Below are 104,389 nucleotides of genomic sequence, written 5' to 3'. Positions count from 1 at the left end.
TTCCCTTTCCGGCGGTTCCGACTCTATCAGATCCTTTCGGGCCCTGATTCCCCGTCAGAGGGGGTTGCCTTCCCGGCTGTTGGGCCGTTCCGACGTTTCAAACCTTAGCGGACTCTCTCGGCGATTCCTAATCGGAGTCGATCGAGCCGATGAACCCCCTTCGGAATTGAATTCGGACACGCCGAAGCCATTCCCATGGGGAGTCGTGCTGATGGTTTGGTGCCGCTGCTGCGGCGGGAGGTGATGCCGCAGAACCGTTACGGCTCCGTGGCAACCCGAAGAACTTTACGGATCCCGTGGGGGCCTGTCAAGAAGTCCTGTCAAGATCTTTAATCGAGGTCGCTGAGCCGACCGCCGGCGTCCGGCTGGGCGTGCTCCACCCTGCGCAGGAGGCGGGTGAGTACGTCGCCGAGCGCCGTCCGGTCGTCGGCGGAGAGGTCCTGGAGCAGGTCCTCTTCGAAGACCGTGGCCAGGCGCATGGCCTCGAGCCACTTCTCGCGCCCTTCGGCCGTCAGCTCGACGATGACGCGGACCCGGTTGGACTCGTCCCGGTCCCGGGTCACCAGTCCCTCCGCCACCATGCGGTCGATGCGGTGGGTCATCGCGGCCGGCGTCAGACCGAGGCGCTTGGCGAGGTCACCGGGGCCCAGGCGGTACGGGGCTCCGGACAGGACCAGCGCCTTCAGCACCTCCCAGTCGGTGTTGCTGATGCCGAGCTCGGCGGTCTGACGGCCGTACGCGACGTTCATACGGCGGTTGAGGCGGGAGAGTGCCGAAACGATCTTCTCGACCTGCGGGTCGAGGTCCTGGAACTCGCGCTGGTAGGCGGCGATCTGTTCTTCGAGTGTCGGCTCGCCGGCGCCGGAGGTGTCGCCCATGGCCGCAGTATGGCACGCGGCCTCTTTGCCTTGAAGTCCTTCGCTGTGTACTCTTTATCTTCGAACTTTAGCTTCTAAGTCTTCAGCTTTAACGGCTGGAGCATCGACCCAAGAGAGGGTGAACGTGACCAGGGCAATGGGCGCAGCGATGCGCCGGATCCATGTGGGCAACGCACTCAGCGCGTTCGGGCTCGGCTTCACCGTCCCCTACCTGTACGTCTATGTGGCGCAGGTACGGGGACTCGGTTCTGTCACGGCGGGTCTCGTGCTCGCCGTCTTCGCCGTCGCCGCGCTGATCGTGCTGCCGTTCGCCGGGCGGGCCATCGTCCGGCGGGGCCCGCTGCCGGTACTGCTCGTCGCCCTGGTCACCGCCGCGCTCGGCGCGCTGAGCCTGGGGCTGTCGGCCTCGGCGGCCACCGTGCTGATGTCCGCCGCCGCGCTGGGTGCGGGGCAGGCCGTGATGCAGCCGGCGCTCGCGACGATGATCGTGGACTGCTCCTCGTCCGAGACGCGGTCGCGGGCCTTCGCGATGCAGTTCTTCCTGCAGAACCTGGGTCTCGGCGTCGGTGGGCTCATCGGCGGCCACCTGGTCGACACCACGAGCGCCTCCTCCTTCACGCTGCTGTTCGCGATCGAGGCGGCGATGTTCCTGCTGCTGGTCGCGGTGATGGCGACCGTGCGCGCGCCGCGCGCGCCCCGTGTGGAAGGAGCCCCGGGGCAGTCCGGCGGGGGCAGCTGGAAGCAGCTGCTGGGCAACCGCGCCATGGTGCAGCTGTGCGTGCTGGGCTTCGTGCTCTTCTTCGCCTGCTACGGGCAGTTCGAGTCGGGGCTGAGCGCGTACGGCGTCGAGGCGGCCGGGATCTCGACGTCGGCTCTGGGTACGGCGCTGGCCGCGAACACGCTGATGATCGTGGTCGCGCAGTTCGCGGTGCTGAAGTTCGTGGAGCGGCGGAAGCGGTCGCGCGTGATCGCGGCCGTGGGTCTGATCTGGGCCGTGGCGTGGGCGGTGGCCGGATACGCGGGACTGGGGCACGGCAGCCAGACGATGGCGACGGCCGCGTTCATCTCGACGTACGCGCTGTTCGGGCTGGGTGAGGCCATGCTGTCGCCGACGCTGGCACCGCTGGTGGCGGACCTGGCGCCGACCGGGCTCGCCGGACAGTACAACTCCGCCTTCGCCCTGGTGAAGCAGCTCGCGCTGGCGATCGGGCCGGCGGTGGGCGGGCCGCTCGGGGCCTCGCTGCACGCGCCGTACATCGTGGTCTTCACGCTGTTCTCGCTGGGCATCACGGTGCTGGCGGTGCGGATGGGGCGGCAGCTCACGGACGTACAGAACCAGCCGTCGCTCGCCCGGAGCCGAGTGGTCACGCAGGGCGGGGCGCCGGCCGACACGGTGGCGGCCGCGGAAGCGTGAGCGAGGCCGTGACGGGTTCGGGCCCGTCACGGCTCACGTCACACGCCCCACGCGCCGCACCTCACACCTCACCTCTCAGGGCTTCGGCAGGAGGAACTCGCACCAGACCGCCTTGCCGCCCCCGGGCGTGCGTCTGGACCCCCAGTTGGAGGCGATCGTCGCGACGATGGCGATGCCCCGGCCGGACTCGTCGGCGGGCTCCGCGCGGCGGCGTCTGGGCAGGTGGTCGTCGCCGTCCGTGACCTCGATGATCAGGCGGCGGTCGGTGCGGCGCAGGCGCAGGCGCATGGGGGGTGTGCCGTGCTGGAGGGAGTTGGCGACCAGTTCGCTGGTGGCCAGGACGCCCAGGTCGTGCAGGTCGGCGGGGAAGCGCCAGCTGGTCAGCACGCCGGAGGCGAAGGCACGCGCGCGTGGGGCCGCCTCCACGCCGCCGAGCAGTTCCAGGGCGGCGTTGCGGAAGAGCTCGGCCTGCGCGCCCTTGCGGGCGGGGTGCTGGAGGACCAGGACGGCGACGTCGTCGTCGTGGTCGGGGGTGACGCCCGCCGAGCGGACCAGGCGGTCGCAGACCACCTGGGGGCTGCCGGTGGCACCGGACAGGGCGTGCTCCAGGGCGGTGATGCCCTCGTCCAGGTCCTCGTTCCGCCGCTCCACCAGGCCGTCGGTGTAGAGGACGGCGGTGGAGCCGGGGTTCAGGGCGATCGAGCCGGACGTGTGCATCCAGCCGCCCGTGCCGAGCGGGGGGCCGGTGGGTTCGTCGGCACGCTGGACGATGCCGTTCTCGTCGCGGACCAGGATGGGCAGGTGCCCTGCGGAGGCGTACACCAGTCGCCCCTCGTTGGGGTCGTGGATGGCGTAGACGCAGGTGGCGATCTGGTTGGCGTCGATCTCGGTGGCGAGGCCGTCGAGGAGCTGGAGGACCTCGTGCGGCGGGAGGTCGAGGCGGGCGTACGCCCGGACCGCCGTACGGAGCTGGCCCATGACCGCTGCCGCGCGGACGCCTCTGCCCATGACGTCGCCGATGACCAGGGCGGTGCGGCCGCCGCCGAGGGTGATCACGTCGTACCAGTCGCCGCCGACCGCGGCCTCGGTGCCGCCGGGGTGGTAGGTGGCGGCGACGCGCAGGTCGTCGGGCTCCTCGAGCTCCTGGGGGAGCAGGGAGCGCTGCAGGGTCACTGCTGTCTCACGCTGCCGGCGTTCACTCGCGCGCAGGCGGCCCGCGGCCTCGGCGTGGTCGGTGACGTCGGTGGCGAAGACCAGGACACCGCGGCCGTCACCGTCGCCGCCCTCGGTGACCGGGGTGCAGGTGAAGGTGTAGGAGCGGCCGTCGGGGGCCTTGCGGGACTTGAGGGTGCGGGGTCTGCCGCTGCGCTGGACCTGGTCCAGCAGGGGGAAGAGGCCCGGTTCGTCGAGTTCGGGGAGTGCCTCTCGGGCCCGCTCGCCCAGATCGCGCATGCCGAAGGCGGCGACATAGGCGTCGTTGACGTAGGCGAGGCGGTGGTCGGGGCCGTGGACGAGGGCGACGAGGGCCGGGACGCGGTCGAGGACGTCGCGCACGGGCAGGTCGTCGACGGCGGGTACGGGCGGGGCCTCGTCGGTCAGCTGTTCGGCGCGGGCGGCGGGTACGGAGCCGTCTCCCCGGCGGTCCGGGGAGAGAGTCGGGTCGGTCCGCGCTGCGGCGCGGCGCTGCGTTCCGGGGAGTCGGGCGCTCCAGCGCGTGAAGTTCACGAATCCTTGCCTCGTGTAGTTGTCGGCGGCCGGGGACCGGGACGGGCCGGTGACCGGCCGGGGCCCGGGGGCCGCGCGGGGGCGAGCGGCGGCGCGCCCGCGGTGGTGGACCAGTCTGGCAGGGTGCCGACCGGGCCGACATCCGTCAGACGCCGGACCGGCCCCGGGAGTTCCTGGGTCCGGTCAGGACGACCCCTTCGGGTTGCGCGGGGGTTCTGGAGAAGGCTTTCCACCGGCCGCGAGTTCGAACTCCGCTCGCGGATGTTCGAGTGAACCCAGGGAGACGACCTCCCGTTTGAAGAGTCCGGCGAGGGCCCATTCGGCCAGGACGCGCGCCTTGCGGTTGACGGTGGGGACGCGGCTGAGGTGGTAGGCGCGGTGCATGAACCACGCGGGATAGCCCTTCAGCTTGCGCCCGTAGACGTGTGCGACGCCTTGGTGGAAGCCGAGGGAGGCGACGGAACCGGCGTACTTGTACGCGTACGTCTCCAGGGGCTCCCCGCGCAGGGTGTGCGCGATGTTGTCGCCGAGGATCCTGGCCTGGCGGACGGCGTGCTGGGCGTTGGGGGCGCACGGCCGGCCGGGTTCCGGGGCGGTGACGTCGGGGACGGCTGCGGCGTCTCCCGCGGCCCACGCGTGCGTGGCGCCGTCGACGGAGAGCTGGGGGGTGCAGGTCAGCCGGCCTCGGTCGTCGAGGGGCAGGTCGCTGGCGGCGAGGACCGGGTGGGGTTTGACGCCGGCCGTCCAGACGACCGTACGGGTGGGGAAGCGGGCGCCGTCGCTGAGGACGGCGACGCGGTCCGTGCAGGACTCGAGGCGGGTGTCCAGGCGTACGTCGATGTTGCGGCGGCGCAGTTCGGTGACCGTGTAGCGGCCGAGCTCCTCGCCGACCTCGGGCAGGATGCGCCCCGAGGCCTCGACGAGGATCCACTTCATGTCGTCCGGCGTGACGTTGTGGTAGTACCGCGCGGCGTAGCGGGCCATGTCCTCCAGCTCGCCGAGCGCCTCCACGCCCGCGTAGCCGCCGCCGACGAAGACGAAGGTGAGGGCGGCGTCGCGGAGGGCGGGGTCGCGGGTGGAGGAGGCGATGTCCATCTGCTCCAGGACGTGGTTGCGCAGGCCGATGGCCTCCTCGACGGTCTTGAAGCCGACGCCGTGGTCGGCGAGGCCGGGGACGGGCAGGGTGCGGGAGACCGAGCCGGGTGCCAGGACGAGTTCGTCGTAGGTCAGCCGGCGGGCGCCCGTGCCCTCCTCCTCGGTGGCGAGGGTGGTGATGGTGGCGGTGCGCGTCGCGTGGTCGACGGACTGTGCCTCGCCGATGACGACGTGGCACTGGTCGAGGACGCGGCGCAGCGGCACGACGACGTGGCGCGGGGAGATGGAGCCGGCCGCCGCCTCGGGGAGGAACGGCTGGTACGTCATGTAGGGGTCGGGGGTGACGACCGTGATCTCGGCCTCGCCCCGCTTCAGTTCGCCTCTCAGGTTCCGCTGCAGACGCAGGGCCGTGTACATCCCGACGTAGCCGCCGCCGACAACGAGAATGCGCGCACGTTCCTTCACCATCCCATGACGCACCCGACGCTTGCGTTTGTCCACAGGCTCGGCAATTTGTGTGACCGGAGATCGCGGCGGCGCCGGGTCCGCCGTACCGCCGCAATCCTCCGCTGCCGCGCAGGTCAGCAGGGGTGGGGGCGGAGCCGGAAGGCGCCACATTCGGGACGTAGGTGATCCGTACTCCGATCGAGGGGCGCTCCGTGCGGAACGTCCCCCTTCTGAATTGACCCCCGCTCAACTATGTTCTTCCCACGGTGTGCAGGGGATGTGCCCATCGGGTCCGCGACGGGCGGACCTCGGAACCGGGCCCGTTCCACGCACTCCGGCTTTCGATGGCGGGGAGAGTCTCCGGGGGGAGACGTCATTACCGGGGGATTGTCTATGCATGTTCAGGACTCTCATTGGTCGTCCGCTTCCACAGTCACGCCCGGCGGTGCGGTGAGCACGGCGCCGGGCGGTGGACGCGGGGAAACGGCACGGAGCGCACCGCTGCGCGTGGACGCCCAGCGCAATCTGGAGCACGTGCTGCGCGCGGCGCGCGAGGTGTTCGGCGAGCTGGGATACGGCGCGCCGATGGAGGACGTGGCGCGGCGCGCCCGGGTCGGTGTCGGCACGGTGTACCGGCGCTTTCCCAGCAAGGACGTCCTGGTGCGCCGGATAGCCGAGGAGGAGACGGCGCGGCTCACCGATCAGGCCCGGGCGGCGCTCGGGCAGGAGGACGAGCCGTGGTCGGCCCTGTCGCGCTTCCTGCGGACGTCGGTGGCCTCGGGCGCCGGCCGGCTGCTGCCGCCGCAGGTGCTGCGGGTCGGCGTGTCCGACGAGGGTGACGGCGGCGTGGCCGGTGAGCCGCGGGTGCCGCAGCAGCGGATACAGCCGGCCTCGGGCGAGCTGCGGCTGGTCTCCACGGAGACCGGCGCGCCCGTCGTCTCCGTGGAGGACGACGCCGGGGCGGCGGCGCTGCTGGAGGTCGTGGGCCGGCTCGTGGAGCGGGCGCGTACGGCGGGTGAGCTGCGTCCGGACGTGTCGGTGTCGGACGTGCTGCTGGTGATAGCCACGGCGGCGCCCTCACTGCCGGACGCGGCGCAGCAGGCGGCGGCCTCGGCCCGGCTGCTGGACATCCTGCTGGAGGGACTGCGGTCGCGGCCGGCCTGATCCGGGACAGACGGGCGGGCGGTGCCGGACCTTCCGCACGTCCCGCTCGCCACCCGCCGGGCCGAAGCCACAACGGCAGCTCATCGTCCTACCCCGAACACCTGAGCGTTATTGCGACGTCAGGGCAAGTCCCCTCGGACGAGTGATGGTCCGCACCGGGGGGTCCTGACCAAAAGCCAATATGGCACGCTGCCCTGGTGTTCGAGTCAGGTCGGGCGGGTGGCGGGGGCTTTCCGGGATGAGCGTCAACGGGCGGGGCGAGTCACTCGGTGACGACGACGGACCGGCGGAATTCGGCGTCCCCGCACAGCGCGAGCTGCACGAGGACAGCATCCTGCCGCCACCGCGCGAAGTGCCGCCGTCCGACGCGGAGCTGATCGAGCGGATGCGCGCGGGCGACGACACGGCCTACGAGGACCTGTACCGGCGCCACGCGGACGCGGTGCGCCGGTACGCGCGCACCTGCTGCCGCGACGCCCACACGGCGGACGACCTCACCGCCGAGGTCTTCGCCCGCATGCTCCAGGCGGTGCGCGGCGGCTCGGGCCCGGAGCACGCCGTGCGCGCCTACCTGCTCACCGCGGTCCGGCGGGTCGCCGCCGGCTGGACCCGGTCGGCGAAGCGGGAACAGCTGGTCGACGACTTCGCGGTGTTCGCCACGCAGTCCGCGCACGCCTCCGAGACGCCGGACGACACCCTGGACCTCGGGGCCGACGTCCGGGCCATGCACGAGGCCGAGCAGTCGATGGCCATGCAGGCCTTCCGGTCGTTGCCGGAGCGGTGGCAGGCCGTGCTGTGGCACACCGAGGTCGAGGACGAGTCCCCGAGCAAGGTGGCCCTGCTCTTCGGGCTGGACGCCAACGGCACCCGGGTGCTCGCCAGCCGCGCCCGCGAGGGCCTGAAGCAGGCCTATCTCCAGGCCCACGTCAGCACGGCCCTCACCGCCGACGAGGAGTGCGCCCGCTACGCCGACCGGCTCGGCACGTACGCCCGCGGCAGGCTGCGGCCCCGGGCCGAACGCGGGCTGCGCCGGCACCTGGAGGAGTGCGCCAGGTGCCGGCTGGCCGCCGGTCAGATCGCGGAGGTCGCGAGCGGAATCCCCGCCGTGGTGCCGGTCGCGGTCATCGGATGGTTCGGTGCCGCCGGATACGCCAAGGCGGCGGGGATCATCGCCGGCGCGGGCGCGGCAGGCACCGCGGGCGCGGCGGCGGCGAGTGGCGGCGGGGCGGCGGCCTCCGAGGGACTGGGCGCGCCGGTGAAGGCCGGCATCGCGGCCGGCGTGGTCGCGGTGGCCGCCGCGGCGGCCCTGGCCCTCGCCCTGGCGGGCAACGACGCCCCCGCCGAGGCCCCTCCGAAGGCAGCCCCACCCCCACCGGTGGCCCACCCCACCCCGGCCACTCCTACCCCCACCCCCACGCCACCTCCACCCCGCCCCCAGGTGGCCGCCCCGAAACCGTCCCCGAAGCCCACACCACCCCCCACCAGCACCCCCGCACCAAAACCAACACCGACACCCACCCCCACTCCCACTCCCACTCCCACTCCCACCCCAACTCCACCCCCGCCCCCGACCTCGAAACCGACGCCACCCCCACCGCCCCCCGCTCCGACGGTCTACCAGTGGAACCAGCTGGCGTACGACATGAGCGGCGACGGCACGGGCCCCGAGATGCGGCTGGCGGAGAGCAGTTGGGTCTGGCAGCGATCGTCCCTGTCGATCGCCGACGAACGGCACACGCACGGCGTCACGGTGCACGCCCACTCCTCCGTCACCATCGACCTCAACCGCGCCTGCTCGTCCTACGACGCGCTGGTCGGCGTGGACGACCTGACGATGAAGCTGGGCAAGGTCCACTTCTCGGTCCACGCCGACGGCGTCCAGCTCTGGAGCTCGGGCCTGGTCAAGGGCGGGGACCCGGCCGTACCCGTCCACGTGGACATCGCGGGCCGCAAGACCGTACGACTGGTGGTCGAACCGCACAGCCCGGTCGACACCCTGGCACTGGCCGACTGGGCGGAGTCACGCTTCACCTGCGCGTAGGGGCACGGCCGGCAGTCGCGTACGGCGAGAAGGGGCCGTGTCGGGGGGTGTCCGCCCGCAGCGGTTGGCGCGTCAACGGAGAGCACTTCTGTGACCGACCGATTCCGCGCCGTTCCGAGGACGGACACCCCCCGGCGCGGCCCCGACCCACAACCGAACCGACCGCACAACGCGCACCCCCACCGAAGCGACACAGGCCGCCGCAGGCACGTCACCCCCGCTCAACCGCCGGAGGCACCCGCACAGCAGTCCCCGCCCCCGCCCCACCCAACGCCCCCCGCTGCGGCGCAATCCCCGCCGGCACCGCCCGCTGCCGCCCAGGCGTCCCCGTCCAGCAGGTGCCACGCCGGGCAAGAAGCCGACGCAGCCACAGCTCCAGAGAGACCAGGTCGGCCAGCCCGTCCAGCGGCAGCACCTCACCCGCCGCAGCCCCCCGCACCGCCTTCCGCACGATCCGCGCCTCGACCAGCCCCGCCTGCGCCAGCAACGGCGTGTCGAACAGCCCCAGCAGGGAGTCCGCGGCAAACCGCAGCCCCACCCGCGCCGCGGACGCCGCCACCGCCTGCGTCGGCGCCCCCCAGCCGCTCGGCAGCTCGCTCACCCCCGCCCCTTCCAGCACCGTCCGCAGGATCGCCGCCCGCGCCCCCGGCTTCACCCGCAGCGCCTCCGGCAGCGCACGGCACGCGCGGACGACCTGGTTGTCGAGGAACGGCGTGTGCAACCGCTGGAAGCGGATCTCCGCGGCCTGCTCCAGCACCCGCACGTCCGCCGCCTGCCGGGCCAGCGCCGCCCGCGCACGGAAGTCACCGGGCCGTTGCCCCGGCCCGACCCCCGACCGCTGGGACGACGTCTGCAGGCGAACCGATACTTCAGCCAGCGCCTCTCCGGTCAGCCACCGCGCCGCAGGCCCCGGCCCGGCCCAGGACAGCACCGCGAGCGACGCCTCCATGGCCCCCTCACCAGGCGTGTCGAAGCGCCGCCGCAGCAGCCGCTCGGCAAGCACCTCGAGACCCGACCGGTACGGTGTCCGGGCCAGCCGCCGCGCCGCGGCGTACACGCGCGCGGGAACCAGCACCGACCCGTCGGCCTTGGCGAGCGCGGCGACCGGCCGCACGAGATGGCGCCGCTTGCGGTCCATCAGCAGGTCTGCCAGCCGCGCCGGGTGCGCGTCCAGCACCTGCCGCGCGCCGTACCCGGCGAAGTGGTCCGCGCTGCCCGCGGCCAGCCGCGCCCGGTGCCGCGCCGCCGCGATCAGGGAGGGGCCCGGTTCATCCGTCAGTGGCCCGTCCAGCGCGGCGTAGGGCAGTACGTCCTCCTCCCCGGCGACCACCACGTGATGCAGCCGCGGGTTGGCCGCGAGGGCCCCGGCCCGCTCCAGCTCGGCCTCCTGCCCGCCGACGGCCAGGTCGTTGAAGGTGACGGCCAGCAGCCGCTCCCCCGCGCCCGTGCCGTGCCCGAGCACGGTGCCCGGCATCCCCGGCAGCCCGGCGGCCAGCAGCGCGAGCGTCCCCGAGGCCGGCCCGCCGGACAGGTCGGCCCCGATCCCCGGCACCGGCATCCCACGCGCCGCGCGCCGTTCCGCGGGCCCCATGCCCGGCACCGGCCCGGGATCGATGCCGTCCCCGGGAACGTGCCGCGGCGCGGCCAGTCGCGTCCGCACCGCCTCCACCAGCGCGTCCCGCACCCCGTCCACCGCCCGGTCGGGGTCGGCCGGGGGCGCCGCCACGGCGAGCGAGGCCACCGGCTCGTACCCGGCGATCTCGCGCGCCCCGGCGCGCAGGATCAGCGCATGCCCCGGCGGAATGCGTTTCACGCCGTCGTACGGGGTGGAGTCGTCCAGCGCGGCCGGCACGTCGGGGGCGGCGAGCAGCGCGGCGAGGTGTCCGAAGTCGAGGTTGGCCTCGACGAGGTCGGCCAGGGGCAGCGCGGCGGTCGCGTACGCCGTGCCGCCGTCCCAGGGGGTGTGGAACACGGGTCGCGCACCCGCGAGATCGCCGCAGACGGTGATCCGGCGCCCCACCTGGACGACGGCCGTGTAGCTGCCGGGCCACGCGGTCAGATGCCGAAGTGCCCCGCCGCGCGCGGCGAACAGCCCGACGCGCAACTGCTCGTCGGTGGCGCCGCAGATGCCGAGGACGGCGATCCGGGTCTGCGGGTCGGCGGTGACGACGCGCACCTCGTCGGGGCGCCAGTCGCCGACCGCCCACAGGGGGTCGGGGTCGCCCCACAACAGCTGGGAGCCCACGGGCTGCACGGTCTCACCGTCGTATCCGGTGGCCCCCGCGGAGCCGACCGCTCCGGCGACCGGCGCGACGGCGGCACTGCTCCACCCCACCAACCACCGCATCGACGCCTCCACAGGCTGGGGACAACCAGTGCACCGTACGAACTGGTTCCCCATGCTGCCATGAAGGGCGCGCCGCAGAGCATCGGCGGAGCCGCATGTGCTCCCTTGAATGCGCCCCCGCCCCGCCCCCGCGGAGACTCACGCGAGAACGCCGACCCCCTGTTCGAGGGCGTGAAGACGACGCGAATGCGCCCCCGCAACGCGCCGGTTGACCACTCAACGCGCCCTCAACACCCATGAACTCCCATGGTGAGAGCGGTAGTACGCCGACAACGCCGGGGTTGATTTTCAGCCAAATCGACACCACGTCGGCGTTACGCGGGTGCGTCCGAACACGCTCCGTGCGGGCTCTGCGCACCGCCCGGCGGCGCGCGGTCCGGGAGGCGAGGCAGGCCTCCCGGACCGGTCCGCCGCCCGCGGGGATGTAGGCGGCGGCGTCCCCCAGCCCACCGGATCCAGTACAGCGGGCCGACCCACGCACCATCCATGGAACCGCTCCCCGGATGGCCGGAGTAGAGCGCACGGACGGGCGCACGGCCACACAGCGGGAGCACGCCGCGACGCACCGTACATACCCCGCACTTCAGTACGGACCACAATCCCGCCATCCGGAACAATGCCTCTTAACGCATGGGATGCGGCGAACTACGCTGGGTTTACGAATGCCGCGTGGTTATGCCAGCGCGGCAGCCGTCTGTGTCGAGGGGTGGCGCATGTCCAGGGAGCAACGCGGGCCGAACGAAAAGCTCGGCACCGTTCTCGCCCTCGCGGGAATCAGCAACGCAGGACTCGCGCGGCGCGTCAACGACCTCGGCGCCCAACGCGGGTTGACGCTTCGCTACGACAAGACGTCGGTGGCGCGCTGGGTGTCGAAGGGCATGGTGCCGCAGGGTGCGGCGCCGCACCTCATCGCCGCCGCCATCGGCCAGAAGCTCGGCCGTCCGGTGCCGCTCCACGAGATCGGCCTGGCGGACGCGGACCCCGCCCCCGAAGTGGGCCTCGCCTTCCCGCGGGACGTCGGCCAGGCGGTCAGGTCCGCCACCGAGCTGTACCGTCTCGACCTCGCCGGCCGCCGGGCCGGCTCCGGCGGCATCTGGCAGTCGCTCGCCGGATCGTTCGCAGTGAGCGCATACGCAACGCCCGCATCGCGCTGGCTGATAACCCCGGCCGACAGCTCGGTGGCGCGCGAGGCGAGCCCGGCCGAGGGCTCCGGCGCACCGCTGAAAGTCGGCCACAGCGACGTGCAGAAGCTGCGCGAAGCCGCCGAGGACGCCCGCCGCTGGGACTCCAAGTACGGCGGCGGCAACTGGCGTTCGTCGATGGTCCCCGAGTGCTTACGGGTCGAGGCGGCCCCGCTGCTCCTCGGCTCCTACTCCGACGAGGTCGGCCGCGCCCTGTTCGGCGCCTCGGCCGAGCTGACCCGCCTGGCGGGCTGGATGGCCTTCGACACCGGCCAGCAGGAGGCGGCCCAGCGGTACTACATCCAGGCCCTGCGCCTGGCCCGCGCGGCGGCCGACGTCCCCCTGGGCGGCTACGTGCTCGCGTCCATGTCGCTCCAGGCGACCTACCGGGGCTTCGGCGACGAGGGCGTGGACCTCGCCCAGGCCGCCCTCGAACGCAACCGGGGCCTGGCCACGGCCCGCACCATGAGCTTCTTCCGCCTGGTCGAGGCACGCGCACACGCGCGCGCGAGCGACGCACCGGCGGCCGGCGCCGCCCTGAAGGCGGCCGAGAGCTGGCTGGAGCGCTCCCGCCCCGGCGACAGCGACCCGACGTGGCTGGGTTTCTACTCCTACGACCGGTTCGCCGCCGACGCGGCCGAGTGCTACCGCGACCTCAAGGCACCACGCCAGGTCCGCCGCTTCACCGAGCAGGCCCTGTCGAAGCCGACGGAGGAGTTCGTACGCTCGCACGGACTGCGTCTCGTCGTCTCGGCGGTGGCCGAGCTGGAGTCGGGCAACCTGGACGCGGCCTGCGAGCAGGGGGTCCGGGCGGTCGAGGTGGCCGGCCGCATCTCCTCCGCCCGCACCACCGAGTACGTCAGGGACCTCCTGCACCGCCTGGAGCCGTACGGCGACGAGCCGCGCGTGGTCGAGCTGCGCGAGCGCGCCCGGCCGCTCCTGATGACGTCGGCCTGACGCCGCCCTGACGCCGCCCACGGTCGGCGGCGGCCCGAAGCCCGCCGCATCCCGGGTTTGAAGGCATTGTCAGTGGCACAGTGCACTATCGAAGCCGGGAGGTGGGCCGGAGATGGAACGGGTGCGGGCCGAGATCGCATACGACTGCGACGTGCTGGTGATCGGCGGCGGAATCGTCGGTCTGTCCACGGCGTACGCGATCACCCGCGCCGCGCCCGGCACCCGGGTCACGGTGCTGGAGAAGGAACCGGGCCCGGCCCGGCACCAGACGGGCCGCAACAGCGGCGTCATCCACAGCGGCATCTACTACCGCCCGGGCTCCCTGAAGGCCCGGTACGCGGTGCGGGGCGCCGCCGAGATGGTCAAGTTCTGCGCCGAGTACGGCATCGACCACGCGGTCACCGGCAAGCTGATCGTCGCCACCGACCGGGCCGAGCTGCCCCGCCTGCACGCCCTCGTCCAGCGCGGCAGGGAGAACGGCATTCCGGTACGGGAGCTGGGCGCCGCCCAGATCGCGGAGTACGAGCCGGAGGTCCGCGGCCTGGCCGCCATTCACGTCGGCACGACCGGCATCTGCGACTACGTCGCGGTGGCCCGGCAGCTGGCCCGGGCGTCCGGGGCGGAGGTCCGCTACGGCGCGCAGGTGCTGCGCATCGACCGGCGCCCGGGCCTCGGGGTCGCCGTGCGCACCCGTGCCGGGGACGTCCTGCGCGCCCGCGTCCTGGTCAACTGCGCGGGGCTGCACTGCGACGAGATCGCCCGGGCGACCGGCGACGACCCCGGCATGCGGATCATCCCCTTCCGCGGCGAGTACTACGAGCTGGCGCGGCCGGAACTGGTGCGGGGGCTGGTCTATCCCGTGCCGGACCCGGCGTTCCCGTTCCTCGGGGTGCATCTGACCCGCGGCATCGACGGCGGCGTCCACATCGGCCCGAACGCGGTCCCGGCGCTCGCCCGGGAGGGCTACGGCTGGGGTGTGGTGCGGCCCCGCGAGCTGGGGGCGACGCTCGCCTGGCCGGGCTCGTGGCGGATCGCCCGGCAGCACTGGAGGTACGGGGCGGGCGAGCTGCGGCGGTCGCTGTCCAAGGCAGCGTTCACCACGGCCGTGCACAGGCTGCTGCCCGGCGTGACGGAGGGAGACCTGGTGCCCGCGGCCGCGGGGGTGCGGGCCCAGGCGGTGCTCGCGGACGGGACGCTGGTGGACGACTTCCTGATCCGCGAGGGCGCCCACGCCGTGCACGTCCTGAACGCGCCCTCGCCCGCGGCGACGGCGGCGCTCCCGATCGGCCGGGAGGTCGGGCGCAGGGCCCTGGCCATGCTCGCCCGGCCGTAAAATTGGGGGCACTGTGTCTGATTTCCGCAGCGCCTCCGACGCCCCCCAGCCAGCCGCCCCCCATGCCGGTGCCTCCCACACCGATGCCTCCGACGCCGAGGTCTCCCCTGCCGGCGCCTCCCTCCGGCACACCCGTGCCAAGGGCGAGCCCCGCTTCCCCGACGGGCCCAGGGCCGACCCGGCCGGGTCGCACTTCGAGCGGCGGATCCGGAGCTTCCAGCCCCGGCGGAGCCGGGTGACCGCCGGGCAGGCGGACGCGCTGCAGCGGCTGTGGCCCAAGTGGGGCCTGGACATCGACGGACAGCGGGTCATCGACCTCACCGAGCTGTTCGGGAACACCGCGCCCGTCGTCCTGGAGATCGGCTTCGGCATGGGCGAGGCCACCGCACAGATGGCCGCCGCCGACCCGGACACCAACATCCTCGCCGTGGACGTCCACACCCCGGGCCAGGGCAACCTGCTGGGTCTCGCGGACAGGAACGGCCTGTCCAACGTCCGGGTGGGCAACGGCGACGCGATCATCCTCCTGCGCGAGATGCTCGCCCCCGACTCCCTCGCCGGTCTGCGTGTGTACTTCCCCGACCCCTGGCCCAAGAAGCGGCACCACAAGCGCCGCCTGATCCAGCCGGAGTTCCTGACCCTGGCCGCGGCCCGGCTCGCGCCGGGCGCCGTCGTGCACTGCGCCACCGACTGGGAGCCGTACGCGGAGCAGATGCTCGAGGTGCTCACCGCGCACCCCGACTTCGAGAACACCGTGCGGGGCGGCGGTTTCGCGCCGCGCCCCGCCCACCGGCCGCTGACCCGTTTCGAGGGCCAGGGACTGGACAAGGGACATGTGGTGAACGACCTGCTCTTCCGCCGCGTACCGCATTAGGGTCCATGCCGTGACCACCAGTCCTCCGTGTCCGACGCGTCCGCCGACGTATCCGCATACGCATCCGCACTGGTGGCAGCGCCCCTGGGTGCGCTACGGCGCGCTGATCACCCTGCTCGCGCTCTCCGGACTGGTGATCCTGGCCCTGGTGCGCGAACAGACCGGCACACAGGGGTTCCTGGTGGGGCTCGGGCTGGCGGTGCTGCCCGTGCCGCTGCTCGTCGCCGCCTTCCGCTGGCTGGACCGCGTGGACCCCGGCCCCTGGCGGAACCTGCTGTTCTGCTTCGCCTGGGGTGCCTGCGCTGCGGCGCTGATAGCGATCGTCGCCAACAGCTTCGCGACGAGATGGATAGCGACGGCCACCGCCGACCCGGCCGGCGCGGACACCCTGGGCGCCACGGTCATAGCCCCGGTCGTCGAGGAGTCCGCCAAGGCCGCCGCCGTCCTGCTGGTCTTCCTCTTCCGCAGGCGGGACTTCACCGGCATCGTCGACGGCGTGGTCGTCGCCGGGGTCACCGCCACCGGCTTCGCCTTCACCGAGAACATCCTCTACCTGGGCACCGCCTTCGGCACCGACCAGCTCACCGGGGACAGCGGCATCGCCTCGGTCACCGCGGCGACCTTCTTCGTACGCATCGTGATGTCGCCGTTCGCCCACCCGCTGTTCACCGTGCTCACCGGCATCGGCTTCGGCTTCGCCGCGGTCCTGGCCGACCGCCACCACCTGCGCCGCGCCCTGCTCCCGCTGTCCGGCCTGCTGCTCGCGATGGGCATGCACGCGCTGTGGAACGGCTCGGCCGCGTTCGGCGAGTACGGCTTCTTCGCCGTGTACGCGGCGTTCATGCTCCCCGCCTTCGGTCTGCTGACCTGGCTGGTGATCTGGACCCGGCAGCGCGAGCTGGCCACCGTGCGGGCCGAGCTGCCCGCGTACGTCGCGGCCGGGTGGCTGGCGCCGACGGAACCGTTCGCGCTCGGCTCGATGCGCGCCCGCCGCATCGCCCGGCAGTACGCCCGTCGGCACGCCGGTAAGCCGGCGGCACGGGCGGTGGCGCAGTACGAGGCGTACGCGACCTCACTGGCCTTCCTGCGCCGGCGCGCACTCCGGGGCAGGGCGGGCGCCGACTACGTCGTACGGGAGCGGGAGCTGCTGGACGCCCTGTGGCACCGTCGCGAGGTGGCCCGCCCGGCCCTGGAGCACGCGGCCCGCGCCACGGCACCACCGCCCGCCCGCCCCTGGCCGGGACACTGGGCGTACGGCCCCCACCCCGGATACGGCCCGTACGGATACGCCCCCACGGCACCCGCACCGATCCCGGTCCCGGTCCCGACACCGATCCCGGTCCCCATGCAGTACCGGGCGCCCCACCCGTACCTCCCGTACTCCCCGCCCCAGCCCTACCGGCAGTAGCGCGCTCGGAGACCCCCCTCAGGCGGCCGAAGCCTGCGTCAGCCGCGTGACCTCCGCCTCCGTCAGGGTCAGCTCCGCCACCCCCAGCAGGGCCGGCAGCTGCGCCACCGTCCGCGCGGACGCGATCGGCGCGGCGACCGTCGGCTGCGCCGCCAGCCAGGCCAGGGCGACCGTGGCGACCGGAGCGTCCTGGGCCTCGGCGACCTCGTCCAGGGCGGCGAGGACCCGCTGCCCGCGCTCGGACTCCAGGTGCTGCGCCGCGCCGCCCGCCCGCGGACTGTCGACGGTGGCGCCGGGCCGGTACTTGCCGGTGAGGAACCCGGAGGCGAGGGCGTAGTACGGCACGGCGGCGAGACCGGCCTGCTCGACGAGGTCGCGCAGCTCGCCCTCGTACGTCTCGCGCGAGACCAGGTTGTAGTGGGGCTGGAGGGCCACGTACCGGGCGAGCCCCTCTCGGTCGGAGAACTCCAGGGACGCCGCGAGCCGCTCGGCGGAGATGTTGGAGGCGGCGATGTGCCGGACCTTGCCCGCCCTCACCAGCTCGTCGAGGGCGCCGATGATCTCCTCCACCGGCACCTCGGGCTGGTCGAAGTGGGTGTAGTAGAGGTCGATGTGGTCGGTGCCCAGGCGGCGCAGCGAGGCGTCGGCGGCGGCCCTGATGTTCGCGGCGCTCAGTCCCGGGTAGTCGGGGTGCTGGCTGACCTTGGTGGCGAGGACGACGTCGGCACGGTTGCCGCGCGCCGCGAGCCACTTGCCGATGAGGGTCTCGGACTCACCGCCGCTGTTGCCCTCGACCCACGCGGAGTACGAGTCGGCGGTGTCGAGGAAGTTGCCGCCTGCGGCCGTGTAGGCGTCGAGGACGGCGAAGGAGGTGTCCTGGTCGGCGGTCCAGCCGAAGACGTTGCCGCCGAGGGCGAGGGGGAAGACCTCGAGGTCACTGGAGCCGAGCTTGCGCAGAGAAGTCATGTCCTGCGTCAACGAACGTACCGGAGGGACGCATTCCGAACCCGCGCAAAGATCCCGCAAACCGGCTCCCGCGAACCGGCAGCCCTGACGTCGGGGGGTCGCCGTCAGGACCGCCGGGGATCAGAGGTGGCGGGGCCGGTCAGAACCTGAGGAGGCCGGAAAGGGCGCCGCTCAGGGGGTGAGCCCCTTGCTCTGCAGCCAGGCCATCGGGTCGATACCGCCGCCGTCGCCGGTGTGGACCTCCATGTGGAGGTGCGCGCCCGTGACGTTGCCGGTGGCGCCGACGCGGCCGATGACGTCTCCGGTGTTGACCTTCTGGCCGACGCTGACGCTGATGGAGGACTGGTGGGCGTACCAGATCTCGGTGCCGTCGTCGAGGGTGAGCACCGTCTTGTAGCCGTACGACCCCTCGTAGCCGGCCGACGTGATCGTGCCGCTGTGCACCGCCTTGAGCAGCGTGCCCGTGGGGGCCGCGAAGTCGAGGCCGGTGTGGTGGCCGGAGGACCAGTAGGCGCCGGCCTGGCCGTAGGTGGAGGAGATCGTGTACGAGGAGGTCGGCAGCGTGTACTGCTTGGCCAGCTGCGCGAGTCGCTCGGCCTCGGCCTTCTTCTTGGCCTCCTCCTCCGCCTTCTTCTTGGCGGCGGCGGCCTTGGCCTTGGCTTCCTTCTCCGCCTTGGCGGCGGCTTCCGCGGCCTGCTTCTCGGCGGCGGCCGCGGCCTCGGCGGCGGCCTTGCTCTCGACCTGGGCCTGCTGCTGCTCGGCCTGCGCCATGATCCGGGCCCGCAGCGTCTCACCGGCGTCGGTGGCGGTGCCCTCGGTGGTGTCGGCGGCGGCGACCGTGCCGATGCCGCTGAGCGGGGTGGCGGAACCCTCCGGCTCCGGCTCCTCGTCGTCCGAGATGAGCGAGCCGACGTTCGGCAGGTCCGGCATGGAGATCGACACCGGCGGCTTGCCGGTCTGCGCGCTGGCCATGCCGCCCGCGCCGACGGCCGCGATGACACCGACGCCGAGGACGGTGGAGCTGCGGGCGAGTCCGCCGCGCTGCTTGGCGACGCGGTGCCGGCCGCGTACGGGGCGGATGGATTCCGCGGTGGGGTTCCACTCCTCCCAGGGGCCCTCTTCGGCGCGGGGGGCGTCGTAGCCGAAGGTGTCGGTGCCGTGCCCGGTGGGCACGAACGGGGCCTCGGGGGCAGGCCGGTTGGACGCCACGTGGGCGTACTCCTTTCCTTCCTTCCGCCTACCGGGTTAGCTGACGGGTTCGGAGCAGGAAGGTCTCCTACGCGCGTATATCCGCCGTGTCTCCACGGCGTCGTACGAGCGATTCACCCCAAGGTGGTGGTTCCCCGGTTCCCTTGCGGGATTCGGCGCGTGCGCACGGAGCCGCCTTCTGTGACGGCTGGGACGACCGCGCTGCGTTATCGAACGTTAATAGACGGGGGGCTCGGATTCCAAGCCGTTCCGGTTGATCATTAACGAATCCCGTGGGGACGTAGGCCTCATGGGCGGTGAAAACCGGGCGACTTGACCGCCCTTCAGCGTCAACTCCCGCCTCATCACTTCCTGATGGTGTGTCAGTTGTTATGCGGAGGGCGCTCGCGCCGTCACGAAAAGTGATCAGTGCCGTCGGGCGTGGCGCACGGGCGGCGTACGGCGAGCAGGGCCATGTCGTCCGCCATGCCACCCCCGGAGTGGCGGCGCACATCCTCGGCCAGGGTGTCGAGCAGCCGGCCCGGATGCCGGAAGACGCGGCCGGCCAGCCGCTCCTGCGGCTCGTAGAACGCGCCCCGGGCGTCACGGGCTTCGGACAGGCCGTCGGTGTACAGCAGCAGCGTGGCCCCACCGGGGAAGGCGGCCTCCTCCGCCCGGTCGGGCCACACCCCCAGCTCGCCCATGCCGAGCGGCAGCGCCGACTCACGGGCGGGCAGCGGGAGCAGGGTGCCGTCGGCGTACAGCAGCAGGGGCGGCGGATGGCCCCGGTTGACGATGCGGACCACCCCGTCGCCGTGCGGGAGTTCGGCGAGGACGGCGGTGGTGAACCCCTCGAAGGCGTCCAGTCCCTCGCGCCGGGTGCCCTCGCGCGCCAGGGCCCGCTCCAGCCGCTGCGCCACCGCCTCCAGCGTCGCCTCCTGCTCGGCGGCCTCCCGGAAGGCACCGATCACGACCGCGACGGCGGCCACCGCGCCCATGCCCTTGCCGCGCACGTCCCCGACGATGAGCCGGACGCCGCGGGCGCTGTCCTGCACCGCGTACAGGTCGCCGCCGATGAAGGCGTCGGCCTGCGCGGCCTCGTAGCAGGCGGCGATCTCGAAGCCGCCGATCCGCTCGGCGGGCTCGGGCAGCACGGCGCGCTGGGCGGCCTCGGCGATCTCACGGACGGAGACGAGGCGCTCGCCGGTGCGGCGTACGAAGGCGTTGACGAGGACGGCGAGCGCCGCGACCGTCGCGATGGTGAGCAGCTCGGTGAAGGAGTCGACGTAGTGGATGACACCCTTGCCGAGCTGGAGCCCGACCACGGCGGCGACCACGACGACACCGGTGAGGATCGTGCCGCGCCGCGAGTAGAGGGGGGCGGCGACCAGGGGCGCGGCCGTGTAGAGGGGGGCGGCGGTGAAGTATCTCGGGGTGAGGACGTCGTACAGGACGGCGACGACGATCAGCAGCACGGGGAGCAGACGCACGAAGGTCCGCCCGTACCTGGTCCGCCACCGCTGCTCGGGTCTGGCGGACGGGAGGGGCGCCGCGATTTCGCCGAGGCCCGGGTCGGGCACGGGATCGCCGGGGAGCCGGCCGCCGGCCCTGGCGTACGGCTCCTCTTCGTCCACCTCACCTGGCCGCACCACTCGTCTCCCGCCACCCCGCACGTCCACGCCGCCTGCCGTCCCGTTGCTCCAGGCTTCCCGGAGCGGGGGCGGGGGGCGAGCCGTGGAGGGCCGACCGGGTGAACGCACCGAAGGCCGGAATCCTCATGGATTCCGGCCTTCGGTCTTGAGTAGCGGGGACAGGATTTGAACCTGCGACCTCTGGGTTATGAGCCCAGCGAGCTACCGAGCTGCTCCACCCCGCGTCGTTGTGTCTCCACTGTACGCCATCTCGGGGCCGGAATGCACATCCGTATCTCCCTACCCCGTATCTCCCTACCCCTCCAGGTGGCGGTTGGGCGCCTTCGCCCGCTCCTCGTACTCCGGCAGTACGACGACGGCGGTGCCCCCGGCGGCGAGCACCCCGCTGCCGTCGGCCCCCGGTACGAAGGTGTCCGGCTCCCGCCAGGCCGTGACCACCCGGCGCACCCCGGCGTCGAGGATCAGCCGGGCGCAGGGCGCGGGCCGGGAGGCGCGGCGGGCGCACGGCTCCAGGCTGCTGTACACGGTGGCGGTCGCGAGCCTCGGGTCGGCAGGATCGGCCTTGGCGAGCGCGGCCTCCTCCGCGTGTACGACGGGGTCGCCGCCCTCCCGCGAGTGCCCCCGCGCCAGCTCCGTACCGTCGGCGGCGACCACGACCGCGCCCACGCTGAACGCCGTCCGGGACGGCGGGCACAGCTCGGCCAGCTCGCACGCGAGCGCCAGCCAGTGCCGGTCGGCGGCGGACACGCGGTCGCCGGTGCCGGGGGCCGTCGGCAGGTACCGCATGAGCACGACGTCCTCGATGCGCCGCGTCTCCACCAGCCTGAGCCGCCCGGCCCGGTAGGCGCCGGGCCCGAACAGGCGGGGTGCGTCAGGGTCCCCGACGAACAGCGGGGCGAGGACGAGCTGCAGCTCGTCGGCGAGTTCCTGCTGCAGCAACTGGGTGTGCACGGTCCCTCCGCCCTCGACCATGAGCCGCCGCACGCCCCGAGCGGTGTGCAGGTACTCCAGCGCCGTACGCCAGTCGAGCGTGGCGCCGAGCGGCACGACGCCGGCGGCGATGCCCAGCGCGCGGGCCCGCCGGGCACCCTCGTCCGTGGTCAGCAGGACCTTCTCCCCGCCGGTGTGCCAGAACGGGGCCGCCGGGTCCAGCTCCCCCGTCCCGCTGACCGTGACCTTGAGCGGGTACTCCGCCTTCCCCGCCGCCACCCGGGCGGCCCGCCGCTCGGCCGAGTTGACCAGCAGCCGCGGGTTGTCGGCCCGGATCGTGCCGGCCCCGACCAGGATCGCGTCGACGGACGCCCGCACCTCGTCGACCCGGTCGAAGTCGGCCGGGGAAGAGAGCAGAAGCCGTTCGGGGCCGGTGTCGTCCAGGTAGCCGTCGAGGGAGACGGCGGCGGAGAGCAGGACGTACGGGAGGGGCATGGGCACGCTCCGGTGAGGCGGGCGGTGGGCGGTACGGGCGACGGGTCAACGCTACGTGCGGGTGCGGCGGGCGGGACCGTGCCTCCTCCGCCTTCTCCCGGGGAGGTCAAGTGAGCCCGGTGAGGCCGTTCATGAGGGCGGCGGCCCAGCAGCAGAAGTCGTGGCCGCCCGTGTAGACGTTCAGCGAGGCGTCGAAGCCCCTGGACGCCATGAGCGTGTGCAGCGTGCGCAGGTCGCCGACCATGAAGCCCTCGTTGCTGCCGACGTCCATACGGACCCTGACGCCGGTCATCGGGGCGGCGGCGGCCTGTTCGTACAGCCAGGTGTCGGCTGCGGGGGCCGGCGCCTGGGGGCGCGCGGTCATGCCGGGCCGCCACCAGGTGGAGGCCGAGTGGGCGAGCACGGTGCCGAACGCGTCCGGGCGCCACAGCGCCGCCGCGAGGGCCGTGAGCCCCCCGAGGCTCTGGCCGCACAGGACGGTCTGCCGCGGTCCCGGCCGGCGGGGCAGTCCGGCGGTGACGGCGGGCAGGATCTCGTCGGCGAGGGTGTCGACGAACCGGCGGCTGGCGCCGAGCTGCCGCATCCGCGCCGCCGGGTCGGCCCCCGCCTCGACGCCGACGACCGCCATGGGCGGGATCCGGCCCGCCTCGATCGCGCCGCCGACGGCGCGGACGATGTCGTAGCGGTCGAACCACTGCTCGCCGTCGCAGAGCACGAGCAGCCCGGATTCCCGGGTGGGGTCGAGGGCGGTCGCGGGGACGAAGCGCCGCAGACGGTAGGGGGTGCCGTCGGCCGCGGTCAGGTTGAGCGCGTCGGTACGGCCGCCGGGGGCCGGGCCCCGTGCCGTGATCCACTCCGCCAGCGAGGGCGCGCCGTCCAGTTCGATCATCGAGCCGAAGGGGCCTGCGGCGTGGCGGTTGAAGGGGTCCACACGGTCGTCCGGCAGGCCGCGCGAGGAACCGGAGCGGGGGCCGTCCGCGGTCAGGTGCGGGTCGTCCGGGCCGAACGGATGGATGCGGTAGGAGCAGCGCAGGCCGTGGGGCAACCGCAGGCTGACGTACCAGAGGCCGGTGCCGTCCAGGCGGCGCATCATGCCCCGGGGGGCGAGGTGCTTGTCGGTGACGCGGTTGAGCAGGGCGTAGACGCCGGTGACCGGGCGGTCCTCGCGCCACACCAGCGTCACCGTGCTTTCGCCGGGGGCGTCCGGGGCCGGTTCGACCAGGGGCGCGCCCCGCTCGGCCAGCTCCCGCCAGAAGCGGTCCAGGGCCGGGGCTCCCTCGCGGCGCACCTCGTCCAGGAGCCGCTTCAGCCGCGGGCTTTCGACTTCTGCGGCCGCTGTCGCGTTGCTCAAGGTGTCCGTCCTCCCATTGTCCCGAACTCGCCTCACCTGCCTCTGATACCTCTGAGCCTCAGAGATGGTGCGCCCGACGTTCCCGCAGCAGCAGCCACGCCAGGTACAGGCCGCCGCCGACGCCCGTCACCACGCCGACCGGCATCAGTGCCGAGCCGGTCACGCGCTGGGTCACCAGGTCGGCCGTGGTGACCAGCAGGGCGCCCATCCAGCCGGCGGCCAGGACGTTCGGCCCCGTCGCCCGGGTGAGGCGCCGCACCAGCTGGGGAGCGGCCAGCGCCAGGAACGGGATCGGGCCCGCCGCGGCCACGCCCATGGCGGCCAGGCCGGTGCCCGCGCCCAGCAGCAACAGGCGGCTGCGCTCCGGAGGCACCCCGAGGGCGCTCGCGGTGTCGTCGCCCATCTCCAGCATCGTCAGCCGACGCCCGCACGCCAGGACGACCGGGGCGCAGACGGCCAGGCCGAGCCCGGCGAGGCCGACCTCGCTCCACCCGCGGGCGTTGAGCGAGCCGATCATCCAGGACGCGGCCTGGGCCGCCTTCCCGATGTCGGCCCGCACGTACAGGAAGCTCGTCGCCGACCCGAGCACCGCGGCGGCGCCGATGCCGACCAGGACGAGCCGGTAGCCGTGCACGCCGCGGCGCCACGCCAGCAGATACACCGCCGTGGCCGTGGCGAACCCGCCGACGAGCGCGCCCAGCGCGGTCTGCGGTGTGCCGGCGTCCAGGAAGATGATCGCGACGAGCGCACCCGCGGACGCCCCGTTGCTGAAGCCCATGATGTCCGGGCTGCCCAGCGGATTGCGGGTCAGGGACTGGAAGACCGCGCCTGCCATGCCCGCTCCGAAGCCGACCAGCACGGCCACCAGGGCGCGCGGCAGCCGCAGGTCGAGCACGATGAACTCGGAGCCGGGCGGGCCGTTCCCGGCGAAGGTCCGCAGCACCTCCAGCGGCGACAGTGCGTAGGTGCCGGTGCCGACGGCGAGCACCACGACCGCCGCGGTGACCACGACCAGCGCGAGGCACACCAGGAAGGCGCGGGGGTCGAACCGGAGCGAGTACGGGCCCGCCCCCACCCGGCCCCGCCGCGGTTGTCCCCGCACGTGCCCCCGAGGCGCGCTGTCCCGCCGGGTGCCGTCCTCGACGAGACTCACAGCTTGGCCACCTTCCGTTGGCGTACGAGATGGATGAAGAGCAGACCGCCGAGGAACGAGGTGACGATGTCGACCTGGATCTCCGAGGGCGGCACCAGGACCCGGCCGATCACGTCGGACACGAGCAGCAGCGCCGGGGCGAACAGGGCGCAGCAGGGCAGCAGCCGGCGCGGGTCGGGACCGGTGAACGCGCGGACGGCGTGCGGGATCATCAGGCCGATGAAGCCGATCGGTCCGCACACCGCCGTGGCGCTGCCGCACAGCAGCGTGATGGCCACGACCGACAGGACACGGGTGCGCCGGACCGAGGTGCCCAGCGCGCGGGCGTGGTCCTCGCCCAGGGAGATCGCGCCGAGCGGCCGGGCCAGCGCGAAGGCCAGCAGGGCGCCCGAGACCAGCAACGGCAGTGTGGTGAGCAGCAGTTCGGGGTCGCGCTTCTCCAATGTGCCCACGGTCCAGTGCCGCATGGAGTCCAGGGTGCTCAGGTCCCACTGCTGCAGGCCGTTCACGTAGCCGAACAGGGCCGCGTTGACCGCCGTACCGGCCAGCGCCAGGCGCACCGGGGTGGCCGAGCGAGCGCCGCCCAGCGCGTTCACGGCGACGGCGGCGAGGGCCGCGCCGGCCAGCGCGAACCAGAGGTAGCCGGTGAAGGAGGTGATGCCGAAGACCGCGATGGCCGTGACCACGGCGGCGGACGCGCCCGCGTTCACGCCCAGCAGCCCGGGGTCGGCGAGCGGATTGCGCGTCAGGACCTGCATCACCCCGCCCGCGAGCCCGAGCGCGGCGCCGACCGCGATACCGATGAGGGTCCGCGGCAGCCGCAGCTCCTGGACGATGTTGTCGAAGCGCGTCCCCGAGGGCGAGAAGAGTCCCGACCAGACGTCGCCGACCGGTATGCGCTCGGTGCCCACCGCCAGCGACAAGGCGGCCGCTGCCAGCAGCAGCACCACGCCCAGCAGCAGACCGACCGCACGCGGAGGCCCGCTGCGTCCGGTGGCCGGGAGGGGCGGTCCGCCTGCTGGACGGGGTCGAGTTCGCATGGACATGCACTTAGCTTAGGCTAACCTAACCAGCGGCCGTTTTGCCCCCTCCCCCACGCGCCACCGTCTCGATCGCTCCCGCATTGGAGTTCCCCTGTCATGTCCTCCACCCGTTCCACCCGCCGGACCGCCCTGCTCTCCTGCACCGCCGCCGTCACCGGAGCCCTGCTCCTGACCGCCTGCGGTGGCGAGGACGACGGCGACGGCGGCGGCGAGGCGAAGGCCGCGTCGGACACGACACGTCAGATCACCGACGCCCAGGGCCGCAAGGTCGAGGTGCCCAGCGCCCCCACCAAGGTCGTCGCCCTCAGCGAGCCCACGCTCGACGCCGCCCTCGCGCTCGGCGTGGAGCCGGTCGGCGCCACCGCGGGCCGGGGTCAGAAGTCGGTGTCCACCTACCTCGCGGACAAGGCGGGCAAGGCGGAGGTCGTCGCCTCCATCGCCGAGCCCGACCTGGAGAAGCTGGCCGCACTGCAGCCGGACCTGATCCTGCTCGACGAGACGACCGGCTCGAAGAAGAGCGTCGACAAGCTCCAGGCGATCGCACCCACCGTGGTCACCGCGAAGCTGAACGAGGACTGGAAGAAGGCGTTCACCGACACCGCCGACGCCCTCAACAAGAAGGCCGACGCCGAGAAGTGGCTCAGCGGCTTCGACGCCGAGGTCGCGAAGGCCAAGCAGCAGCTCGGCGCCAACGCCGGCAAGTCGGTCTCCGTGATCCGCTGGCAGGACGGCGCGCCCTCCGTCGTCGGCAGGGGCGACGGCGTCGTCGGCTCCACCCTCGAGGCGCTCGGCCTGACCCGGCCGAAGGACCAGCAGGGCGCCGGCTCCGGACACAGCGAGCCGGTCTCCCTGGAGAAGCTCGACACCATCGACGCCGACTGGATGTTCTTCGGCACGCTCGGCGACAAGGCCGACGGCGAGAAGGCGTACGGCGAGGCGCAGAAGGTCACCAACTTCGGCAAGCTGAAGGCCGAGCAGAACAAGCACGTCGTGACCGTCGAGGGATCGGCGTGGAACAGCGCCGGCGGCCCGCTCTCCGCGGAGATCGTCCTCACCGACGTCGAGGCGGCGCTGGCCGAGTGAACAGGACCCCAGCTCGTACCTGCTGCGAGCCGGGGTCCAACCGGTAGGCCCTGTGGGACTCGAACCCACAACCAATGGATTAAAAGTCCACTGCTCTGCCAATTGAGCTAAGGGCCCAAGGGGTGTGGCGTGATGTTGCCACACCGAGCATAGCCCGCCGTGGCCGCATCTCCGATCGGGTATCGGGTACGCGGCCACGCCGGGCGGTGCGATCGGCGGAGCGGGCCTACGGATCCACCGGCTCGGGGGCGTTCGCACGGGCCGCCGTACGGGCCCGGGTGCGTTCGTGGTCGGGGTTGAGGAACCAGTGCCGGGCCGACGCCAGCCACCAGGTCGCGGCGAAGCCGAGGACGACCAGGACGGCGATCGGCGCGTAGTTGAAGGTCTCCCAGGTGACCGGGGAGACCTGGGGCAGCATGAACAGCACCGTGATGACCCCGACCCAGGCCACGGCCACCACACCCACCACCTGCGACCAGCGGCCCAGGTGCCACGGCCCCCGCTCGAAGGCGGCGCCCTTGCGCACCCGCAGCAGGGTCGGGATGGCGTACGCGATGTAGAGGCCGATCACGGCGATCGACGTCACCGCCGCGTACGCCGTGACATTGATCAGGTACGGCAGGCCCAGGGCGAGTGCGCCCAGCGCGGCCAGCCAGACCGCCGCGACCGGCGTGCGGGTGCGCGGGTTCACCGAGTGCCAGATGTGGGACCAGGGCAGCGCGCCGTCGCGGGAGAAGGCGTAGATCATGCGGCTGTTGGCCGTCACCGACGCCATCCCGCAGAACAGCTGCGCCCCGATGACGACGAGGAGAAGGAGCTTCCCGGCGGTCGCGCCGAGCGCGTCGAGCAGGATCTGGGCGGGCGGCGCGCCGGTCGGGGACGTGAGGGCGCCCTCGTAGGACTGGATGGCGAAGGTGAAGCCGAGCAGGAGGACGAAGCCCGCGATCCAGGAGGTCCAGATGGAGCGGACGATGCCCTTCGGGCCGGCCGTGGACGCGTCGTGCGTCTCCTCCGTCATGTGGGCGGAGGCGTCGTAGCCGGTGAACGTGTACTGGGCCATCAGCAGGCCGATCAGGACGACGTAGACGCCGCTGCCCCAGCCCGTGTTGTTCACGAACTCGCCGAAGACGAACGACGCCGACTGGTGGTGGTCGGGGGCGAAGGTCAGCGCGCCGACGATGACCGCCACGCCGACGACGTGCCACCAGACGCTGACGCTGTTCAGCAGGCCCACGATGCGGACGCCGAAGGTGTTCAGCAGGCCGTGCAGGATCAGGATGCCGGCGAAGAGCAGGATCGTGCGGCCCGGCGTGACCTCGAAGTCGAACTGGAGGTTCAGGTAGGCGCCCAGGAAGGACGCGGCGCCGAAGTCGATGCCGGCGGTCACCGCGACCTGGCCCAGCACGTTGAACCAGCCCGTGAACCACGCCCAGGCCGCCGCCGTACGGGGCGGCGCGAGGCGGTGCGCCCAGAAGTACAGACCCGCCGAGGTCGGGTACGCCGAGCAGATCTCGGCCATCGCCAGGCCGACGAAGAGGGTCATCAGGCCGACGGCGACCCAGCCCCACGTGATGACGGCGGGGCCGCCCGTGTTCATGCCGAAGAGATAGAGGGTCAGGCAGCCCGACAGCACCGAGATGATGGTGAAGGAGACCGCGTAGTTGGAGAACGCCGACATGCGGCGGGCCAGAACCTGGGTGTAGCCGAGCTGGGCCAGCCGTTCCTCGTCCGACAGCCCACTCGCCTTGGCGTCATCTGTCATGCCCCCAGCAATTCCCTTGCGGCGGGCGTGACATGCGTCACTCCGTGGCCGGAAAGCAGTCCGGTAGGAGGACCCCGGCAAGCGGCCCGGTGCAACAAAGCGCCGTGGCCTCCACCCGGTGGGGCGGAGGCCACGGCGCGTTCAGTCGTTCAGACGTCAGCCGTTGCGCTTCCAGCGCGGCTTGTCGTCACGACGGCCGAAGGAGGAACCGCGGTGGTCGTCACGACGGCCGTACGGACGGTCGTGGCCGCCGGAGCGGAAGCCCGGGCGGTCGCCCTGGCGGTCGCGGTTGAACGGACGGTCGCTGCCACGGTGCCCACCGCGCTCGCCGCGGTCGTCACGGCGGAAGCCGCCACGGTCGCCGCCGCGGTCGTCACGACGGTCGAAGGAACGCCCACCACGGTCGTCACGACGGTCACCCCGGTCGTCACGGCGGAAGCCACCCCGGTCACCGCGGTCGTCACGGCGCTCGAAGGAACGGCCGCCGCGGTCGTCACGACGGTCGAAGGAACGGCCTCCGCGGTCGTCACGACGGTCGCCGCGGTCGTCACGGCGGAAGCCACCGCGGTCGCCCCGGTCGTCACGGCGGAAACCGCCCCGGTCGTCACGACGGTCGAAGGAACGGCCGCCGCGGTCGTCACGACGGTCGCCGCGGTCGTCACGGCGGAAGCCACCGCGGTCACCCCGGTCGTCACGACGCTCGAAGGAACGCCCACCGCGGTCACGGTCGTAGGAACGGTCACGGTCCGCGAAACGCTCACGGCCGCCACTGCGCTCGACCTTCTCGACGTCCCGCGCGCCCGGCTGCTCGGGCAGCGAGACCTCGGCCTCGGAGGTGGCCGCTGCCACCTCCGCCAGCACCGCCTCCGGGTCCTCGCCGCGCTCCCGCGCGACCCGGGCGACCAGCCGGTCCGCCTCCTCTCGCAGCTCGTTGGCGCGCCGCTGGGCCCGCTCCAGCTCCTTGCCGAGCTGGGCGACCTCGCGCTCGGCCTGCTGCGCCGCGTTGCCCGCCGACTCCGCCTGGACCTCGGTCATCGACCGGGCACCGGTGATCTCGGCGACCTCCGGGTCGAAGGCCGCGCCGCCCTGGATGATGTGGCGCGTGGCGTCCACGCCCGCGTCCTCCATCAGCCGGAAGATCTGGCGCCGCTGGTGCGGCAGGGAGAGGGAGACGACCGTGCCGGTACGGCCCGCGCGCGCCGTACGGCCGGCACGGTGCAGGTAGTCCTTGTGGTCACCGGCCGGGTCCACGTTCAGGACCAGGTCGATGCCGTCGACGTGGATGCCGCGGGCGGCGACGTCGGTGGCGACCAGGACGTTGACGTACCCGTCCTTGAAGTCGGCCAGCGTGCGCGTACGCGCGCCCTGGGTCATGCCGCCGTGCAGCGCGTCCGCCTTCACGCCCGACTCGCGCAGCTGGTCGGCGACGCGGTCGGCGCCCAGCTGGGTGCGGACGAAGATGATGGTGCGGCCCTTGCGGGAGGCGATGGCCGAGGTGACCGGCGCCTTGTCCTTGGGCTTCACGACCAGGATGTGGTGCGACATGGTCGTCACGGCGCCCTGGGCGGCGTCGACCTCGTGGCTGACCGGGTCCTTCAGGTACCGGTCGACGAGGGTCTTGATCTCGTTCTCCATCGTGGCGGAGAACAGCATCCGCTGACCGCCCGCGGGGACCTGGTCGAGCAGCTCGGTGACCTCGGGCAGGAAGCCGAGGTCGGACATCTGGTCGGCCTCGTCGAGGACCGCGATCTCCACGTTCTCCAGGGAGCAGGCGCCGCGGTTGATGATGTCGCGCAGGCGGCCGGGCGTGGCGACCAGGATGTCGACGCCCTTCTCCAGGGCGTAGATCTGGTTGCCCATCGAGGTGCCGCCGCAGACGACCTTCATGCGCAGGCCCACGACGTCGCCGTACGGCTGGAGCGCGTCGGCCACCTGCATGGCCAGCTCGCGGGTCGGCGTCAGGATGACGGCGCGCGGCTTGTGCTTCTCGGTGCGGCCGCCGGCCAGCGTGGCCAGGGTCGGCAGACCGAAGGAGAGGGTCTTGCCGGAGCCGGTGCGGCCCCGGCCGAGGATGTCCTTGCCGGCCAGGGCGTCCGGGATGGTCGCGGCCTGGATCGGGAAGGGGGTGGTCACGCCGTTCTGCGCGAGCTTGCGCACGACACCCTCGGGCAGGCCCAGGTCGGCGAAGGTCACCTCGGGAGCGGCCTCGACGGCCTCGGTCCCGGGGGTCTCGACGGCCTCGGGGGCCTCGGGAGCGTCGGCGTTCTCGGGCACGACGACGTGATCAGTACTGATGATGGACATGCGAATGCGAAACCTTCCGGAGTCTCGTCGGCACGCGCCCGTCAACTCCGTGAATCGCGATTCGCAATACGACCGCCTCGATGCGGTCCACCACGGCAGGGGGAGAGTACGCGCCACACGGCGCGCTCTGCGGTGGCGCCGGGCAAATGGGGTCAAACGATCGACCACCATACGCACCCCGGGCCCTCGATGGCAAACCGAGTAGCACATGCCCAGGTCAGCCGGGGCGCCACCCCACACCGGCGCCCTCGCCCGCGCCCCGTCCGCACTACACCGGCACCCCGGCCCGGGGAGCCGGCTCCCGGTGCGCCAGCTGCGTCCCCGGCGGCTCGTGCGCCGACGAGGACGGCTCCGCCACCGTCGGCTCCGGCGTCGGTGAGGCGGGCGGCTCCTGGGGCGGCGTCGGCTCGGGCTCCGGCGTCCACGAGGGCTCCGCGGGCGGCGTCCAAGTGGGCACCGGCTCGTCCGGTCCGCCGCCGCCGTGCGCCGGAGCGGACCCGGTCGGACGCCCGGGCTCGGGAGCCGAGGGGGAGGTGTCCTTCCCCCGCCGGTCCCCGCCCTTGCCGCGGCCCCCGCTCCCGCCGTCGCCCTTGCCCTTGCCCTTGCCGCCCTTGGCCCGCCCGTGCCCACCGTCCGCCGCGGCCGCGCCGTACCCGGCGTTCCCGCCCGACGCATCCGGGCCGCCGCCCGGCGCCTCACCGCCCTGCTCGCCGGCGGAGTGCGACGGCCCGGCGCCCCCGCCGGACTCGTCGTCACCCACACTCATGCAGCCGGCGGCAGCGACGACGGCGACGACCGTGGCGGCCAGACGGACGGGTACGTACAAGGGGCGCACGGCGGCCACCTCCGGGGGTAAGGGAGTCGACGTACCCAACTCCCGTCACCCACAAGAGGACACGCGCCGCGCGAGGCGGACCTTGACCCGGGCGCGTCACCCGTATCCGAGGGCGTGCAGCCGCGCGTCGTCGATCCCGAAATGGTGGGCGATCTCGTGCACCACGGTCACCTCGGTCTCCGCCACGACGTCCTCGCGCGACTCGCAGAACCGCAGCGTCGGCCCCCGGTAGATGGTGATCCGGTCCGGCAGCACCCCCGCGTACCACTCACCCCGTTCCGTCAGCGGCGTCCCCTCGTACAGCCCGAGCAGCTCGGGATCCTCCGCCGGCGGTTCGTCCTCGACGAACACCGCGACGTTGTCCATCAGCCGCGTCAACTCCGGCGGGATCCGGTCCAGGGCCTCGGCGACCAGTTCCTCGAACTCCTCGCGCGTCATCTCCAGCACAGGCCCATTGTCGGGTACGACCGTGGGGTACGACCCGCATATCCGCCCCGGGCCCCGGGCATACGGGACCAATGGTCCGCGTCCCCGCCGCAGCCCCGCACGCCCTGGCCGAGGTGATGAACCCGATCCGCAACGCCCTCCGCGTCCTCACCCGCCGCCGCTCCCACCGGGCGTCCACGGCGCCCGAACTCGCCCCCCGGGCCCGCCCGTGGACCCGCGCCGCCGGCCTCGTCGCCGTCGTCCTGCTGGGAGCCTGGCTGGGCCTGCTGGTCGTGGGCAACGTCCGGGTCCCGGTCGGCCCCATGGACACGACCATGACCCTGCGCCCCTCCCTCGACGGCGGCACGAAGATCAACGTCTCCCCGCTGGGCGCACTCCAGCTCGACAGCCACGTCGCCCCCGTCCGCCTCGACGTCAACGTGGACCAACTCGACCCCGACCGCGCGCAGGCCCTGGTCGACCACCCCGAACGCCTCTCCGGCCTCCAGGACGAGGTGGCCCGGGACGTCGAACACGGCACCCTCGACCTCGCCGTCCGCTCCTGCGTGGCCGTCGTCACCGGCGCCACCGCCCTCGGCCTCGCCGTCTACCGCCGCCCCCGGCGCGCCCTGGGCGCCGGCGGCCTCGCCCTCACCCTCCTGCTCGCCTCCGGCGGCACCGCGTACGCCACCTGGAATCCCGACTCGGTGCTCGAACCGAAGTTCTCCGGCCTGCTCTCCTCCGCGCCCTCCCTCGTCGGCAACGCGCGCAGCATCGTCACCGAGTTCGACATCTACCAGCAGGAGCTGGCCCGCCTGGTCACCAACGTGACCAAGCTCTACGACGTCACCTCCACGCTCCCCGCCTACCAGCCCGACCCGAGCACCATCCGCGTCCTGCACGTGTCGGACATCCACCTCAACCCGGCGAGCTGGAAGATCATCGCCTCGCTGGTGGAGCAGTACAAGGTGAACGTGATCGTCGACTCCGGCGACACCATGGACCACGGCACGGCCGCGGAGAACGGCTTCCTGGACCCCGTCGAGGACCTCGGCGCCCCCTACGTCTGGGTCCGCGGCAACCACGACTCCCGCGTCACCCAGAAGTACCTGGAGGGCCTGAGGAACGTGCACGTCCTGGACGACGGCCGGGCCCGCACCGTCGCCGGCCTGCGCTTCGCCGGCATCGGCGACCCGCAGTACACACCCGACCGGTCCAAGCCGGCCGGCGCCGAGGCCTCCCAGGAACTCGCCGGCGCCCGTCTGGCCTCCGCCCTCCGCGACCAGACCGCGGCCGGCACCCCCGTGGACGTCGCCATCGCCCACGAACCGTCGGCGGCGCGCGAGGTGGACGGCGAGGTGCCCCTGGTGCTCGCCGGACACGTCCACCACGAGGACATGGAGGTCATGAAGTACGGCACCCGCCTGCGCATCGAAGGCTCCACCGGCGGCAGCGGCCTGCGCGCCGTCGAGGGCAAGCACCCCGACCCGGTCCAGGCGTCGATCCTCTACTTCGACCGGGACACCCGGCGCCTCCAGGCGTGGGACGAGATCAAGCTCGGCGGCCTGGGCCTGACGACGGCGGAGGTCAGCCGCCACCTGCCGAAGGAGAACCAGCCGGGCGCGACTCCCTTCCCCACCGGCACGGCCCCGTCCCCCACCGGCTCGAGCCCGTCCCCCTCCCGTGCGAGCCCGTCGGTCTCCGGCCCTCCGTAAACCGTTTTGGCGATACCTCCCGCCATCCCATATGCTTCTCACGTCCCCGACGCGCTGAGAAGCGCCCAGGCGGGCCGATAGCCCTCATCGTCTAGCGGCCTAGGACGCCGCCCTTTCAAGGCGGTAGCACGGGTTCGAATCCCGTTGGGGGCACGCAGTTCAATGTGCGACACTGTCGTACGAAGCTTGGTCCTGTGGAGCAGTTTGGAGTGCTCGCCACCCTGTCAAGGTGGAGGCCGCGGGTTCAAATCCCGTCAGGACCGCTGAGGTTTCACGTGAAACCTCGCGGCTGGGTAGCTCAGTTGGTACGAGCGATCGCCTGAAAAGCGATAGGTCGCCGGTTCGACCCCGGCCCCAGCCACAGCAAAGGCCCCGATCTTCGGATCGGGGCCTTGTTGTATCTGTCGTACCTGCGGCGACAAAAGCGTTCGCCAGGTTTTTCTCGAGGATGCGATCCTGGAGTCCGTATGTCTACGCACCCCGCCCCCGCCCTCGGCACCCTCGCTCCCCGGCTGACCGAGCTGTCCCTGCGCGACGCGCACCGGCTCGGCCGCAGGCTCGAAGGTGCGCGGAAGATCCGTAAGCCGGAGGCCCGAGCCGCCGTTCTCGCCGAGATCGAGGCGGAGGTGGCCAAGGCCGAGCAGCGCGTCGGCGAGCGCCGCGCGCGTGTGCCCGCGGTCAGCTACCCGGAGCAGCTGCCCGTCAGCCAGAAGAAGGACGTGATCGCGGAGGCCATCCGTGATCACCAGGTCGTCATCGTCGCCGGCGAGACGGGGTCCGGGAAGACCACGCAGATCCCGAAGATCTGTGTCGAGCTCGGCCGTGGCGTGCGCGGGATGATCGGGCACACACAGCCCCGGCGGATCGCCGCCCGTACCGTCGCCGAGCGGGTGGCGGACGAGCTGGACACCCCGCTCGGGGAGACAGTCGGCTGGAAGGTGCGGTTCACCGACCAGGTGAACCCGGAGTCGACCTTCATCAAGCTGATGACGGACGGCATCCTGCTCGCCGAGATCCAGACCGACCGCGAGCTGCGCGCCTACGACACGATCATCATCGACGAGGCGCACGAGCGGTCCCTCAACATCGACTTCCTGCTGGGCTACCTCGCCCAGCTTCTGCCGAAGCGTCCCGACCTAAAGGTCGTCATCACGTCGGCGACCATCGACCCCGAGCGCTTCTCCCGCCACTTCGGTGACGCCCCGATCATCGAGGTCAGCGGGCGGACGTACCCCGTGGAGGTGCGGTACCGACCCCTTCTCGAAGAGGACGGGGACGACGCCGACCGGGATCAGATCACGGCGATCACCGATGCCGTCGAGGAGCTGATGGGGGAGGGCAAGGGCGACATCCTCGTCTTCCTCTCCGGCGAGCGCGAGATCCGGGACACCGCGGATGCCCTGGAGAAGAAGAAGTACAGATTCACCGAGGTGCTGCCGCTGTACGCGCGGCTGTCGCACGCCGAGCAGCACCGGGTCTTCCAGCAGCACACCGGGCGCAGGATCGTGCTGGCGACCAACGTCGCCGAGACCTCCCTCACCGTCCCGGGCATCAAGTACGTCATCGACCCCGGCTTCGCCCGGATCTCGCGGTACAGCCATCGCACCAAGGTCCAGCGGCTGCCCATCGAGGCGATCTCGCAGGCCAGCGCCAATCAGCGCAAGGGCCGCTGCGGCCGTACGTCCGACGGCATCTGCATCCGGCTGTACAGCGAGGACGACTTCAACGCGCGCCCGGAGTTCACGGACGCGGAGATCCTCCGTACGAACCTCGCCTCCGTCATCCTGCAGATGACCGCGGCCGGCCTCGGCGACATCGAGAAGTTCCCCTTCATCGATCCGCCGGACCACCGCAACATCCGGGACGGTGTGCAACTCCTCCAGGAGCTGGGCGCGCTGGACCCGGCGCAGAAGGACGTACGCAAGCGGCTCACCGACACCGGCCGCAAGCTCGCCCAGCTGCCCGTGGACCCGCGGCTGGCCCGGATGGTGCTGGAGGCCGACAAGAACGGCTGTGTCCGCGAGGTCATGGTCATCGCGGCGGCGCTCTCCATCCAGGACCCGCGCGAACGTCCGGCGGAGAAGCAGGCCCAGGCCGATCAGCAGCACGCCCGCTTCAAGGACGAGTCCAGCGACTTCCTCGCCTTCCTCAACCTGTGGCGCTACGTCCGCGAGCAGCAGAAGGAGCGGGGCTCGTCGTCGTTCCGCCGGATGTGCAAGCAGGAGTACCTCAACTTCCTGCGGATCCGTGAGTGGCAGGACATCTACACGCAGCTGCGCACGGTCGCCAAGCAGATGGGCATCCATCTCAACGACGCCGACCACCCCGCGCCGGACGACCGCGTGCACGTGTCGCTGCTGGCCGGGCTCCTCTCGCACGTCGGAATGAAGGACGTGAAGGAGGGCGCGAAGAACGAGTACCTGGGCGCGCGCAGCGCCAAGTTCGCGATCTTCCCCGGCTCGGCGCTGTTCAAGAAGCCCCCGCGCTTCGTGATGTCCGCGGAACTCGTCGAGACCTCCCGCCTCTGGGCCCGTGTCAACGCGAAGATCGAGCCCGAGTGGGTGGAGCCGCTCGCCGGCCATCTCCTCAAGCGGACGTACAGCGAGCCGCACTGGGAGAAGGACCAGGCGGCGGTGATGGCGTACGAGAAGGTCACGCTGTACGGCGTGCCGATCGTGGCCCAGCGCAAGGTGAACTACGGGCGGATCGACCCGGAGGTCAGCCGCGAGCTGTTCATCCGCAACGCCCTGGTGGAGGGCGACTGGCGCACGCACCACAAGTTCTTCGCGGACAACCGCCGGCTGCTGACCGAGGTCGAGGAGCTGGAGCACCGCGCGCGGCGCCGGGACATCCTGGTCGACGACGAGACGCTGTTCGACTTCTACGACCAGCGGGTGCCCGAACACGTCGTCTCGGGTGCGCATTTCGACTCGTGGTGGAAGCACAAGCGGCACGAGCAGCCCGACTTCCTCGACTTCGAGCGCGAGATGCTCATCAACGAGAAGGCGGGTGCGGTCACCAAGGACGACTATCCGGACTCCTGGCGTCAGGGGCCGCTGAAGTTCCGGGTGACGTACCAGTTCGAGCCGGGTGCGGACGCGGACGGTGTGACCGTCCACATCCCGCTCCAGGTACTCAACCAGGTCACGGACGAGGGCTTCGACTGGCAGATCCCGGGCCTCAGGGAGCAGGTCGTCACGGAGCTGATCCGGTCGCTGCCGAAGCCGATCCGCCGCCACTACGTGCCGGCGCCGAACTACGCGCAGAAGTTCCTGGAGCGGGCGGTACCGCTCCAGGAGCCGCTGACCGTGACCATGGCGCGGGAGCTGAAGCGCATGGTGGGGGTCCCCTTCGACGCGGAGGACTTCGACTGGGCGAAGGTCCCCGACCACCTCAAGATCACGTTCCGGATCGTCGACGAGCGGCGTCGCAAGCTGGCCGAGGACAAGGACCTGGAGGCGCTGAAGCTCCGCCTGAAGCCGAAGGCGCGCAAGGCGCTGTCGCAGGCGGCCGCGGCCACCGCGGAGCGCAGGGGCGGTGAGTCGGTGGAACGCACCGGCCTGACGGACTGGACGATCGGCACGCTGTCCCGTGTCTTCGAGACGCGTCGGGCGGGTCAGCCGGTGAAGGCGTATCCGGCGCTGGTCGACGACGGGCCGACGGCCGGCACCGTCTCCGTGCGGCTCTTCGACACCGAGGCCGAGCAGGCGCAGGCGATGTGGCGGGGCACGCGTCGGCTGATCCTGCGCAACATCCCGGTCAACCCTGCGAAGTTCGCGTCCGAAAAGCTGACCAACCAGCAGAAGCTGGGCCTCTCCGCGAATCCGCACGGCTCGATCCAGGCTCTGTTCGACGACTGCGCGACGGCGGCGGCGGACCGGCTGATCGCGGACTTCGGCGGGCCGGCGTGGGACGAGGAGTCGTACCGCAAGCTCTACGACAAGGTCCGGGCGGAGATCGTCGACACGACCGTCCGTACGGTGGGGCAGGTGCAGCAGGTGCTGGCCGCCTGGCAGGCCTGTGAACGGCGCCTGAAGGCCGTACGGAGTCCTGCGCTGCTGCCGAACCTCCAGGACGTGCGGGCGCAGTTGGACGGCCTGGTGAAGCCCGGTTTCGTGACGGAGGCGGGCATCGGGCGGCTGCCGGACCTGATGCGCTACCTGGTCGCCGCGGACCGGCGCCTGCAGCAGATGCCGACCGGGGTCCAGCGGGACACGACCCGGATGGAGAAGGTCCACGAGATGCAGGACGAGTACGCGTGGCTGCTGGAGCAGATGCCGCAGGGCCGGCCGGTGCCGCGTCAGGTCCTGGACGTGCGCTGGATGATCGAGGAGCTGCGGGTCAGCTATTTCGCCCACGCGCTGGGCACGGCGTACCCGGTCTCGGACAAGCGGATCGTGAAGGCGATCGACGCGCTCGCGCCCTAGCGAAGTGCGTGGCGGGACGTGCACGGAGGGTGAGTTCGACCCGGGGCTCGCCCTCCTGTACAGTCTCTTCTCGCAGCGCACGCAAGAAAGCGCCGCGAAACCTGGTCCTGTGGAGCAGTTTGGAGTGCTCGCCACCCTGTCAAGGTGGAGGCCGCGGGTTCAAATCCCGTCAGGACCGCAACAAGAAGGGCCGCACCGACTGGTGCGGCCCTTCTTCATTGGCCCCCCTGACAAGGTGGAGGCCGCGCCCGCGGCGCAGCCGCAATCGGGTACAGCAAATCCCGTCAGGACCGCAACAAGAAGGCCCGCACCGATTTGGTGCGGGCCTTCTTCATGGGCCCGACCCTGTTGGAGTCGGCCTCTTCCCTGCATCACCCGCGTCACAGCACACCCCCAGCCGCGGCACCCCTCCGGCCACGGGGCCCCCAGAGGCCCTCTGAGGCCCTCTGAGGCCCTCAGTGGCTCTCAGTGGCTCTCTCGCGGCCTTGACGGCGTCACATTCGGTCGGTACTCCAAAGACACGGCACGTTGTTCGTACGGCCCCTGGAGGTGGCGTATGGCGGCTTCGGTCAGGCACGAGACGCGGGCCCTGCTCCGTGCGCATCTGTCGGCCGCGTTGTCGTACCGCCACCTGACACGCCACTGTCCGATCTGCCACCGACTGCTGCGGCTGGCACTGGACTCGCCGGCCCCGCCGGCCCCCTCTGTCCTGCTGCCACCGACGGCCCGTCAAGAGGGCGTCGAGGCCGAGACGGCCTCCACCGGGTGATCCCCGCCGACTCCCTGCCGGCTCCCCTTCGACCCCAACGCCCTTGCCACGCCGACCTGGTGGAACCTGCGCTTCCTCTAGCGCACACACGCCCGAGCCAACAAGCTCCGTGTCCTGTGACGGGTGTCACCGCATAAGTTTTTGAAACGGTGGCACTTACGCCTCCCCTACAACGAGTCAATTTAATATGTGCAATTGCACTCTCCTCCCACCCGTCGCACACAGCGGATCCGACAGCCCTCCCCAGACTCCGACAAGGGCGCTCACAGGACGCACGGGCACACAAAAAAATCGCGCTGGACCCGGCGGAGTCCAGCGCGATCGACGACGCACCCTGTCGGTGACCCGACGTGTTCGAACGGCGTGGGCGGGGGGCCTGTTGGGGCAGGTCCCGCGTCGTGTGGAGCTGTGGTTCCGGGCGGCCTGGCAGGTTGGGGGACCTGCCGTTGTGCCCGGTTATTCAGTTGTTCAGGCCTCGCTGCGCTGCTGCGGGATGCCCGCGAGCAGAGCGCGGACCTCGGCCTCGCGGTAGCGGCGATGCCCGCCGAGCGTGCGGATCGACGTGAGCTTGCCGGCCTTCGCCCAGCGCGTGACCGTCTTCGGGTCGACGCGGAACATGGTGGCGACCTCAGCCGGGGTCAGCAGCGGCTCGGCATCAGGGGTGCGAGCGGTCATGAGCGGCCTCCTCGGGAGAACCGAACCTTCTCGGTTCTTTCCTCTAAATTCTGCACCTTGACCCGCGTTGCCCGAAATGGCGGACGCGAGTCGAGTCGGTTATAGGACGAACGGCTTGTCCTCGGCACTACAACTACACCATCTGTCCAGCCGCGTCGGCCAAACCGATGGAATTGCCCTCCCAGGTGTTCATCAGCGACGGAAGCCGATGGACCGTGCCATAGCGGACAGTCACGCCACTGTGACGATCAGTCACAGGACGATCAGAAGCCACCAGACCCCCCAAAAGCGTGCAATGTGGAGATTCCGCCCACAGTGCATCACAGCAGGACGGAAGGAGCCCTCCCCGGGCTCCTTGTCCTATTTTGGCATGAGGAGAGGGAAGCGGCGCAAGAGTGATGAACGTGCGTTCCGTCACGCTTGACACATACGCCCGGATCAGGGCCTACGTCCCATGTTGACAAAGCATCAGCACAGGCGTCACCACACCCGGGGCGAGTGTCAGGTCGGAAGACGAAACCCCAAAACGGGCGGTACGTCAAACGTCAGTTCGCCGACCGTCGGTCCCGCACCGACCGCCACCGCTCCACCAGCCGCCCGTACGCCGCCCCCGCCGTGGCCCCGTCGCCGTGGCGCAGCGCCTCGATGCCCTCGGCGACGTCCGCCGCGGAGTGGTCGTCCTCCAGGTCGCCGGGCGGCAGCGCGTGCACGAGCCCGCCGTAGTCGAGCTCCACCAGTGAGCGCGGGTGGAACTCCTCCAGCCAGCGCCCCACGTCCACCAGGCCGTCGATCAGCGGCCCCTCGTCCATGGCCTCCTTCAGGGCCCTCAGGCCCCGGGCCACCCGGCGGCGGGCCTGCACCATCGGCGTCCGGTAGCGCAGGACCGGTGCCTGCGCCCCGGGGCCGGCGCCGCCCTTGTCGTACTCCCGCTCCGCGTCGGAGACCAGCGCGAACCAGTTGATCGGCACCTGCCAGGTCGCGGTGCGGATCCAGGGGCGCGCGTCCGGGTTGCGCTCTAGCCAGCGCTCGTAGTCCTGCGCGCTCTGGCGGCGCACGACCGGGGGGAGCAGCGCGTTCAGGACCGGTTCCGGGAAGTCCTCGGCCAGCTCCTCCAGGGCCTGCCAGCCGCGCAGCCGGGTCCGCCACGGGCAGACGCAGACCACGCCGTCGGCCTCGGTCACGAAGGCGTCGGCGCTCTCGTGCACCGGTACGGGAACCGGTGGGGTCGGCAGCAGGTCGGCCAGGGAGCGGCGGAGTTCGTCCTGGTAGGAGGGGAGGTCGGTGCGGCGGGCGTAGCGCGTCCAGTGGCTGCGCTCCGGCTCGGGGAAGGCGGTCAGCGGCTCGTACACGCGCAGGTAGGCCGCGTAGGGGACGATCACCGAGGACACCTTGGGCACGCCTGCTCCCTCCCCCGCGCACCGCCCCGAAAACCTGCCGGAACCGATCACAAACGCGCGGGAACCTCAGCAAATCGTCGCACGCCCGTACTCCGTGCGGAGGTGATCCTGAGCACTGTGCGGCGGGGGGACCCCGGCAGGCTCTAATCTCGTGCCACAGTCCCCGCCACCCGCACGGGGACAGGTCTCACCCGCCGCACCTACACAGGAGTCACCACCGTGACCGACGTAACCGGCGCACCTGCTGATGTACTGCACACCCTGTTCCACTCGGAGCAGGGGGGTCATGAGCAAGTCGTGCTCTGCCAGGACCGCGCCAGCGGTCTCAAGGCCGTCATCGCCCTTCACTCCACCGCCCTGGGCCCCGCGCTCGGCGGTACGCGCTTCTATCCGTACGCGAACGAGGCGGAGGCCGTCGCCGACGCGCTGAACCTCGCGCGCGGGATGTCGTACAAGAACGCCATGGCCGGTCTCGACCACGGCGGCGGCAAGGCCGTGATCATCGGCGACCCGGAGCAGATCAAGTCGGAGGAGCTGCTCCTCGCCTACGGCCGGTTCGTCGCCTCGCTCGGCGGTCGCTACGTCACCGCCTGCGACGTCGGCACCTACGTCGCCGACATGGACGTCGTGGCCCGCGAGTGCCGCTGGACGACCGGGCGCTCCCCCGAGAACGGCGGCGCGGGGGACTCCTCCGTGCTCACCGCCTTCGGCGTCTACCAGGGCATGCGTGCCTCCGCCCAGCACCTGTGGGGCGACCCGTCGCTGCGCGACCGCACCGTCGGCATCGCGGGCGTCGGCAAGGTCGGCCACCACCTGGTCGAGCACCTGCTGGCCGAGGGCGCGCACGTCGTCGTCACCGACGTGCGCAAGGACGTCGTCCGGGGCATCACGGAGCGGCACCCCTCGGTGGTCGCCGTCGCCGACACCGACGCGCTGATCCGGGTCGAGAACCTGGACATCTACGCCCCCTGCGCGCTCGGCGGCGCGCTGAACGACGACACCGTGCCGGTGCTGACCGCCAGGGTGGTCTGCGGTGCCGCCAACAACCAGCTCGCCCACCCGGGCGTGGAGAAGGACCTCGCCGACCGCGGGATCCTCTACGCGCCGGACTACGTGGTGAACGCCGGCGGTGTCATCCAGGTCGCCGACGAGCTGCACGGCTTCGATTTCGACCGGTGCAAGGCGAAGGCCGCGAAGATCTACGACACCACGCTGGCCATCTTCGCACGTGCGAAGGAGGACGGTATTCCGCCGGCCGCCGCGGCCGACCGGATCGCCGAGCAGCGGATGGCGGAGGCGCGCACCCGGCGCTGACCGGGCGGCACCCCGACTCTGTTCGAATGTTGTTCGAGCAAGGGTTCTCGAAGATTTGACCGGTACCCGCCGGGGGGCAGTTGGAGAGAACTCTCACTTCTCCCGGCGGGTCGACCGTCGAAAGGTGGTTAAAATCGCCGTTGACCAGCGAGGACAGGGCGCCTCGAAGGTCCTGGGCGTAGCCACGTCCTGCGGGCGACGTACCGTATGGGCGTGGGCTCAGGTACCGTGGAAGCCCTACGGACCGGTCTCTCCACGGAGAGCCCGTTCCGGACCATGAACGCGTGTCAAGACTCTGGGGCCGTCGAGCCCCGTCGTTGAGGGGGTCGAGCCATGGGGCGCGGCCGGGCCAAGGCCAAGCAGACGAAGGTCGCCCGCCAGCTGAAGTACAACAGCGGTGGGACTGATCTCTCCCGCCTGGCCGAGGAGCTGGGCGCATCGCCGTCGAATTCGCAACCGCCGAACGGCGAGCAATTCGAGGACGATGAGCAGGACGACGACGTGTACGCACGGTACGCCGACCTTTACGAGGACGATGACGAGGATGAGGACGGCCAGTCCTCACAACAACGTCGCGGCGCTTGACCTCGCACTGCAACACCCGCCCGGTCGGTGACTCAGGTCACCGACCGGGTTCTGTGCTACCCGCGGGTACCGCAGCGGCTCAGGCGGCGTAGTCGCCGACGAGCGCCGCGCCCGTCCCGTGGTCGCCGCGGTCGGTGATCTCGCCGGCCACCCAGGCGTCCACGCCGCGGTCGGCCAGGGTCGCCAGTGCCACGTCCGTCGACTCCTCGGGCACGATCGCGATCATGCCCACACCCATGTTCAGGGTCTTCTCCAGCTCCAGGCGCTCGACCTTGCCGGTCGTCTCGACCAGGTCGAAGATCGCGCCCGGGGTCCAGGTGGAGCGGTCGACGGTCGCGTGCAGGCCGTCGGGGATCACACGGGCCAGGTTGGCGGCGAGGCCGCCTCCGGTGACGTGGCTGAAGGCGTGGACCTCGGTGGTGCGGGTGAGGGCCAGGCAGTCCAGGGAGTAGATCTTGGTCGGCTCCAGGAGCTCCTCGCCCAGCGTGCGGCCGAGGCCGTCCAGGTGGGCGTCGAGCGACAGACCGGCCTCGTTCAGCAGGACGTGGCGGACGAGCGAGTACCCGTTCGAGTGAAGCCCGGAGGCGGCCATGGCGACGACCGCGTCACCCTTGCGGATGCGGTCGGGGCCCAGCAGCCGGTCGGCCTCCACGACGCCCGTACCGGCGCCGGCGACGTCGAAGTCGTCCTCGCCCAGCAGGCCCGGGTGCTCGGCCGTCTCGCCGCCGACCAGGGCGCACCCGGCCAGCACACAGCCCTCGGCGATGCCCTTGACGATGGCGGCGACACGCTCGGGGTGGACCTTGCCGACGCAGATGTAGTCGGTCATGAACAGCGGCTCGGCGCCGCAGACCACGATGTCGTCCATGACCATGGCGACCAGGTCGTGGCCGATGGTGTCGTAGACGCCCAGCCGACGGGCGATGTCGACCTTGGTGCCGACGCCGTCGGTGGCGGAGGCGAGCAGCGGACGCTCGTAGTTCTTGAGGGCGGAGGCGTCGAAGAGGCCGGCGAAGCCGCCGAGGCCGCCGAGGACCTCGGGGCGCTGCGTCTTCTTCACCCACTCCTTCATGAGCTCGACGGCGCGGTCGCCCGCCTCGATGTCGACGCCCGCGGCTGCGTAGCTGGCACCAGTTGTGTCAGACATGACGATGAGAACCTTTGTGTCGTACGGCAGGTGGTGCGGGCGGCGCTACGGGCGACGGATGGCGTCGGCGGCGGCCGTCGCGGCGGGCCCGGCGGCCAGCTCGGTCTCCAGGAGCTGCTTGCCGAGCAGCTCGGGGTCGGGGAGCTCCATCGGGTACTCGCCGTCGAAGCAGGCGCGGCACAGGTTCGGCTTGGCGATGGTGGTCGCCTCGATCATGCCGTCGATGGAGATGTACGCCAGGGAGTCGGCGCCCAGCGAGGTGCCGATCTCGTCGATGCTCATGCCGTTGGCGATGAGCTCGGCGCGGGTGGCGAAGTCGATGCCGAAGAAGCAGGGCCACTTCACCGGCGGGGAGGAGATCCGGATGTGGACCTCGGCGGCGCCGGCCTCGCGGAGCATGCGGACCAGGGCCCGCTGGGTGTTGCCGCGGACGATGGAGTCGTCGACGACGACCAGCCGCTTGCCCTTGATGACTTCCTTCAGGGGGTTCAGCTTCAGACGGATGCCGAGCTGGCGGATGGTCTGCGAGGGCTGGATGAAGGTGCGGCCGACGTAGGCGTTCTTCACCAGGCCGTTGCCGAAGGGGATGCCGGAGGCCTCGGCGTACCCGATCGCGGCGGGGGTGCCGGACTCCGGGGTCGCTATGACCAGGTCGGCGTCGGCGGGGGCCTCCTTGGCCAGCTTGCGGCCCATCTCGACGCGTGAGAGGTACACGTTCCGGCCGGCGATGTCGGTGTCCGGGCGGGCCAGGTACACGTACTCGAAGACACAGCCCTTGGGCTTCGCTTCCGCGAATCGGGAAGTGCGCAGACCGTTCTCGTCAATGGCGACGAACTCGCCCGGCTCGATCTCGCGGACGTAGGAGGCGCCGCAGATGTCGAGGGCGGCGGACTCCGAGGCGACCACCCAGCCGCGCTCGAGGCGGCCGAGGACCAGCGGGCGGATGCCCTGCGGGTCGCGGGCGGCGTACAGGGTGTGCTCGTCCATGAAGACGAGGGAGAAGGCGCCGCGCACCTGGGGCAGCACCTTGGCGGCCGCGTCCTCGATGGTCAGCGGCTTGCCGTCGTCGTCGACCTGGCCCGCGAGCAGCGCGGTGACCAGGTCGGTGTCGTTGGTCGCCGCGACCCGCGTGGAGCGGCCTTCCTGCTTGGGCAGGTCGGCGACCAGCTCGGCGAGCTGGGCGGTGTTGACGAGGTTGCCGTTGTGCCCGAGCGCGATGGAGCCCTGCGCGGTGGCACGGAACGTCGGCTGGGCGTTCTCCCACACGGAGGCGCCGGTGGTCGAGTAGCGGGCGTGTCCGACCGCGATATGACCCTGGAGCGAACCGAGAGAGGTCTCGTCGAAGACCTGGGAAACCAGGCCCATGTCCTTGAAGACGAGGATCTGGGAGCCGTTGCTGACCGCGATTCCCGCGGATTCCTGGCCCCGATGCTGGAGGGCGTAGAGCCCGAAGTACGTGAGCTTTGCGACCTCTTCACCCGGAGCCCAGACACCGAAGACGCCGCAAGCGTCCTGGGGGCCCTTCTCGCCGGGAAGTAGATCGTGATTGAGTCGACCGTCACCACGTGGCACGTTCCCGAGTGTAGGCGAGGTCGACCACTGGTCCGAATTGGGGATACCGGCTCAGATGTGGATCACTGGTCGGCGACGGCTCGGACGGTGGTGCCGTCTTCGCTGGTCAGCGTGAGGGTCTCCTGATCGATTCGGTAGTCGACCCGGCCCTCGAAAAGGCGCAGCATCCGCTTCTCGGCGTCCATGAGTGAGCCTTCGCACATCATTCGGGTGGTGGCCGGAGCGCCGAGGGTGATATGTCCGTCGCGGACGGTGGCCTCGGCGTTGACGTGGTTGCAGGGGAGGCGGCCGGAGACGGTTTTCGCGTCGGGGTCGAAGGTGAGGTGGGCGCGGCCCGCGGGACCCGGGGCGGTGACGGTCCACTTCGTGCCGTACAGGGAGGCGTCCTTCGCCCTGCTGAGCTGGACGGTGTCGCCGTCGGGGGTGGTGAGGGTCAGGCGTTCGCCCTCGGCCTCGGCGGTGAGCTCGGTGGTGAGGGTGCGTCCGAGGGACTTCTCGTAGTCGGCCGGTGTGTTCTCGCAGGCCTTCTCGGTGAACATGGCGTCGCTGAGCCGGATGCGCTCGCCGTCGATGTCGGCGCGGGCGCTGAAGCTGTTGCAGCCGGTGCTGCCGGCCGCGTGTCCCTGGTCGGTGATGTGGACCCGTGCCGTGTCCGGCGCCCGGTGGGTGGTGCCGTCCACGGTGACGCTGTCGATGCTCCACCGGACGCCGGTGACGGGTTCGCCCGCTCCGACGGAGCCGCTGCCGCCGTCCGCCTTCTCGCTGCCGCAGGCGGTCGCGAGCGGGACGAGCGCGGCCATGGCCGCCACGGTCAGGGTCATGCTGCGCTGCTGCTTCTGCCTGTACATGCCGATTCGACGAAGGCGCGGAGGAACCGGTTCCCCTCTGGTTCCCCTCTGGTCCCCTTCGCTGTTCACCTGAGCAGCGGCAGCAGGCCCCCGAGGTCGGCCCGCTCCCCGCTCGCGCTCACCTTCGCGTCGGCCACGGCGTCCTTCCAGGCCAGCCTCCCGGTCGCCAGCCGGACCCAGGTCAGCGGGTCGGTCTCGACGACGTTGGGCGGGGTGCCCCGGGTGTGCCGGGGCCCCTCGACGCACTGCACGACGGCGTACGGCGGGATCCGCACCTCCGTCGAACCGCCGGGCGCCTTCACGGCGAGCGCGTCGGCCAGCAGCCGGCTGGCGGCGGCCAGAGCCTGCCGGTCGTAGGGGATGTCGAGGCCGGGCACGGCGTCGGCCAGGTCGTCGGTGTGGACGACCAGCTCGACGGTGCGGGTGACCACGTAGTCGGCCAGCGGAAGGGCGCCCGCGCTGGTGGGCAGCAACCTGCTGCCCGGGTGGGTGTCGAGGCGTTCGGTGAAGCACCGCTCGACCTCGGCGAGGTGGGCGTCGAGGTCGGGGTGCTCGGCTGCCAGCCGGCGGGCGGTGCCGGCGATGGCGTCCGCGTCGGCGGCGATGGCGAACGGCCAGTCGAGCAGCCGCCCGTCCTGCCGCGCGGGCTCGGGCTCGCCGAGCAACCGGTCCACGGCGGTCAGCGCCATCCCGACGTGCGCGACCAGCTCCCGCACGGTCCAGTCCCCGAGCCGCGTGGGCAGGCCGAGTTGCTCGGGGGTGAGGGTGCGGACCGCCGCCCGTACGTTGCCGAACTGGGCGAGCACGGCGGCGCGGGTACGGGCGGGGTCGTAGGCGCGGGGGCGTTTTCTGGCGGGGGGCATGGGGTGAGCCTATGCGGGCGGCACTCACTCGTACGTGTGTCTGGCCAGGAAAGACCACCCCGGGGCGCCGAACCCCGGAAACACTGGTCCGCGCCTGGAAGGAGGTGCAACATGACGGTTATGGCCGAGCACACGTCTCAGATGTCGGTGGACGAGTTCGAAACGATCGCTTCCGCCGCTCCCGAGACCGTCACGTTGGAGTTCATTGACGGACGGATCGGGGTCAAGCAAGTGACCGACGGGGATCACGACACCATCGTGTCCTGGCTGGCCAAGCGCTGTATTCAGGCCCGGCCGGACCTGGACCTTTACCATGCGCGAGGCCTCCGCGTCGACGCGTACCGGCAGAGCAGGGCCCGGCCGGACGCCGTGCTCGTACCCGAGGCCCACTTCGCGGGATACGGCGAATGGGCCGATCCAGCCGGGGCGCTCATGGTCGTTGAGGTCACCTCGTACGACTCGGACACGGACCGGCGGGACCGACACGAGAAGCCGGCTGCCTACGGACAGGCGGGAATCCCCCTGTACCTACTGATTGACCGGGACAACTGCACAGTCACGGTGCACAGCGGCCCGGACCGGAAGGTCGGCGGCTACCGGGACGCCCGCGTCACGAAGTTCGGCGAGACGCTGGTCCTGCCGGACCCCGTCGGCATCGAACTCGACACGGAGATCCTCAAGAACTACGTGCGATAGCGACGAAGAACGCCGAGGCCCCGTCCGGAACCGGACGGGGCCTCGGCCGTGCGGGCCTGCTACGCCAGCAGCCCCGGGATCGTCCCCTCGTGGGTCTCGCGCAGCTCGGTCAGGGGCAGCGTGAACTCGCCCTGGACCTCGACCGCGTCGCCGTCGACCACGCCGATGCGGGTGGCGGGCAGGCCGCGGGCGCCGCACATGTCGTTGAAGCGGACTTCCTCCGAGCGCGGGACGGCGACGACCGCACGGCCCGCCGACTCCGAGAACAGGAAGGTGAAGGCGTCAAGACCGTCCGGTACGACCAGACGCGCGCCCTTGCCGCCGAGCAGCGCCGACTCGACGACCGCCTGGACCAGACCGCCGTCGGACAGGTCGTGCGCGGAGTCGATCATGCCGTCGCGGGAGGCGGAGATCAGGATCTCGCCGAGGAGGCGTTCGCGCTCCAGGTCGACCTTCGGGGGCAGGCCACCGAGGTGGTCGTGGATCACCTGGGACCAGGCCGAGCCGCCGAACTCCTCACGCGTGTCGCCGAGGAGGTACAGCAGGTGGCCGTCCTCCTGGAAGGCGACCGGCGTGCGGCGGGCCACGTCGTCGATGACGCCGAGGACCGCGACCACCGGGGTGGGGTGGATGGCGGCCTCACCCGTCTGGTTGTAGAGCGAGACGTTGCCGCCGGTCACCGGGGTGCCGAGCTGCCGGCAGCCGTCGGCCAGGCCGCGCACGGCCTCCGCGAACTGCCACATCACCGCCGGGTCCTCCGGTGAGCCGAAGTTCAGGCAGTCGGAGACCGCGAGGGGCTTCGCGCCGGTCGTGGCGACGTTGCGGTAGGCCTCCGCCAGGGCCAGCTGCGCGCCCGTGTACGGGTCGAGCTTGGCGTAGCGGCCGTTGCCGTCGGTGGCGATGGCGACGCCGAGGCCGGTCTCCTCGTCCACGCGGATCATGCCGGAGTCCTCGGGCTGGGCGAGGACGGTGTTGCCCTGCACGAAGTGGTCGTACTGCTGGGTGATCCACTTCTTGGACGCCTGGTTGGGCGAGCCGACCAGCTTCAGGACCTGGTCCTTCAGCTCGTCGGAGGTCTGCGGGCGCGGCAGCTTGTTCGCGTCGTCGGCCTGGAGGGCGTCCTGCCAGTCCGGGCGGGCGTACGGGCGCTCGTAGACCGGGCCCTCGTGCGCGACCGTGCGCGGGTCGACGTCGACGATCTTGCCGCCGTGCCAGTAGATCTCCAGGCGGTCGCCGTCGGTCACCTCACCGATGACGGTGGCGATGACGTCCCACTTCTCGCAGATCTCCAGGAAGCGGTCGACCTTGCCCGGCTCCACGACCGCGCACATGCGCTCCTGCGACTCGCTCATGAGGATTTCCTCGGGCGAGAGGGTGGAGTCGCGCAGGGGGACGTCGTCCAGGGTGACGCGCATGCCGCCGGAGCCGTTGGAGGCCAGTTCGCTGGTCGCGCAGGACAGGCCCGCGGCTCCCAGGTCCTGGATGCCGACGACCAGCTTCTCGGCGAAGGCCTCCAGGGTGCACTCGATGAGGAGCTTCTCCTGAAAGGGGTCGCCGACCTGGACGGCGGGGCGCTTGGACGGCTTGGCGTCGTCGAAGGTCTCCGAGGCGAGGATCGACGCGCCGCCGATGCCGTCGCCGCCGGTGCGGGCGCCGTACAGGATGACCTTGTTGCCCGCGCCGGACGCCTTGGCGAGGTGGATGTCCTCGTGCCGCATGACGCCGATGGCACCGGCGTTGACCAGCGGGTTGCCCTGGTAGCAGGCGTCGAAGACGACCTCGCCGCCGATGTTGGGCAGACCCAGGCAGTTGCCGTAGCCGCCGATGCCGGCGACGACGCCCGGGAGGACGCGCTTGGTGTCGGGGTGGTCGGCGGCGCCGAAGCGCAGGGGGTCCACGACCGCGACCGGACGGGCGCCCATCGCGATGATGTCGCGGACGATGCCGCCGACACCCGTGGCCGCGCCCTGGTAGGGCTCCACGTAGGAGGGGTGGTTGTGCGACTCGACCTTGAAGGTGACCGCGTAGCCCTGGCCGACGTCGACGACACCGGCGTTCTCGCCGATGCCGACGAGCATCGCGTCGGACTCGGGGGCCTTCTCGCCGAACTGGCGCAGGTGGACCTTGCTGCTCTTGTACGAGCAGTGCTCGGACCACATCACCGAGTACATGGCCAGCTCCGCGCCGGTGGGGCGGCGGCCGAGGATCTCCACGACCCTCTCGTACTCGTCCTTCTTCAGACCGAGTTCGGCCCAGGGCAGCTCGACGTCGGGGGTCGCGGCCGCGTGCTCGACCGTGTCCAGAGGCGTCCGGCTCATGCGTTGACCAGCTTCTTGAGGATCGAGGTGAAGAACGGGAGGCCGTCGGTGCGGCCGGTGCCGATCAGCGGCTCGACGGCGTGCTCGGGGTGCGGCATGAGGCCGACGACGTTCCCCGCCGCGTTGGTGATGCCGGCGATGTCGTTGAGCGAGCCGTTCGGGTTGAAGTCCATGTACCGGAAGGCGACACGGCCCTCGGCCTCCAGCTCGTCCAGCGTCCGCTGGTCGGCGACGTAACGCCCGTCCATGTTCTTCAGCGGGATGTGGATCTCCTGGCCGGCGGTGTAGTCGCTGGTCCAGGACGTGTCCGCGTTCTCCACCCGCAGCTTCTGGTCGCGGCAGATGAAGTGCAGGTGGTCGTTGCCCAGCATGCCGCCGGGGAGCAGGTGGGCCTCCGTGAGGATCTGGAAGCCGTTGCAGATGCCGAGGACCGGGAGCCCGGCCTTGGCCTGGTCGATGACCGTGTCCATCACCGGCGAGAAGCGCGCGATGGCGCCGGCGCGCAGATAGTCGCCGTAGGAGAAACCACCGCAGAGCACCACGGCGTCGACCTGCTTGAGGTCCTTGTCCTTGTGCCAGAGGGCGACGGGTTCGGCGCCGGCGACGCGGATCGCGCGCTGCGTGTCCCGGTCGTCGAGAGAGCCGGGGAAAGTGACGACGCCAATACGAGCGGTCACTTCGCGGCCCCCGCGACTACGTCTTCGGACTCGACCTTGACGGTGAAGTCCTCGATCACGGTGTTGGCGAGGAAGGATTCCGCAAGATCATGGATGCGGGCGAGGGCGGCGTCGTCGACCGGCCCGTCCACTTCCAGTTCGAATCGCTTTCCCTGACGGACGTCCGAGATCCCTTCGAAACCCAGCCGCGGCAGTGCGCGCTGCACCGCCTGGCCCTGGGGGTCGAGGATCTCCGGCTTGAGCATGACGTCGACTACGACGCGTGCCACTGGCACTCCCGGTGTGTGGTGCTGAGCAGGTTCCTTCAGACTACCCGTACAAAATTTCTACGCGCGTAGCCTTGGAGGAAAGTACGTGAGCCCTGTCACGATTCGGACTCGGGGGGAGGCCGTCACGAAAAGCTTCGGGAAAGATCTCGGATCAGGGCTGGACGCCTATTGCGCGACGGACACGCGGGAAGATTTAGTCGGGCTTCCCATTGCAATGCCGGGCCCTGTACAAATGAAATGTCATTAGCCGATACTTTGCCCAATTACAGGCGAACAGTCGGCATCATCGCGGCGTCTTGGCACGTTCGGGCACGTCATCGCGGAGATGCCGCACGAAGGGACCGATATTCGTGGCGCAGCGTGTCGTGGTCACTCTCTTTGACGACATCGACGGCTCGGAAGCGGCGGAGACGATCGCCTTCGGAGTCGACGGCCGGATGTACGAGATCGACCTGAACGAAGCCAATGCCCGGAAACTGCGCAAGGCGCTCGAGCCGTACGTGTCGGCCGGCCGCAAGCGGTCGCGCTCCGGCAAGGCGTACCGGCAGACGGAGGTCGCCCCCGACCCGGCGGCGGTCCGGGCCTGGGCCCAGGCGAACAGGATGGACGTGCCCGCGCGGGGCCGGATCCCGAAGAAGGTCTACGAGGCGTTCGCCGAGGCGCAGTGAGCCGTGGGCGACGAGCCGCGCGCGATGAGCGGTGGGCCACGAGCCGCACGCGACGAGCCCCTCGCGGCAACCGACTTGCGCAGCACCCCGGGTGATCAGCTAAAGTCTGGAGCACGCCGAGGGGCCAGGCCGAAAAGCCCAGCTCACGGAACATGCGGGTGTAGTTCAGTAGTAGAACATCCCCCTTCCAGGGGGAAGGCGCAGTGTGCAATTCCTGTCACCCGCTCTGCATCGCCGTACCGATCACGCAAGTCGATCAGGTAGGCTGGTGCTCGCACCGATCGGTGAAGGCCGGTCGGGGGCAATGCGGACGTAGCTCAGTTGGTAGAGCGCAACCTTGCCAAGGTTGAGGTCGCGAGTTCGAGCCTCGTCGTCCGCTCGGGAATCAGACCCCGGTCCTCAGGGACCGGGGTCTTTTCGTGCGCGTCCGACGCAGAGCAGATCGGGTGACTTCCGTTCTGACATTTGTCATGCCGGCCGATGACGGCCCGCACTGTCGGTCTTCCCGTCGGGCCGGAATGCTCGAGGCATGCGATCAAACGGACACGAACACGTGATTGAGGTCACCGACCTGCGACGTGTGTACGGGGGCGGGTTCGAGGCCGTGCGGGGGATCGACTTCTCCGTGCGCCGCGGAGAGATCTTCGCGCTGCTGGGCACCAACGGCGCCGGCAAGACATCGACGGTCGAGCTGCTGGAGGGCCTCGCCGCCCCGGCCGGCGGGCGGGTGCGCGTCCTCGGGCACGACCCGTACACCGAGCGGGCCGCCGTACGCCCCCGCACCGGCGTGATGCTCCAGGAGGGCGGCTTCCCGTCCGAGCTGACCGTCGCGGAGACCGCGCGGATGTGGGCGGGTTGTGTGAGCGGGGCGCGCCCGTCGGCGGAGGTGCTGGCGCTGGTCGGACTGGAGTCGAAGGCCGGCACCCGCGTGAAGCAGCTGTCCGGGGGCCAGCGGCGCCGGCTCGACCTGGCGCTCGCGCTGCTCGGTGACCCCGAGGTGCTCTTCCTCGACGAGCCCAGCACCGGACTGGACGCGGAAGGCCGCCGGGACACCTGGGAGTTGGTGAGCGCGCTGCGCGACCGCGGCACGACGGTGCTGCTGACCACGCACTACCTGGAGGAGGCCGAGAACCTCGCCGACCGGCTCGCGATCATGCACGAGGGACGGATCGCCGCCACCGGAACCCCGGCCGAGGTGACCGCCGCACAGCCCTCCCGGATCTCCTTCGAGCTGCCCGAGGGCTACTTCGTGGGCGACCTGCCGCCGCTCGGCGAGCTGGGCGTGAGCGACCACGAGGTCGACGGCCGGATCGTCCGGCTGCGCACCCGCGAACTGCAGCGCGCCGCCACCGAGTTGCTCGTGTGGGCCGGACAGGCCGGGGTGGAGCTGCGCCGCCTGGACGTGCGGTCGGCGTCGCTGGAGGAGGCGTTCCTGGGGATCGCGAAGGAGGCCTCCGCGAGGGCGGCCGAGGGCACGACGACGAAGGAGTACGCGGCATGAGCGCCACGACCACCAAGCACGCCGCGGTCACCACGCCGTTGGGGCGCATGACCGCCCTCGCCCGCGCCGAACTGACCCTGCTCGGGCGGAACAAGGGCACGCTCTTCGCCGCGCTGTTCGTGCCGCTGGTGCTGCCGGTGAGCGTGCGGTCGGCGGCCCAGGAGATGGACCTCGCCGAGGCCGGACTGACCACGGGCACGCTCGTGCTGCCCGCCGCGATCGGTTTCTCCCTGCTGTTCGCCGTCTACTCGGCGCTCGTCGGCGTCTTCGTCGTCCGGCGCGAGGAACTCGTCCTCAAGCGGCTGCGCACCGGCGAGCTGCGGGACGTCGAGATCCTGAGCGGGTCCGCGATGCCGGCCGTCCTCTGCGGGCTCCTGCAGTGCCTGCTGCTCGCGGTGGGCTGCGCCGTCCTCCTGGATCTGTCGGCGCCGTCCGCGCCTCACCTGGCGGTCCTCGGCCTGCTGCTGGGGCTCGTGATGTGCGCCGCGCTCGCGGCCGTCACCGCGAGCTTCACCCGGACCGGCGAGAGCGCGCAGGTCACGCCACTGCCGTTCATGTTCGTCTCGATGCTCGGCTCCGGCATGTTCGTGCCGCTGGAGCTGCTGCCCGACCGGCTGGCCTCCGTCTGCGAGCTGCTGCCGCTGACGCCCGTCGTCACCCTGGTCCGCGGCGGCTGGACCGGCGACCTGTCGGCCCCCGAGGCGCTGGGCGCCGTGGCCACGGCGGTGGCCTGGACCGTGGTCTCGGTGTTTGCTGTACGACGGTGGTTCCGCTGGGAGCCGCGACACTGATGCACGGTGACGGCTGGGAGAGCGGGGCGAGCGAGGACATGCGCAGGCCGGGGGGCTGGTGGCGGCGGAAGAGCACGCCCGCGAAGGTCGAGGCGTACACGCGGTGGTCCTTCCACTTCTTCGGGGTCATCGAGTTCCTCGTGATCGGGCTGTCGTCCTTCGACCAGGTGGGCCCGCGCCTGGCCACCGGGCTGTCCCTGTTGGTCGCCGTGCACGCCGTGGTCTGCATGGTGACCGCCTCCCGGTCGCTGGACTGGACGCGGGGCCGGCGGGCGCAGCCCCTGCGGATGCTGTGGGCCCTCGGCGTCGCCACGGCGGTGCTCGCGATCGGCGCCATCGGTCTCGCGGGACGCGGTCCGGGCGGCGAGGGCATCGACTCCGCGGCGGGCTCGGTCTTCGGAGGCGTCCTGTGCTTCGGCGCCGGCACCATCGCGCTCGGCGTGCGCAACCGGCGGCGCGTGAGCGCGATCGTCGGCGGCTTCGCGGTGGGTGCCGGGGCCGTGGCGTTCCCGCTGGGCCTGCCCGGCCCCGCCGCGCTCCTCACGGCCTGTTTCGTGCTGCTCGGCGCCGGTTTCGTCGCCTTCACCTCGGTGTTCTCCGTCTGGCTCCTCAACGCCGTCTACGAACTCGACGAGGCGCGCGAGACCCGGGCCCGGCTCGCGGTCGCCGAGGAACGGCTGCGGTTCGGCCGGGACCTGCACGACGTGATGGGGCGGAACCTGGCCGTGATCGCGCTCAAGAGCGAGCTGGCCGTCCAGCTGTCGCGGCGCGGTCGGCCCGAGGCGGTGGAGCAGATGATCGAGGTGCAGCGCATCGCCCAGGAGTCGCAGCGGGAGGTCCGGGACGTCGTACGCGGCTACCGGGAGGTCGCGCTGGAGGTCGAGCTCGCCGGTGCCCGGGGCGTGCTCTCCGCGGCCGGCATCGCCTCGGAGGTCAGCGGCGAGACGGCCGGGCTGCCCGCCGAGGTGCAGTCGGCGCTCGGCTGGGTGGTGCGGGAGGCGACGACGAACGTGTTGCGGCACGGGAACGCGGAGAAGTGCTCCGTGACGGTGCGGGTGCTGGAAGGGCGTGCAGTGCTGACGGTCGAGAACGACGGAGTGGCCGAGGCCACCGGAGCCGCTGGGGCTGCTGGGACCTCCGGTGGCTCGGGGGGCTCGGGCGGCGGTTCCGGGCTGGCGGGGCTGCGGGAGCGGCTGTCCGCCGTGGACGGCACGTTGGAGGCCGGGCCGGCCGGCAAGGGTGTGTTCCGGCTCACGGCCGAGGTGCCGCTGCCGTCGGCCGCCGCCACCGTGCTGGAGGTCGCGTCGTGACCACTCCCGTACGGGTGCTGCTCGCCGACGACGAGCACCTCATCCGCGGGGCGCTGGCCGCCCTGCTCTCCCTGGAGGACGACCTGATCGTGGTCGCGGAGGCCGCCACCGGCCCGGAGGCCCTGGCCATGGCCCGGGCGCACGTGCCGGACGTCGCCGTACTGGATCTCCAGATGCCCGGCGCGGACGGTGTGAAGGTCGCCACATCCCTGCGGGCCGAGCTGCCCGGCTGCAAGGTGCTGATCGTGACCAGTCACGGGCGGCCCGGGCATCTGAAGCGGGCGCTCGCGGCGGGTGTGCGGGGGTTCGTCCCCAAGACGGTCAGCGCCCAGCGGCTCGCCGAGCTGATCCGCACGGTGCACGCCGGAAACCGTTACGTCGACCCCGAGTTGGCCGCCGACGCGATCTCCGCCGGGGACTCGCCGCTGACCGCGCGCGAGGCCGAGGTGCTGGAGCACGCCGCCGACGGGGCGCCCGTCGCGGAGATCGCGGAGCGCGCCGCGCTCGCGGAGGGGACCGTACGGAACTATCTGTCGTCGGCCGCGAACAAGCTGGGGGCGGAGAACCGCCACGCGGCGGTGCGGCTCGCACGGGAGCGGGGTTGGGTATAGTGGCTGTCGCGCCACGGCGAAGTCCACGGGGATTCCGGGACGGAGTGCACGGCGCAGTGCGAACGTAGCTCAGTTGGTAGAGCGCAACCTTGCCAAGGTTGAGGTCGCGAGTTCGAACCTCGTCGTTCGCTCCACAGGAGAAAGCCCCCGGCTCCGGCCGGGGGCTTCTTCGTGTGCGCGGCGCTCCGGCTACGACCAGCTAAGACCGGTCAGGCGCTCGTACGCCTCGACGTACTTGGCGCGGGTCGCCTCCACGACCTGCTGCGGCAGGGCCGGCGGGGGCTGCTCGCTCCTGCGGTCCCAGCCGGACTCCGCCGAGGTCAGCCAGTCCCGCACGTACTGCTTGTCGTACGACGGCTGCGCGCGGCCCGGCTGCCACTGGTCGGCCGGCCAGAAGCGGGAGGAGTCCGGGGTGAGCACCTCGTCGGCGAGGACCAGGCCGTCGTCGGTGAAACCGAACTCGAACTTGGTGTCGGCCAGGATGATCCCGCGCTCACGGGCGACGTCCCGGGCGCGGGAGTACACGGCGAGGGTGGCCTGGCGCAGCCGGGCGGCGGTGTCGGCGCCGACCTGGCGGGCGACCTCCTCGTAGGAGACGTTCTCGTCGTGCTCGCCGACCTCGGCCTTGGTGGCCGGGGTGAAGATCGGGGCGGGCAGCTCGGAGCCGTCGACGAGGCCCTCGGGGAGGGCGAGGCCGCAGACGGTGCGGGTCTCGTTGTACTCGGCCAGCCCCGAGCCGGTGAGGTAGCCGCGGGCCACGCACTCGACGGGGACCATCCGCAGGGACTTGCAGACCAGGGTGCGGCCCTGCCAGTCGGCGGGGGCGCCGGGGGGCAGCTCGGTACTCAGCACGTGGTTGGGGACCAGGTCGGCGAGCTGGTCGAACCACCACAGGGAGAGCTGGGTGAGGACCCGGCCCTTGTCGGGGATCTCGGTCGGCAGCACCCAGTCGTAGGCGGACATGCGGTCGCTGGCGACCATCACGAGGTCGCCCGCCTCGTTCTGGTACAGGTCGCGCACCTTGCCGGTGTGCAGGTGCACCAGGCCCGGAACCTGGATCGGTTCGGGCTTTTCGACGAATCCGGACACGGTTCCTCCCCGTGGTTCTGTCCAATGCCTCGATTCTCCCGTACGACGGGGCAACCCGAGACCCGGGGTCGGTCCGGTGCGCGGGTCAGTCCCGTTTGCAGATGCGGTCCAGCAGGTTGGCGGTGGCGCGCTGGACGCGCGGGTCGACGTGGCCCGGGCGGTCGAGGGCCGGGGTCCAGGCGAACGTTCCGGACGCGAAGACCCAGGCGCCCGAGGGGGCCCGGTACAGCGACGTCTCCTGGTGGCGGCGGGCGCCGTCCACGTCCCGGTACGGGGAGTGGGCGAGCAGGACGCGTTCGTCGTGCCCGGGGAGCGCGGTGCGGGGGAAGTAGCGGTCGGCCTCGCCGGCGACCAGGTCCTCGATCTCGTCGCCCTCCTGGGCGCCGGTGGCCTCCCAGAGCCAGTGGCCGGCGTTGCGGACGATCATCGGGTGCGGTTCGGGGACGCGGCCGGCGTACTGGATGCCGAGTAACTGCTGTTCCGGGCGGTCGATCTCCCGCCACAGCACCGGCCGGCCCGGGCCCCGGCGTTTGCGGCAGGTCAGCAGGCGGTCGGGGGTGCCGGACGGGGAGGGGGCCAGCTCCACCTGCCAGTACATGGTGTTGGCGGAGAGGAAGACCAGGGACGTGCCGTGCTCGCGGGCGAGCTCCGTGGTGCGGCGCATGGCCGCCGACCAGTACTCGTCGTGGCCGGGGAAGACCAGGCCCCGGTAGCGGGTCGGGTCGACGCGGCCGGAGTGCAGGTCGCGGGCGTCGGCGTAGGCGACGTCGTAGCCGTAGCGCTCGGCGAAGCGGATGAAGTCGTAGGCGTGGCCGACGTGCAGGGGCAGGCCCGCGCCCGCGTACGGCCGGTCGAAGGAGACGGTCGTCGCGGCGTCCGACTCGCCCAGCAGTCGGCCCTCCTCGTCCCAGGCGTGGTAGAAGCTGGCGCCGGTGCGGCCGTCCTCCGGGTAGAGGTTGTACGCCTGCCAGGTGATGTCCGGCAGGACGAGGAGCAGGTCGGCCGGGTGACTGTCGCGGACGGTGAAGGGGACGTGGGAGCGGTAGCCGTCGGCGGTGGTGAGGACGGCGACGTACGCGCCGATGTTCCAGTACGAGGGGATCTGCAGCCGCCAGGACAGCCACCAGTGGTGGCAGGAGACGGTGCGGTCGGCGGTGAGCGGTGGGGGCTGGACGATGCCGGAGAGGCGGGGGCTGGTGGTGATCTTCGCGGCGCCGTCGCCGCCGTAGTGACCGATCCGGTAGACGTCGACGCCGAACTCCTGGGGCGGGTCGACGGTGATGTGGAAGTCGATCGCCTCGCCGGGGGCGGCGGCGCCGGTCGCCGTGAAGCCCTTGATCTGGCACCGGACGTCGTCGGCGGCGCGCGGGCCGCCGCCGTCGGTGCGGCGCGCGGGGTCCTGGCGGGCTTGCCGGGACTGCCGGGACGGGCGGGGCTGGTCCGGGTCCGCGTACCAGGGGACCACCTGGCCGGTGTCGCCGAAGTACGTCTCGCCGCCGCGCAGCCAGGGGACGGGCCCCTGGCCGAAGGGGTCGGTCACGGCATGCGCGAGTGCTCCCGACTCCCAGCGGCGGATCTGCTCGGGCCCCATGGGACAGTCCCCTCCCTCGTGCCCCCGTGGTCGTGCGTATGACGAACGCCTTTGCCATGTGCGCGATCGGTCCCAGCACATCACATATCGCGCGTGTGCTGTCACTGTTCGTTGCGAAGTGGCCGAAAGTGGAAGCGGAGGGTCCGGTTCAGGTGTCAGACCAGGCGTACCGGCTTCTCCGGGCGTATGCCGAGCTCGGTCAGCCAGGCGCGGAGCGGGCCGGGGTCGCCCCTCTCGACGAGGCTGAGGACGCGCGGCGCGAGGTCCGCGGCGCGGGCGCCGTGGATCAGGAGGGACGGTCCGTCGAGCCAGTCGAGCCCGGGCGTCGCGCCCGCGGTGTCCATGGCCGCGCAGCACACCATCGCGGTGATGTGGGCGGTCAGGATCTCGCGGCCGGTGCGCGGGGGCTGAAGGGGGAGGAGGGGGAGCGCACGGTCGTCCCAGAGGGCGGTGCCGAAGCCGGCCGGGCCCGCGGCTGCTCCCGGGGCGAGCGACGGGGGCTCGGTACTCGCCGCCTCCTCGCGGGCCAGCTGCGCGCTGAGCCCTGCGGCCAGCGCGGCACCCCGGGGGGTGGTGCCGGAGAGGTCGTCCTCGTCGACGGGGGCGGTGCGGGGAGTGGGGTCGGCGTCGGCGGCGGGGGCGAGGTGGGCGGCCGGGTCGGCTTGAGCCGCAGGGTCGATGGGGGCGGCCGGGGCGGCGGGAGCGAGGTGGTCCAGGACGCGGGACAGGGTGGGGCCGTCGGTGCCCGGTGGAGTGCTTTCGGTGGTGCGGCGGACGCCCAGGGTGTCCAGGACGCGGTGGAGGCGGGCCGCCTCCGTGCGCCAGGTGCGGTCGACGACCTCCTCGGGATACTCGTCCCACTCCACCGGCGACCAGTCCGGGCCGGTCTCGGCGGGCCCCCCGTGGAAGAGGCGCGCGGCGAGGAGGGACACCGCCTCGTCCATCGCCCCGGGCTCCTCCAGCAGGTCGCAGGCGGGACGCTCCCCCAGGCGGGAGGCGAACCCCTCGGCCAGGCGGTCCCGGCGGGACAGCTCCGTGAGCGCGGCGACGACACCCACGTCCAGCCGGGAGGGCCAGCGGCCCATCCGCCAGGCGGGCAGCGCCACCCGGGTCAGCAGCCGGTCCCAGCCCGCGTAGGCGAGCCCCACCTGCTCCTGCGCGACGATCCGCAGTCCGTAGTCCACAGCCTGTGCACGCTCGGCGGCCGCCGCCGCGACCCCGCGCTCCATCTCGGCCGCATGACCGCGGCAGCTGCGCAGCAGAAGCCGGGACACCCGGCCGAGGCCCGCGTACACCGCGCCGGACGGCAGGCGGCGCTTCCGCGTCGAGGCCACCGCCACGGCCGCGTCCAGGCCCCGTATGAAGCGGCGGGCCGCGGCTATGTCGGGGTGCGCCGAAGGCCCCGTACCGGCGACGACCGGGGCGAGCACCGCGCGCAGCTCACCGACGCGCATCCACCACAGGAAGGGGGAGCCGATGACGAGGACGGGGGCCGCGGAGCTCCGGCCGTGGGCGGCGGCGCCCGGACCGGTCGACGCGTCGTGCCGGTCGGCGCGCGGCGGCCCGTGGGCCGGGTGGGTGCGGTCCTCCAGCCAGCTGTCGCAGTCCGGCGTGAGCGCTATCGCGGAGGGGGCGGGGACCTCGAGCCGCTCGGCCAGGTCGCGCACCATCCGGTACAGGTCCGGGGCCGACTCCTCGGCGATCGTGACCGTCGGGGTCACGGCGGGCCGGGCGCGGCCGACGACCAGGGCGACACCGGCGGCGGCCACCAGCACGAGGACCGCCGGGACGGTCACGGCCCAGCGGGCGACGTCCCAGCCCCCGCCCACGAGATGGCCGGTGGAACCGCCCACGAGCAGCACCACGGCGACGGCAGCGGGCAACAGGGCGACGGCCACGGCCCGGGAGCGGACGCGCAGCACGGCCAGCGCCCGGGAGTGCGCGGCCTGCGCGCCCAGCTCCACACCACCGATACCGGTCACGGCCGGACCTCACCCCCTCCTCGCTGTCCTGGGCCGTCCTGCGGCCCTCCTGCTCGTGCTCACTCCCCCACTGTGGCACCCGCCACTGACATCGCAATGCCGGTGGGCCAAGTGCCGGAACGCTTGCGCGGCACCCTAGTTGGGGGCTTCGCGCCCGTCAGCCGTATGGCGCATCGGTCACTCGATGGAATGGCTTTGGGGAAAGGTGGATGACGGACAGCAAGGATCAGGCCCCGGCTCCTGAGACGGAGCCGGGGCCTGTCGGGTTCGGTGCGGACTGGGTCCCTCCGGGTCGGGTCGACGCCGGCTTACGCGCCCGCCGCCGCCTTCGCCGCGATGTCCGTACGGTGCTGGGAGCCGTCGAGGCCGATGCGGGCGACGGCGCGGTAGGCGCGGTCGCGGGCCTCGGTGAGGTCCGCGCCGGTGGCCGTCACGGACAGGACGCGACCGCCGGCGCTGACGACGGCGTCGCCCTCGCTCCGGGTGCCGGCGTGCAGGACGTAGGCGTGCGGGGCGTCCTCGGCGGCCACCTCGTCCAGGCCGGTGATGGGGTCGCCGGTGCGCGGGGTGCCGGGGTAGTTGTGGGAGGCGACGACCACGGTGACGGCCGCGTCGTCGCTCCAGCGCAGGGGCTCGAGGTCGGCGAGGTTGCCGGTGGCGGCCGCCATCAGCAGGCCGGCGAGCGGGGTCTTCAGGCGGGCCAGCACGACCTGGGTCTCGGGGTCGCCGAAGCGGGCGTTGAACTCGATGACGCGGACGCCGCGCGAGGTGATCGCCAGGCCCGCGTAGAGGAGACCGGAGAACGGGGTGCCGCGGCGGCGCATCTCGTCGACGGTCGGCTGGAGCACGCTCTCCACGACCTCGTCGACCAGCTTGGGATCGGCCCACGGCAGCGGCGAGTACGCGCCCATGCCACCGGTGTTCGGACCCTCGTCGCCGTCGAGGGCGCGCTTGAAGTCCTGGGCGGGCTGGAGCGGGCGGACGTTCTCGCCGTCGGTGATGGCGAAGAGGGAGACCTCGGGGCCGTCCAGGTACTCCTCGATGACGACCCGCTCACAGGAGTTGGCGTGCGCGCGGGCCGCCTCGATGTCGTCGGTGACGACGACGCCCTTGCCGGCGGCCAGCCCGTCGTCCTTGACGACGTACGGGGCGCCGAAGGCGTCGAGGGCCTCGTCGACCTCGGCCGGGTTGGTGCAGACGTACGAGCGGGCCGTGGGGACGCCGGCGCCGGCCATGACGTCCTTGGCGAAGGCCTTGGAGCCTTCGAGCTGGGCGGCCTGTCCGGAGGGGCCGAAGACCGGGATGCCCGCCTCGCGCACGGCGTCGGCGACCCCGGCGACGAGGGGCGCCTCCGGCCCGACGACGACCAGCTCGGCGCCGAGCTCGGTGGCCAGCGCGGTGACGGCCGCGCCGTCGAGGGCGTCGACCTGGTGCAGTTCGGCGACCTCGGCGATCCCGGCGTTGCCGGGCGCGCAGTGCAGCGCGGTGACGTCGGGGTCGAGGGACAGGGAACGGCACAGGGCGTGTTCGCGGGCGCCGCCGCCGATGACAAGGACCTTCACGGGGGTCAGCCTAATGGGAACGGGCCGGGACGGTTTGTGCGGGCTTCCGAAGGGACGGCACGCGGAGGCCTGTGGGTTTCTCCAGTACGGGTCCGGATCACGCGCCCTCGCTCGCCCCCTCCCCCTTCCTGCTTCCTACTCGCGCTACCAGGGTTCATTCGCAGTGCCTCGGGCTTCAGCCCGATGGTGAAGCGAATGTCGTGGCCGCGGCGCGGAACGTCGCAGTGGCGTTTCCGGCGGAGCCGGGCAATGCACTGTCACCGGGGGTGAGGTGGGGAACGAATGTTCCCGGTTACGGCCTGTGTGCGCCTATTCGTACGATCTCCGCATGCAGCTTCGATATGCGTTTCGGGTGTACCCGAATGCCGGTCAACGAGTCGCGTTGGCAAGGACGTTCGGGTGTGCCCGGGTCGTGTTCAACGACGCGGTGCGTGCTCGTGAGGACGCCCGCAGGGACGGGCGGGCGTTCCCGACGGCCGGTGAGCTGGTCGTCAAGGACGCGGCCGGCAGGTTCTTCGCCTCGTTTGTCATCGACGCCGACCCCGCCGCCGACGCCGCCCGGATGCCCGGAACCGACCGCACCATCGGTATCGATCTCGGCCTCACCCACTTCGCCGTACTGTCCGACGGCACGAAGATCGACTCTCCGCGTTTCCTGCGGCGCGCGGAGAAGAAACTGAAGAAAGCCCAGCGGGAGCTGTCCCGCAAGCGGAAGGGATCGAAAAACCGGGCCAAGGCCCGTCTGAAGGTTGCCCGCGCCCATGCCAAGGTGGCTGACGCGCGCCGTGAGTTCCACCACCGGCTCTCCACCAGGCTGATCTCCGAGAACCAAGGGATCGCCGTGGAGGACCTGGCGGTCAACGCACTGGCCCGCACCAGGCTCGCCAAGTCCGTCCATGACGCGGGCTGGGCACAGTTCCTCGGCATGCTGCAGTACAAAGCGGCACGGTACGGGCGGACCTTCGTGAAGATCGGCCGGTTCGAGCCCACCAGCCAGGTGTGCTCCGCCTGCGGCGCCGTGGACGGGCCCAAACCCCTCGACATCCGGGAATGGACCTGCACAGCCTGCGGAACGGTCCATGACCGGGATCACAACGCCGCGATCAACATCAAGACGGCCGCCGGACTGGCGGTATCGGCCTGCGGAGCGCCGGTAGGACCAGAACCCGTTCTGGCACAGCGCGAAGAAACAGGAAGCCACGGATTCCCGACCGAACCCCGTGCCGCGTAGCTGCACAGCGGCCGATCGAGAAGGCCAGAATCCCCGGGCTTCAGCCCGAGGAGCATGTCAATCGTGCGCGATCTCCTCCACCACGGTCGCCCCCAGCTCACGTACGAGCAGTTCCTTGCCGGAGAGGGCCGACTCGTCGAGGTCGGGGTCGTCGTCCTCCGGGATGTCGTCCTCCGGGGAGACCGGACGCGGCGCCGGAGGCTCGGGGGCCGCGGGCCGGGGTGCCTGGTCGGCCGCCGGGGAGGAAGACCGGGGCGCGGTGGCGGGCGAGGGAGGGGCGGAGGCCTGGGACGGGGGCGCGGGTGCCGGCGCCGCCGGTCGCTGCGCGGGCGCGCCCCCGCCGTACCCGCCGCCCCCGGATCCGCCGTAGCCACCGCCGCCGCCACCGCCCGCGGGACCGCCGCCGTAGCCGCCGGACGGGCCGGCGGAGGGCAGGGGTGCGGAACCGCCGGAGGGGTCGACGATCGCCTCGATCTTCCACTGCACGTTGAACTGCTCGGCCAGGGCCTGCCGCAGCACTTCCTCGCTGCCACTGCTCAGGAAGTTGTCGCGGGCGCCCGCGTTGACGAAGCCGATCTGGAGGGTGGTGCCGTCGAAACCGGTGACCTGGGCGTTCTGGCTGAGCAGGATCCAGGTGAACCTGCGGCGGTTCTTGACCGCCTCCAGGATGTTGGGCCACAGCGCGCGCGGGTCGGGGCCACCGCTCGGGGCCGGGACCGGGGCGGCGGGCGCGGCGGTGGCGGCCGGCACGGCTGCCGGGGCCGGCGCGGGGGCGGGGGCGGGTGCCGACGGGCCCGGCGGGGTCGTCGGGGTCGGTGCGGGAGGCTGCCCTCCGCCCGCGGGAGCCGCCGTGGGCCACCCTCCGGGCCGCCGTCCGCCGCCCGCGGGAGCCGCGGTGGGCCAGGCACCGGGCGCCGGTGCCGAGGTGGGAGTCGACGCGGGAGCCTGCGCGGGAGCGACCGGCGCCGGCGCCGGGGGCTGTCCGCCGCCCTCGCCGACACCGGCACCCTGAGCAGGAGCAGGAGCAGGGGCAGGGGCAGGGGCAGGGGCAGGGGCAGGGGCAGGGTCGGCCGCGGGAACGCCGGCACCCGGCGCCCGTACCGCCGCCCTGGCCGCGGCCGGACCGCTCCCCGGCGGAACCGGAGCGGCGGCCGGGGCACCACCGGCACCGGCATGCGCCCCGGGCCCCGGCACGTACGCCATCGCCGGCGCCCCCGCGCCCGTTCCCGCGCCCGCGCCCGCGCCCGCGGAGAACTGCACCCCGCGCTCGATCCGGTCCAGGCGCGCCATCACCGAGCGCTCGTCGCCGTATGCGGCGGGCAGCAGCACGCGCGCGCAGATCAGCTCCAACTGGAGGCGGGGCGAGTGGGCGCCGCGCATCTCCGTGAGCCCCTCGTTGACGATGTCGGCGGCGCGGCTCAGCTCGGCGGCGCCGAAGGACCGCGCCTGGGCCTGCATCCGCTCGACGACGTCGGCGGGGGCGTCGATCAGCCCCTTCTCCGCGGCGTCGGGCACGGCGGCGAGGATGACGAGGTCCCTCAGGCGCTCCAGGAGGTCGGCGACGAAGCGCCGCGGGTCGTTGCCGCCCTCGATCACCCGGTCCACGACCTCGAAGGCGGCCGAGCCGTCCCCCGAGACGAACGACTCGACGACGGAGTCCAGCAGCGAGCCGTCCGTGTAGCCGAGGAGTGCGGTCGCCATGGCGTACGTCACACCGTCGGCACCGGCGCCGGCCAGCAGCTGGTCCATGACCGACATCGAGTCACGCACGGACCCCGCACCGGCGCGCACGACCAGCGGCAGCACGCCGTCGTCGACGGGGATGTCCTCCTTGCCGCACACCTCGGCGAGGTAGTCCCGCAGGGTGCCGGGCGGCACGAGCCGGAACGGATAGTGGTGGGTCCGCGACCGGATGGTCCCGATGACCTTCTCGGGCTCGGTGGTCGCGAAGATGAACTTGAGGTGCTCCGGCGGCTCCTCGACCACCTTGAGCAGGGCGTTGAAGCCCGCCGACGTGACCATGTGGGCCTCGTCGATGATGTAGATCTTGTACCTGCTGGAGGCGGGCCCGAAGAACGCCTTCTCGCGCAGGTCACGGGCGTCGTCCACACCGCCGTGCGAAGCGGCGTCGATCTCGATGACGTCGATGGAGCCCGGCCCGTTGCGCGCGAGGTCGCGGCAGGACTGGCACTCGCCGCAGGGCGTCGGCGTCGGACCCTGCTCGCAGTTCAGACAGCGGGCCAGGATCCGGGCGCTGGTCGTCTTGCCGCAGCCGCGCGGACCGCTGAACAGGTACGCGTGATTGACCCGGTTGTTCCGCAGCGCCTGCTGCAGCGGGTCGGTGACATGCCCCTGCCCGATGACCTCGGCGAAGGACTCCGGGCGGTAACGGCGGTAGAGCGCGAGAGACGACACGTATACGAGGTTATAGGCGCCCACCGACAACCGGCCCGCCCCGCAAACACAGGCGCCCCCCACGCACCCGCCAGAGCCGACCTACCCTTGCTGCCTTCCGGCCCTGGGGGAGTTCAGTCAGATAGCGCCGCGTGAGGGGCTGAGCCACACGTTACCCGATGTGGGGCCCTGGGAACGAGTTCGCAAGCACTCTCCCACGTCATGTAATGTTCTCTGCGGAGGATTCGCCTAGAGGCCTAGGGCGCACGCTTGGAAAGCGTGTTGGGGGCAACCCCTCACGAGTTCGAATCTCGTATCCTCCGCCAGTGCCTCACCGGGCACGATGTCGAAGGGCCCCACCGTTCGCGGTGGGGCCCTTCGACGTACATGGTGGCGATGCAGTGGGACCGGGCCCCGGCGAGGAGGAGACGTAATCCATGACAGCCCTGCGGCGCCGGTCCCGGTGGGAGCAGGTACCGGTCGTGGCGGTGGTGGCTCTCGGCGGTGGCACGGGGGCGGCGGGCCGTTACGGGGCCTCGCTGCTCTGGCCGGTCGCGGCCGGGGGCTTCCCGTGGACGACGCTGGCCGTGAACGCGGTCGGGTGTGCGGTCATCGGTGTCTTCATGGTGGTCATCAGCGACGTGTGGGCGGCGCACCGGCTGGTGCGGCCCTTCTTCGGCACCGGCGTGCTCGGGGGTTTCACCACCTTCTCGACCTACGCCGTCGACATCCAGCGGCTCCTGGACGAGGGCGAGACGCGGAACGGACTGACGTATCTGGCCGCGACGCCGGTGGCGGCGTTCGCGGCCGTGTGGCTCGCGGTGACGGTGACGCGCCGCGTACTGGCGTGGAGGCGGGGTCGACAGACCTCCGTGAGCAGGGGGCACGGCGCGTGAACTGGGTGCTGGTGATCATCGGCGGCATGGTGGGCGCACCGCTGCGCTACCTCGCCGACCGAGCCGTGCAGCGGCGGCACGACACCGTTTTCCCGTGGGGCACGTTCGTCGTCAACGTCGCGGGGTGCTTCGTGCTGGGGCTGCTGTCGGGTGCCGTGCCGGCCGGTGCGGCCGGCTCCCCCGTGCAGCTGTTGCTCGGTACCGGACTGTGCGGGGCGCTGACGACGTACTCGACGTTCTCCTACGAGACGCTGCGGCTGGCCGAGGACGGCGCCAGGCTCTTCGCCGCCGTCAATGTCGTCGCCAGTGTGGTGGCGGGACTGGGGGCGGCGTTCGCCGGGGTGTCCCTCGCGGACGCGCTGTGGGCGTGAAGTCCGCTCGCCGGGCCACGTGGGGCTGTGCGCCCCTCACAGGAAGACGAACCCGAGTTTTCGCCAATCTTGTTCCGGTGGGCTGATGCCCATGCCGGTGGGCACTGTTCTCGGCGGTCGGTGCCGTTCTTCGTGTCCTGCCTGGTCGCGGGCGGTGAGGGCGCCGTTGCGCAGAGTCTCCCGAGGGGTGGGGCGGGGCGAGGTTCGACGGGTCGGTGGGGGCGCCTGCCTGGCGGTTCTCCCGCTACCGGGAAGTAGCTTGAATGTGGCGCAATTCACTCTCTCCGCTTCGTCACTCTGTCACCATCGACCATCCAGGAACCAGGCGTCCGGACTGCGGCGGGGGGCGTAGCCATGGGACTGCTCGGCGACGAGCTCGCGTTCGCGCAGGCGCTGACCGCCCAGGAGCACGAGGGCGTGATGGCTCTCGGAAACCGCAAGCGCTACCCGGCCGACACCCACCTTCTGACCGAGGGCGACCGGTCCAGTCACGTCCTGATCATCCTGCACGGATGGGTGACCGTTTCCGTCGCCACGGACCGGGGCGCCACCCGGCTGATACTCGGTCTGCGCGGCCCCGGTGAACTGCTCGGCGAAATGGCCGCGCTGGACCGGCATCCCCGCAGCGCCACCGTGCGCACCCTGGGGCCCACCGAGGCCCAGGTGATAGGCGGGGACGCGTTCCGCCGTTTTCTCGCCCTGCACCCCCGCGTCAGCGGCCTGGTGATCCGTCAGCTCACCTTCCGGCTGCGCAGCGCCGACCAGGAGCGTTCCGCCCTCGCCTCGCTCACCGTGCTGCAGCGCCTGGCCCACCGGCTCATCGAGCTGTCGACGCCCGACAGCTCCGGCCCCGCCGGCCCCTATGCCCCCTCCTCGGCGCGCCCCGCCACCTCGTCGAGTACCGCCACCGCCGGGAGCGTCGTCCAGCTGGCGCAGGACGAGCTGGCCGCCACCGTGGGAGCGACCCGGGAGGCGGTCGCCAAGGCGCTGCGGCTGCTGCGTACCCAGCACATCGTGCGGACCGGCAACCGGATGGTGGAGATCCTCGACCCCGCGCTGCTCGCGCTTCTCGCGGACGGCCATACGGAGTAGAGCCGCGCTCCGCCGTGTGTAAACGGCTACAGACGGCCCTCGTCCCCGGGCCCGAAGGTGAGGGGGGACGGCAAGCAGACGGACCGGCAGGCAGCAGGGGGCACGGGTGAACGACGACGTCATGGATCTCGGCGAGGCGCGCTACGAGTTGGTCATCAGCGTCGACGCCAGACGTTCCGGGGAGTACGACGACGTCGACAAGCCGCGCATGCGGGCCCGGATCTACCGCGTCCTGGAGACGGCGTTCACGCACGCCAAGGTGGCGCGGGACGCCGTGCACATGGAGGACCGCGGCGACGGCGTACTGCTGGCAGTGGCCGGCCGGATCGCGGTGACCCGGCTGCTCGGCCTCTGGCTGGTCGAGGTCCACGAGAACCTGCGGGACGAGAACCGCGGCCTGCGGGTGCCTCTCGGCCTGCGGATCGCCATGCACGTCGGCCCGGTCCGGCACGACGCCCGGGGCATCAGCGGACGCGCGGTCGACCTCGCCTGCCGGCTGGCCGACTCCCCCGTCGCCCGGCGGCTGCTGGACGCCGAGAAGGCCGACCTGGTGCTGGTCGCCTCGAACTCCCTGTACGAGGACGTGATCAGCGGCGGCGGGAAGTTCATCGAGGCCGCGCGCTACTCGCCGGCCCGGCTGGAGCTGAAGGAGGGCGAGGTCACCGCCTGGTTCCACCTTCCCGGGCGGCCCGCTCCCGAGATTCCGGCCGAATCGTCGACGTCCGGTGCGTCGGAGGCGTCCGTCGGTGCGTCGGAGGCGTCCGCCCGTGAGTGGGAGACGTCCGTCGACGTGGGAGGCGGCGATGACGACGCCGGCGACACCGACGCCGGGCTCCAAGGGGCCCGCTACACCGTCTACGGCGACATGTCGCAGCACCACGACAACGTCTACCAGCAGCCCGTGCACATCGGCCGGATCACCGACCGTGACCGCTCACGGAAGGAGCGGGGCGAGTGAGCGACGAGCAGCGGGCGGACGGCGCGGGCGCCGGGAGCGGCGGGGGCGGCGGGCAGGACGCGCCCCGGAAGCCGGACGCGCCCCGAAAGCCGGACACACCCCGGAAGCCGGACGGCGCCCGGGCACCCGGACGCGACGGGAAGGACCGGGACAGCGGCAGGAACCGGGACGACGCCCCCCGGGACGACGGCGGCAAGGACCGGGACGGTGCGGCGGCCGGCGGGGACGACGCCGCCGCCGATCAGGAGCGGGAGGAACGAGAGGAGCGGGAACGGGAACGGGAGCGCGCTGCCGGGCGGTTCAAGGAGCACACCCGGGACCCGCTCGCCGAGGAACAGGGCGAGGACGCGCCCACCGACCTCGCCGCCGCCGCACGGACGCGCCGTGCGACCCGCATGCTGTTCGACGCGGGCCGGGACCTGCACACCTTCGACCGCTCGTACTTCGCCAGCGCCCACATCGGCGACATCCACCTGCGGATGGACGCCCACCGGCCCGGCTCGGCGCTGCGCAGCGGTCCCGTGCCCGACGAGGAGTTGCGCCGGCTCCGCCGGATCCACGTGGAGCCCGCGGGGTACGTGCGGCTGCGCGAGGCGCTCACCGCCCGTCGGCTGCTGGTGCTGGGGGCCGCACCGGGTACCGGACGCACCAGCACGGCGCTCTCCCTCCTCGACGAGGTCACCGGCCCGGCGGCGAACGGCGCCGAGCCGCGGTCCGGGTCCTGGGCCCGGGTGCAGCGGGTCGACCCGGCCGGCGGGGTCCGGCAGCTGGCCGACTCCCTGCGCGACGCCGACGGCAACGGCAACGGCAACGGCAACGGGGAGGGGGACGAGGAGGCGGGTCGTCTCTCCGGCTACCTGCTGGAGCTCTCCCTCACCCGGCCCGGCGCGTCGGTCCCCGACGAGATGGACCTGGACGGACTCGCCGCCGCCCTGGCGCGCCACGACGCCTTCGCCGTCGTCGTCGTCCCGGTCGGCTCGGCGGCCGACCCGCTGCTGAACGGGCGGTACGGCGCCCTCTGTCCGCCCGCACCCACCGGGGAACTGCTCACCACCCGGCTGCGGGAGCGGCTGGAGGAGCACACCACCGCGACCGGGACGGACGGGACGGACGGTGACCGCGCCGCCGGGCTGCTGGCGGACGCGGAGGCGCTGTGGGCCCGGCCGGAGGTCAGGGACGCCGTCGGACTGGACGACCTGCGCCCCGCCGAGGCCGAGGTGCTCGCCTCCCTGCTGGCCGGGCACGTGCTCGGGGAGCTGCCCCGGGAGGAGTTGCTCTCCGGCTGCCGCAGCCTCGCCGCCCGTCAGGCCCAGGAGTGGTTCGCCGGTGTGGACCGGGCGCTCGCGGCACCGGCCGGGGACGAGCCGGACGGCGAACGGCCGGGCGCGGCGGGCCTGTTCCACCCCGTGGCGTTCCGGATCGCGCTCGCCGTGCTGGGCGGCGCCTCGCACAGTGCCGTGGCCGCCGCCGCCCACCTGCTGACCTGGGAACTGTCCGTGCAGGCCGACCCGGACCGCACCCCCGCCCGCCCGCTGTTCTGCGACGATCCCCGCTCCGACCTGGCGCTCAGCCGGGCCGAGCTCAAGGACGGCCGGGTCGAGGTGGCCGGTGCGGAGGTGGCGTCGCGGCTGATCTGGTACCGGGGGCAGGCCCTGCCGTCCGCGGTGCTCAGCGAGTTGTGGGACCGGCACTTCGCCGTCCGGGCCCCGGTGGTGCGCTGGCTGCGGCTGCTGGCCGACGACCCGCGCTCCCAGGTGTGGATGCGGGCCGCGGTCGCCGCGGGCGAGCTGTGCGTACGGGACTTCGACCACGGCCACGCGGAGTTGATCCGTCCGCTCGCCGAGGCGGCCACGCCCCGGCGGCGGGTCTTCGCGGCCACCGCGCTGGACCAGGCCGCCGGTCACGCCTCGCACCGCCGCATCGTGCACAAGGTGGTCGGCGACTGGAGCCGGTACGGCACCAAGTCGCTGCGCTGGACCGCGGCCATGGCCCTGGGCTACGGCAACTCCGCGGCCACGACCGGCGACACGCTGGACGCGCTGGCCCGGATCGGGGTCCGCGACGACGGGGACCAGCTGGCGGTCGCCTCCTTCAACGTCGTACGGCTGCTGGCGCTCCCGGACGCGGCGGCCGTGCTGCGGCGGGTGTCCGACTGGACCCACCACAAGCGCGAGACCCACCAGGACCTGGGGCTGGTGACCACCGTCCGGCTCGCGCTCACGACGGTGGACGAGGTGCTGGCCGACGACGCCGGCTCCCCGCTGGGCGACCGCGGTGACTGGCCGCTGCCGCTCGCCCTCGCCGCGGCCCGCCCCGAACTCGTACGCCCCATGGCCGACCTGCTGTGGACCGCGCTCAACACGCCGCGTTCCAAGGAGGTGGCGACGGAGGCGCTGGAGTCGCTGCTGCGGTCGGCCGTGCGCGGCAACGGCGACGAGTGGACCCGGCCGGGGCTGGCGGCGCTGCTGCCCGCGGTGACCGGCGAGGAGCACGACCGGCGGCGGCTGGACTGGCTGCTGCGCCGCATGATGAACGATCCGGAGGATCCGCTCCCGGAAGCGCAGGCGCGCGCCCTGTGGTGGCTCGCCGTCGCGCCGCGGGACCGGACGCGCGAGGAGGTCAGGCATGGCTGAGGACGTGGGCGGGGCGGAGGCCGGGAAAGCGGGCGCGGGTCCCGCGGGCCCCTTCCTGCGGGAGTACGCGCCGACCGGCGGACACCCGCAGGTCAGCGCCCAGCGGGCCTCGGTGCTGTTCTACCGCAACGGCGGGTACAGCGTGGTCACCGTCTCCGGCACCCGGCACGTCGACAAGCGGACGTGGGCGCGGCCGTACAACGTCTGCGAGATCGCGCTCGGGACCTATCAGACGCGGCTCCAGATGGACCTCCCGGCGGCCGGCGGCGCCACCTTCTTCAAGGCCGAGGTGGACATCCACTGGGCGGTGACCGATCCCCACCTGGCCGCCGTCGAGGTCGTGAAGGACGTCGGCGGGCGGCTCACCGCCCCGGTGCTCGAGCGGCTGCGCGAGGTCACCTCGACCTACCGGGTGACCGAGGCCGAACAGGCCGACCGCGCCCTCACCCGGGAGTGCGCGGGCGGCCGCTGGGACAGTCTGGGTGCCGAACTCGGCCTGCGCGTACGGCTGTACGTCCGGCTGCGGGTGGACGACCGGACCATCGAGCACATGGACGAGATCCGCAACGCACGCGCCTCGGCCGAGCTGACCGGCGTACGGCAGGACGCGTTCCGCGCCATGCTGCGCGGCGGTGACCTGGAGCAGCTCAGCTACATGCTGGCCGCCGAGCCGGACAACGCCAAGGACTTCCTGGAGAAGATCCGCCAGGAGGGCCGGCAGGACGAGCGGGAGCGGGTGGACCGGCTCTTCGACATGGTCGCCAGCGGCCAGATCCAGTCCAACGACGTGGAGACGCAGGCCCTGAACCTCCTCAACCAGGGCCGCGGACGCCCCATCCAGGGCCCCGTCGGCGCGGTGCCCGCCCGCCGGGAGCCCGCGCGGCTGGAGCCCGCCCCGGCCGAGCCGTTCACCCCGGACTGGGTGGCGGACGAGCCGTCGTACGGGCCCGGGCCGGAGGGGGACGCCGAGGACCGGACACCGCGCCGTCGCAGACGCTCGCGGGACGACGGCTGGGACTGGGCGGAGGACGACCGGTGACCGCGCAGGACGGCGAAGCCACCACGGGGAGAGGCGAAGCCACCACGGGGGGCGGGGAAGCGACCACGGTGAGCGGGGGGCGTGCCTCCCCCGACCCGGACGGGTCTGTGCCGCACGGGGGTCGGCACTGCCCGGACCGGGCGGGGGAGCGCATCGCGGAACTGCTGCTGAACACGGTCCGCGAGGACCTGGGCCGGGCCGACTCCAAGGCCGCCGTGCTGCTGTCCGGGACGCTGGCGCTGCCCGCGTTCCTGCTCGGCTGGCACGGCGCGCCCGGCTGGCGCGGGCTCGTCGACGTGACGCTGCTGCTCGCCGGGCTGCTCTGGGCGGTCGCGGTGGGCGCGCTCGTCGGGGCGCTGATGCCGCGCACCGGCACGGTCCGCGGCGAGGACGGGGTGACGTACTTCGGTGATCTGGCGGCCTCCCGCGATCTCGCGTGGCTGTCCGCCCGGATCGCCGAGGCCGGGCGGGATCCCGCCGGGTGGCTGCTCGTCCAGGCCGTGGACGTCAGCGCGATCCTGACCGCGAAGTACCGGGCCATCCGCTGGGGAATGGGCGCCCTCGTCCCCTCGGCGGCGCTGGCCCTGGTCTGGGGGCTGACCGCGCGCTGACCGCGCGGCCGCGCAAACGACGCAGAGACGATCCAAGAACCAACGAGAACGCCGAGAACAACGCGAACCGCCGAGAACCAACGAGAACCAAGGGGACGCCCGTGCAAAGAGCCTGGGGAAGACGGCGGACGGGAAGAGGCCGGGCGCACCGCGCCACGGTCCTGGCGCTGGGCGGCGCCGCGGTGCTCGTGTCCCTGCTGACACCCACCGGCCCCGGCACCGGCAGTGACACCGGCCGGGACGCGGTGCCGGTCGCGGACTCCGAACCGTTCCCGTCGGTCAACTACGCGGTCGCCGTGGACGAGTCCGCCAGCCTCGCGCCCGAGGACATGAAGGCCGAGAAGGCCGCCGCCGCCCGCATCGCGCTGGGCGACGTGTCCTCGTCCTCCCACATCACCGTCTTCGGATTCGCCGCCGCCGAGTCCGCCGGCCAGCGCGCGGTGGACCCGGTGTGCCCGCGCACCACCCTGGACGCGGCGGGCCGCAAGACGATCGGCGCCTGCGTGGACAAGCTGCGCACCCGCAAGGAGAGCGAGGGCACCGGCACCGACTTCCCGACCGCGATACGCCAGGGCGTGCACGAACTCACCACCGGCACCGACGCGTCGGAACCCCGTGTGCTGTTCCTGCTGACCGACGGCAAGATGGACGTCACCGACAGCGAGAAGTACGGCGACCCCGCGCACCGCGAGGCCGAGGGCGAGCGGCAGCTGACCAAGGAGCTGGAGAACGCCCGCGCCCAGAAGGTGCAGATCTGGCCGCTCGGCTTCGGGTCCGAACCGGACAAGGCGCAGCTGGACCGGATGGCCGCCGGGGGCTATCAGGAGGGCTGTGTGAAGCTGCCCTCCGCCGCCCCGAAGGCGTACAAGGTCGCCTCCGCGAAGGACGTCGCCACCACCCTGGGGAAGATCTTCGCCGCCGCGCACTGCCAGCGTTACGAGGAGGGCCCCAGCAACAAGCCGCCGGCCACTCTGGAGATCGACATCTCGCCCCTGGCGACCGTCGGCAGCATCGTGGTCGACAAGGGCGACCCCGAGGTGCGGATCACCTACCAGGACCCCAGCGGCAAGTCGGTGCCCACGAACGGCACCCAGGGCAAGTCCCGCTTCGAACTGGCTGGCGGCGGCACCGTGGAGGCCCTGAAGATCGTCGACCCGCTGCCCGGCACCTGGCGGGTGAAGGCCGAGGCCCCGGAGGGCCACCGCTCGCTGCCCGTCGCGGTCAGCGTGCTGTGGCAGGGGGAGCTGCGCGGCGCCATCACCATGGACCCGCCCTCGCCGAAGCCCGGGGAGAACGTCACGGTGACGATGCGGCTGCAGACCCGCGAGGGCTACCAGATCAAGGACCCCGCGGACTACGCGGGACTGCGCGTCAGCAGCGAACTGACCGGGGACGGCTTCGCCCCGCAGGCCCTGTCCCTCACCGACGACGGCAAGGGCCCCGACCCGGAGGCGAACGACGGCTCCTTCAGCGGCTCGGTGCGCATCCCCGCCGGCGCCGACGGGGCGTTGAAGGTGGACGGCACACTGACCGCGTCGGGGCTGCGGGCGGACACCCGCAGCGAGCTCGGCCAGATCGCGCCCGGCGAGCTGCCCGTCACCACCGCGCTGGAGCTGCCCGCCGGTGACACCCACCCCGGCGGCAAGGTCACCGGCACCCTCACCGTCCGCAACAACAGCGACGCCCCGCACACCCTGCGGCTGTCCGTGGCCGACGTGCGCTCCGGGCTGCTGTCGGTCAGCCCGGGCGAGATCCAGCTCGCGCCCGGCGATTCCGGCACCCGGAAGGTGACGGTCACGGTCGCCCCCGCCGACGTCTTCGGCGACCGCCTCGGCGACGACGGACTGCGTCTGTCGGGCACCGTCACCGCCGTCGACACCACCGACGGCGACCGGACGCTGGTCCGCACCCCGCTCTCGGTGCAGATCACCCCCGAGCCCGGCTTCTGGGACAAGTACTGGTGGGCGGTGGTGGCCGCCGCCGCGGTGCTCGTGCTGGCCGTCGTCGCGGTGCTCGCCTGGGTACGGCAGCGCCGCGCCCGCAGGGACCCGTACGGACTGGTGCTGCGCCTGGTCTCCGCGGACGGCGACGTCCTCGGCGGTGACCACCTGGCCGGGCACGGACACAAGCAGTGGTACGAGTTCGCGCTCGTCGAGCCGCACCGCGCCCCGCGCATCGAGCGCCGGCCCCACGGCGAGTACGCCGTCCAGCGCAACCCCGAGGGCGGAGCGGTGCTGCGCAAGCGCGGCGGCGGGCGGACGCCGCTGCCGGTGCGGGGGCAGGTCCCGCTCACCGACACGGTGAGCCTGACCCTCGGCGAGGACACCCGCGCCCCCCGCAACCGCAGGCCGGCGGCCACGGCCCGGAGCGGGTCGGCGGGCACCCCGGGCTCCCAGGCCGGTTCCGGGACCGGGCAGAGCGGAAGCACGGGTGGCGCCTACGACTCGTACATGTGACACGCGGGGGGCGGGCGCGGCGACTTCGCGCCCCCCTCGCGCGCCGCGCGCACTCCAGGACGTACCGAGCAGGCGTATCGAGCAGGCGTACCGAGCAATGAACGTACCGAGCACGAACCTGCGGCCGCGACGGCCGTCAGCGGGGAGGAAACCATGAAGATCTTCCAGCCGATGCTCTTCGTCGGTCTGGGCGGCACCGGAGGCCTGGTCGGCGCCGAGCTGGAGCGCAGACTGCGCGCCGAGCTGTGCGGTCCCGACGGCCTGGCGCTCACCGGGCTGAACGGCTACGCGCCCTACCAGCTGCCCGACGGCCTCCAGTTCGTGTACGCGGACTACAGCGAGAGCGACCTGCAGCGGCTGCCGCAGTTCAACGTGGACCCGTCGCTGCGGGCCGCGTACGCCCGTACCTCCCGGGCCACCCACAACCTGCTGCCGAACTTCGACGCCTCGCCGGAAGTCACCAAGATGCTCCGGGCGAGCATGCGCGAGGAGGTCGCCGAATGGCTGCCGCCGCGCATCGACGAGCCGAAGGTCACCCCGCTGCACAACGGCGCGGGCCAGCTGCCCACCGTCGGCCGCGCGGCCCTGTTCGCCACGCTCCGGCACGGCCTCGGCCCGGTCCTCGAACCGCTGCTCCAGGCGATCGACCTGATGGCCAAGTCGGCGGGCGGGCTGAGCGAGTTCGGCGGCGGCAAGACCAACGGCTGTGACGTGTTCGTCGCGTTCTCGGTCGCGGGCGGCACCGGCGCCGGCATCTTCCTGGACTATCTGCACCTGATCAACCACGCGTTCCAGCTGCGCCGCTTCGACGGGGTGAAGATCTACCCGCTGGTCGTGATGCCGTCGTCGTTCTCCGCGGCCTCCGGCGGCGGGCGCGAGGCGGAACTCAACGCCGCCCGCGCGCTGGTGGACCTGTTCCGGCTGGTCGACGGACAGAACGCGCCGACCGAGGGCGCGGAGATCGGCGACCTCGACCACGACTCGGGGATGGGCATCCGCTACCCGGGCACCATGCCGATCCGGCTGCGCACCGGCATCCTGCCCACGGCGTTCCTGTTCAGCCCCACGGCCGGCATCCGCGCGGACGACCTGCGCCGCTCCATCGTCTCCCTGGTGATGTCGCTGATCGGCACCGAGCTCGGCGACGGCCGCTCCAAGGGCCGGACGATGGCCGCCGACGACGACTACCAGACCTTCGCCGCGAGCTTCATCAACCGCGGCGTGCACCGCAGCGCCGTGTCCCCCACCGGCATCGGACGGCAGGGCGTCTCCACCAGCCTGGTCGCCTCCATGACCGCGCCCATGGACCAGCTGGCCGACCTGGTGGCCGGCCGGCTGCTGCGGGAGGCGGTCACGGACCTCGTGGAACGGCCGCGCACCCTCCTGCGGGACAGCACCGTGCCGATGATCCGCCAGCTGTTCGCCGACTCCCACCTCGAGGAGCTCTGGGAACGCAGGCAGTTGGACGTCCCCGAGCCGGATCCGCTGCCGCGCGGCAGCAAGAACATCGAACGGGCGCTGGGCGAACGGATCGCGGACATGCAGCGGCTGCTGTCCGACCTGCGGGCCGACGTCACCCGCCAGGCCGCCGTGCTGGCCGACCGGTTCGCCCCCCGCCCCGCCATCGACAAGCTGCTGCAGACCGTGGACCCCTTCCTCGCCGAGCGCGTGGTGCGGGGCATCCCGGACAGCGACGAGCCGATCGCCCGGCTCGGGTTCCTCGGCATGCTGGACAACCGGGCCCGCGCCCCCCAGCGTCCGCCGGGCGTGACCGAGCAGCCGCCCAAGGCGCCGCGGATCAAGGGCCGGCTGGCCGGCATGTCCCCGGCCCGCTGGGGCGACGAGGACGTGCAGGCGGCCGTCCAGGAGCAGGACGACTGGTACCGGTGGCGCTGCCGCACGGTGTGGCACGAGGCGTGGCGCGAGCAGCAGCAGCACTGGCAGCCGCAGGCCGACACCGCCGGGGCCGACCTCGGACGCCTGGTGAACGCCTTCCGCAGGCACAGCGACCAGGAACGCAAGGCGTCCCAGCAGAAGGGCCTGGAGCTCTACGAGGACCGCACGGGCATCTCGTACCTGCTGCCGCCGCAGCGCACCCTCAACCACTTCTACGAGGACGTCGTCACCCGGCTGATCCGCCGGGAGAACCTGCGTGAGAACGACGACGAGGCCGCGCTGCTGCTCCGGCTGGTCGGCGGGGACACCTGGCGCACGGTCCACGCGCTCAGCCGCCGCAACCCCGAGGGGGCGGTGGCGACCGTCAAGGCGGTGCTGGAGGCCCGCATCACCCGGCTGTTCGCGGAGAGCGGGAAACGGCTGGAGGAGCGTCCGCTGCTGCCGAGCATGGGCACGCTGCTGGCCGCCGCGGCGGGCGACGCGAGCGCCACGGACCAGGTCAGCAAGGAGGCGCTCGACCTGTTCGGCCGCAAGCTGACCGGGCTGCTGCCGGTGGGCTTCACCCCGGAGGGGACCGGACCGCTGCGGGCACTGGTGACGTATCCGCGGGTGCAGGCGGTCGAGGAGGTGAAGGAGTACCTCGGCAAGACGCTGCGGCTGCCGTCGGACGCCAAGAACTCCGTGGACTACCGCGGGGTGGAGAGCGACTCGGTCACCGTGGTCCTCTTCCGCAGCGAGATGAGCCTCACCCAGGTGCCCGAGGCCCGCAAGGTGCTGCGCCAGTGGGCCCGCGCGAAGGACTCCGAGCAGGCCCACGACGTGCTGCGCTGGCGTCAGCGGCTCGGCTTCCGGGACAGTTGGATGGTGAGCAGCGAGGAGGACCGCCGCACCATCCTGCACCGGCTGCTGTGCTGCATGTGGAACGGCCAGGTGGACGTGGTCGACGGCGACACGGCCTCGCCGGCCCGCATCCGGCTGCGGCTCTTCCCCGAGGAGGGCTCTCATGTGCCGGGCGTCCGGCTGCGGTTGGGGGACTTTCCCGGCGGCGTGTCGAGCTGGGCGGAGCTGCTGCGCTCGTACGAACGCTGGACGGTCCTCGACGACGAGCGGACCGTGGAGGACTACTGCCGCGAGCTGATGGGGGCGCAGCCGGCCGGGCTCGCGCGGGCGGGCAGCGACCCGCACCCGCTCTTCGTCGAGCTGGTCGAGAAGATCGCCCCGCGCCAGCTGGAACTGCTGGCGGACCGCAGGAGGCGCGGCGGTGAGCGGGTCGAGGGCTGGGTCCGGCCGCTGTGGGAGTTCTGGGCGGAGACGCTGCCGGCCGCGCTGGACACCGAGTTCGGCGACCAGCGCGCCGTCCAGCCGACGCTGCGCACGCTGCTGGAGCACGTCCGCTTCGGCACGGTGACGCCCCGCCTTTCCGAGGAGCTGCCCGCACCCCGGCGGACCGCCCACGATGACGACGACTGGGGCACGGCCCCGCCCGAGACCTTCGCCGCGTACCGCGCGCGGAGCGACGAGGCACTGGGCCGGGACGACGCCGATGCCGCCGCCGAGCGGGGGCGTGGGACCCGGGCCGGGACCGGGTCCGGGGGTGACGGTCACGCCGAGCGCGGGCGCGGCGGGGGTGCGGACGGCCATGACGGACGCGGGCGGCGCGCGGCCGGGGGCGACTACGACGAGCCGTACGGGACAGGCCCCCGCCGCACACCCGGGGACGACCACGACGAGCCCTACGGCACCGGACCCCGCCGCACAACCGCGGACCACCACGACGAGCCCCACGGCACCGGACCCCGCCGCACAGCCGCGGACGACCACGACGTACCCCCGCGGCGCACGCCCGCGAACGGCTATGGCACCGGGCCACGGCGCACGCCCGTCGCCGACCCCGACGAGCCGTACGGCACCGGCCGTGGTGAGCGGTACGACGATCCGCCGCGCCGCACACCCGCGAGCGACCGCGACGCCCCCTACGGCACCGGGGCCCGCCACACGCCGGTGGACGACTACGGCACCTCCGCCCGCCCCGAACCCGCCGACGACTACGGCACCTCGCCCCGCCGTGCACCCACCGACGACTACGACACCGGACCGCGCCGTGCACCCGCGGACGACTACGACACCGGGCCACGTCGCACGCGCGACGACGACTACGACGAGCGCCCCCGCCGTGCACCCGCCGACGACCGCGCCGAGCCCTACGGAACCTCGCCGCGCCGCATGCCCGTGAGCGATCGCGGTGAGTCGTACGGCGGCGGGCCCCGTGCGGAGCGGTACGCGGACGACGCGCGGGAGGACCGGGACGGCTGGGGCACGCGGCGCGCCGGTGCGAACGGTGCGCGGACGGACGACCGCCACCCCTACGGCGCGGACCGCGACGGCGGCGACCTGGCCGCCGCCGAAGACGGTGCCGAGGACCCCCGCACGCCGTGGGACAAGCCGGAGGACACCGGCGCCCACGACCGGGACCGCGACCGCCACAACCCGTGGGACGGTGACGCGCAGTGAGCACGCCCGAGGAGTTCGGCTCCGTCATCCACCTCGACCTGCGCTCCGGCGCGGCGGAACTCGACACCCCGCCGGCCCTGCGCGCCCGGGTCGCCCGGCAGTTGGGCCAGGCCGGCCTGCCGGATCCCGACGACCCCCTGTTCCTGGTCGTCGACACCCCGGCCGGGCTCACCGACCACCAGCTGCAGTACGAACTGCTCACCGGCTACCGCGCGGTGGGCGAGGTCAGGATCCTGGTCCTCCTGGTGGGCAGCGCGCCGGGCTCGTACGCGGGTGAGGACGAGGCGTTCCAGCCCGACCGCCGGCTGGTGCGGCCGGCGGTGCTGCGCGCCTCGGGCTGTGCGCTGCTGTGGGCGGGCGACCTGCGTTCCGCCCGTACGGCACTGGAGCAGCCCCTGCCGGACGACCCGGCGGCGCTCGCGGTCCTGGTCGACGTGCTGTCGGTGCCGGACGTCTACCTGACGGTCCTCGACCGCCTCGAGGACCTGCCCGACGCCGTCGCCGCACCCGGGGTGCGGCTGCTGGAGCAGGACCTGCCCCCGGAGGTGCGCGACCGGGCCTGGCGGGACGCGCTCGCCCGGTTCGCCGGTGAGGACACCGAGCTCGCGCCGGACGTCCTGGCGACCGCCTCGTCGGGAGCCGACCTGCCGGAGCCCCTGCGGGGCCTGGTGACCGGCCGGGGCGCCCGGGACCAGCAGCACCGCGACCCCGGCGGGGTGGCGGACGACGCGTACCGCGCGTGTGAGGACGCCATCGACCGGGCCGAGGAGGCGCTGGCCGGGCTGGGGTCCCTGCCGGGGCTGCTGCGGCCCGCCCGCCGGGAGGCGTTCGAGGCGGACGTCGACCAGGCGCGGCACGACCTCGACTCGTACCGGGAGCTCGTGGGCGCCGCGCTGCGCGGCGGGGGCGCGACGGCGTCCGCCGCCGAGGCGGCGGCCCGGCTCGCGGCCCTGGGGCTGCGGGTGCCCTCGGCGGAGGGCACGGGCGAGCGGATCGGCGAGGGCCTGAAGGAGTTCGCCGGGAAACTGCTGGGCCAGGGCCTGACCCTGCGGTCGGTGGCCCAGCGCTTCACCGGCCTGGCCGGGCGGGTGGAGCCCGTACCGGGTACGGCACTGCTGCCCAGGCTCGCCGCCTGCTCCTCCGGTGACGTGACGGGCGCCGCCGGTGACCGGAACGGACCGGGAGGCCGGGAGGGCGGCCCGGCGACCGGCGCGGAGGCCGTCGGTCCGGCGGCCGCGGCCGTCGCGGGCCTGCTCGGCGCGCTGTGGCAGGGGCCCCTGCTCGCGCTGGCGCTCGCCGTCCCGCTGCTGTTCATCGGCATGGCGGTGCTCGGCACGGCCCGGCTGCGGGACACCGGGCGTCCGGGCCGCTGGGCCGTGGCCCCCCGGGTCGCGGCCGTCGTCGGCGCGGCGGCCGGCGCGGCACTGGCGTATGCGACCGATCCCTCGCGCTGGGTGAGCACCGTGAGCCTGCTGCTGGCCCTGGGCATCGCGGCCGAGACGGTACGCCGGCTCTGGCGCGCGGCGGCCGGTTCCTGGGCCCCGGGCCACGCCACCGCCGCGCTCCGCCGCGCCCTGGAGGAACTCGACGCGCTGCTCGCCGAGGCGGTCCGGGAGCACTGGGCCGTGGAGGAGCGCCTGTACTGCGCGGACGCGGCCCGGTCCGTCGCCGGCATGCTGAGGGCCACGGCCGCCGCCGCGGAGGCCGAGGCGGCACCCGAGCCGGAGCGGCCCGTGACCGTCGGCGGGGCCGACACCGGCACGCTCGCCGAGGACGACTGGCTCTCCAGCACCTCGGTCCTGGAGACGGACGCCTTCGCCGGGGACGACGCCGACGCCGACTGGGCGAGCGCGTACGCCCGGCCCGCGTGGGACGAGCCGGCCGGGGAGAAGCCGGGTGGGGCCGTCGGGGCCCCGTGGGAGGACCGCGCCGCGAGCGCGCCGCGCTGGCTGGACCGGGAGAACGGCGAGGGCGGCCCGGAGCTGGTCGCCACGCTGGCCGCCGACCTGACGGACGCCGCGCTGGTGGCGATGGGCCCGTACTGGGGCGCCGTGGAGCGCGGTCAGGCCGGCACCCTCGCCGTCCGCCGCACCGAGGAACGGGTGCGGGAGCTGCTGTCGGCCGCCCGCCGGCATCTGCGGCACAACGGCGTACTGGCGCCGCCGCCGTTCGCCGCCTCCCGCCGCGTCCGCGCCACCTCGGCGAGCCTGCTGGGCACCGACCCGCGCGGGCTCGCCGAACTCGTCGGCACGGAGGCCGACCGGCAGGCCGTGGTGCAGCTGTCCTCGCCCGAACAGGGCACGCTGCTCAGCCGCGACCCGGCCGCCGCGGTGTGGATCAGGTTCGCCCCGCGGGCCGTGCGGGACGAGATCGAGAAGGCCTGGCAGGCGAGCGGCGCGACCCAGCCGGGGGTGCTGTGGACGTCGTCGGGACGGTACGCCGGCCTGCTGCGGCTCACCCCGCTGCGGATGGGCGTGGTCGACACCGTCCGGCCCCGCCACAGCCCCGGCACGGGCGGGACGGACCCGTACGGGCAGCCGGACCCGCCGTACGGCGCGCGGAACCCGTACGACCGGCCCGCCTCCTACGACCGCGCCCCTTCGTACGACGGTACGGCGGCCTCGTACGACCGATCTCCCTCGTACGACGGGACGGGAGCACCCCACGACCGGCCCGCCCCGTACGACCGGCCCGCCGCGTACGACGAGACGGACGCCTACGACCGGCCCGGCCCGTACGACGAGACGGACCGGTACGAGCGCACGGGCGACCACCACCCGCCGTACGACCGGACGGACACGTACGACCGGACGGACGCCTACGAGCGCACGGACACCTACGACCGTGCCAACCCGTACGAGAGCCACGACCCGGCCGACCCGGCCGACCCGCACGAGCGAGGGGACGGCGATCTCCGGTGACCAGCACTACCCACCGGCACACGACGGGGCCCGGCGGTCCGCGGGCGGCCACGCTCGCGTTCTCCACGCCCTCGGGGGCGCGCCGCGTCGCCCCCGTGCGCCTCGGGCCCGAGTCCCGTCGTGATCCCCTGCTGCCCCAACTGGTCCGCAACGGCCTGCTCGACGACGAGGGACAGCAGTGCGTGCAGGTACGCCTGACCACCGCCGACGCCGCGCACCCGGGGGCACGTGAGCTGCTGGACACGGAGGCCCGCACCGCCCTGTCCCTGCACCGGGCGCTCGACGACACCGAGTACGCGGGGCTGTTCCCCCGGATCATCGGCCACGACCTGGACGCGGCGGAGCCCTTCCTGCTGTACGCGGCACCGCGCGGCACCGCCGCCGCGCGGACCCACGTGATGTCCGCGACCGACCAACGGGGTTTCACCCGGGACCTGTTGCAGGCCCTGTACGTGCTGGAGCGCCAGGGCCTGGTGCCCTGCGGCGTCTCGCCCGCCACCGTGCTGTGGGACGGCGCCTCGGCCCAGCTCTGGGGGCTGGAGGGGGTGGCCCGGACCGGACGGCCGAGGCGGCCCTGGGGCCGGTCGCCCTACTGCTCGCCCGAACAGCGCCGGGGCGAGGGGCTCACCGACCCCCGGGACGCGGTGTGGAGCGCCGCCCAGGTGCTGTACCAGCTGGTGACCGGCCGGCCCGGCCACGCCGACCGGGCGCCCGCCGACCTCGACGAGCACCGGCTGCTCGCCCGGACGCTGCGCGACGCGTTCGCCCCGCGCGCCGCCGACCGGCCGACCCCCGCCGAACTGCTCGACCTCCTGGCACCGGGCGCCGCCCGCCGCGTCGCGCTCGCCACCCGCGCGGCGGCCGAACCGCGTTCCGGTCGGGAGGACCCCTTCGAGCAGGCGCTGCGGCTCAAGCGCCGGGCGTCCGCCACCGCCGCGGAGCCCGATCCGAAAGCAGCGGCCGGGGACGGTGACGGCGGCGTGCTCTGCCCGTACTGCCTGGAGACGATCCGGCTCGACCTCACGGCGCTGTACGTCACCGACAGCAGGATGCAGTACCAGCCCCTGGACCCGGCCGGCATCGGCAACCCCCTGCGCCGCCAGGACGTCATGCGCGGCGCCGTCCAGAAGTGCGCGGCCGACCCGGACTTCCCCGAGCACTTCATTCCGGTGCCGTACCTCACCTACGGGCGTCCGCTGACCGTCGCGATGGTCGGCCAGTCCTCCACCGGCAAGAGCCATCTGCTGACCCAGATGATCGCGGCGATCACCGACGGCGGCCTGGAGCCGTTCGGCCTCAAGTGGCAGTCCGTCAACCCGGAGCAGCACGCCCGCTTCGTACGCGAGCGCGTGCAGCCGTTGCGCAACGGCCAGGTCCTGGACCACACCGCCGGCGTCGGCCTGGACGGCTTCGCCCGCTTCGTGGAGTCCCTGCTGATCACCGACGCCCACGGGCGGGTGCGTCCGGTCGCCTTCTTCGACCTCGGCGGCGAGGACCTCGTACGGACCGACGCGGCACTGCGGTTCCTGCTCGGCATCGACGCCCTGGTCTTCGTCGTCGACCCGGCGCTGGCCCTCCCGCTGCCGCACCTCGACCATGCCAGGGAGCGGCTGGGGGTGGAGGTGAACCGGGACGGCGACCTCGCCTTCGGCACCGTCCTGGACCGGCTGCCCAAGAACGGCCCGTACCTGGACGTGGCGGCCGCGATGGTGCTCGGCAAGGCGGACCTGCTCCGGTTCCAGCCGCCCGTCGACCGGTGGCTGGACCGACCCCCGGCCACCTCCCTGGACACCGCGCTGGTGCGGGAGGAGAGCAGCGACGTCCACCGGCTGCTGCACCAGCACGCCGGCCCGGCGTGGCTGCGTCCCTTCGACGCGATCCGCCGCTGCACCCTGCACGTCGCCTCGGCCACCGGCGGCCAGGAGGACCACGGCCGCTACCCGGCCGGCGCCGGTCCACGGCGGGTGCTGGAGCCGCTGCTGTCGCTGCTCGCGATGCACGGACTCATCGAGGTGCCGGGCGGCGCCGACACGTTCACCGTGGGCGAGACGCCCGCGTTCGAGGCGGTGCCGGTGGAGGACGCCCGAGGAAGGGAGCGGACATGAGTGACGTGCAGAGCGGAAACCCCGGCCGCGGGGACTCGGTCACCGGACGGGCACCGGGCGGTGGCACGGACTCGGTGCACCAGGTCGTCTTCCGGTGGGACGGCAACCACGGCCGCCAGGGCACCGGCATGAACGCCGTCGCCCGTTCCTGCACGGCCGAGCGCGCCGAGGAAGTGGGCCGGGAGCTGGGCCCGCTGCTGTGGGTGTCCGGCGCCGCGGCCTCGCGGCCGAGCACCGTGCGTGTCCTGCCCCGCGACGGGGGCGTCATGCTGGTCCGCCGCTGGCCCACCACCGACCGGGGCGGCCGGCCCAGTACGGTCAGCCATGTCCTGGTCGGCGGGCCGGGGACCCTGAAGACGCGGCAGTGCCTCGCTCTGGCGTACGGCGGCTGGGGCCGGCAGGAGGTCGCCGAGACGGCGACCGGCCGGCAGCACCCGGTCGACTACGCGCAACTCGACCGGCTCGCGCGCCAGCGGCTGCCGGAGATGCTGGAGCGCCTGCCGACCGTCAGGGACACGCTGAGCGTGATCACCGCGGAGTGGCTGCGCGACCCGGCCCAGCGGGTGTCGTTGCTGACGGAACCCGGGGAGCGGCGGACCGGCCACCCGGACCGGGACGAGACCGCGCTGGTCTGTCTGGGGCTGTTCCTGATCTTCGAGCCCTGGCTGCGGCAGGACTGGACGTTCGCGACCTACGACGCGGTGGACACCCATCCGCTGCGGCTGACGTGCGTCCCGCGCTGGGAGCCGGACACCGGGGGCTCGGGCCCCCTGGCCCGGGTGACCGGCCGCCCCGTGCCCGACCCCGGTTTCGAGCACTGGGCGGCGGACCGGCTGGTGGACCACCTCCTCGCCCACCCGCAGGCCCGACCCGGGGTGCCGCAGCTGGTCGACGAGTTCGCCGACGGGGCGACGTGGGACTGGCCACGACGTCAGGAGCGGCTCCGGGAGATCCTCGGCCCGGGACGACCGTCTCCGTCCATGGGCCGGCCGTATCCGTCGATGAGCCGTTCGGAAGTTCCGGCGCACGCACCGGCGCCGGCCCCGTCTCCCGTCCCGGTCCCCGAACCGCTCCCCGAACCGGCTTCCGACCCAGCCTCCAACCCGGCCCCGGCCCCGGACCCGGACCCGGGCCAGGGAAGAGACCGGGCAACGGACCCGGCGACGCTCGCCCCCGACCCGTACTCCGGCCCCCCGCACGCGGTTCCGCGCCCCGCCGCCCCGTATCCGGACCACCAGCCCGCCCCGACCTCGCCGCAGTACGGCGACCCGTACTACTCGGAGGCACCCGCCCGGGAGCCCGGCCTCACGGGCCCCGGCGTCCCCCGGCACGATCACGACAGCACCGGCGACCGCGGCCCCGACCGCGACCAGGACCGCGACCGCGACCGCAGTCACGACCGCGACATGCACGCCCTGCGCCAGGAGCTGCGGGACGCCCAGCGCAGGGACCCCATGCGGCGCCAGGTGATGCGGACGCAGCTGCGCGCGCTGCCCGACGAGCCGCTGGTGCGGGAGCTGCGCGCCGAGGACCTGCCGCCGGACTCCGTCGACCTCCTGCTCGACGAGCTGGGCGACCCGCACCGCGTCGCCGCGCGGCAGGAGGCGACGCGGCACGCGCTGTGCGAGCACGTGCTCCGCAAGAACCTGTACTTCGCACCGCACGGCGAGCCCGGTGGCCCCGTGTCCAGGACGGCCATGGCCGACCGCGCGGCCCACCTCTTCACCTGGGCCGTCGCCCCGCTGGCCCGCGACAGCCGCTATCTGACCGACCTGCGGGAGCTGCTGCACCGCATGCTCCGGGACCCCAGCGTCACCGCGAGCAACTGGCTGCACAAGGCCATCGTCGCGCCCGCGGACGGCCAGGCCCCCGACCTGCCGCCCGCGCTGTGGCAGCAGATCGTCACCGACGCGCTGCAACGCCACACCGGCCCGTCCGCCGTCCCCCCGCAGCCGGCCCCGGCCACCGGTGCGGCGCCGTCCCTGCGGGCGCCCTCGTCCTCCGCACCGGCTCCGGAGCGGCCCGACTTCACGGCCCGGCTCACCGACCTGCTGTACAAGCCCGGTTGTGTCATGGGAGTCGGCGCGGGGGTGATCGTCGTCCTCGTCGTCATCACCCTCGTCGCGCTCTTCGGCTGACCGGCGCCCTTGCACCGTCCCCTCACCTCTCGACCCGTATCCGCCGCGTCTCGCTCACCTGGTCGATCTCCGACACCCGGACCGTCGCCTTCATCGTCCAGGTGCCGGGGAGCGGGAGGGTGAGGGTGTTGGCGCTCCAGTAGCCGCCCCGGTCGACCAGGTCCGCGTCGATGGGGCCGACGTCGCGGTCGGGGAGAGTGAAGGAGAGGCGCAGTTCGGGCACGGCGGCCAGGCTGCCGTCGGGGCCGAAGACCACGGCCTGCACCGCGTTGTCGCCGGTGCGGCCGGGGTCCAGGGTGATCTGGACCGTGCCCCGGCCGGAGGTGCCGAGGTCGAACGGGATCGTGGTGACGGACGCGGGCAGCACCCCGCCCGCCGGCACGGCCCGGGCCGCCTCGTCCGCCGCCCGGCCGGGCGGCGTGCCGGTGAGCACGGTCGTGACCACCAGCACGACGGCCGCGACGACGGCTTCGACCAGCACGGACCGGTACAGACCCCGACGACGGTCCGCCCCGACGCCGGGCGGCGGCCCCGACGACCCCGAGGGCCCCGACGGCCCCGACGCGGACGGCTCCGACACTCGCGCCGACGGCCCGCCCACCGTCTCCGGCACCCGCTCCCGTACGACCGTCTCCTCGACCACCGCGACCGCCGCAGCCGCCTCGCCCCTCGCCAGGGCCGACGTCCACCGACGCGACACCGCGGCCGCCGCCAGCAGCACCGCCACCCCGGTCAGCTTGGCGAGCAGCAGCCGGCCGTACGACGTCTCCGTGAGCGCCGACCAGGATCCGAGGCCGCGCCAGGACTGGTAGACGCCGGTGGCGACCAGGACGGTCACGGAGGCGAGCGCGACCCGGGAGAAGCGGGCGACCGTGCCGGCGTCCGGGCAGCGGCGCAGGGTGGCGAGCAGGGCCACGAGCCCGCCGAGCCAGACCGCCGTGGCGAGCAGGTGCAGCACGGACGAGGTCATCGCGAGGGGCACCTGGATCCCGGCGGAGGCGTGCTCGGCACCGGCCCAGGTCAGGGCGAGACCGACGGCCAGGGCGGCCCCCGTCGCCCCCGCGAGCGGCGTCCGCTCCCGGTGACGGTCCGCGCGGGACATGTACACCAGGAAGAGCGCCACCGGCACCAGCAGCCCCAGCCTGACCAGCAGCAGCGCACCCGGCCGGGTCGTGAGGGTGCCGCCGAGGGCGTCGAAGTCCAGGGCCGTCGACGGCCCCGTCCCCGCCTCGTACGGGGCGCGCAGCACCAGCAGCGCGACGGTGGCCGCCAGCAGGGTCCACCAGCCCGTCACCAGCGGCCGGCGCAGCGGGGCGGGGTCCGGCGGGCGGCACAGGGCGACGAAGGCGGCCGTGCCGATGAGCAGGGCGGCGGCGAGATACGCGAGGTAGCGGGCGGTCTGGTGGAGGCCGGCGGTCAGCGGGTCCTCGGTGGGGCCGGTGTCCACGGGCGCGGCCGTCGCGGAGGCCTTGCCGACGGAGAAGGTGAAGGCGCCGGAGACCGGGTGGCTGTCGGCCGACACCACCCGCCAGGCCACGGTGTACGTGCCCTCGGCGAGCTCGTCCGGCAGCGCGACGCGGGCCGTGTCGGACCGTCCGTCGGCCCGCCCGGCCTCTCCCGTGGGCACGCGGTGGCCGCCGGGGTCGAGGACGCGGAAGGAGTCGTCGCGCAGGCCGACGGACTCGGTGAAGGTCAGGGTGACGTGGCCGGGAGCCCGCTGGAGGACGGCCTTGTCCCCGGGGTCGGTGGAGCGCAGGGCGGCATGGGCGGACGCCGGCCCCGCGCCGCCGAGGAGGAGCAGGACCAATACGGCACCGAGCAGCACCAGCCCCCGGACTCCCCGGCGCCCCCGGGAACCACCGAGCCGACCTCCAACGCCCGCACCGCCACCACACCACACGTCGCATCTCCGTCGTCGGGACCCACTGCCTCGGGGATACGTACGGACGGGGCCGCCGCCGCGCTCACCCGCGCGCCCGGCGGACCCTCACCACGACGGACGTGCCGTCACCCCGCCGTCCACCACGAGGTCGTGGCCGGTGACCCAGGACGCCAGCCGCGACGCCAAAAACACGCACGCGTCGCCCACGTCCTCCGGTCGCCCCAGCCGTCCCGTGGGCGCCGCCCGCCGCCACCGCCGTACGCCGTCCGGCCACGCCTCGGCGAGCCCTTCCCGGTCGACGAGGCCGGGCGAGACGGTGTTCACCCGCACGCCCCACGGCCCGTACTCCAGCGCCGCCGCACGGGCGTGCATCACGACCGCCGCCTTGGAGGCGCTGTAGTGCGCGTGGGCGGGGGCGGGGGCGCCCGCCTCGATGGAGGCGATGTGGGTGACCGTGCCGCCGCCCTCCTGGGCCCGCATGACCCGGGCCGCGGCCTGGGTGCACGCGAAGACGCCGGTGAGGTTGGTGTCCAGCACCGCCCGCCACTCGTCGGCCGTCATGCCGGGCAGCTCCCGCAGCGGCTGCACGCCCGCGTTGTTGACCAGCGCCGTCAGCCGTCCCCCGCCCCAGTCGGCGGCCTCCTCGACCAGGCGCCGACAGGCGTGCTCGTCGGTGAGGTCGGCCCGCAGGACCGTGGCCCGTCCGCCGCGCTCCCGGACCCGCGCGGCGACGTCCCGCGCCGCCTCCACCGCCGTACGGCAGTGCACCGCGACCGCCGCGCCCTCCTCGGCGAACCGCAGCGCGATCCCCCGGCCGATGCCGCCGCCCGCGCCCGTCACCAGCGCCACCTGACCGTCGAGCAGGTTCATGGGCGGCACAGTTCCACGATGCGCGCGGCCTCGTCCGGGTAGCGCGCCGTGAGGTCGGTCGCGTCGCCGTGCTCGTAGTCCCCGTAGGTGAATCCGGGCGCCATCGTGCACCCGAAGAGCGACCACGCGCCGCCCGCCGTGACCCGGCCGCCCATCCAGGTTCCGGCCGGGACGGTGAACTGCACGTGCTGTCCGCCCAGGACGTCCGGCCCCAGCACGGCCGTGCGCGCGCTGCCGTCGGGGGCGAGGAGCAGCAGCTCCAGCGGATCGCCGAGGTAGAAGTGCCAGACCTCGTCGGCGGGCAGGCGGTGCAGCGCGGAGAAGTCACCCGGGCGGGCGGTGAGCAGGGCGACGATGGCCGAGCCCTCGGGGCGCCCGTCGGGGCGCTGCGGACCCGCCCAGGTACGCCGGAACAGGCCGCCTTCTCGCGGGATGGGCTCCAGCCCGTAGTGCGCGACGAGGTCCTCTGGGGTCACCGAAGTCACCCGGGGAAGGCTACCTCCCGGCGGAGGAAGGCCAGTTGCGCCTTCTTCTCCGGCAGGTACACGTCCGGCAGGTCGACCTCCGGGAGCACGACCGCCGGCCCCGCGGTGAAGCCCTGCTTGAGGAAGCGGGCGATCGCCTTCTCGTTGGCCACGTCCGGATCGACCACGATCCGCGTCCGGTCCAGGCCCAGCAGGACGTACGCCACGAGGGCACCCGCCAGCGCGGCGGTCCAGCCGGGCCGCGCGCCGTCCGGCGCGGCGGGGGCCAGCAGCAGGTGGACGCCGATGTCGCCGGGCTCGACGGCGTAGCACTCGCTCACCCGGTCGGCCTCGGGGTCGTAGGTCTGGAACAGCGCGACCGGCTCGCCGTCCTTGACCACCAGGAAGGCGTGGTGGGTGTCGAGCGTGTCCATGTGGGCGTAGACGTCGGCGACCTGCTTCCGGGTCAGGCCGTCCATGCCCCAGAACGCGGCCCGTTCCTCGCTCACCCAGCCGTGGATCACCTCGGCGTCCGCGGCGGCGTCGAGGGGGAGGACGCGGACGGTGCCGAAGCCGTCGAGTTCCTGCTCGTGGACGGGGGTGCGGGAGGCGTACGGGTCAGACATCGGTTGCGTCGCTTTCCTTCGTGAGCCGGGCGAAGTCGGTGACCACCGGGGCGAGTTCCCCGTCGAGCCACAGGGGTTGCTGGTCGCGGTGGTGCGGCGTGCCGGGGACGCCGCAGGCGCCGTGGGGCACCACCCAGCGGCTGTTCCGACGGTCGGCCAGGTCCCAGACGTAGCGGGCGGCGGGGCCGCGGGCGGCGCGGTCGGTGAGGCCGGGCACGGCGGAGGTGCACAGCACGCAGTCGTGGTCGCCGGACAGGCCGGGTTCCGCCTCCTGCAACTCCCGGGATCGCTGGGAGGTGTCCGGCAGTGCCCGCCAGGGGGCGAGGCGGTGGGTGTCGCCCCAGGTGCCGGTGGGGGGCGCCGCGGCCACCTCCTCCAGCGCCGCGCGGACGGCACCGGCGCGGTCGATGCCGTACAGGTCCTCGGCGCGCAGCAGGTGTTCGAGGGCGAGGCCGAGGCGCGGGACGAGCGCGAGCCAGGGCAGGAAGACCTCCGGGTACGCGGGCGGGACGGCCGCCGCCGCGAACGCCGGGTGCGCCGCCAGCCGCCGTACGACCGCCCCGCGCACCGCCGCGTACGCCGCCGCGTCGGTGCTGCCGGCGTCCATCCGCCGGTCCCAGGCGAGGAGGCGGTCGCGGAGGGCGCCGGCCTCGGGGCTCAGGGCGTCGAGGCGGGCCAGGTGGTCGAGCAGGGGCCCGGCCGAGCCGAGGTGGGTGTCCATGTGGATGGCGGGCATGTCGGCGGCCGACCAGCGCTCCCTTCCGGCGAGCAGGGCGGCGATGCGGTCGGCGCGGTGCGGCGGGGCGAACTCGACGCCGAGCGGGGTGGCCGGGCCGCGCTGGTTGGCCATCACGGCGACGCCGTCGGTGAGGCCGGCGCGGGGCGGGGTGTGCCAGCCGGTCCACTCGTGGCCGGGCTCCCAGGCCGGCACCGGACGCAGTCCGTTGGCGGCGGCCCGCACCGGCACGCGCCCCGCGACCCGGTGCAGCAGCCCGCCCTCGGTGTCCGCGGCCTGCACCACGTTGACCGGCTCGGCCCACGCGTCCAATGCGCGGTCGACGTCGGCGACCCGGCGGGCCCGCAGCAGCGGCAGCAGGGCGCCGAAGCCGAGGTCGGCGGTGACGCGGGGCGGGTAGCGCAGGCTGAGCGCGGCCGGGGTGCCGTCGTCCAGGCCCTCGGGCCCGCCGGCGACCACCGGGCCCCGGTCGGTCTCGATGACCTCGACCTCGACGCTCTCCTCGCCCGCGACGTCGATGGTCTCGGTGTGCCGTGCGGCGCGGTGCCAGACGCCGTCGGGGCCGAGCGCCTCCACCCCGGCGCCGGTGCGGCGCAGTCGCTCGCGGTAGAGGTCCTGGTAGTCGGCCATGGCGTTGGTGATGGCCCAGGCGACCGTGCCGGTGTGGCCGAAGTGGGCGATGCCCGGGACGCCGGGCACGGCGAGGCCGACCACGTCGAACTCCGGGCAGGACAGGTGGATCTGCTGGTAGACGCCGGGGTCCTCGATGAAGCGGTGGGGGTCGCCCGCGATGACGGCGTGCCCGGTCACGGTCCGCTCGCCGCCCACCAGCCAGCCGTTGCTGCCGGCGGTGCCGGGTCCGTCGGCGGCGAAGAGGGCGGCGGCGCCCGGGCCGAGGTGCGCGGTGATGTGCTCGCGCCAGAGCTTGGCGGGGAAGCCGGCGAAGAGGATGTGCGTGCCGAGCCAGACGCCGAGCGGGGTCCAGGGTTCCCAGCGGCCGGGGGTGAGGCCGGTGCGCGCGAACTCGGGGGCGGGGTCGTCGTCTCCCCGCCCCTCGGCCAGCCCTTCGTTGACGCCGTCGACGTACGCCCGCACCCAGGCGGCCGTCTCCGGGTCCTTCTCCTCCAGGGCGGTGAAGCAGCGGCGGGCGGTGTCCGCGAGCCGGGCCCGGCGGGCGAGGCGGTCCCAGGGCAGGGCCTCGGGGCCGAGGAAGGACGCGGAGGTGCCCTGCGCGCGGTGGCGCTCGACCTCCAGCTGCCAGGCGCGGTCACGGGCGGTCACCCGGCCCTGGGCGCGGGCGAGTTCGGTCACGCCGTCCGCGCGCAGATGAGGGATCCCCCAGGCGTCCCGGTATGTCTCCGCGCTCACCCCTGTGCCTCTACTTTCCTTTAGGTTAGGCTCACCTAAGTCATATGCCGTGGCCGAATAGTACGTGAAGGGTGAAGAAACGATGGGGCAGGGGCGGGGTTGGGAGGGCGCGGTCCTCAAGCTGATGCGCGCGAAGGACTTCGAGTTCACCGTGACGGCCGCCGAGGACGTCACCCCGCACTTCCGGCGGCTGCGCCTGACCGACGGCGGCATGCTGGCGGTGACCGGCGTCCACCCCACGATGTGGGTGCGGCTGTGGTTCGACAACGCCGGCAAGCCGCACCAGCGGGGGTACACGCTGGTCGACCCGGACCCGGCCACCGGCACGTTCGGCATGGAGTTCGCCCTGCACGAGGGCTGCGCGAGCGACTGGGCCCGGGCGGCGAAGCCGGGCGACACCATCGAGGCGACGGTCCAGGGCACCGGCTTCCAGGCCCCGGAGCCGGCCCCCTCCCGCGTCTTCGCGGTCGCGGACCCGGCGTCCCTGCCCGCCCTCAACTCCCTTCTCGACGCGATGGGTCCGGTCCCCGCGACGATCTGGTTCGAGGTCGGCGCGGACGACGGCCTGCCGTTCCGCACCGACCCCGACCGCCACGAGCTCCGTACGGTGCCGCGCCGCGACGCCGGCGCCCACCTGGTCGCGCAGGTGAAGGCGGCCCTGCCGGAGCTGCTGCGCTCGACGCCCGAGCCGTACGTCTGGATCGCCTGCGACACGGCGACGACCCGGGCGCTGGCCTCGTACGCCCGTAAGGAGCTGGGGGTGCCCAAGCAGCGGGTGAACGCGCTGGGGTACTGGCGCGCGACGTGAGCCCGCACGCGCGATCATCGGGGCATGGACGTCACACTTCACCTCGCCCAGGACCCCGAGGCCGACGAGCTCCTCGGCCGCAGTCCGCTCGCCGCGCTGGTCGGCATGCTGCTGGACCAGCAAGTTCCCATGGAGTGGGCGTTCAAGGGCCCGTCGACCATCGCCCGGCGCATGGGCGCGGAGGACCTGGACGCCCACGACATCGCGGCCTACGACCCCGAGGCGTTCGCGGCCCTGCTCTCCGAGAAGCCGGCCGTGCACCGCTACCCCGGCTCGATGGCCGGCCGCGTCCAGCAGCTGTGCCGGTACCTCGTCGAGACCTACGACGGTGACGCCGAGGCCGTCTGGCGGGGCGTCGGCACCGGCAAGGAGCTGCTGAAGCGGCTGCAGGAACTGCCGGGCTTCGGCAAGCAGAAGGCCCAGATCTTCCTCGCCCTGCTCGGCAAGCAACTCGGCGTCCAGCCGGAGGGCTGGCGCGAGGCCGCCGGCGCCTACGGCGAACCCCGCTCCTTCCGCTCCGTCGCCGACATCACCGGCCCGGAGTCCCTGACCAAGGTCCGCGCCCACAAACAGGAAATGAAGGCAGCAGCAAAGGCAGCGAAGGCCTCCGGCAAGTAGACCGTCAGCACCGCTGCGGGCAGTCGTGCTGCTGAGCGGCACGGGTGGGCGGTGGGGGTCCCCCCCCCGCTCGAGCGGAGCCGAGAGTGGGGGAGCCACCCCGCAGCGCCGGGCCGCGTCACCCACCCCCGGCCCGCACCGACGCCGAGAACCGCGTAACGCCCGCACCCGCGCCCCCCGTCAGCCCCGTGGACCACCCCAGGTGGCGCAGTCGGCGGCCCCGCTCCCAGCATGGAGCATGACCGAGCCACCTAGCGGCTCCCCCGCAGGGCAGCCGTACGACGACCGCGGGGTGCACGCCCGGTACGGGACGCAGGCGCACCGGCACGAGCCGGAACCGCCCTTCGAGGGCCCCCTGCACCTCCTGTCCCGTGCCGCATGGCAGACCGTACTGCTCACCGGCATAGCCTCCCTGATCCTGGGCGTACTCGTCCTGGTCTGGCCGGGCGCCTCCCTCCGAGCCGCCGGCGTGCTCTTCGGCCTCTACCTCGTCGTCAGCGGCGTCCTCCAACTCGCCGCCGCCTTCGGCACCCACCGGACGACCTCGCTGCGCGTCCTCGCCTTCATCAGCGGCGCCGTGTCGATCCTGCTGGGCCTCTTCTGCTTCCGCGGCCCGTTGCAGTCGGTGCTGCTGCTCGCCCTGTGGATCGGCATCGGCTGGATGTTCCGCGGCATCACGGAGATCGTCGCCGCCGTCCACGACCCTGCGATGCCCGCCCGCGGCTGGCACATCCTCCTCGGCGCCGTCACCGTCGTCGCCGGCATCGTCCTGATCGTCTCCCCGGTCGAGTCGGCCACCGTCCTGATGCTGGTCGGCGGCTGGTGGCTGGTCGTCGTCGGCGTGGTCGAGATCGTCACCTCCGTGCGCCTGCGCGGACGTGCCCGGCAAGTCCCCCACACCCTGTGAACGGCGCCCGGCCCCACCCGGCCCGCCCCCACGCCGAGCGAACCGTCCCGTCCCGGCGCGACGGGCGGCGTACGCCCGGCGGGGGCACCACATGGCGGGGGCACGAACCGACATGAGCCCCGCACCGCCCGCCGCCCCCGTCCTCCGCGCCGCACGCGCGGGACGCCGCGGCGCGTGGCTGCGGGCCCTGGTCCTCCTGCTCGCCCTGCTCGTGCCCTGCACCCACGCGGCCGCCCAGGCCCCGCCCGCCACGGCGGTGACGAACGGCGGCGCGGGAGCCGGTGGCGCGGGCGGCACGGCAGGTGAACAGGACCACCTCGACACCGTCGCCCCCGCACCGGCCCGCGACGCCCGGCGCACCCTCGCGGCCCGGCCGGTGCCGTCCCCGGCAATCGTCCGCCACGCCCACGACGGCCGAACCCTCGCACCCTCCGCTCCGACGGAGCCCCCGCCGCCCTCGCGCTGTCCGCGTTCCATGGTCCTTCGCTGCTGACGGGACCCGGACCGGCCGTCCCCGCCGGTCCGCCTGCCCACCGCGCAACGCGCGGCCCCACAGGAACCGGAAATCCGGAATCCCGGATCACGGAACACGGAACAGGAACGAGGAAACAGCCATGTCCCACGACCCCTACGCCGTCCTGCGCGCCCTCCTGCGCGCCGAGGCCGCCCGCCGCACCCCCAAGCCCGACACCGGCAGGCCGCAGGCCCCGAGCGAACCCCGGATGCCCGCCCCGGACGGGAGGCGTGACTGACGGAAGGCCGTACGGCGGGGCCGGTCCCCACCGCCTCCGCCGTACCGACGACCGTTTTGCACCCGTTTGCGGCATCTTCCCGACGCCGCACTCCGGCGCCATGGCTGCGCCCGCGACGTCCGGGCCGGTAGGCTTTCCGTGTGATCTTCAAGCGCATCGGAAACGGCCGGCCGTATCCCGACCACGGCCGGGAGAGCACCCGGCAGTGGGCGGATGTCGCGCCGCGCCCGGTCCGCCTCGATCAGCTCGTGACGACCAAGGGTCAGCTCGACCTGGAGACGCTCCTCGCGGAGGACTCCACGTTCTACGGCGACCTCTTCGCGCACGTCGTGAAGTGGCAGGGCGACCTGTATCTCGAGGACGGCCTGCACCGCGCGGTGCGCGCGGCGCTGCAGCAGCGCCAGGTGCTGCACGCCCGGGTCCTCGAACTCGACTGACGGGGCCAGTGACGGCCCCGATTGCTCCCTTCGGGTGGGATTGCGCCCAGCCGCGGAACGTCGACTGATCATCTAATAGGCATCGCTGTTCCCGCGCACTACGCTGCGCTCATGAGCATGCTCACTCCCCCTGGCATGGGCGGCCAGTACAAGATCACGGGGGACAGGTACCCGCGGATGCGCCCGGCCCGGCGGCGCGGCCGGTTCGCGTTCGTCGCCGTCGCCTGCGCCACCGTCGTAGGGGTGGCCGGCTGGGGCACGCTCCAGCTCATCGACGTCTTCACCGGCGGCGACAAGGCCTCCGCGGCCGGCGCCGCGGCGGGGTGCCGGACCACCGGCGCGAGCGCCTCGCCCGCCGCCGTGGCCGTGCCGAAACCCGCGCAGGTCACCGTCAACGTACTCAACGCCACGACCCGTGGCGGCCTCGCCCAGAAGACCGCCGACGAGCTCAAGAAGCGCGGCTTCCGCATCGGCGACGTGAGCAACGCGCCCAAGGAGTTCGACAAGAAGGTCGGCGGCGCGGGCGTCCTGCTCGGCCCGGCCGCCTCCCTGAAGACCTCGCTGTCCGTCCTCGGCACCCAGCTCCCCGCCGCCGAACGCCGCACCGACGCGGCCCGCAAGGGCGCCACCGTCGACCTGATCATCGGCGACGGCTTCAAGGGACTGGCAAAGCCCGCGGACGCCGACGCGGCGCTGACCGCGCTGGCCGCGCCGCAGCCGACGCCCTCCGGGGAGAAGAAGAACTGCTGAGCGGCAGCAGCGGTACGGGACCGCCGTACCGCTGCGCCCCGGGGCGTACTACTCGGCCGCCCCGTACATCCGGTCGCCCGCGTCGCCGAGGCCCGGGACGATGTACCCCTGCTCATTGAGCCGCTCGTCGACCGAGGCCGTCACGACCGTCACCGGGGTGCCGGCCAGCTCGCGCTCCATGAGCTCGACGCCCTCGGGGGCGGCGAGCAGCACGACGGCCGTCACGTCGTCGGCACCGCGCTTGATCAGCTCCTGGATCGACGCGACCAGGGTGCCGCCGGTGGCCAGCATCGGGTCCAGGACGTACACCTGGCGCCCGGACAGGTCCTCGGGCATCCGGGTCGCGTACGTGGAGGCCTGCAGCGTCTCCTCGTTGCGGATCATGCCGAGGAAGCCCACCTCGGCGGTCGGCAGCAGCCGGACCATGCCGTCGAGCATGCCGAGACCGGCCCGCAGGATCGGCACCACCAGCGGGCGCGGGTGGGAGAGCTTGACGCCGGTGGTCGGGGAGACCGGCGTGTGGATGTCGACCTGTTCGGTGCGCACGTCGCGCGTGGCCTCGTAGGCGAGCAGGGTGACCAGCTCGTCGGCGAGACGGCGGAAGGTCGCGGAGTCGGTGCGCCGGTCGCGCAGGGTGGTGAGTTTGTGGGCGACCAGGGGGTGGTCGACGACGTGGAGACGCATGTCCACCACAGTAGCCGGGCGCCCGGACAGCCGCTTCACTCGCTCGGGGGCGTCAAACCGCCCGGCCGGGGGAAGGTGGGAGGGACCGACGCTGGGTGGTGAGACTGTGTCTGACCGGGACTTCCACGACGCGCCGTCCTCGGGCGAGGAGCCGGGGGCGGGGCGCGCATCGAAGCGGAGCGCGGAGCTGGAGGCCGAGCGCCGTCGCCGCCGGGCGCAGTTCCTGCGCGACCTGGCCGAGGCCCGGGAGCTACGGGACCGCGTCCAGCCCCGCCGCGCCAAGACCGCCCGCCTACGCCACGCCATGCGCATGCGCACCTTCCGCTGGTAGCCCCGGCCACCCGCCCGAACAGCCCCCACCCCTGTTCCGACGGCGGCCGCCCCCGGCATGACGGCGCCCCGCCCCCGGGCCCGCCCGAGGTCCGCCCCTGCCCCGACGGCCCTACGCCCCCACCCGACGGCCTCCCCGCCCCGCCCGACCGGGATCCGTCCCGGCCCGATGGGGCCCCGGCCCTGACCCGACCGGGGGTGATCGTGCGCCGCGCCGATGTTGTGGGCGCGGGGGCGCGCGGGTGTCGTGGGAATCCGCGTACGATCCGCGAGTGGCCGCAACAAACGCGCTGTCGGGTGACGGTCCGGGTGCGTGCTCCCGACTCCCGGGCAAAACTGCCGGACACAGGGCGCCGAAGACGTCCCCTGAGTGCCTTGTTTCTGCCACGATTCCGAGTGGGTGGGGCTCGGAGCGCCGCTCCCCCACCCACTACCTCCGCCGGGGGGATCCCCAACCGGCACGCCTATGACCAGTGGGAGAGTCACGGTGTACTTCGCCGCACTGCTCGCGCGCACCGAAGACGGGTGGGAAGCGAGCGACACGGAGCTCGACGATGTGGAGACCCTGTCGGATCTGGCCGACCTGGCCCGGGAAGCCTCTCCCGACGAGGACACGGTGCTCGTGCTGATCGAGCAGGAGGACGCGTGGTTCGGAGTCGTCCGGGTGGACGGCGAGGACGACCCCCGCATCTACGTCTCGGACGCCGCTGCTGCCGCCCGCAGCAGTTACGGCGAGATCCTGCTCACCGACGAACTGCTCGGCCGGGAACCCGGTGACGACGACGACCTCGACGCCCTGGACCTCGACGGCACGGAGGACGGCGAATCCGACGACGACGACGATGCCGACGACGGCGACGCGGCCGCGGGCTCCGGTGAGTCCACCGTGCCGCACGGCCCGGTCGGCGACCCGGAGATCCTCGACGACCTCGGCCTGAGCGAGAAGGAGCTGCGCTCGATGTCCGGGGACGCGGTCGGCGAGATCGCCGAGGCCCTGGGCGCCTCCGACGTGCTGGAGACCGTCCGCTGACCGCGCCGACCGAGCAGGGCCGGGGCGAGGACCCCGCGGACCGCTCCGTACCGCCCGACCCGGTGCGCGACCCGTGGCGGGCCGCGATGCGGCTCGCCCTGGCCGAGGCCGGGCGGGCCGCGCGGGGCGGGGACGTCCCCGTCGGCGCCGTCGTGCTCGCACCGGACGGACGGACCGTGCTGGCCGCCGGGCACAACGAACGCGAGGCCACCGGCGACCCCACCGCGCACGCCGAGGTCCTCGCCATCCGGCGGGCCGCCCAGAAGCTCGGCGAGTGGCGGCTGTCCGGCTGCACACTCGTCGTCACCCTGGAGCCGTGCACCATGTGCGCGGGCGCGCTCGTGCAGTCCCGCGTGGACCGTGTCGTCTACGGCGCCCGCGACGACAAGGCGGGCGCGACCGGCTCCCTGTGGGACGTGGTGCGCGACCGGCGGCTCAACCACCGGCCCGAGGTCATCGAGGGCGTGCTCGCCGGGGACTGCTCCCGGCTGCTCACGGACTTCTTCCGCGACCGCTGACACCGTGCCGCCCCGCACCGGCCGCGGGCGCCCGTTATCGATTTCAAACCACGCCGCACTGTGCTGTAAGGTCTCTCTCGGTAGCGTGTCCGAGCGGCCGAAGGAGCTCGCCTCGAAAGCGAGTGTGGCGCAAGTCACCGAGGGTTCAAATCCCTCCGCTACCGCTCTTGAAGGGCCCCGTCGAAAGACGGGGCCCTTCGTGCGATCATGAGCGACCGAAGGCGTGCTCGAAGGGACAGGGGAGGCCGCGGTGGCGGTGAACTCGAAGAAGATCGCCGTCTATGCGCTCGTGGTCTTCGTGCTGTATGTGATCATCACGGACCCGGCGAAGGCCGCCGACTACGTGCAGATAGGTTTCCAGGGCATATCCGATGCGGCGAGCGCCGTCGGCGACTTCATGACCTGGGCCGCCAACGGAGGAAAGTGATGATCCGCCACCTGGTGCTGTTCAAGCTGAACGAGGGCGTGGAGCGCGACGACCCGCGCGTCGTGGAGGGCGTCGAGGCCTTCCGGTCCCTGGGGGACCGGATCGACGAGCTGCGCTTCTGGGAGTGCGCCTGGAACATCAGCGACCGGCCCATCGCCTACGACTTCGCCATCAACTCGGCCGTGGACGACACCGACGCCCTCAAGCGCTACCTCGAGCACCCTGCGCACCAGGCGGGCGTCGCCCTCTGGCGCGAGTTCGCCACCTGGGTGATCGCCGACTACGAGTTCTAGTACGGCCGCCCGTCCGGCCCAGTGCGTTCCGGCCCCGCACCCGTCCCCTCGGGTGCGGGGCCGCCTCGCGTTCACGCCCGCTCACCCCCGCGTTCACTCAACACGACGTTATGCGGTGCTTGCACACAGTGCACATGTCTTGTGATGCTATGACCGCTTTTGACGGTGAGTTGACGGAAGAGCGACGGATCACGAGGTGGAGTTGACCGTGCCGGCCAGTACTGCGCCTCAAGCACCGCCCGCACCGCCCGCCCAGGCCAAGGAGTCGCCCGCGCCGGAATCCACGCCGCAGCGCAGCCGGGGCGCGGACACCCGGGCCCTGACCCAGCTGCTCTTCGGCGAGCTGAAGGGACTGACGCCGGGCACGCCGGAGCACGACCGGGTCCGCGCGGCGCTCATCGAGGCCAACCTCCCGCTGGTGCGCTACGCCGCCGCCCGCTTCCGCTCCCGCAACGAGCCGATGGAGGACGTCGTCCAGGTCGGCACCATCGGGCTCATCAACGCCATCGACCGCTTCGACCCGGAGCGGGGCGTGCAGTTCCCCACCTTCGCCATGCCGACCGTCGTCGGCGAGATCAAGCGGTACTTCCGCGACAACGTCCGCACGGTGCACGTACCGCGCCGGCTGCACGAGCTCTGGGTCCAGGTCAACAGCGCGACCGAGGACCTGACCACCGCCTTCGGGCGCTCCCCGACGACCGCCGAGATCGCCGAGCGGCTGCGCATCACCGAGGAGGAGGTGCTGTCCTGCATCGAGGCGGGACGGTCGTACCACGCCACCTCGCTGGAGGCCGCCCAGGAGGGCGACGGGCTGCCCGGGCTGCTCGACCGGCTCGGCTACGAGGACCCCGCCCTCGACGGGGTCGAGCACCGCGACCTCGTCCGGCACCTGCTCGTCCAGCTCCCGGAACGGGAGCAGCGCATCCTGCTGCTGCGCTACTACAGCAATCTCACCCAGTCCCAGATCAGCGCGGAGCTCGGCGTCTCCCAGATGCACGTCTCGCGGCTGCTGGCGCGCAGTTTCCAGCGCTTGAGGTCCGCCAACCGGATCGACGCGTAGCCTCGACACGGGCTCGACGGGGAGTCGAAAGCCCGAGCGAGATGTCACCGGGGCGAGCGAATCGCTCACCAGGGCCGTTGCGGACCCAATGGGACTGAAAGGCCGTCAGACCCCCTGTTTCCAGGGGGTATTCGCGTCTTGCATGTCGACATGTCACTACAGCGCGTTGCCGACATGTGACATTCTGCCGGAGACGCGTTTGCCGGGGCTCCGGCGCCGGTATTCAGGTGAAGGCTGCGTTCCCGCCGTGGGAGCGCCCGCCACGACCGTCCCGCGACCCAAAGGGGGTGGCATGTCCGCAGACCAGGGCAGCTCGAAGGTGCTCGCGCTCGCGGAGAGCGAGACCGCGCCCGACGCGCTCGAGGCGCTCGGCCCCATCGACGACGTCCCGGCCGCCGAAGCCGTTCCGGCTCTCGACTCCGCCGGGACCGTCGATGCCGTTCCGACCCTCGACGCCGTGCCGGCCCAGGCCCTTCCGGCAACGGGGGCCATCGACACCCGCACCCTGTCCCGCTCCCTGTTCCTGCGGCTCGCCGCCCTCGACGCGGACAGCCCCGAGCGTGCCTACGTCCGGGACACCCTGATCGAGCTCAACCTCCCGCTGGTGCGCTACGCCGCCGCCCGCTTCCGCTCGCGCAACGAGCCGATGGAGGACATCGTCCAGGTCGGCACCATCGGCCTGATCAAGGCCATCGACCGCTTCGACTGCGAACGGGGCGTGGAGTTCCCGACCTTCGCGATGCCGACCGTGGTCGGTGAGATCAAGCGGTTCTTCCGGGACACCTCGTGGTCGGTGCGCGTCCCGCGCCGCCTCCAGGAGCTGCGCCTGGCCCTGACGAAGGCGAGCGACGAGCTCTCCCAGAAGCTGGACCGCTCCCCGACGGTCGGCGAGCTGGCCGCCGTGCTGGGCGTGTCCGAGGAGGACGTCGTCGACGGCCTCGCGGTCGGCAACGCCTACACCGCCTCCTCGCTGGACTCCCCGGCCCCGGAGGACGACGGCGGCGAGGGCTCGCTGGCCGACCGCCTGGGCTACGAGGACACGGCGCTGGAGGGCGTGGAGTACCGCGAGTCCCTCAAGCCGCTGCTGGCCAAGCTGCCGCCCCGGGAGCGGCGGATCATCATGCTGCGCTTCTTCGCCAACATGACCCAGTCGCAGATCGGCGAGGAGGTCGGCATCTCGCAGATGCACGTCTCCCGGCTGCTGACCCGCACCCTGTCGCAGCTGCGCGAGGGCCTCATCTCCGACTGAGCCCTCCGCCACCGCACGACCGTGCACGACCGCCGCGACCCTCCGGGGCCGCGGCGGTCGCCGTCGTACGAATGAGTGCCGATTCTACTTCAGCGCCAGCCAGGCCACGGCCGCGACGACCACCACGGCGGCCACGATGCCGACGATCAGGCCGATGCGGGGCCCGGAGGAGGCGGCGGGGGCCGCCTGCCGGGACTGGGGGGCGCCCTCGTCGACGAACGCGCGGAACATCTGGGTGCTGCCTGCGGGGTCGTAATTGCCCTGGGGGCCCTGGTTGTCAGCCATGGCCGAGACCCTAGCGAATCCGTGGGTGCGGCCCAAGTGCGGGGCTCCCCCGCCACTTTGACGGCGCTCCCCGCCCGCCACCTGCGCGTTTACTTTCGCAATACTTGCCTTTGCCAACTTTTTGGTCCCCGATGACCGTTTTTATTTGCCTGTAGCAACCAACGGAACCTATGGTTGCCCTAAGCAACGAAAACGGGAGGTGCGCATGGCCGAGAAGGCTCAGTACGAGGAGCTGATCCGCCAGTTCAGCGCCTTCGGCGCCGTGAAGCGGGAGATGGGACGGCTGCTGCCGTCCGACTGCCCCGGCGGATCCGCCGCCGTACTGACCCTGCTCGGCCGTCACGGGGACATGCGCATCAGCAAGCTCGCGGAGCTGCTGGCCGTGGACATGTCGGTGACCAGCCGCCATGTCACCCATGTCGCCGAACGGGGCTGGATCGAACGCTCCCCCGACCCCGCGGACAAGCGCTCGCGCATCCTGCGCCTGACGCCCCGGGGCCAGGACCGGCTCGACGAGATCGCCGAGCGGACCACCCAGCTGCTCGCCCACCGGCTGAGCGACTGGACCGACGACGAGGTCGGTCAGCTCTCCCGGCTCATGGCCCGCCTCAGGG

General features: G+C 72.8%; 83 protein-coding genes, 11 tRNA genes, 1 other RNA gene and 1 riboswitch (1 of these 96 running past the window's edge). Of the genes, 56 read left to right on the top strand and 39 right to left on the bottom strand.

All coding sequences use genetic code 11. The features are described 5' to 3' along the window. Nucleotides 1-329: 329 nt before the first annotated feature. Entirely contained in the window at nucleotides 330-878 is a 549-nt protein-coding gene (locus tag ACIGO6_RS15755) for a MarR family winged helix-turn-helix transcriptional regulator (RefSeq protein WP_399875825.1), read from the bottom strand. Between the two features lie 136 nt (nucleotides 879-1,014). Here ACIGO6_RS15755 and ACIGO6_RS15750 point away from each other — a divergent pair, with 136 nt between their 5' ends. Further along, entirely contained in the window at nucleotides 1,015-2,292 is a 1,278-nt protein-coding gene (locus ACIGO6_RS15750) for an MFS transporter (RefSeq protein WP_399875882.1), read from the top strand. A gap of 75 nt (nucleotides 2,293-2,367) precedes the next feature. On the opposite strand, the gene ACIGO6_RS15745 is transcribed toward ACIGO6_RS15750, so the two are convergent. Then, nucleotides 2,368-4,017 carry a SpoIIE family protein phosphatase gene (locus tag ACIGO6_RS15745; protein WP_399875824.1) on the bottom strand — a complete coding sequence of 550 codons (1,650 nt, stop codon included), beginning with the start codon at nucleotides 4,015-4,017 and terminating at the stop codon, nucleotides 2,368-2,370. Nucleotides 4,018-4,200: 183 nt separating this feature from the next. Continuing rightward, entirely contained in the window at nucleotides 4,201-5,580 is a 1,380-nt protein-coding gene (locus ACIGO6_RS15740; RefSeq protein WP_399875822.1) for an NAD(P)/FAD-dependent oxidoreductase, read from the bottom strand. Between the two features lie 372 nt (nucleotides 5,581-5,952). On the opposite strand from ACIGO6_RS15740, the gene ACIGO6_RS15735 reads away from it, so the two are divergent. Both ACIGO6_RS15735 and ACIGO6_RS15730 read left to right on the top strand, forming a co-directional pair. Further along, a complete protein-coding gene (locus ACIGO6_RS15735) occupies nucleotides 5,953-6,723 on the top strand; it encodes a TetR/AcrR family transcriptional regulator (protein ID WP_399875821.1) in 771 nt (256 codons plus the stop codon). 238 nt (nucleotides 6,724-6,961) lie between these two features. Beyond that, entirely contained in the window at nucleotides 6,962-8,764 is a 1,803-nt protein-coding gene (locus tag ACIGO6_RS15730; RefSeq protein ID WP_399875819.1) for a sigma-70 family RNA polymerase sigma factor, read from the top strand. A gap of 211 nt (nucleotides 8,765-8,975) precedes the next feature. Here the strand turns inward: ACIGO6_RS15730 and ACIGO6_RS15725 are convergent, their stop codons facing one another. After that, the gene (locus ACIGO6_RS15725; protein ID WP_399875818.1) at nucleotides 8,976-11,111 is read right to left on the bottom strand and encodes an asparagine synthase-related protein; all 2,136 of its coding nucleotides are present in this window, start codon (nucleotides 11,109-11,111) and stop codon (nucleotides 8,976-8,978) included. A gap of 713 nt (nucleotides 11,112-11,824) precedes the next feature. Here ACIGO6_RS15725 and ACIGO6_RS15720 point away from each other — a divergent pair. The 4 genes from ACIGO6_RS15720 (at nucleotide 11,825) to ACIGO6_RS15705 (ending at nucleotide 16,864) form a co-directional block, all read left to right on the top strand. Then, complete coding sequence (locus ACIGO6_RS15720) at nucleotides 11,825-13,249, top strand: MFS transporter (protein WP_399875816.1); 1,425 nt, start codon at nucleotides 11,825-11,827, stop codon at nucleotides 13,247-13,249. Between the two features lie 112 nt (nucleotides 13,250-13,361). Then, nucleotides 13,362-14,582 carry an L-2-hydroxyglutarate oxidase gene (gene lhgO / locus ACIGO6_RS15715; protein ID WP_399875814.1) on the top strand — a complete coding sequence of 407 codons (1,221 nt, stop codon included), beginning with the start codon at nucleotides 13,362-13,364 and terminating at the stop codon, nucleotides 14,580-14,582. A gap of 13 nt (nucleotides 14,583-14,595) precedes the next feature. Further along, nucleotides 14,596-15,456 (top strand): tRNA (guanosine(46)-N7)-methyltransferase TrmB, encoded by an 861-nt coding sequence (gene trmB, locus ACIGO6_RS15710; RefSeq protein ID WP_399875812.1) that lies wholly within the window; start codon nucleotides 14,596-14,598, stop codon nucleotides 15,454-15,456. A gap of 10 nt (nucleotides 15,457-15,466) precedes the next feature. Then, entirely contained in the window at nucleotides 15,467-16,864 is a 1,398-nt protein-coding gene (locus tag ACIGO6_RS15705; protein WP_399875810.1) for a PrsW family intramembrane metalloprotease, read from the top strand. Between the two features lie 18 nt (nucleotides 16,865-16,882). On the opposite strand, the gene ACIGO6_RS15700 is transcribed toward ACIGO6_RS15705, so the two are convergent. From ACIGO6_RS15700 to ACIGO6_RS15665, 8 genes are all read right to left on the bottom strand, one after another. Beyond that, complete coding sequence (locus tag ACIGO6_RS15700; protein WP_399875808.1) at nucleotides 16,883-17,830, bottom strand: aldo/keto reductase; 948 nt, start codon at nucleotides 17,828-17,830, stop codon at nucleotides 16,883-16,885. 171 nt (nucleotides 17,831-18,001) lie between these two features. Beyond that, the gene (locus ACIGO6_RS15695; RefSeq protein WP_399875806.1) at nucleotides 18,002-19,039 is read right to left on the bottom strand and encodes a M23 family metallopeptidase; all 1,038 of its coding nucleotides are present in this window, start codon (nucleotides 19,037-19,039) and stop codon (nucleotides 18,002-18,004) included. 11 nt (nucleotides 19,040-19,050) lie between these two features. Next, nucleotides 19,051-19,207: riboswitch (cyclic di-AMP (ydaO/yuaA leader) on the bottom strand. A gap of 224 nt (nucleotides 19,208-19,431) precedes the next feature. Next, nucleotides 19,432-20,667: a PP2C family protein-serine/threonine phosphatase gene (locus ACIGO6_RS15690; RefSeq protein WP_399875805.1), complete on the bottom strand. Its 1,236-nt coding sequence runs from the start codon at nucleotides 20,665-20,667 to the stop codon at nucleotides 19,432-19,434. 153 nt (nucleotides 20,668-20,820) lie between these two features. Next, nucleotides 20,821-20,894 (bottom strand) — tRNA-Met (locus tag ACIGO6_RS15685). A gap of 70 nt (nucleotides 20,895-20,964) precedes the next feature. Beyond that, complete coding sequence (locus ACIGO6_RS15680; protein WP_399875803.1) at nucleotides 20,965-22,095, bottom strand: dihydrofolate reductase family protein; 1,131 nt, start codon at nucleotides 22,093-22,095, stop codon at nucleotides 20,965-20,967. A gap of 106 nt (nucleotides 22,096-22,201) precedes the next feature. After that, on the bottom strand, nucleotides 22,202-23,446 hold the full coding sequence (locus ACIGO6_RS15675; RefSeq protein WP_399875801.1) for an alpha/beta hydrolase-fold protein: 1,245 nt from the start codon (nucleotides 23,444-23,446) through the stop codon (nucleotides 22,202-22,204). 58 nt (nucleotides 23,447-23,504) lie between these two features. Continuing rightward, nucleotides 23,505-24,599 carry a FecCD family ABC transporter permease gene (locus ACIGO6_RS15670; RefSeq protein WP_399875799.1) on the bottom strand — a complete coding sequence of 365 codons (1,095 nt, stop codon included), beginning with the start codon at nucleotides 24,597-24,599 and terminating at the stop codon, nucleotides 23,505-23,507. Then, nucleotides 24,596-25,645: a FecCD family ABC transporter permease gene (locus tag ACIGO6_RS15665; RefSeq protein ID WP_399875797.1), complete on the bottom strand. Its 1,050-nt coding sequence runs from the start codon at nucleotides 25,643-25,645 to the stop codon at nucleotides 24,596-24,598. Before ACIGO6_RS15665 ends, ACIGO6_RS15670 begins: the two co-directional genes overlap by 4 nt. 93 nt (nucleotides 25,646-25,738) lie before the next feature. On the opposite strand from ACIGO6_RS15665, the gene ACIGO6_RS15660 reads away from it, so the two are divergent. Next, nucleotides 25,739-26,725 (top strand): ABC transporter substrate-binding protein, encoded by a 987-nt coding sequence (locus ACIGO6_RS15660; protein WP_399875796.1) that lies wholly within the window; start codon nucleotides 25,739-25,741, stop codon nucleotides 26,723-26,725. Between the two features lie 44 nt (nucleotides 26,726-26,769). Here the strand turns inward: ACIGO6_RS15660 and ACIGO6_RS15655 are convergent. The 5 genes from ACIGO6_RS15655 to ACIGO6_RS15635 form a co-directional block, all read right to left on the bottom strand. Beyond that, nucleotides 26,770-26,842, bottom strand: a tRNA-Lys gene (locus ACIGO6_RS15655). Between the two features lie 109 nt (nucleotides 26,843-26,951). Beyond that, complete coding sequence (locus ACIGO6_RS15650; protein WP_399875794.1) at nucleotides 26,952-28,487, bottom strand: amino acid permease; 1,536 nt, start codon at nucleotides 28,485-28,487, stop codon at nucleotides 26,952-26,954. Between the two features lie 156 nt (nucleotides 28,488-28,643). Continuing rightward, nucleotides 28,644-30,791 (bottom strand): DEAD/DEAH box helicase, encoded by a 2,148-nt coding sequence (locus ACIGO6_RS15645; protein ID WP_399875792.1) that lies wholly within the window; start codon nucleotides 30,789-30,791, stop codon nucleotides 28,644-28,646. Between the two features lie 268 nt (nucleotides 30,792-31,059). Then, nucleotides 31,060-31,626, bottom strand: coding sequence for a hypothetical protein (locus ACIGO6_RS15640; RefSeq protein ID WP_399875791.1), 567 nt, complete (start codon nucleotides 31,624-31,626; stop codon nucleotides 31,060-31,062). 96 nt (nucleotides 31,627-31,722) lie between these two features. Beyond that, a complete protein-coding gene (locus tag ACIGO6_RS15635; RefSeq protein WP_399875790.1) occupies nucleotides 31,723-32,073 on the bottom strand; it encodes a metallopeptidase family protein in 351 nt (116 codons plus the stop codon). Nucleotides 32,074-32,144: 71 nt separating this feature from the next. On the opposite strand from ACIGO6_RS15635, the gene ACIGO6_RS15630 reads away from it, so the two are divergent. The 7 genes from ACIGO6_RS15630 (at nucleotide 32,145) to ACIGO6_RS15600 (ending at nucleotide 38,963) form a co-directional block, all read left to right on the top strand. Next, nucleotides 32,145-33,767: a metallophosphoesterase gene (locus ACIGO6_RS15630; protein WP_399875788.1), complete on the top strand. Its 1,623-nt coding sequence runs from the start codon at nucleotides 32,145-32,147 to the stop codon at nucleotides 33,765-33,767. An 80-nt stretch (nucleotides 33,768-33,847) separates the two neighbouring features. Further along, nucleotides 33,848-33,920, top strand: a tRNA-Glu gene (locus ACIGO6_RS15625). 35 nt (nucleotides 33,921-33,955) lie between these two features. Next, nucleotides 33,956-34,030: transfer RNA gene (locus ACIGO6_RS15620), tRNA-Asp, on the top strand. A gap of 24 nt (nucleotides 34,031-34,054) precedes the next feature. After that, nucleotides 34,055-34,128: transfer RNA gene (locus ACIGO6_RS15615), tRNA-Phe, on the top strand. A gap of 106 nt (nucleotides 34,129-34,234) precedes the next feature. Beyond that, entirely contained in the window at nucleotides 34,235-38,194 is a 3,960-nt protein-coding gene (hrpA, locus tag ACIGO6_RS15610) for an ATP-dependent RNA helicase HrpA (RefSeq protein ID WP_399875786.1), read from the top strand. Nucleotides 38,195-38,297: 103 nt separating this feature from the next. Further along, nucleotides 38,298-38,372, top strand: a tRNA-Asp gene (locus ACIGO6_RS15605). A 378-nt stretch (nucleotides 38,373-38,750) separates the two neighbouring features. Next, nucleotides 38,751-38,963: a DUF6274 family protein gene (locus ACIGO6_RS15600; protein ID WP_399875784.1), complete on the top strand. Its 213-nt coding sequence runs from the start codon at nucleotides 38,751-38,753 to the stop codon at nucleotides 38,961-38,963. A gap of 468 nt (nucleotides 38,964-39,431) precedes the next feature. On the opposite strand, the gene bldC is transcribed toward ACIGO6_RS15600, so the two are convergent. Both bldC and ACIGO6_RS15590 read right to left on the bottom strand, forming a co-directional pair. Further along, the gene (gene bldC, locus ACIGO6_RS15595; protein ID WP_003949541.1) at nucleotides 39,432-39,638 is read right to left on the bottom strand and encodes a developmental transcriptional regulator BldC; all 207 of its coding nucleotides are present in this window, start codon (nucleotides 39,636-39,638) and stop codon (nucleotides 39,432-39,434) included. A gap of 545 nt (nucleotides 39,639-40,183) precedes the next feature. After that, nucleotides 40,184-41,035 carry a hypothetical protein gene (locus tag ACIGO6_RS15590; protein WP_399875782.1) on the bottom strand — a complete coding sequence of 284 codons (852 nt, stop codon included), beginning with the start codon at nucleotides 41,033-41,035 and terminating at the stop codon, nucleotides 40,184-40,186. A 219-nt stretch (nucleotides 41,036-41,254) separates the two neighbouring features. Here ACIGO6_RS15590 and ACIGO6_RS15585 point away from each other — a divergent pair, with 219 nt between their 5' ends. Together ACIGO6_RS15585 and ACIGO6_RS15580 are read left to right on the top strand one after the other, a co-directional pair. Next, nucleotides 41,255-42,349 (top strand): Leu/Phe/Val dehydrogenase, encoded by a 1,095-nt coding sequence (locus ACIGO6_RS15585; protein WP_399875780.1) that lies wholly within the window; start codon nucleotides 41,255-41,257, stop codon nucleotides 42,347-42,349. A gap of 333 nt (nucleotides 42,350-42,682) precedes the next feature. Continuing rightward, nucleotides 42,683-42,934, top strand: a complete 252-nt coding sequence (locus ACIGO6_RS15580) for a DUF3073 domain-containing protein (RefSeq protein WP_399875779.1) — start codon at nucleotides 42,683-42,685, stop codon at nucleotides 42,932-42,934. 79 nt (nucleotides 42,935-43,013) lie between these two features. Here ACIGO6_RS15580 and purM read toward each other — a convergent pair whose 3' ends face one another. The 4 genes from purM to ACIGO6_RS15560 all read right to left on the bottom strand — a co-directional run bounded on the left by purM (nucleotide 43,014) and on the right by ACIGO6_RS15560 (nucleotide 47,364). Continuing rightward, nucleotides 43,014-44,081: a phosphoribosylformylglycinamidine cyclo-ligase gene (gene purM / locus ACIGO6_RS15575; protein ID WP_399875778.1), complete on the bottom strand. Its 1,068-nt coding sequence runs from the start codon at nucleotides 44,079-44,081 to the stop codon at nucleotides 43,014-43,016. Between the two features lie 45 nt (nucleotides 44,082-44,126). Continuing rightward, on the bottom strand, nucleotides 44,127-45,653 hold the full coding sequence (gene purF / locus ACIGO6_RS15570) for an amidophosphoribosyltransferase (protein ID WP_399875776.1): 1,527 nt from the start codon (nucleotides 45,651-45,653) through the stop codon (nucleotides 44,127-44,129). Between the two features lie 62 nt (nucleotides 45,654-45,715). Beyond that, nucleotides 45,716-46,501 (bottom strand): META domain-containing protein, encoded by a 786-nt coding sequence (locus ACIGO6_RS15565; RefSeq protein ID WP_399875774.1) that lies wholly within the window; start codon nucleotides 46,499-46,501, stop codon nucleotides 45,716-45,718. Between the two features lie 65 nt (nucleotides 46,502-46,566). Then, complete coding sequence (locus ACIGO6_RS15560; protein ID WP_399875773.1) at nucleotides 46,567-47,364, bottom strand: sterol carrier family protein; 798 nt, start codon at nucleotides 47,362-47,364, stop codon at nucleotides 46,567-46,569. Nucleotides 47,365-47,475: 111 nt separating this feature from the next. Here ACIGO6_RS15560 and ACIGO6_RS15555 point away from each other — a divergent pair, with 111 nt between their 5' ends. Next, nucleotides 47,476-48,060: a Uma2 family endonuclease gene (locus tag ACIGO6_RS15555; protein ID WP_399875771.1), complete on the top strand. Its 585-nt coding sequence runs from the start codon at nucleotides 47,476-47,478 to the stop codon at nucleotides 48,058-48,060. Nucleotides 48,061-48,119: 59 nt separating this feature from the next. Here ACIGO6_RS15555 and purL read toward each other — a convergent pair whose 3' ends face one another. Genes purL through purS form a run of 3 tightly spaced genes read right to left on the bottom strand, consistent with a single transcriptional unit; the run spans nucleotide 48,120 to nucleotide 51,324 of the window. Beyond that, nucleotides 48,120-50,378: a phosphoribosylformylglycinamidine synthase subunit PurL gene (purL, locus tag ACIGO6_RS15550; RefSeq protein ID WP_399875769.1), complete on the bottom strand. Its 2,259-nt coding sequence runs from the start codon at nucleotides 50,376-50,378 to the stop codon at nucleotides 48,120-48,122. Beyond that, complete coding sequence (purQ, locus tag ACIGO6_RS15545; protein ID WP_399875768.1) at nucleotides 50,375-51,055, bottom strand: phosphoribosylformylglycinamidine synthase subunit PurQ; 681 nt, start codon at nucleotides 51,053-51,055, stop codon at nucleotides 50,375-50,377. The genes purL and purQ overlap by 4 nt, the downstream gene beginning before the upstream one ends. Further along, the gene (gene purS / locus ACIGO6_RS15540; protein ID WP_003974895.1) at nucleotides 51,052-51,324 is read right to left on the bottom strand and encodes a phosphoribosylformylglycinamidine synthase subunit PurS; all 273 of its coding nucleotides are present in this window, start codon (nucleotides 51,322-51,324) and stop codon (nucleotides 51,052-51,054) included. The genes purQ and purS overlap by 4 nt, the downstream gene beginning before the upstream one ends. A 350-nt stretch (nucleotides 51,325-51,674) precedes the next feature. Here purS and ACIGO6_RS15535 point away from each other — a divergent pair, with 350 nt between their 5' ends. From ACIGO6_RS15535 to ACIGO6_RS15500, 8 genes are all read left to right on the top strand, one after another. Continuing rightward, on the top strand, nucleotides 51,675-51,992 hold the full coding sequence (locus ACIGO6_RS15535; protein ID WP_127894179.1) for an Lsr2 family protein: 318 nt from the start codon (nucleotides 51,675-51,677) through the stop codon (nucleotides 51,990-51,992). Nucleotides 51,993-52,146: 154 nt separating this feature from the next. After that, nucleotides 52,147-52,218, top strand: a tRNA-Gly gene (locus ACIGO6_RS15530). An 80-nt stretch (nucleotides 52,219-52,298) separates the two neighbouring features. Continuing rightward, a tRNA-Gly gene (locus ACIGO6_RS15525) sits at nucleotides 52,299-52,371 on the top strand. A gap of 150 nt (nucleotides 52,372-52,521) precedes the next feature. Further along, on the top strand, nucleotides 52,522-53,493 hold the full coding sequence (locus tag ACIGO6_RS15520; RefSeq protein WP_399875765.1) for an ABC transporter ATP-binding protein: 972 nt from the start codon (nucleotides 52,522-52,524) through the stop codon (nucleotides 53,491-53,493). After that, a complete protein-coding gene (locus ACIGO6_RS15515) occupies nucleotides 53,490-54,284 on the top strand; it encodes an ABC transporter permease (RefSeq protein ID WP_399875764.1) in 795 nt (264 codons plus the stop codon). The genes ACIGO6_RS15520 and ACIGO6_RS15515 overlap by 4 nt, the downstream gene beginning before the upstream one ends. A 38-nt stretch (nucleotides 54,285-54,322) precedes the next feature. After that, a complete protein-coding gene (locus tag ACIGO6_RS15510) occupies nucleotides 54,323-55,594 on the top strand; it encodes a sensor histidine kinase (RefSeq protein ID WP_399875880.1) in 1,272 nt (423 codons plus the stop codon). Next, a complete protein-coding gene (locus ACIGO6_RS15505) occupies nucleotides 55,591-56,205 on the top strand; it encodes a response regulator (RefSeq protein ID WP_399875762.1) in 615 nt (204 codons plus the stop codon). Before ACIGO6_RS15510 ends, ACIGO6_RS15505 begins: the two co-directional genes overlap by 4 nt. Nucleotides 56,206-56,263: 58 nt before the next feature. After that, a tRNA-Gly gene (locus ACIGO6_RS15500) sits at nucleotides 56,264-56,339 on the top strand. Between the two features lie 55 nt (nucleotides 56,340-56,394). Here ACIGO6_RS15500 and ACIGO6_RS15495 read toward each other — a convergent pair. From ACIGO6_RS15495 to purD, 4 genes are all read right to left on the bottom strand, one after another. After that, nucleotides 56,395-57,294 (bottom strand): phosphoribosylaminoimidazolesuccinocarboxamide synthase, encoded by a 900-nt coding sequence (locus ACIGO6_RS15495; protein WP_399875760.1) that lies wholly within the window; start codon nucleotides 57,292-57,294, stop codon nucleotides 56,395-56,397. Nucleotides 57,295-57,379: 85 nt separating this feature from the next. Continuing rightward, nucleotides 57,380-58,885 (bottom strand): N,N-dimethylformamidase beta subunit family domain-containing protein, encoded by a 1,506-nt coding sequence (locus tag ACIGO6_RS15490; protein WP_399875759.1) that lies wholly within the window; start codon nucleotides 58,883-58,885, stop codon nucleotides 57,380-57,382. A 155-nt stretch (nucleotides 58,886-59,040) separates the two neighbouring features. Next, the gene (locus ACIGO6_RS15485; RefSeq protein ID WP_399875757.1) at nucleotides 59,041-60,867 is read right to left on the bottom strand and encodes a hypothetical protein; all 1,827 of its coding nucleotides are present in this window, start codon (nucleotides 60,865-60,867) and stop codon (nucleotides 59,041-59,043) included. A gap of 308 nt (nucleotides 60,868-61,175) precedes the next feature. Then, nucleotides 61,176-62,429, bottom strand: a complete 1,254-nt coding sequence (purD, locus tag ACIGO6_RS15480; protein ID WP_399875756.1) for a phosphoribosylamine--glycine ligase — start codon at nucleotides 62,427-62,429, stop codon at nucleotides 61,176-61,178. 328 nt (nucleotides 62,430-62,757) lie between these two features. Between purD and ACIGO6_RS15475 the strand changes: the two genes are divergently transcribed. Beyond that, nucleotides 62,758-63,660 (top strand): RNA-guided endonuclease InsQ/TnpB family protein, encoded by a 903-nt coding sequence (locus tag ACIGO6_RS15475; protein ID WP_399875878.1) that lies wholly within the window; start codon nucleotides 62,758-62,760, stop codon nucleotides 63,658-63,660. A gap of 57 nt (nucleotides 63,661-63,717) precedes the next feature. Here the strand turns inward: ACIGO6_RS15475 and ACIGO6_RS15470 are convergent, their stop codons facing one another. Further along, complete coding sequence (locus ACIGO6_RS15470; RefSeq protein ID WP_399875754.1) at nucleotides 63,718-66,075, bottom strand: DNA polymerase III subunit gamma and tau; 2,358 nt, start codon at nucleotides 66,073-66,075, stop codon at nucleotides 63,718-63,720. Between the two features lie 48 nt (nucleotides 66,076-66,123). After that, nucleotides 66,124-66,218: signal recognition particle sRNA small type (ffs, locus tag ACIGO6_RS15465), an RNA gene on the bottom strand. A gap of 74 nt (nucleotides 66,219-66,292) precedes the next feature. Between ffs and ACIGO6_RS15460 the strand changes: the two genes are divergently transcribed. The 13 genes from ACIGO6_RS15460 (at nucleotide 66,293) to ACIGO6_RS15400 (ending at nucleotide 87,681) form a co-directional block, all read left to right on the top strand. Beyond that, nucleotides 66,293-66,380 (top strand) — tRNA-Ser (locus ACIGO6_RS15460). Between the two features lie 111 nt (nucleotides 66,381-66,491). Further along, nucleotides 66,492-66,950 carry a fluoride efflux transporter CrcB gene (crcB, locus tag ACIGO6_RS15455; RefSeq protein ID WP_399875752.1) on the top strand — a complete coding sequence of 153 codons (459 nt, stop codon included), beginning with the start codon at nucleotides 66,492-66,494 and terminating at the stop codon, nucleotides 66,948-66,950. Next, entirely contained in the window at nucleotides 66,947-67,321 is a 375-nt protein-coding gene (gene crcB, locus ACIGO6_RS15450; RefSeq protein ID WP_399875750.1) for a fluoride efflux transporter CrcB, read from the top strand. Before crcB (ACIGO6_RS15455) ends, crcB (ACIGO6_RS15450) begins: the two co-directional genes overlap by 4 nt. A 354-nt stretch (nucleotides 67,322-67,675) precedes the next feature. Beyond that, entirely contained in the window at nucleotides 67,676-68,413 is a 738-nt protein-coding gene (locus ACIGO6_RS15445) for a Crp/Fnr family transcriptional regulator (protein ID WP_399875749.1), read from the top strand. A 106-nt stretch (nucleotides 68,414-68,519) separates the two neighbouring features. Continuing rightward, nucleotides 68,520-69,371, top strand: a complete 852-nt coding sequence (locus tag ACIGO6_RS15440; protein WP_399875747.1) for a hypothetical protein — start codon at nucleotides 68,520-68,522, stop codon at nucleotides 69,369-69,371. Further along, on the top strand, nucleotides 69,368-72,004 hold the full coding sequence (locus ACIGO6_RS15435; RefSeq protein WP_399875745.1) for a hypothetical protein: 2,637 nt from the start codon (nucleotides 69,368-69,370) through the stop codon (nucleotides 72,002-72,004). Before ACIGO6_RS15440 ends, ACIGO6_RS15435 begins: the two co-directional genes overlap by 4 nt. Continuing rightward, nucleotides 71,997-73,043, top strand: a complete 1,047-nt coding sequence (locus tag ACIGO6_RS15430) for a hypothetical protein (protein ID WP_399875743.1) — start codon at nucleotides 71,997-71,999, stop codon at nucleotides 73,041-73,043. Before ACIGO6_RS15435 ends, ACIGO6_RS15430 begins: the two co-directional genes overlap by 8 nt. Beyond that, nucleotides 73,040-73,654, top strand: a complete 615-nt coding sequence (locus tag ACIGO6_RS15425; RefSeq protein WP_399875742.1) for a Pycsar system effector family protein — start codon at nucleotides 73,040-73,042, stop codon at nucleotides 73,652-73,654. Before ACIGO6_RS15430 ends, ACIGO6_RS15425 begins: the two co-directional genes overlap by 4 nt. Before the next feature lie 101 nt (nucleotides 73,655-73,755). After that, nucleotides 73,756-76,110, top strand: a complete 2,355-nt coding sequence (locus tag ACIGO6_RS15420; protein WP_399875740.1) for a VWA domain-containing protein — start codon at nucleotides 73,756-73,758, stop codon at nucleotides 76,108-76,110. A 153-nt stretch (nucleotides 76,111-76,263) separates the two neighbouring features. Next, nucleotides 76,264-80,517 carry a tubulin-like doman-containing protein gene (locus tag ACIGO6_RS15415; protein ID WP_399875738.1) on the top strand — a complete coding sequence of 1,418 codons (4,254 nt, stop codon included), beginning with the start codon at nucleotides 76,264-76,266 and terminating at the stop codon, nucleotides 80,515-80,517. Then, nucleotides 80,514-83,438, top strand: coding sequence for a hypothetical protein (locus ACIGO6_RS15410; protein WP_399875736.1), 2,925 nt, complete (start codon nucleotides 80,514-80,516; stop codon nucleotides 83,436-83,438). Before ACIGO6_RS15415 ends, ACIGO6_RS15410 begins: the two co-directional genes overlap by 4 nt. Beyond that, nucleotides 83,435-85,543, top strand: coding sequence for a hypothetical protein (locus ACIGO6_RS15405; RefSeq protein ID WP_399875735.1), 2,109 nt, complete (start codon nucleotides 83,435-83,437; stop codon nucleotides 85,541-85,543). Before ACIGO6_RS15410 ends, ACIGO6_RS15405 begins: the two co-directional genes overlap by 4 nt. Next, nucleotides 85,540-87,681 (top strand): hypothetical protein, encoded by a 2,142-nt coding sequence (locus ACIGO6_RS15400; protein WP_399875733.1) that lies wholly within the window; start codon nucleotides 85,540-85,542, stop codon nucleotides 87,679-87,681. Before ACIGO6_RS15405 ends, ACIGO6_RS15400 begins: the two co-directional genes overlap by 4 nt. Nucleotides 87,682-87,703: 22 nt before the next feature. Here ACIGO6_RS15400 and ACIGO6_RS15395 read toward each other — a convergent pair whose 3' ends face one another. The 5 genes from ACIGO6_RS15395 to ACIGO6_RS15375 all read right to left on the bottom strand — a co-directional run bounded on the left by ACIGO6_RS15395 (nucleotide 87,704) and on the right by ACIGO6_RS15375 (nucleotide 93,627). Beyond that, the gene (locus ACIGO6_RS15395) at nucleotides 87,704-89,506 is read right to left on the bottom strand and encodes a copper resistance protein CopC (RefSeq protein WP_399875731.1); all 1,803 of its coding nucleotides are present in this window, start codon (nucleotides 89,504-89,506) and stop codon (nucleotides 87,704-87,706) included. A gap of 162 nt (nucleotides 89,507-89,668) precedes the next feature. Further along, on the bottom strand, nucleotides 89,669-90,433 hold the full coding sequence (locus ACIGO6_RS15390) for an SDR family NAD(P)-dependent oxidoreductase (protein ID WP_399875729.1): 765 nt from the start codon (nucleotides 90,431-90,433) through the stop codon (nucleotides 89,669-89,671). Beyond that, complete coding sequence (locus ACIGO6_RS15385) at nucleotides 90,430-90,909, bottom strand: cupin domain-containing protein (protein WP_399875876.1); 480 nt, start codon at nucleotides 90,907-90,909, stop codon at nucleotides 90,430-90,432. The genes ACIGO6_RS15390 and ACIGO6_RS15385 overlap by 4 nt, the downstream gene beginning before the upstream one ends. A gap of 5 nt (nucleotides 90,910-90,914) precedes the next feature. Continuing rightward, nucleotides 90,915-91,523 (bottom strand): GNAT family N-acetyltransferase, encoded by a 609-nt coding sequence (locus ACIGO6_RS15380; RefSeq protein ID WP_399875727.1) that lies wholly within the window; start codon nucleotides 91,521-91,523, stop codon nucleotides 90,915-90,917. Beyond that, the gene (locus ACIGO6_RS15375; RefSeq protein ID WP_399875725.1) at nucleotides 91,516-93,627 is read right to left on the bottom strand and encodes a penicillin acylase family protein; all 2,112 of its coding nucleotides are present in this window, start codon (nucleotides 93,625-93,627) and stop codon (nucleotides 91,516-91,518) included. The genes ACIGO6_RS15380 and ACIGO6_RS15375 overlap by 8 nt, the downstream gene beginning before the upstream one ends. Nucleotides 93,628-93,709: 82 nt before the next feature. Here ACIGO6_RS15375 and ACIGO6_RS15370 point away from each other — a divergent pair, with 82 nt between their 5' ends. The 7 genes from ACIGO6_RS15370 (at nucleotide 93,710) to ACIGO6_RS15340 (ending at nucleotide 97,899) form a co-directional block, all read left to right on the top strand. Then, the gene (locus ACIGO6_RS15370; protein ID WP_399875723.1) at nucleotides 93,710-94,435 is read left to right on the top strand and encodes a siderophore-interacting protein; all 726 of its coding nucleotides are present in this window, start codon (nucleotides 93,710-93,712) and stop codon (nucleotides 94,433-94,435) included. Nucleotides 94,436-94,459: 24 nt separating this feature from the next. Beyond that, nucleotides 94,460-95,053, top strand: coding sequence for an HhH-GPD-type base excision DNA repair protein (locus ACIGO6_RS15365; protein WP_399875722.1), 594 nt, complete (start codon nucleotides 94,460-94,462; stop codon nucleotides 95,051-95,053). A 238-nt stretch (nucleotides 95,054-95,291) separates the two neighbouring features. Then, nucleotides 95,292-95,960, top strand: coding sequence for an HdeD family acid-resistance protein (locus ACIGO6_RS15360; RefSeq protein ID WP_399875720.1), 669 nt, complete (start codon nucleotides 95,292-95,294; stop codon nucleotides 95,958-95,960). Nucleotides 95,961-96,072: 112 nt separating this feature from the next. After that, complete coding sequence (locus ACIGO6_RS15355; RefSeq protein WP_399875718.1) at nucleotides 96,073-96,453, top strand: hypothetical protein; 381 nt, start codon at nucleotides 96,073-96,075, stop codon at nucleotides 96,451-96,453. Between the two features lie 121 nt (nucleotides 96,454-96,574). Then, entirely contained in the window at nucleotides 96,575-96,712 is a 138-nt protein-coding gene (locus tag ACIGO6_RS15350) for a hypothetical protein (RefSeq protein ID WP_399875717.1), read from the top strand. A gap of 140 nt (nucleotides 96,713-96,852) precedes the next feature. After that, a complete protein-coding gene (locus tag ACIGO6_RS15345) occupies nucleotides 96,853-97,149 on the top strand; it encodes a type II toxin-antitoxin system VapB family antitoxin (protein WP_003999914.1) in 297 nt (98 codons plus the stop codon). Between the two features lie 135 nt (nucleotides 97,150-97,284). Continuing rightward, nucleotides 97,285-97,899 carry a LytR C-terminal domain-containing protein gene (locus ACIGO6_RS15340; RefSeq protein WP_399875874.1) on the top strand — a complete coding sequence of 205 codons (615 nt, stop codon included), beginning with the start codon at nucleotides 97,285-97,287 and terminating at the stop codon, nucleotides 97,897-97,899. Between the two features lie 48 nt (nucleotides 97,900-97,947). Here the strand turns inward: ACIGO6_RS15340 and upp are convergent, their stop codons facing one another. Then, entirely contained in the window at nucleotides 97,948-98,583 is a 636-nt protein-coding gene (gene upp, locus ACIGO6_RS15335) for a uracil phosphoribosyltransferase (RefSeq protein ID WP_399875715.1), read from the bottom strand. A gap of 106 nt (nucleotides 98,584-98,689) precedes the next feature. On the opposite strand from upp, the gene ACIGO6_RS15330 reads away from it, so the two are divergent. The 8 genes from ACIGO6_RS15330 (at nucleotide 98,690) to ACIGO6_RS15295 (ending at nucleotide 103,490) form a co-directional block, all read left to right on the top strand. Then, nucleotides 98,690-98,914: a hypothetical protein gene (locus ACIGO6_RS15330; protein ID WP_399875713.1), complete on the top strand. Its 225-nt coding sequence runs from the start codon at nucleotides 98,690-98,692 to the stop codon at nucleotides 98,912-98,914. Between the two features lie 486 nt (nucleotides 98,915-99,400). Beyond that, nucleotides 99,401-99,943, top strand: coding sequence for a hypothetical protein (locus ACIGO6_RS15325; RefSeq protein ID WP_399875872.1), 543 nt, complete (start codon nucleotides 99,401-99,403; stop codon nucleotides 99,941-99,943). 86 nt (nucleotides 99,944-100,029) lie between these two features. Next, a complete protein-coding gene (tadA, locus tag ACIGO6_RS15320; RefSeq protein WP_399875870.1) occupies nucleotides 100,030-100,461 on the top strand; it encodes a tRNA adenosine(34) deaminase TadA in 432 nt (143 codons plus the stop codon). Between the two features lie 79 nt (nucleotides 100,462-100,540). Then, nucleotides 100,541-100,625 (top strand) — tRNA-Ser (locus ACIGO6_RS15315). A 59-nt stretch (nucleotides 100,626-100,684) separates the two neighbouring features. After that, entirely contained in the window at nucleotides 100,685-100,888 is a 204-nt protein-coding gene (locus ACIGO6_RS15310) for a hypothetical protein (protein WP_399875884.1), read from the top strand. After that, entirely contained in the window at nucleotides 100,888-101,181 is a 294-nt protein-coding gene (locus ACIGO6_RS15305) for a Dabb family protein (protein ID WP_399875711.1), read from the top strand. Before ACIGO6_RS15310 ends, ACIGO6_RS15305 begins: the two co-directional genes overlap by 1 nt. Before the next feature lie 208 nt (nucleotides 101,182-101,389). After that, nucleotides 101,390-102,241: an RNA polymerase sigma factor SigF gene (locus tag ACIGO6_RS15300; RefSeq protein ID WP_399875709.1), complete on the top strand. Its 852-nt coding sequence runs from the start codon at nucleotides 101,390-101,392 to the stop codon at nucleotides 102,239-102,241. 292 nt (nucleotides 102,242-102,533) lie between these two features. Beyond that, nucleotides 102,534-103,490: an RNA polymerase sigma factor SigF gene (locus tag ACIGO6_RS15295; protein ID WP_399875707.1), complete on the top strand. Its 957-nt coding sequence runs from the start codon at nucleotides 102,534-102,536 to the stop codon at nucleotides 103,488-103,490. A gap of 84 nt (nucleotides 103,491-103,574) precedes the next feature. Here the strand turns inward: ACIGO6_RS15295 and ACIGO6_RS15290 are convergent, their stop codons facing one another. Further along, on the bottom strand, nucleotides 103,575-103,775 hold the full coding sequence (locus ACIGO6_RS15290) for a hypothetical protein (protein WP_399875705.1): 201 nt from the start codon (nucleotides 103,773-103,775) through the stop codon (nucleotides 103,575-103,577). 205 nt (nucleotides 103,776-103,980) lie between these two features. On the opposite strand from ACIGO6_RS15290, the gene ACIGO6_RS15285 reads away from it, so the two are divergent. Beyond that, nucleotides 103,981-104,389: the 5' portion of a MarR family winged helix-turn-helix transcriptional regulator gene (locus tag ACIGO6_RS15285; protein ID WP_399875703.1), read on the top strand. 101 nt of this gene lie beyond the right edge of the window; only the first 409 of its 510 coding nucleotides appear in the window; its start codon is at nucleotides 103,981-103,983; its stop codon lies beyond the right edge, outside the window.

It is taken from the genome of Streptomyces sp. NPDC053750 (assembly GCF_044544295.1).
Lineage (GTDB): Bacteria > Actinomycetota > Actinomycetes > Streptomycetales > Streptomycetaceae > Streptomyces.
Note: the sequence above shows the minus strand (reverse complement) of the source record. Positions and strands in the feature narration are given on the sequence as shown.

Excerpts from the sequence above, each read along its gene's own strand:
- ACIGO6_RS15430 (WP_399875743.1), top strand. The coding sequence starts at position 71,997 with ATGGCTGAGGACGTGGGCGGGGCGGAGGCCGGGAAAGCGGGCGCGGGT.
- ACIGO6_RS15665 (WP_399875797.1), bottom strand. The coding sequence starts at position 25,645 with ATGTCCATGCGAACTCGACCCCGTCCAGCAGGCGGACCGCCCCTCCCG.
- ACIGO6_RS15730 (WP_399875819.1), top strand. The coding sequence starts at position 6,962 with ATGAGCGTCAACGGGCGGGGCGAGTCACTCGGTGACGACGACGGACCG.
- ACIGO6_RS15660 (WP_399875796.1), top strand. The coding sequence starts at position 25,739 with ATGTCCTCCACCCGTTCCACCCGCCGGACCGCCCTGCTCTCCTGCACC.
- ACIGO6_RS15290 (WP_399875705.1), bottom strand. The coding sequence starts at position 103,775 with ATGGCTGACAACCAGGGCCCCCAGGGCAATTACGACCCCGCAGGCAGC.
- ACIGO6_RS15380 (WP_399875727.1), bottom strand. The coding sequence starts at position 91,523 with ATGTCTGACCCGTACGCCTCCCGCACCCCCGTCCACGAGCAGGAACTC.
- ACIGO6_RS15740 (WP_399875822.1), bottom strand. The coding sequence starts at position 5,580 with ATGGTGAAGGAACGTGCGCGCATTCTCGTTGTCGGCGGCGGCTACGTC.
- lhgO (WP_399875814.1), top strand. The coding sequence starts at position 13,362 with ATGGAACGGGTGCGGGCCGAGATCGCATACGACTGCGACGTGCTGGTG.
- ACIGO6_RS15510 (WP_399875880.1), top strand. The coding sequence starts at position 54,323 with ATGCGCAGGCCGGGGGGCTGGTGGCGGCGGAAGAGCACGCCCGCGAAG.
- ACIGO6_RS15340 (WP_399875874.1), top strand. The coding sequence starts at position 97,285 with ATGGGCGGCCAGTACAAGATCACGGGGGACAGGTACCCGCGGATGCGC.
- ACIGO6_RS15750 (WP_399875882.1), top strand. The coding sequence starts at position 1,015 with ATGGGCGCAGCGATGCGCCGGATCCATGTGGGCAACGCACTCAGCGCG.
- purL (WP_399875769.1), bottom strand. The coding sequence starts at position 50,378 with ATGAGCCGGACGCCTCTGGACACGGTCGAGCACGCGGCCGCGACCCCC.
- ACIGO6_RS15555 (WP_399875771.1), top strand. The coding sequence starts at position 47,476 with ATGACGGTTATGGCCGAGCACACGTCTCAGATGTCGGTGGACGAGTTC.
- ACIGO6_RS15365 (WP_399875722.1), top strand. The coding sequence starts at position 94,460 with ATGGACGTCACACTTCACCTCGCCCAGGACCCCGAGGCCGACGAGCTC.
- hrpA (WP_399875786.1), top strand. The coding sequence starts at position 34,235 with ATGTCTACGCACCCCGCCCCCGCCCTCGGCACCCTCGCTCCCCGGCTG.
- ACIGO6_RS15415 (WP_399875738.1), top strand. The coding sequence starts at position 76,264 with ATGAAGATCTTCCAGCCGATGCTCTTCGTCGGTCTGGGCGGCACCGGA.
- ACIGO6_RS15650 (WP_399875794.1), bottom strand. The coding sequence starts at position 28,487 with ATGACAGATGACGCCAAGGCGAGTGGGCTGTCGGACGAGGAACGGCTG.
- ACIGO6_RS15490 (WP_399875759.1), bottom strand. The coding sequence starts at position 58,885 with ATGGGGCCCGAGCAGATCCGCCGCTGGGAGTCGGGAGCACTCGCGCAT.
- ACIGO6_RS15560 (WP_399875773.1), bottom strand. The coding sequence starts at position 47,364 with ATGCCCCCCGCCAGAAAACGCCCCCGCGCCTACGACCCCGCCCGTACC.
- ACIGO6_RS15580 (WP_399875779.1), top strand. The coding sequence starts at position 42,683 with ATGGGGCGCGGCCGGGCCAAGGCCAAGCAGACGAAGGTCGCCCGCCAG.
- ACIGO6_RS15645 (WP_399875792.1), bottom strand. The coding sequence starts at position 30,791 with ATGTCCATCATCAGTACTGATCACGTCGTCGTGCCCGAGAACGCCGAC.
- upp (WP_399875715.1), bottom strand. The coding sequence starts at position 98,583 with ATGCGTCTCCACGTCGTCGACCACCCCCTGGTCGCCCACAAACTCACC.
- ACIGO6_RS15755 (WP_399875825.1), bottom strand. The coding sequence starts at position 878 with ATGGGCGACACCTCCGGCGCCGGCGAGCCGACACTCGAAGAACAGATC.
- ACIGO6_RS15600 (WP_399875784.1), top strand. The coding sequence starts at position 38,751 with ATGGCGGCTTCGGTCAGGCACGAGACGCGGGCCCTGCTCCGTGCGCAT.
- ACIGO6_RS15355 (WP_399875718.1), top strand. The coding sequence starts at position 96,073 with ATGAGCCCCGCACCGCCCGCCGCCCCCGTCCTCCGCGCCGCACGCGCG.
- ACIGO6_RS15445 (WP_399875749.1), top strand. The coding sequence starts at position 67,676 with ATGGGACTGCTCGGCGACGAGCTCGCGTTCGCGCAGGCGCTGACCGCC.
- ACIGO6_RS15295 (WP_399875707.1), top strand. The coding sequence starts at position 102,534 with ATGTCCGCAGACCAGGGCAGCTCGAAGGTGCTCGCGCTCGCGGAGAGC.
- ACIGO6_RS15360 (WP_399875720.1), top strand. The coding sequence starts at position 95,292 with ATGACCGAGCCACCTAGCGGCTCCCCCGCAGGGCAGCCGTACGACGAC.
- ACIGO6_RS15735 (WP_399875821.1), top strand. The coding sequence starts at position 5,953 with ATGCATGTTCAGGACTCTCATTGGTCGTCCGCTTCCACAGTCACGCCC.
- ACIGO6_RS15520 (WP_399875765.1), top strand. The coding sequence starts at position 52,522 with ATGCGATCAAACGGACACGAACACGTGATTGAGGTCACCGACCTGCGA.
- ACIGO6_RS15475 (WP_399875878.1), top strand. The coding sequence starts at position 62,758 with ATGCAGCTTCGATATGCGTTTCGGGTGTACCCGAATGCCGGTCAACGA.
- ACIGO6_RS15630 (WP_399875788.1), top strand. The coding sequence starts at position 32,145 with ATGGTCCGCGTCCCCGCCGCAGCCCCGCACGCCCTGGCCGAGGTGATG.
- ACIGO6_RS15370 (WP_399875723.1), top strand. The coding sequence starts at position 93,710 with ATGGGGCAGGGGCGGGGTTGGGAGGGCGCGGTCCTCAAGCTGATGCGC.
- tadA (WP_399875870.1), top strand. The coding sequence starts at position 100,030 with ATGCGGCTCGCCCTGGCCGAGGCCGGGCGGGCCGCGCGGGGCGGGGAC.
- ACIGO6_RS15305 (WP_399875711.1), top strand. The coding sequence starts at position 100,888 with ATGATCCGCCACCTGGTGCTGTTCAAGCTGAACGAGGGCGTGGAGCGC.
- ACIGO6_RS15565 (WP_399875774.1), bottom strand. The coding sequence starts at position 46,501 with ATGTACAGGCAGAAGCAGCAGCGCAGCATGACCCTGACCGTGGCGGCC.
- ACIGO6_RS15350 (WP_399875717.1), top strand. The coding sequence starts at position 96,575 with ATGTCCCACGACCCCTACGCCGTCCTGCGCGCCCTCCTGCGCGCCGAG.
- ACIGO6_RS15390 (WP_399875729.1), bottom strand. The coding sequence starts at position 90,433 with ATGAACCTGCTCGACGGTCAGGTGGCGCTGGTGACGGGCGCGGGCGGC.
- crcB (WP_399875752.1), top strand. The coding sequence starts at position 66,492 with ATGACAGCCCTGCGGCGCCGGTCCCGGTGGGAGCAGGTACCGGTCGTG.
- ACIGO6_RS15680 (WP_399875803.1), bottom strand. The coding sequence starts at position 22,095 with ATGCCCCTCCCGTACGTCCTGCTCTCCGCCGCCGTCTCCCTCGACGGC.
- ACIGO6_RS15515 (WP_399875764.1), top strand. The coding sequence starts at position 53,490 with ATGAGCGCCACGACCACCAAGCACGCCGCGGTCACCACGCCGTTGGGG.
- ACIGO6_RS15725 (WP_399875818.1), bottom strand. The coding sequence starts at position 11,111 with ATGCGGTGGTTGGTGGGGTGGAGCAGTGCCGCCGTCGCGCCGGTCGCC.
- bldC (WP_003949541.1), bottom strand. The coding sequence starts at position 39,638 with ATGACCGCTCGCACCCCTGATGCCGAGCCGCTGCTGACCCCGGCTGAG.
- ACIGO6_RS15700 (WP_399875808.1), bottom strand. The coding sequence starts at position 17,830 with ATGACTTCTCTGCGCAAGCTCGGCTCCAGTGACCTCGAGGTCTTCCCC.
- ACIGO6_RS15720 (WP_399875816.1), top strand. The coding sequence starts at position 11,825 with ATGTCCAGGGAGCAACGCGGGCCGAACGAAAAGCTCGGCACCGTTCTC.
- ACIGO6_RS15400 (WP_399875733.1), top strand. The coding sequence starts at position 85,540 with ATGAGTGACGTGCAGAGCGGAAACCCCGGCCGCGGGGACTCGGTCACC.
- purM (WP_399875778.1), bottom strand. The coding sequence starts at position 44,081 with ATGTCTGACACAACTGGTGCCAGCTACGCAGCCGCGGGCGTCGACATC.